92 protein-coding genes and 1 riboswitch (2 of these 93 cut by a window edge) are annotated in these 115,343 nt (G+C 61.9%); of the genes, 48 read left to right on the forward strand and 44 right to left on the reverse strand.

All coding sequences use genetic code 11. The features are described 5' to 3' along the window. The 7 genes from HYE77_RS18455 to hemE form a co-directional block, all read left to right on the forward strand. Positions 1–122, forward strand: the 3' portion of a protein-coding gene (locus HYE77_RS18455; protein ID WP_177069160.1) for a type IV pilus secretin PilQ. It extends 1,216 nt beyond the left edge of the window; the window shows 122 of its 1,338 coding nt (coding positions 1,217–1,338); its start codon lies beyond the left edge, outside the window; its stop codon occupies positions 120–122. 4 nt (positions 123–126) lie between these two features. Then, positions 127–645 carry a shikimate kinase AroK gene (gene aroK / locus HYE77_RS18460; RefSeq protein WP_003209345.1) on the forward strand — a complete coding sequence of 173 codons (519 nt, stop codon included), beginning with the start codon at positions 127–129 and terminating at the stop codon, positions 643–645. Between the two features lie 147 nt (positions 646–792). Then, entirely contained in the window at positions 793–1,893 is a 1,101-nt protein-coding gene (gene aroB, locus HYE77_RS18465; RefSeq protein WP_003209346.1) for a 3-dehydroquinate synthase, read from the forward strand. 10 nt (positions 1,894–1,903) lie between these two features. After that, positions 1,904–3,463: an SPOR domain-containing protein gene (locus tag HYE77_RS18470; protein ID WP_177054811.1), complete on the forward strand. Its 1,560-nt coding sequence runs from the start codon at positions 1,904–1,906 to the stop codon at positions 3,461–3,463. A 350-nt stretch (positions 3,464–3,813) separates the two neighbouring features. Then, complete coding sequence (gene gltB, locus HYE77_RS18475; protein ID WP_003209351.1) at positions 3,814–8,259, forward strand: glutamate synthase large subunit; 4,446 nt, start codon at positions 3,814–3,816, stop codon at positions 8,257–8,259. A gap of 32 nt (positions 8,260–8,291) precedes the next feature. Further along, positions 8,292–9,710: an FAD-dependent oxidoreductase gene (locus tag HYE77_RS18480; RefSeq protein WP_003209353.1), complete on the forward strand. Its 1,419-nt coding sequence runs from the start codon at positions 8,292–8,294 to the stop codon at positions 9,708–9,710. A 242-nt stretch (positions 9,711–9,952) separates the two neighbouring features. Then, positions 9,953–11,020 (forward strand): uroporphyrinogen decarboxylase, encoded by a 1,068-nt coding sequence (gene hemE / locus HYE77_RS18485; protein WP_003209355.1) that lies wholly within the window; start codon positions 9,953–9,955, stop codon positions 11,018–11,020. 53 nt (positions 11,021–11,073) lie between these two features. On the opposite strand, the gene HYE77_RS18490 is transcribed toward hemE, so the two are convergent. Then, positions 11,074–12,291: an MFS transporter gene (locus HYE77_RS18490; protein ID WP_371132458.1), complete on the reverse strand. Its 1,218-nt coding sequence runs from the start codon at positions 12,289–12,291 to the stop codon at positions 11,074–11,076. 181 nt (positions 12,292–12,472) lie between these two features. Between HYE77_RS18490 and HYE77_RS18495 the strand changes: the two genes are divergently transcribed. Beyond that, positions 12,473–13,366: a LysR family transcriptional regulator gene (locus HYE77_RS18495; protein ID WP_003209358.1), complete on the forward strand. Its 894-nt coding sequence runs from the start codon at positions 12,473–12,475 to the stop codon at positions 13,364–13,366. A gap of 156 nt (positions 13,367–13,522) precedes the next feature. On the opposite strand, the gene HYE77_RS18500 is transcribed toward HYE77_RS18495, so the two are convergent. The 19 genes from HYE77_RS18500 to HYE77_RS18590 all read right to left on the reverse strand — a co-directional run bounded on the left by HYE77_RS18500 (position 13,523) and on the right by HYE77_RS18590 (position 29,809). Then, positions 13,523–13,963: a hypothetical protein gene (locus HYE77_RS18500; RefSeq protein ID WP_003209360.1), complete on the reverse strand. Its 441-nt coding sequence runs from the start codon at positions 13,961–13,963 to the stop codon at positions 13,523–13,525. A gap of 26 nt (positions 13,964–13,989) precedes the next feature. Next, complete coding sequence (locus HYE77_RS18505; protein WP_008439241.1) at positions 13,990–15,216, reverse strand: beta-ketoacyl-ACP synthase; 1,227 nt, start codon at positions 15,214–15,216, stop codon at positions 13,990–13,992. After that, on the reverse strand, positions 15,216–15,944 hold the full coding sequence (fabG, locus tag HYE77_RS18510; protein WP_177069101.1) for a 3-oxoacyl-ACP reductase FabG: 729 nt from the start codon (positions 15,942–15,944) through the stop codon (positions 15,216–15,218). Before fabG ends, HYE77_RS18505 begins: the two co-directional genes overlap by 1 nt. Continuing rightward, complete coding sequence (locus HYE77_RS18515; RefSeq protein WP_102604305.1) at positions 15,941–16,402, reverse strand: hotdog family protein; 462 nt, start codon at positions 16,400–16,402, stop codon at positions 15,941–15,943. Before HYE77_RS18515 ends, fabG begins: the two co-directional genes overlap by 4 nt. Then, entirely contained in the window at positions 16,399–17,565 is a 1,167-nt protein-coding gene (locus HYE77_RS18520) for a beta-ketoacyl-[acyl-carrier-protein] synthase family protein (protein ID WP_177069102.1), read from the reverse strand. Before HYE77_RS18520 ends, HYE77_RS18515 begins: the two co-directional genes overlap by 4 nt. Beyond that, positions 17,562–18,044, reverse strand: a complete 483-nt coding sequence (locus HYE77_RS18525) for a hypothetical protein (RefSeq protein ID WP_177069103.1) — start codon at positions 18,042–18,044, stop codon at positions 17,562–17,564. The genes HYE77_RS18520 and HYE77_RS18525 overlap by 4 nt, the downstream gene beginning before the upstream one ends. Further along, positions 18,041–18,775 carry a class I SAM-dependent methyltransferase gene (locus tag HYE77_RS18530; RefSeq protein ID WP_177069104.1) on the reverse strand — a complete coding sequence of 245 codons (735 nt, stop codon included), beginning with the start codon at positions 18,773–18,775 and terminating at the stop codon, positions 18,041–18,043. The genes HYE77_RS18525 and HYE77_RS18530 overlap by 4 nt, the downstream gene beginning before the upstream one ends. Then, positions 18,772–21,090 (reverse strand): MMPL family transporter, encoded by a 2,319-nt coding sequence (locus tag HYE77_RS18535; protein ID WP_177069105.1) that lies wholly within the window; start codon positions 21,088–21,090, stop codon positions 18,772–18,774. Before HYE77_RS18535 ends, HYE77_RS18530 begins: the two co-directional genes overlap by 4 nt. Continuing rightward, positions 21,080–21,805, reverse strand: a complete 726-nt coding sequence (locus HYE77_RS18540) for an outer membrane lipoprotein carrier protein LolA (RefSeq protein ID WP_177069106.1) — start codon at positions 21,803–21,805, stop codon at positions 21,080–21,082. The genes HYE77_RS18535 and HYE77_RS18540 overlap by 11 nt, the downstream gene beginning before the upstream one ends. Next, positions 21,802–22,227, reverse strand: a complete 426-nt coding sequence (locus tag HYE77_RS18545; RefSeq protein ID WP_177039684.1) for a thioesterase family protein — start codon at positions 22,225–22,227, stop codon at positions 21,802–21,804. The genes HYE77_RS18540 and HYE77_RS18545 overlap by 4 nt, the downstream gene beginning before the upstream one ends. Continuing rightward, positions 22,220–23,761 (reverse strand): histidine ammonia-lyase, encoded by a 1,542-nt coding sequence (gene hutH, locus HYE77_RS18550; RefSeq protein WP_177069107.1) that lies wholly within the window; start codon positions 23,759–23,761, stop codon positions 22,220–22,222. The genes HYE77_RS18545 and hutH overlap by 8 nt, the downstream gene beginning before the upstream one ends. Continuing rightward, the gene (locus tag HYE77_RS18555; protein WP_008439230.1) at positions 23,745–24,680 is read right to left on the reverse strand and encodes a glycosyl transferase; all 936 of its coding nucleotides are present in this window, start codon (positions 24,678–24,680) and stop codon (positions 23,745–23,747) included. Before HYE77_RS18555 ends, hutH begins: the two co-directional genes overlap by 17 nt. Next, positions 24,677–25,411: a glycosyltransferase family 2 protein gene (locus tag HYE77_RS18560; protein WP_177066710.1), complete on the reverse strand. Its 735-nt coding sequence runs from the start codon at positions 25,409–25,411 to the stop codon at positions 24,677–24,679. The genes HYE77_RS18555 and HYE77_RS18560 overlap by 4 nt, the downstream gene beginning before the upstream one ends. Positions 25,412–25,578: 167 nt before the next feature. Next, the gene (locus HYE77_RS18565; protein ID WP_177069108.1) at positions 25,579–27,249 is read right to left on the reverse strand and encodes an acyl-CoA synthetase family protein; all 1,671 of its coding nucleotides are present in this window, start codon (positions 27,247–27,249) and stop codon (positions 25,579–25,581) included. After that, positions 27,246–27,791, reverse strand: a complete 546-nt coding sequence (locus HYE77_RS18570; protein WP_177069109.1) for a hypothetical protein — start codon at positions 27,789–27,791, stop codon at positions 27,246–27,248. The genes HYE77_RS18565 and HYE77_RS18570 overlap by 4 nt, the downstream gene beginning before the upstream one ends. Then, the gene (locus tag HYE77_RS18575; RefSeq protein ID WP_003209389.1) at positions 27,788–28,042 is read right to left on the reverse strand and encodes an acyl carrier protein; all 255 of its coding nucleotides are present in this window, start codon (positions 28,040–28,042) and stop codon (positions 27,788–27,790) included. The genes HYE77_RS18570 and HYE77_RS18575 overlap by 4 nt, the downstream gene beginning before the upstream one ends. 9 nt (positions 28,043–28,051) lie before the next feature. After that, on the reverse strand, positions 28,052–28,321 hold the full coding sequence (locus HYE77_RS18580; protein WP_008439197.1) for a phosphopantetheine-binding protein: 270 nt from the start codon (positions 28,319–28,321) through the stop codon (positions 28,052–28,054). Beyond that, positions 28,299–29,111, reverse strand: a complete 813-nt coding sequence (locus HYE77_RS18585; protein ID WP_102367952.1) for a 1-acyl-sn-glycerol-3-phosphate acyltransferase — start codon at positions 29,109–29,111, stop codon at positions 28,299–28,301. The genes HYE77_RS18580 and HYE77_RS18585 overlap by 23 nt, the downstream gene beginning before the upstream one ends. Continuing rightward, positions 29,087–29,809 carry a beta-ketoacyl synthase chain length factor gene (locus HYE77_RS18590; RefSeq protein WP_087692510.1) on the reverse strand — a complete coding sequence of 241 codons (723 nt, stop codon included), beginning with the start codon at positions 29,807–29,809 and terminating at the stop codon, positions 29,087–29,089. Before HYE77_RS18590 ends, HYE77_RS18585 begins: the two co-directional genes overlap by 25 nt. 348 nt (positions 29,810–30,157) lie before the next feature. Between HYE77_RS18590 and HYE77_RS18595 the strand changes: the two genes are divergently transcribed. After that, on the forward strand, positions 30,158–30,928 hold the full coding sequence (locus HYE77_RS18595) for a ParA family protein (protein ID WP_003209397.1): 771 nt from the start codon (positions 30,158–30,160) through the stop codon (positions 30,926–30,928). Between the two features lie 441 nt (positions 30,929–31,369). After that, on the forward strand, positions 31,370–31,618 hold the full coding sequence (locus HYE77_RS18600; protein ID WP_003209399.1) for a DUF6124 family protein: 249 nt from the start codon (positions 31,370–31,372) through the stop codon (positions 31,616–31,618). On the opposite strand, the gene trxC is transcribed toward HYE77_RS18600, so the two are convergent. The 6 genes from trxC to HYE77_RS18630 form a co-directional block, all read right to left on the reverse strand. After that, on the reverse strand, positions 31,606–32,040 hold the full coding sequence (gene trxC / locus HYE77_RS18605) for a thioredoxin TrxC (RefSeq protein WP_177069110.1): 435 nt from the start codon (positions 32,038–32,040) through the stop codon (positions 31,606–31,608). The genes HYE77_RS18600 and trxC overlap by 13 nt on opposite strands. A 76-nt stretch (positions 32,041–32,116) precedes the next feature. After that, the gene (locus tag HYE77_RS18610; RefSeq protein ID WP_177069111.1) at positions 32,117–33,298 is read right to left on the reverse strand and encodes an MFS transporter; all 1,182 of its coding nucleotides are present in this window, start codon (positions 33,296–33,298) and stop codon (positions 32,117–32,119) included. A 116-nt stretch (positions 33,299–33,414) separates the two neighbouring features. Next, a complete protein-coding gene (gene selO / locus HYE77_RS18615) occupies positions 33,415–34,878 on the reverse strand; it encodes a protein adenylyltransferase SelO (RefSeq protein WP_008439185.1) in 1,464 nt (487 codons plus the stop codon). Positions 34,879–34,928: 50 nt separating this feature from the next. Continuing rightward, positions 34,929–38,279, reverse strand: a complete 3,351-nt coding sequence (gene mscK / locus HYE77_RS18620; RefSeq protein ID WP_008439184.1) for a mechanosensitive channel MscK — start codon at positions 38,277–38,279, stop codon at positions 34,929–34,931. 70 nt (positions 38,280–38,349) lie between these two features. Next, entirely contained in the window at positions 38,350–40,092 is a 1,743-nt protein-coding gene (locus tag HYE77_RS18625; protein ID WP_003209410.1) for a potassium/proton antiporter, read from the reverse strand. Between the two features lie 234 nt (positions 40,093–40,326). Further along, positions 40,327–41,952 carry a methyl-accepting chemotaxis protein gene (locus tag HYE77_RS18630; protein WP_023659353.1) on the reverse strand — a complete coding sequence of 542 codons (1,626 nt, stop codon included), beginning with the start codon at positions 41,950–41,952 and terminating at the stop codon, positions 40,327–40,329. A gap of 277 nt (positions 41,953–42,229) precedes the next feature. On the opposite strand from HYE77_RS18630, the gene HYE77_RS18635 reads away from it, so the two are divergent. Both HYE77_RS18635 and HYE77_RS18640 read left to right on the forward strand, forming a co-directional pair. After that, on the forward strand, positions 42,230–42,460 hold the full coding sequence (locus tag HYE77_RS18635; RefSeq protein ID WP_003209413.1) for a hypothetical protein: 231 nt from the start codon (positions 42,230–42,232) through the stop codon (positions 42,458–42,460). Next, positions 42,457–42,750 carry a cell division protein ZapA gene (locus HYE77_RS18640; protein WP_003209415.1) on the forward strand — a complete coding sequence of 98 codons (294 nt, stop codon included), beginning with the start codon at positions 42,457–42,459 and terminating at the stop codon, positions 42,748–42,750. Before HYE77_RS18635 ends, HYE77_RS18640 begins: the two co-directional genes overlap by 4 nt. Here HYE77_RS18640 and HYE77_RS18645 read toward each other — a convergent pair. Further along, on the reverse strand, positions 42,747–44,549 hold the full coding sequence (locus HYE77_RS18645) for an acyl-CoA dehydrogenase (RefSeq protein WP_177069112.1): 1,803 nt from the start codon (positions 44,547–44,549) through the stop codon (positions 42,747–42,749). The genes HYE77_RS18640 and HYE77_RS18645 overlap by 4 nt on opposite strands. A gap of 229 nt (positions 44,550–44,778) precedes the next feature. Beyond that, a complete protein-coding gene (putA, locus tag HYE77_RS18650) occupies positions 44,779–48,732 on the reverse strand; it encodes a trifunctional transcriptional regulator/proline dehydrogenase/L-glutamate gamma-semialdehyde dehydrogenase (protein ID WP_177069113.1) in 3,954 nt (1,317 codons plus the stop codon). A gap of 29 nt (positions 48,733–48,761) precedes the next feature. On the opposite strand from putA, the gene HYE77_RS18655 reads away from it, so the two are divergent. Together HYE77_RS18655 and putP are read left to right on the forward strand one after the other, a co-directional pair. Beyond that, positions 48,762–49,052: a hypothetical protein gene (locus HYE77_RS18655; protein ID WP_177069114.1), complete on the forward strand. Its 291-nt coding sequence runs from the start codon at positions 48,762–48,764 to the stop codon at positions 49,050–49,052. 138 nt (positions 49,053–49,190) lie between these two features. After that, positions 49,191–50,675, forward strand: coding sequence for a sodium/proline symporter PutP (gene putP, locus HYE77_RS18660; RefSeq protein ID WP_003209422.1), 1,485 nt, complete (start codon positions 49,191–49,193; stop codon positions 50,673–50,675). 268 nt (positions 50,676–50,943) lie between these two features. On the opposite strand, the gene HYE77_RS18665 is transcribed toward putP, so the two are convergent. Continuing rightward, a complete protein-coding gene (locus HYE77_RS18665; RefSeq protein ID WP_008439179.1) occupies positions 50,944–51,438 on the reverse strand; it encodes a DUF2165 family protein in 495 nt (164 codons plus the stop codon). Between the two features lie 188 nt (positions 51,439–51,626). Here HYE77_RS18665 and HYE77_RS18670 point away from each other — a divergent pair, with 188 nt between their 5' ends. Together HYE77_RS18670 and HYE77_RS18675 are read left to right on the forward strand one after the other, a co-directional pair. Further along, entirely contained in the window at positions 51,627–53,660 is a 2,034-nt protein-coding gene (locus HYE77_RS18670) for a type VI secretion system tip protein VgrG (RefSeq protein WP_177069115.1), read from the forward strand. Next, positions 53,657–54,370, forward strand: coding sequence for a DUF4123 domain-containing protein (locus tag HYE77_RS18675; RefSeq protein WP_023659354.1), 714 nt, complete (start codon positions 53,657–53,659; stop codon positions 54,368–54,370). Before HYE77_RS18670 ends, HYE77_RS18675 begins: the two co-directional genes overlap by 4 nt. Here HYE77_RS18675 and HYE77_RS18680 read toward each other — a convergent pair. Continuing rightward, positions 54,356–55,633 carry an O-acetylhomoserine aminocarboxypropyltransferase/cysteine synthase family protein gene (locus tag HYE77_RS18680; RefSeq protein WP_177066702.1) on the reverse strand — a complete coding sequence of 426 codons (1,278 nt, stop codon included), beginning with the start codon at positions 55,631–55,633 and terminating at the stop codon, positions 54,356–54,358. The genes HYE77_RS18675 and HYE77_RS18680 overlap by 15 nt on opposite strands. Positions 55,634–55,807: 174 nt before the next feature. On the opposite strand from HYE77_RS18680, the gene HYE77_RS18685 reads away from it, so the two are divergent. Beyond that, positions 55,808–56,644 (forward strand): 23S rRNA (adenine(2030)-N(6))-methyltransferase RlmJ, encoded by an 837-nt coding sequence (locus tag HYE77_RS18685; protein WP_003209435.1) that lies wholly within the window; start codon positions 55,808–55,810, stop codon positions 56,642–56,644. 134 nt (positions 56,645–56,778) lie between these two features. Here HYE77_RS18685 and msrA read toward each other — a convergent pair whose 3' ends face one another. The 4 genes from msrA to aceE form a co-directional block, all read right to left on the reverse strand. After that, on the reverse strand, positions 56,779–57,426 hold the full coding sequence (gene msrA / locus HYE77_RS18690) for a peptide-methionine (S)-S-oxide reductase MsrA (protein WP_003209436.1): 648 nt from the start codon (positions 57,424–57,426) through the stop codon (positions 56,779–56,781). A 74-nt stretch (positions 57,427–57,500) separates the two neighbouring features. Further along, on the reverse strand, positions 57,501–60,191 hold the full coding sequence (locus tag HYE77_RS18695; RefSeq protein WP_003209437.1) for a bifunctional diguanylate cyclase/phosphodiesterase: 2,691 nt from the start codon (positions 60,189–60,191) through the stop codon (positions 57,501–57,503). Between the two features lie 315 nt (positions 60,192–60,506). Next, positions 60,507–62,159, reverse strand: a complete 1,653-nt coding sequence (gene aceF, locus HYE77_RS18700) for a dihydrolipoyllysine-residue acetyltransferase (protein WP_003209438.1) — start codon at positions 62,157–62,159, stop codon at positions 60,507–60,509. 11 nt (positions 62,160–62,170) lie between these two features. Further along, positions 62,171–64,816, reverse strand: a complete 2,646-nt coding sequence (aceE, locus tag HYE77_RS18705; RefSeq protein WP_003209439.1) for a pyruvate dehydrogenase (acetyl-transferring), homodimeric type — start codon at positions 64,814–64,816, stop codon at positions 62,171–62,173. A 383-nt stretch (positions 64,817–65,199) separates the two neighbouring features. Here aceE and glnE point away from each other — a divergent pair, with 383 nt between their 5' ends. The 8 genes from glnE to HYE77_RS18745 are packed head-to-tail and all read left to right on the forward strand — an operon-like array spanning position 65,200 to position 75,141. Continuing rightward, positions 65,200–68,139, forward strand: coding sequence for a bifunctional [glutamate--ammonia ligase]-adenylyl-L-tyrosine phosphorylase/[glutamate--ammonia-ligase] adenylyltransferase (gene glnE, locus HYE77_RS18710; RefSeq protein ID WP_032899861.1), 2,940 nt, complete (start codon positions 65,200–65,202; stop codon positions 68,137–68,139). A 55-nt stretch (positions 68,140–68,194) separates the two neighbouring features. Next, a complete protein-coding gene (waaF, locus tag HYE77_RS18715) occupies positions 68,195–69,229 on the forward strand; it encodes a lipopolysaccharide heptosyltransferase II (protein ID WP_102367965.1) in 1,035 nt (344 codons plus the stop codon). 1 nt (position 69,230) lies between these two features. Then, positions 69,231–70,289 (forward strand): lipopolysaccharide heptosyltransferase I, encoded by a 1,059-nt coding sequence (gene waaC, locus HYE77_RS18720; protein WP_003209442.1) that lies wholly within the window; start codon positions 69,231–69,233, stop codon positions 70,287–70,289. Next, a complete protein-coding gene (locus HYE77_RS18725; RefSeq protein WP_102367966.1) occupies positions 70,289–71,413 on the forward strand; it encodes a glycosyltransferase family 4 protein in 1,125 nt (374 codons plus the stop codon). Before waaC ends, HYE77_RS18725 begins: the two co-directional genes overlap by 1 nt. After that, the gene (rfaP, locus tag HYE77_RS18730) at positions 71,410–72,216 is read left to right on the forward strand and encodes a lipopolysaccharide core heptose(I) kinase RfaP (protein ID WP_003209450.1); all 807 of its coding nucleotides are present in this window, start codon (positions 71,410–71,412) and stop codon (positions 72,214–72,216) included. The genes HYE77_RS18725 and rfaP overlap by 4 nt, the downstream gene beginning before the upstream one ends. After that, entirely contained in the window at positions 72,216–72,950 is a 735-nt protein-coding gene (locus tag HYE77_RS18735; protein WP_003209451.1) for a lipopolysaccharide kinase InaA family protein, read from the forward strand. Before rfaP ends, HYE77_RS18735 begins: the two co-directional genes overlap by 1 nt. Further along, positions 72,947–73,699, forward strand: a complete 753-nt coding sequence (locus HYE77_RS18740) for a lipopolysaccharide kinase InaA family protein (protein ID WP_008439156.1) — start codon at positions 72,947–72,949, stop codon at positions 73,697–73,699. The genes HYE77_RS18735 and HYE77_RS18740 overlap by 4 nt, the downstream gene beginning before the upstream one ends. Further along, positions 73,699–75,141 (forward strand): lipopolysaccharide kinase InaA family protein, encoded by a 1,443-nt coding sequence (locus HYE77_RS18745; RefSeq protein ID WP_177008306.1) that lies wholly within the window; start codon positions 73,699–73,701, stop codon positions 75,139–75,141. The genes HYE77_RS18740 and HYE77_RS18745 overlap by 1 nt, the downstream gene beginning before the upstream one ends. Positions 75,142–75,207: 66 nt before the next feature. On the opposite strand, the gene HYE77_RS18750 is transcribed toward HYE77_RS18745, so the two are convergent. Further along, complete coding sequence (locus HYE77_RS18750) at positions 75,208–77,298, reverse strand: TonB-dependent receptor (protein WP_177069116.1); 2,091 nt, start codon at positions 77,296–77,298, stop codon at positions 75,208–75,210. A gap of 157 nt (positions 77,299–77,455) precedes the next feature. Between HYE77_RS18750 and HYE77_RS18755 the strand changes: the two genes are divergently transcribed. From HYE77_RS18755 to HYE77_RS18785, 7 genes are all read left to right on the forward strand, one after another. Then, positions 77,456–77,788, forward strand: a complete 333-nt coding sequence (locus tag HYE77_RS18755) for a YceK/YidQ family lipoprotein (RefSeq protein WP_177069117.1) — start codon at positions 77,456–77,458, stop codon at positions 77,786–77,788. Between the two features lie 53 nt (positions 77,789–77,841). Then, positions 77,842–78,195 carry a YceK/YidQ family lipoprotein gene (locus HYE77_RS18760; RefSeq protein WP_008439144.1) on the forward strand — a complete coding sequence of 118 codons (354 nt, stop codon included), beginning with the start codon at positions 77,842–77,844 and terminating at the stop codon, positions 78,193–78,195. A 154-nt stretch (positions 78,196–78,349) separates the two neighbouring features. Further along, the gene (locus HYE77_RS18765) at positions 78,350–80,107 is read left to right on the forward strand and encodes a carbamoyltransferase (protein ID WP_008439143.1); all 1,758 of its coding nucleotides are present in this window, start codon (positions 78,350–78,352) and stop codon (positions 80,105–80,107) included. Next, a complete protein-coding gene (locus HYE77_RS18770) occupies positions 80,108–81,004 on the forward strand; it encodes a GNAT family N-acetyltransferase (RefSeq protein ID WP_008439141.1) in 897 nt (298 codons plus the stop codon). Continuing rightward, positions 81,001–82,407 (forward strand): PIG-L deacetylase family protein, encoded by a 1,407-nt coding sequence (locus tag HYE77_RS18775; RefSeq protein ID WP_177069118.1) that lies wholly within the window; start codon positions 81,001–81,003, stop codon positions 82,405–82,407. Before HYE77_RS18770 ends, HYE77_RS18775 begins: the two co-directional genes overlap by 4 nt. 85 nt (positions 82,408–82,492) lie before the next feature. Next, positions 82,493–83,641, forward strand: a complete 1,149-nt coding sequence (locus tag HYE77_RS18780) for a glycosyltransferase family 4 protein (RefSeq protein WP_008439138.1) — start codon at positions 82,493–82,495, stop codon at positions 83,639–83,641. Next, positions 83,638–84,522: a glycosyltransferase gene (locus tag HYE77_RS18785; protein WP_177069119.1), complete on the forward strand. Its 885-nt coding sequence runs from the start codon at positions 83,638–83,640 to the stop codon at positions 84,520–84,522. The genes HYE77_RS18780 and HYE77_RS18785 overlap by 4 nt, the downstream gene beginning before the upstream one ends. Positions 84,523–84,588: 66 nt before the next feature. Here the strand turns inward: HYE77_RS18785 and HYE77_RS18790 are convergent, their stop codons facing one another. Further along, positions 84,589–86,466, reverse strand: a complete 1,878-nt coding sequence (locus HYE77_RS18790) for an O-antigen ligase family protein (protein WP_177069120.1) — start codon at positions 86,464–86,466, stop codon at positions 84,589–84,591. A 159-nt stretch (positions 86,467–86,625) separates the two neighbouring features. Between HYE77_RS18790 and msbA the strand changes: the two genes are divergently transcribed. Then, positions 86,626–88,431: a lipid A export permease/ATP-binding protein MsbA gene (gene msbA / locus HYE77_RS18795; RefSeq protein WP_003209481.1), complete on the forward strand. Its 1,806-nt coding sequence runs from the start codon at positions 86,626–86,628 to the stop codon at positions 88,429–88,431. A gap of 154 nt (positions 88,432–88,585) precedes the next feature. Continuing rightward, entirely contained in the window at positions 88,586–90,007 is a 1,422-nt protein-coding gene (gene hldE / locus HYE77_RS18800) for a bifunctional D-glycero-beta-D-manno-heptose-7-phosphate kinase/D-glycero-beta-D-manno-heptose 1-phosphate adenylyltransferase HldE (RefSeq protein ID WP_003209486.1), read from the forward strand. A 133-nt stretch (positions 90,008–90,140) separates the two neighbouring features. Here the strand turns inward: hldE and HYE77_RS18805 are convergent, their stop codons facing one another. From HYE77_RS18805 to HYE77_RS18820, 4 genes are all read right to left on the reverse strand, one after another. Beyond that, on the reverse strand, positions 90,141–91,109 hold the full coding sequence (locus tag HYE77_RS18805; protein WP_008439131.1) for a hypothetical protein: 969 nt from the start codon (positions 91,107–91,109) through the stop codon (positions 90,141–90,143). A 41-nt stretch (positions 91,110–91,150) separates the two neighbouring features. Continuing rightward, the gene (locus HYE77_RS18810; protein ID WP_003209490.1) at positions 91,151–91,963 is read right to left on the reverse strand and encodes an aldo/keto reductase; all 813 of its coding nucleotides are present in this window, start codon (positions 91,961–91,963) and stop codon (positions 91,151–91,153) included. Continuing rightward, on the reverse strand, positions 91,960–93,135 hold the full coding sequence (locus HYE77_RS18815) for an FAD-binding oxidoreductase (protein ID WP_008439128.1): 1,176 nt from the start codon (positions 93,133–93,135) through the stop codon (positions 91,960–91,962). The genes HYE77_RS18810 and HYE77_RS18815 overlap by 4 nt, the downstream gene beginning before the upstream one ends. Before the next feature lie 153 nt (positions 93,136–93,288). After that, entirely contained in the window at positions 93,289–93,624 is a 336-nt protein-coding gene (locus HYE77_RS18820) for a multidrug efflux SMR transporter (RefSeq protein WP_003209492.1), read from the reverse strand. Between the two features lie 103 nt (positions 93,625–93,727). Here HYE77_RS18820 and HYE77_RS18825 point away from each other — a divergent pair, with 103 nt between their 5' ends. Further along, positions 93,728–94,618 (forward strand): LysR family transcriptional regulator, encoded by an 891-nt coding sequence (locus tag HYE77_RS18825; RefSeq protein WP_008439125.1) that lies wholly within the window; start codon positions 93,728–93,730, stop codon positions 94,616–94,618. Positions 94,619–94,641: 23 nt separating this feature from the next. Beyond that, the gene (gene waaA, locus HYE77_RS18830) at positions 94,642–95,919 is read left to right on the forward strand and encodes a lipid IV(A) 3-deoxy-D-manno-octulosonic acid transferase (RefSeq protein ID WP_177069121.1); all 1,278 of its coding nucleotides are present in this window, start codon (positions 94,642–94,644) and stop codon (positions 95,917–95,919) included. Between the two features lie 122 nt (positions 95,920–96,041). Here the strand turns inward: waaA and HYE77_RS18835 are convergent, their stop codons facing one another. Continuing rightward, on the reverse strand, positions 96,042–97,481 hold the full coding sequence (locus tag HYE77_RS18835) for a TolC family outer membrane protein (protein ID WP_102604279.1): 1,440 nt from the start codon (positions 97,479–97,481) through the stop codon (positions 96,042–96,044). Positions 97,482–97,677: 196 nt separating this feature from the next. Beyond that, positions 97,678–97,783: riboswitch (TPP riboswitch) on the forward strand. A gap of 145 nt (positions 97,784–97,928) precedes the next feature. On the opposite strand from HYE77_RS18835, the gene thiC reads away from it, so the two are divergent. Together thiC and cytX are read left to right on the forward strand one after the other, a co-directional pair. Continuing rightward, on the forward strand, positions 97,929–99,833 hold the full coding sequence (gene thiC, locus HYE77_RS18840) for a phosphomethylpyrimidine synthase ThiC (protein WP_008439122.1): 1,905 nt from the start codon (positions 97,929–97,931) through the stop codon (positions 99,831–99,833). A gap of 136 nt (positions 99,834–99,969) precedes the next feature. Further along, on the forward strand, positions 99,970–101,259 hold the full coding sequence (cytX, locus tag HYE77_RS18845; protein WP_087692489.1) for a putative hydroxymethylpyrimidine transporter CytX: 1,290 nt from the start codon (positions 99,970–99,972) through the stop codon (positions 101,257–101,259). Here the strand turns inward: cytX and HYE77_RS18850 are convergent. Next, positions 101,228–101,974, reverse strand: a complete 747-nt coding sequence (locus HYE77_RS18850) for an RsiV family protein (RefSeq protein ID WP_003209503.1) — start codon at positions 101,972–101,974, stop codon at positions 101,228–101,230. The genes cytX and HYE77_RS18850 overlap by 32 nt on opposite strands. 211 nt (positions 101,975–102,185) lie before the next feature. On the opposite strand from HYE77_RS18850, the gene HYE77_RS18855 reads away from it, so the two are divergent. From HYE77_RS18855 to HYE77_RS18895, 9 genes are all read left to right on the forward strand, one after another. Continuing rightward, positions 102,186–102,803 carry an NUDIX domain-containing protein gene (locus tag HYE77_RS18855; protein ID WP_003209505.1) on the forward strand — a complete coding sequence of 206 codons (618 nt, stop codon included), beginning with the start codon at positions 102,186–102,188 and terminating at the stop codon, positions 102,801–102,803. Continuing rightward, entirely contained in the window at positions 102,794–103,243 is a 450-nt protein-coding gene (locus HYE77_RS18860) for a DUF1249 domain-containing protein (RefSeq protein WP_003209507.1), read from the forward strand. The genes HYE77_RS18855 and HYE77_RS18860 overlap by 10 nt, the downstream gene beginning before the upstream one ends. A 99-nt stretch (positions 103,244–103,342) precedes the next feature. Beyond that, entirely contained in the window at positions 103,343–104,158 is an 816-nt protein-coding gene (gene cpdA, locus HYE77_RS18865; protein WP_177069161.1) for a 3',5'-cyclic-AMP phosphodiesterase, read from the forward strand. A gap of 49 nt (positions 104,159–104,207) precedes the next feature. Then, positions 104,208–104,816, forward strand: coding sequence for a YqiA/YcfP family alpha/beta fold hydrolase (locus tag HYE77_RS18870; RefSeq protein WP_003209516.1), 609 nt, complete (start codon positions 104,208–104,210; stop codon positions 104,814–104,816). A 44-nt stretch (positions 104,817–104,860) separates the two neighbouring features. After that, on the forward strand, positions 104,861–106,765 hold the full coding sequence (gene parE, locus HYE77_RS18875; RefSeq protein ID WP_003209518.1) for a DNA topoisomerase IV subunit B: 1,905 nt from the start codon (positions 104,861–104,863) through the stop codon (positions 106,763–106,765). Next, positions 106,765–107,760 (forward strand): esterase-like activity of phytase family protein, encoded by a 996-nt coding sequence (locus HYE77_RS18880; protein ID WP_177069122.1) that lies wholly within the window; start codon positions 106,765–106,767, stop codon positions 107,758–107,760. The genes parE and HYE77_RS18880 overlap by 1 nt, the downstream gene beginning before the upstream one ends. Next, positions 107,757–108,278 (forward strand): TIGR02281 family clan AA aspartic protease, encoded by a 522-nt coding sequence (locus HYE77_RS18885; protein ID WP_008439113.1) that lies wholly within the window; start codon positions 107,757–107,759, stop codon positions 108,276–108,278. The genes HYE77_RS18880 and HYE77_RS18885 overlap by 4 nt, the downstream gene beginning before the upstream one ends. A gap of 10 nt (positions 108,279–108,288) precedes the next feature. After that, positions 108,289–110,553 carry a DNA topoisomerase IV subunit A gene (parC, locus tag HYE77_RS18890; RefSeq protein ID WP_003217539.1) on the forward strand — a complete coding sequence of 755 codons (2,265 nt, stop codon included), beginning with the start codon at positions 108,289–108,291 and terminating at the stop codon, positions 110,551–110,553. 177 nt (positions 110,554–110,730) lie between these two features. Next, positions 110,731–111,438 carry a membrane integrity-associated transporter subunit PqiC gene (locus tag HYE77_RS18895; protein ID WP_003217538.1) on the forward strand — a complete coding sequence of 236 codons (708 nt, stop codon included), beginning with the start codon at positions 110,731–110,733 and terminating at the stop codon, positions 111,436–111,438. A 187-nt stretch (positions 111,439–111,625) separates the two neighbouring features. Here HYE77_RS18895 and HYE77_RS18900 read toward each other — a convergent pair whose 3' ends face one another. Continuing rightward, positions 111,626–113,158, reverse strand: a complete 1,533-nt coding sequence (locus HYE77_RS18900) for an AhpA/YtjB family protein (protein ID WP_008439111.1) — start codon at positions 113,156–113,158, stop codon at positions 111,626–111,628. Between the two features lie 134 nt (positions 113,159–113,292). On the opposite strand from HYE77_RS18900, the gene serB reads away from it, so the two are divergent. After that, positions 113,293–114,507 carry a phosphoserine phosphatase SerB gene (gene serB, locus HYE77_RS18905; RefSeq protein WP_003217536.1) on the forward strand — a complete coding sequence of 405 codons (1,215 nt, stop codon included), beginning with the start codon at positions 113,293–113,295 and terminating at the stop codon, positions 114,505–114,507. Positions 114,508–114,627: 120 nt separating this feature from the next. On the opposite strand, the gene asd is transcribed toward serB, so the two are convergent. Further along, positions 114,628–115,343, reverse strand: the 3' portion of a protein-coding gene (asd, locus tag HYE77_RS18910; protein WP_003217535.1) for an archaetidylserine decarboxylase. 145 nt of this gene lie beyond the right edge of the window; only the last 716 of its 861 coding nucleotides appear in the window; its start codon lies beyond the right edge, outside the window; it ends in the stop codon at positions 114,628–114,630.

The following is a 115,343-nucleotide window of genomic DNA, read 5'->3' on the forward strand; positions in this document are numbered from 1 at the left end:
GCGATGTGCCGTATCTTGGCCGCCTTTTCCGGCGGGATGTGGTTTCGGAGAAAAAATCCGAGCTGCTGGTATTCCTGACTCCGCGTATTATGAATAACCAGGCGATTGCTGTGAGTCGTTGATTCTGTGCGAAATTTGATTCTTGTAGGACCGATGGGGGCTGGAAAAAGCACCATCGGCCGTTTGCTGGCCAAAGAGCTGCGCCTGCCATTCAAAGACTCCGATAAGGAAATTGAATTGCGCACGGGCGCCAATATCCCGTGGATCTTCGATAAGGAAGGCGAACTGGGCTTTCGCGACCGCGAGCAGGCGATGATTGCCGAACTGTGCGGCTGCGATGGCGTGGTATTGGCCACCGGCGGTGGCGCAGTGATGCGCGACGAGAACCGCCGGGCGCTGCACGCCGGCGGTCGCGTGGTTTATCTGCACGCGTCTGTCGAGCAGCAGGTGGGCCGCACCGCTCGCGACCGCAATCGCCCATTGCTGCGCACCGCCGACCCGGCAAAAACCCTGCGGGACCTGCTGACGCTGCGCGACCCGCTTTATCGGGAAATCGCCGATCTGGTGGTGGAAACCGATGAGCGGCCGCCACGAATGGTGGTTCTCGACATTCTCGAGCGCCTGGCACAGTTGCCACCCCGTTAAAGCCAGGGCCGAAATGCGCTATCCTCGGCGGCGCGTCATGACCGTCCGAGTTGTGGCGTAGAGCCATCAGGCAGCGTCAGATCCCGACGTTGCCGACAACGTTAATGTAGGGCAGGACGCCTGCTTTCATCTTCAACGCGGGGACACATGCAGACACTTAAGGTCGATCTTGGCGAGCGCAGCTACCCGATCCATATTGGCGAAGGTTTGTTGGACCAGCCCGAGTTGCTCGCACCGCATATTGCCGGGCGGCAAGTGGCGATCATCTCCAATGAAACGGTCGCGCCGCTGTATCTTGAGCGTCTGAGCCGCAGCCTGGCGGCGTACTCGGTGATCTCGGTGGTGCTGCCGGACGGCGAGGCCTTCAAGACCTGGGAAACCCTGCAACTGATCTTTGATGGCCTGCTGACGGCCCGTCATGACCGGCGCACCACGGTGGTGGCTCTGGGTGGCGGTGTGATCGGCGACATGGCCGGCTTTGCAGCCGCCTGCTATCAGCGCGGCGTGGACTTTATCCAGGTACCGACCACCTTGCTGTCCCAGGTCGATTCGTCGGTGGGCGGCAAGACCGGCATCAACCACCCGCTGGGCAAGAACATGGTCGGCGCGTTCTATCAGCCGAATGTGGTGCTGATCGACACTGCCACCCTCAATACCCTGCCACCCCGCGAGCTGTCGGCGGGCCTGGCGGAAGTCATCAAGTACGGGCTGATCTGCGACGAGCCGTTCCTGACCTGGCTGGAAGAACACGTCGACGCCCTGCGCGCCCTCGACCAGGTGGCACTCACCGAAGCGATTTCCCGCTCCTGCGCCGCCAAGGCGCTGGTGGTGAATGCCGACGAACGTGAGTCCGGCGTGCGCGCCACCTTGAACCTCGGCCACACCTTCGGCCATGCGATCGAGACCCACATGGGCTATGGTGTGTGGTTGCATGGAGAGGCCGTAGCGGCTGGCACAGTGATGGCATTGGAGATGTCGCAACGCCTGGGCTGGATCAGCGCCCAGGAGCGTGATCGCGGGATCCGCCTGTTCCAGCGCGCCGGGTTGCCGGTCATTCCTCCCGAGGAGATGACCGAGGCAGATTTTCTCGAACATATGGCAATAGACAAGAAAGTGATCGACGGTCGACTGCGACTGGTGCTGTTGCGCCGAATGGGCGAAGCGGTAGTGACCGACGATTATCCGAAAGAGATTTTACAGGCCACGCTGGGAGCGGATTACCGCGCCCTGGCCCAGCTTAAAGGTTAATAAGATCCCGATGACTAGTTTGCATGCCGACGAGGCGTTCCTCGGCCATTACCAGTTAAGCCACGACCCTTTTGCTCCTCGGGTGCCTGGTTTCAAGTTTTTCCCTGCGCAACGCAAGCCGGTGCTGGGGCAACTGCACCACCTGGCGCGCTACAGCCAGTTGCTGCTGGTGGTCACCGGCCCATTGGGCAGCGGCAAGACCTTGCTGCGCCAGGCGCTGGTGGCCAGCACCAACAAGCAATCGGTACAGAGCGTGGTGGTTTCCGCCCGTGGTGCCGGTGATGCGGCAGGCGTGTTGCGTCAAGTGGCCCAGGCCCTCGACGTGTCCACTGCCGAGCCGAATGCGATCCTCAAGCAAGTGGTGCAACTGGGCCTGACCGGCCAGGAAGTCTACCTGCTGGTGGATGACGCCGAGCAGCTCGACGAATCTGCCCTGGAAGCGTTGCTGGCCCTGGCGGCCGGTACGCCTGAAGGGCGCCCGCATGTGTTCCTGTTTGGCGAGTCTTCGCTGATCGCCGAGCTTGAACAGATCAGCGGCGAGCAGGAGCTGTTCCACGTCATCGAACTGCAGCCTTACGAAGAAGAAGAAACCCGCGAATACCTGGCCCAGCGGCTGGAAGGCGCAGGGCAGGGCATCGAACTTTTCTCCGCTTCGCAGATCTCTGATATTCACGAAAGCTCCGACGGCTGGCCTGGCACCATCAACCAGGTTGCCCGGGATGCCATGATCGAAGCCATGATTGCCAGCCGCTCAGCGGTAAAGCGTCCAAAGATGGGGTTTACTATGCCGAAGAAGCACGTATTGGCAATTTCTGCCGTTGTCGTGGTTGCCGTCGCCGCCGCCTGGTTGATTCCAGGTCGCAACAAGGCACCGACCACCGCTGGCGCGCCAACCGAACAGGCGCAGTTGCCACTGGGCAAGCCAACGCCGAACGTTGAGTTTGCCAACTCCGGCCAACCCACCAACCTGCCGATGGTCGGCCAACCGGTGATGCGCGGCCCGCTCGCCGAGGAAGCTGGCGGCATTTCTGAAGGCGACGACGGCGTGCCGGTAGAGGGCTCCAGCGCCACGCCGCCGACCGTGACCACCACCGCGCCACCTGCGGGCGTGCCAGCCGGTCAGCCAGCGGCCAAGCCGACGCCAGCGCCAGCCCAGGTCGCCACCGCCAAGCCTGCGCCTGTTGCCAAGCCGGTCGCCCCGGCGCCTGCGGCCAAGCCGGCTCCAGCCGCCAAGCCTGCCGAAAAACCGGCCGTCGTGGCCAAGGCCGCGACTGGCGCTGCCGGCAGCAGCTGGTATGCCAGCCAGCCTACCGGTAACTTCGTGGTGCAGATCCTCGGCACCAGCTCCGAAGCCAACGCCCAGGCGTTCGTGAAAGAGCAGGGCGGCGAGTACCGTTATTTCAAGAAAGTGCTCAACGGCAAGCCTCTCTATGTAATCACGTACGGCAACTTCTCCAGCCGTGCAGCAGCGGAATCCGCTATCAAGGCCTTGCCAGCGAAGGTTCAGGCTGGTAAACCTTGGCCTCGCACTGTCGCCAGCGTTCAACAAGAACTGGCAACAACTCGCTGAAGATCCGGCGGCCTTACCCAGGCCGCCCTCTCGGCACCTCAAAAAAAACAACACAGCGTGCAGCCCTGAAGGCCGCGCGCTTTGTGGTGTCTGCGTCACAGTGGCTTTTGAGTCGTAGCGGTCAAAATTAAAAAAGTTTTGACTAGCACAGCATATCGCTTTAAACCTTTCATAAATGCGACATAGATTTGCGACATTTCGTCGCTAAATTTGTGAGCGTCTGTGTCGGTGTGTACAATGACCTCCCTTTTGCCCCCGCTAAGCCGGCGTACGTTCGGCGTGGAAGGTAACCGGTTGAATTGAAAAGAAATTTGCCTCGGAATAAGAGGCAGCCTGGTGAGAAAGTGTCTATGAAAGCAGGTCTGTACCAACCCGATGAATTCAAGGATAACTGCGGTTTCGGCCTGATAGCCCACATGCAGGGCGAGCCCAGTCATACCCTTTTGCAAACGGCCATCGAGGCCCTGACCTGCATGACCCACCGCGGTGGGATCAACGCCGACGGCAAGACCGGTGACGGTTGCGGCTTGCTGATTCAAAAGCCCGACCAGTTCCTGCGCGCAGTCGCCAAGGAACATTTCGGCGCCGATTTGCCCAAGCAGTACGCTGTGGGCATGGTGTTCTTCAACCAGGACCCGGTAAAAGCCGAAGCTGCTCGCGAGAACATGAACCGCGAGATCCTGGCCGCTGGCCTGCAGCTCGTCGGCTGGCGCAAAGTGCCGATCGACACCAGCGTACTGGGCCGCCTGGCCCTGGAGCGCCTGCCGCAGATCGAACAAGTGTTCATCGCAGGCGACGGCCTGAGCGACCAGGACATGGCGATCAAGCTGTTCACCTCTCGTCGTCGCTCGTCCGTGGCCAATGCCGCCGACACCGACCACTACATCTGCAGCTTTTCCCACAAGACCATCATTTATAAAGGCCTGATGATGCCGGCGGACTTGACCGCCTTCTATCCAGACCTGAGCGATGAGCGCCTGCAAACCGCAATCTGCGTGTTCCACCAGCGCTTCTCCACCAACACCCTGCCGAAATGGCCGCTGGCCCAGCCATTCCGCTTCCTCGCCCACAACGGCGAGATCAACACCATCACCGGCAACCGCAACTGGGCCGTAGCCCGTCGCACCAAGTTCGCCAACGACCTGATGGACCTGGAAGAGCTCGGCCCGCTGGTCAACCGCGTGGGTTCCGACTCCTCCAGCATGGACAACATGCTCGAACTGATGGTCACCGGCGGCATCGACCTGTTCCGTGGCGTGCGCATGATCATTCCGCCGGCGTGGCAGAACGTCGAGACCATGGACCCCGACCTGCGGGCGTTCTATGAGTACAACTCGATGCACATGGAACCGTGGGACGGCCCGGCCGGCGTGGTAATGACCGACGGTCGCTACGCCGTGTGCCTGCTCGACCGTAACGGCCTGCGCCCGGCGCGCTGGGTGACCACCACCAACGGCTTCATCACCCTGGCGTCGGAAATCGGCGTGTGGAACTACAAGCCGGAAGACGTGATCGCCAAGGGCCGTGTTGGCCCGGGCCAGATCCTCGCCGTGGACACCGAGACCGGTCAGATCCTCGACACCGATGCCATCGACAACCGCTTGAAGTCCCGTCATCCGTACAAGCAATGGCTGCGCAAGAATGCCCTGCGCATCCAGGCAACCATGGAAGACAACGACCACGGTTCTGCCTTCTACGACGTCGACCAGCTCAAGCAGTACATGAAGATGTACCAGGTCACCTTCGAAGAACGTGACCAGGTGCTGCGCCCACTGGGCGAGCAGGGCTATGAGGCCGTTGGCTCCATGGGCGATGACACGCCAATGGCCGTGCTGTCCCAGCGCGTGCGCACGCCGTACGACTATTTCCGCCAGCAGTTCGCCCAGGTGACCAACCCGCCGATCGACCCGCTGCGCGAAGCCATCGTGATGTCCCTGGAAGTGTGCCTCGGTGCCGAGCGCAACATCTTCCAGGAATCGCCTGAGCACGCTTCCCGCGTGATCCTCAGCTCGCCGGTCATTTCCCCGGCCAAGTGGCGCTCGTTGATGACCCTGGATCGCCCGGGCTTCGACCGGCAGATCATCGACCTGAACTACGACGAGAGCCTCGGCCTGGAAGCCGCTGTGCGCAACGTCGCCGATCAGGCTGAAGAAGCCGTGCGCGCCGGCCGTACCCAAATCGTGCTGACCGACCGCCATATTGCTCCGGGCAAGTTGCCGATCCACGCTTCCCTGGCCACCGGCGCGGTACACCACCGCCTGACCGAAAAGGGCCTGCGTTGCGATTCCAACATCCTGGTTGAAACCGCCACCGCCCGCGACCCGCATCACTTTGCGGTGTTGATCGGCTTCGGCGCTTCGGCGGTGTATCCGTTCCTGGCTTACGAAGTACTCGGCGACCTGATCCGTACCGGTGAAGTGCTGGGCGACCTCTACGAGGTGTTCAAGAACTACCGTAAGGGCATCACCAAGGGCCTGCTGAAGATCCTGTCGAAGATGGGCATCTCCACCGTCACGTCCTACCGCGGCGCGCAATTGTTCGAAGCCATCGGCCTGTCGGAAGAAGTTTGCGAGATGAGCTTCCGTGGCGTGCCGAGCCGCATCAAGGGTGCGCGTTTCGTCGACATCGAAGCCGAGCAGAAAGCCCTGGCCGCCGAAGCCTGGAGCGCGCGCAAGCCGATCCAGCAAGGCGGCCTGCTGAAGTTCGTGCACGGTGGCGAATACCACGCCTACAACCCGGACGTGGTCAACACCCTGCAAGCCGCCGTGCAGCAAGGCGACTACGCCAAGTTCAAGGAATACACCGCGCTGGTGGATAACCGCCCGGTGTCGATGATCCGCGACCTGTTCAAGGTGAAAACCCTGGACACGCCGCTGGCCATCAGCGAGATCGAGCCACTGGAATCGATCCTCAAGCGTTTCGACTCCGCCGGTATTTCCCTGGGCGCCTTGTCGCCTGAGGCTCACGAAGCCCTGGCCGAAGCCATGAACCGCCTGGGTGCGCGTTCCAACTCCGGCGAAGGCGGTGAAGACCCGGCGCGCTACGGCACCATCAAGAGCTCGAAAATCAAGCAGGTCGCCACTGGCCGCTTTGGTGTGACCCCGGAATACCTGGTCAACGCCGAAGTGCTGCAGATCAAGGTTGCCCAGGGCGCCAAGCCGGGCGAAGGCGGGCAACTGCCAGGCGGCAAGGTCAATGGCCTGATCGCCAAGCTGCGTTATGCAGTGCCGGGCGTGACATTGATTTCGCCGCCGCCGCACCACGACATCTACTCGATCGAGGATTTGTCGCAGCTGATTTTCGACCTGAAACAAGTCAACCCGCAGGCCCTGGTCTCGGTGAAACTGGTCGCAGAAGCCGGCGTGGGCACCATCGCCGCCGGTGTGGCCAAGGCCTATGCCGACCTGATCACCATCTCCGGCTACGACGGCGGCACCGGCGCTTCGCCGCTGACCTCCATCAAGTACGCCGGTGCGCCGTGGGAACTGGGCCTGGCCGAGACTCACCAGACCCTGCGCGGCAACGACCTGCGCGGCAAAGTCCGGGTGCAGACCGACGGTGGCCTGAAAACCGGCCTCGACGTGATCAAGGCTGCAATCCTCGGCGCCGAAAGCTTCGGCTTCGGCACCGCGCCAATGATCGCCCTGGGCTGCAAATACCTGCGCATCTGCCACCTGAACAACTGCGCCACCGGCGTGGCCACTCAGAACGAGAAGCTGCGCAAGGACCACTACATCGGTACCGTCGACATGGTGGTGAATTTCTTCACCTACGTCGCCGAGGAAACCCGTGAGTGGCTGGCCAAGCTGGGCGTGCGTTCCCTGGAAGAGCTGATCGGCCGTACCGACCTGCTGGACATCCTCGAAGGCCAGACCGCCAAGCAACAGCACCTGGACCTGACGCCGCTGTTGGGCAGCGATCACATCCCGGCCGACAAGCCACAGTTCTGCCAGGTTGACCGCAACCCGCCGTTCGACAAGGGCCTGCTGGCCGAGAAGATGGTCGAGATGGCCACTTCGTCGATCAACGACGCAAGCGGCGGCGAATTCGCCCTGGATATCTGCAACTGCGACCGTTCCATCGGCGCACGCATCTCCGGCGAAATCGCGCGCAAGCACGGCAACCAGGGCATGGCCAAGGCGCCGATCACCTTCCGCTTCAAGGGTACCGCTGGCCAGAGCTTCGGTGTGTGGAACGCCGGTGGCTTGAACATGTACCTCGAAGGCGACGCCAACGACTACGTGGGCAAGGGCATGACCGGCGGCAAGCTGGTGATCGTCCCGCCAGTGGGCAGCGTCTACAAGACTCAAGACAGTGCCATCATCGGCAACACCTGCCTGTACGGCGCAACCGGCGGCAAGCTGTTTGCCGCGGGCACGGCCGGTGAGCGTTTCGCAGTGCGTAACTCCGGTGCCCACACCGTGGTTGAAGGCACGGGCGATCACTGCTGCGAGTACATGACCGGTGGTTTTGTCGCGGTGCTGGGCAAGACCGGCTACAACTTCGGTTCGGGCATGACCGGCGGTTTCGCCTACGTGCTCGACCAGGACAACACCTTCGTCGACAAGGTGAACCACGAGTTGGTGGAGATCCAGCGGATCAGCGGCGAAGCGATGGAATCCTATCGCAACCACTTGCAGCATGTGCTGGACGAATATGTCGAGGAAACCAACAGCGAATGGGGTCGCAACCTCGCTGAAAACCTCGATGACTACCTGCGTCGTTTCTGGCTGGTCAAGCCCAAGGCTGCCAACCTGAAATCGTTGCTTTCCAGCATCCGTGCCAACCCGCAGTGATATGCGCCTGAAGAGTTTGATGAGGTTTTAACATGGCTGAACGTCTGAATAACGACTTCCAGTTCATCGATGTCGGGCGCAAAGATCCGAAGAAGAAACTGTTGCGTCAACGCAAGAAAGAGTTCGTGGAAATCTACGAGCCCTTCAAACCCCAGCACTCGGCCGACCAGGCCCACCGCTGCCTGGGTTGCGGTAACCCGTATTGCGAATGGAAGTGCCCGGTGCACAACTTCATTCCGAACTGGCTGAAGCTGGTGGCCGAGGGCAACATCCTCGCCGCCGCCGAGTTGTCGCACCAGACCAACACCCTGCCGGAAGTGTGCGGCCGGGTGTGCCCGCAGGACCGTCTGTGCGAGGGTGCGTGCACCCTCAACGACGGCTTCGGCGCGGTGACCATCGGTTCGGTGGAGAAGTACATCACCGACACCGCGTTCGCCATGGGCTGGCGCCCGGACATGTCCAAGGTCAAGCCGACCGGCAAGCGCGTCGCGATCATCGGCGCGGGCCCGGCGGGCCTGGGCTGTGCCGACGTGCTGGTGCGTGGCGGCGTGACCCCGGTGGTGTTCGACAAGAACCCGGAAATCGGTGGCCTGCTGACCTTCGGCATCCCCGAGTTCAAGCTGGAAAAAACCGTACTGAGCCATCGTCGCGAAGTCTTCACCGGCATGGGTATCGAGTTCCGCCTCAATACCGAAATCGGCAAGGACGTGACCATGGAGCAACTGCTCGAAGAATACGATGCCGTGTTCATGGGCATGGGCACCTACACCTACATGAAGGGTGGCTTCGCCGGTGAAGACCTGCCGGGCGTGTACGACGCTCTGGACTTCCTGATCGCCAACGTCAACCGCAACCTGGGCTTTGAAAAGTCGCCGGAAGATTTCGTCGACATGAAAGGCAAGAAGGTCGTGGTGCTGGGCGGTGGTGATACCGCGATGGACTGCAACCGCACTTCGATTCGCCAGGGCGCCAAGTCGGTGACCTGTGCCTACCGTCGTGACGAAGCCAACATGCCGGGTTCGCGCAAAGAGGTGAAGAACGCCAAGGAAGAAGGCGTGAAATTCCTCTACAACCGCCAGCCGATCGCTATCGTCGGTGAAGACCGTGTCGAAGGCGTGAAAGTGGTCGAGACCCGTCTCGGCGAACCGGATGCCCGTGGCCGTCGCAGCCCCGAGCCGATCCCGGGTTCCGAAGAGATCATCCCGGCAGACGCCGTGGTCATCGCCTTCGGTTTCCGCCCAAGCCCGGCGCCGTGGTTCGAGCAGTTCGAAATCCAGACCGACAGCCAGGGCCGCGTTGTAGCCCCGGAACAAGGCCAGTACAAACACCAGACCAGCAACCCGAAAATCTTCGCCGGTGGCGACATGGTGCGCGGGTCTGACCTGGTAGTGACGGCCATCTTCGAAGGCCGCAACGCCGCCGAAGGTATCCTGGATTACCTGCAGGTCTGACCCCGATCCCGGATTGAAATGGGATCAAAATGTGGGAGCGGGCTTGCTCGCGAATGCGGTATATCAGTCACCAGATGTGTTGGCTGACCCACCGCTTTCGCGAGCAAGCCCGCTCCCACATTTGTTTTGTGGCGCTTTCATATCCGCGACAAATTGACCCGATAGACAAAAGGCACGGCTCTTGCCGTGCCTTTTGCGTCGCGCTCTGAGAAAATGCCCGCACTTTTTTTGCGGATGCCGACATGACTGCCCTCAAGAACGACCGTTTCCTTCGTGCCCTGCTCAAGCAACCCGTGGACGTCACCCCTGTGTGGATGATGCGCCAGGCCGGTCGCTACCTGCCGGAATACCGCGCCAGTCGCGCCCACGCCGGCGACTTCATGAGCCTGTGCATGAACCCGGAGTTCGCCTGCGAAGTCACCATGCAACCGCTGGACCGCTATCCACAGCTGGATGCGGCCATCCTGTTCTCCGATATCCTGACCATCCCTGATGCCATGGGCCAGGGCCTGTACTTCGAAACCGGCGAAGGCCCGCGTTTCAAGAAAGTCGTCAGCACCCTGGCCGACATCGAAGCCCTGCCGATCCCCGATCCCCACAAGGACCTGGGCTACGTCATGGATGCGGTCAGCACCATCCGCCGCGAGCTGAACGGCCGCGTGCCGCTGATCGGCTTCTCCGGCAGCCCGTGGACCCTGGCCACCTACATGGTCGAAGGCGGCTCGTCGAAAGACTTCCGCAAGACCAAGGCCATGCTGTACGACAACCCGCAAGCCATGCACCTGCTGCTGGACAAGCTGGCGCAGTCGGTCACCTCCTACCTCAACGGCCAGATCATGGCCGGCGCTCAGGCGGTGCAGATCTTCGACACCTGGGGTGGCAACCTGTCGGCGGCGGCGTACCAGGAGTTCTCCCTGGCCTACATGCGCAAGATCGTCAGCGGCCTGATCCGCGAACACGAAGGCCGCAAGGTGCCGGTGATCATGTTCACCAAGGGCGGCGGCCTGTGGCTGGAAAGCATCGCCGACGCCGGCGCCGACGCGCTGGGCCTGGACTGGACCTGCGACCTCGGCGAAGCCCGTCGCCGCGTGGGCAACAAGGTTGCGCTGCAAGGCAACATGGACCCGACCGTGCTGTACGCCAAGCCGGAAGCGATCCGCGCTGAAGTGGGCCGCATCCTTGCCAGCTACGGCAAAGGCAGTGGTCACGTGTTCAACCTTGGCCACGGCATTACTCCGGAAGTTGATCCGGAGCACGCAGGCGCGTTCCTGCGGGCGGTGCACGAGTTGTCGGCGCAGTATCACGAGTGATCGCGCGGCAATGAAAAAGCCCGGCAGATGCCGGGCTTTTTTGTGAGCGGTGATTAAGCCTTGGCTTCCTGCAACGGCGGTAACTTCGCCAGCTTCAACGCCACCAGCAACGCGACGATCAACAGCGCGACGATAAACCCGCCAATCCCGTTCCACCCGGCGTAGTGCCAGAAAAACCCGCCCGCCGTCCCCGCAATACTCGACCCCACGTAGTAACTGAACAGGTACAGCGACGACGCCTGGCCCTTGGCTTTCAGCGCGCGGCGGCCGATCCAGCTGCTGGCCACTGAGTGGGCGCCGAAGAAGCCGAAGGTGAAGATCAGCATGCCGGGCACTACCAGCCACAGCGGGGTAAACAGCGTCAGGGCGATGCCGCCGAGCATCAGCACGATGGTGCCCCACAGCACTCGGCGACGGCCCAGGCGGTCGGCCAGGGAGCCGATTTTCGCCGAGCTGTAGATACCCGAGAGGTAGACCAGCGACAGCAGGCCTACCACGGCCTGGCTCAAATCGTACGGGTCCGCCAGCAAGCGGTAGCCGATGTAGTTGAACATCGTCACAAAGGCGCCCATCAGCACGAAGGCTTCGAGGAACAGCCACGGCAGGCCGGCGTCCTTGAAGTGCATGGTGAAGCCGTCCACCAGGCTGCGCGGGTGCAGGGTGCTGGCGCGGAAGTTGCGCGACTCGGGGAGGATCTTCCAGAACACCGTGGCTGCGATCAGCGCCAGGGCGCCAATGATCAGCATCGCCGTGTGCCAACTGACGAAGTCGATCAGCACACCGATGATCAAGCGGCCGCTCATGCCGCCAATGGCGTTACCACCGATGTACAAACCCATGGCCAAGCCGATGTGTTGCGGGTGGATCTCTTCACTCAGGTAGGTCATGGCCACCGCTGCCAGGCCGCTGAGGGACAGGCCCACCAGTGCGCGCATCAGCAGGATGCCTTCCCAGCTTGGCATCAGGCCGCTGGCGATGGTGCACAGTGCGGCGCAGAACAGCGCGGCAACCATCACCGGCTTGCGCCCCAGGGTGTCGGAAATCGGCCCGGTGATCAGCAGGCCAATGGCGAGCATGCCGGTGGCCACCGAGAGAATCAGGCTGCTTTGCGCGGCATTGATGGAAAATTCGTGGGACAGCGCCGGCATCATCGGCTGTACGCAGTAGAGCAGGGCGAAAGTGGCGAAACCGCCGGAGAACAGCGCCAGCACCGTGCGCATGAACATCGGGGTGCCTTTTTCGATGTACTGCTCGTTGAGCTGTGCCACCACTTCATCGAGGGCGGTGGGCGGTACTTCTTGAGCAAGCGGAGCGACAGCAGATTTCACGCGGGACCTCGGGGAGGAAAGGCTGCCAGGGCTGGCAATGCAAAAAAGAATATAGCTCCCTATTGATTCTTTCCAATATATTGTTCGACCTGTTTAAGAGCTTTTACGACCTAATGAGGTTTTCATGGAACTGCGCCACCTGCGTTACTTCATCGCCGTGGCTGAAGAGCTGCATTTTGGCCGCGCCGCGCAGGTGCTGGGGATCTCCCAGCCGCCCCTGAGCCAGCAGATCCAGGCGCTGGAGCAGGAGATAGGTGCGCGGTTGTTTGAGCGTACCAATCGTCGGGTCGAGCTGAGCGAGGCCGGCAGGTTGTTCCTGCAAGAGGCGCGGTTGGTGCTGGCGCAGGTGGATAAAGCGGCGGACGTGGCGCGTCGGGCGCAGCTGGGGGAACTGGGGGAGTTGAAGATTGGCTTCACCTCTTCTGCGCCGTTCAACTCCAGCATCCCACAGGCGATCTTCGCGTTTCGCCAGGCATTCCCGGCGGTGCATTTGAATCTGCAGGAGATGAGCAGCACGGAGGTGGCCGAGTCGCTGGTGGATGAGTCGATTCAGGTGGGGTTGATGCGACCGTTGCCGTTGCCCGATTCCTTGAGCGTCGTGGAACTGATGCGCGAGCCCTTGGTGGCCGTGCTGAACGCCGGGCATCCGTTGGTGGAGGGCAGTGAGCGGGGTTTGCACCTGGCGCAATTGGCCGAAGAACCGTTTGTGTTTTTCCCGCGGACTTACGGCAGCGGGTTGTATGCCCAATTGATGAGCCTGGCGCGTGATGCCGGCTTCAGCCCGCACTTCGCGCAGGAGGCCGGGGAGGCGATGACCATCATCGGCCTGGTGGCGGCGGGGTTGGGTGTCTCGGTGTTGCCGGCGTCGTATCAGCGGATCCGCATTGATGGCGTGGTGTATCGCACGTTGCTGGATCAGGAGGCGGTGACGGCTGTGTGGCTGGTGCAGCGCAAGGGTCAGCAGACGCCGATGGCCAAGGCGTTTGTCGAGCTGCTGACCCGCAAGGCATTGGTATGACCGACGTATAACCTGTGGCGAGGGAGCTTGCTCCCGCTGGGCAGCAGCCCCGAAACCCGACGACTGAGTTTTACCAGGCAACCCTCAATCGCAGGTTTCAGGGGCGCTTCGCGCCCCAACGGGAGCAAGCTCCCTCGCCACAGGGAAGCGGGTGTTTCAGTTCTGCTTCGACGTCCCGGTCTGCTGGAGCAACTGCGCCGTGTCGCTCACACCATTGGTGCGCAACGCCGCCAGGATGTCACGGTCCAGCATGCTCACCCAGCGGTTGTAGTTGCGGTGAATCTTGCCGTCCTTGTAGCCCAGGTCGCGGCTGTCGCGGTAGGTGATGGCGTAGCTGGTGGCGGTGTAGCGGATGTCGATTTCAGCGTGGAACTGGTTGCGCACGTTGATCTCGGCCTGCACCAGTTGCGGGCTCAGGCGCTGCACCACCCATTGGCGTTTGTTCAAGGCCGCGATAATGGTCTGCTTCATTTTTTCTTCGTTGACCTGCGGGTTCGCCGGCAAGTCGTGCTGGGTGTTGAGCACCGGTTTGTTGGTGCAGCCAGCGGTGGTGAGCAGGGCCAAAGCGACCAGTGTTGCGCGTAGCAGGGAAGACATTCCATTTCTCCAGTCAGTAAAAAAACCTACACCCAGCGGCGGAAAATCAGCGAAGTGTTGACGCCGCCAAAGGCAAAATTGTTGTTCATCACGTAGTCGCTGTGCAGCTCGCGGAACTCACCTTGCAGGTAGTCCAGCTCGCCGCAGCGCGGGTCGACTTCGTCGAGGTTGAAGGTGTGCACGTATTGGTTGCGGTTCATCATCTCGATGCTGAACCACGACTCCAGCGCGCCGCATGCGCCCAGGGTATGCCCAAGGAAACTCTTCTGCGAACTGATGGGCATGCGGCTGCCGAACAGGCTGCTGGTGGCCAGGGTTTCGGCGATGTCGCCCTGGTCGGTGGCGGTGCCATGGCCGTTCACATAGCCGATCGCGTCGGGCGCAAGCCCCGCATCTTCCAATGCCAGTTCCATGGCGCGGCGCATGGTGGCCTGTTCCGGGCGGGTGGTGTGCTGGCCGTCGGCGTTGCTGCCGAAGCCGACGATTTCCGCGTGGATATGCGCGCCACGGGCCAGTGCATGTTCCAGCTCTTCGAGTACCAGGATGCCGCCGCCTTCGCCGATCACCAGGCCGTCGCGCCCACTGTCGTAGGGACGCGGGCTGGTTTGTGGTGCATCGTTTTTCAGGCTGGTGGCGTACAGCGCATCGAACACCATGGCTTCGGTAGGGCACAGCTCTTCGGCGCCACCTGCCAACATCAGCGGCAGGCGGCCGAACTTGATGGCCTCATAGGCGTAGCCGATGCCCTGGCTGCCGCTGGTGCACGCGCTGGAGGTGGGGATCAGCCGGCCGGTGAGGCCGAAGAAAATGCTGATATTCGCCGCCGTGGTGTGGGGCATCATCCGCACGTAGGAGTTGGCGTTCAGCCCCTCGGCTACCGAGTTCAGCAGCATATTGCCGAAGGCCTTGATCTCGTCGGTGCTGCCGGTGGACGAGCCACAGGCCACGCCCATGCGCCCGTCCTTGATCGACTCGTCGCCCAGCAAGCCGGCGTCTTTGAGCGCCTGCTCCGCCGCCCATACAGCCAGCCGGGAAACCCGGCCCATGCTGCGCAGTTGCTTGCGGGTCCAGTGGGCGGGCACCACGAAATCATCGATCGGCCCGGCCAGCCGGGTGTTCAGTTCGGTGAAACGGTCCCACTCGTCCATGCGCCGGATGCCGCTGCGGTTGGCGCGGAAGTTGGCGGCGATGGTTGCCCAATCGCTGCCCAGGGACGTAACGCCGGCCATGCCGGTGACCACCACACGTTTCATCAGCACAGGCCTCCATTCACGGCCAGCACTTGGCGGGTGATGTAGCCGGCTTCTGCCGACATCAGGAAATTCACCGCCCCGGCGACTTCTTCCGGAGTGCCCATGCGCTGGACGGGGATCATTTTCATCAGCTCTTCCACCGGTACGTTTTCATCGAGCATCGCGGTGTCGATCAGCCCGGGGGCCACGCAATTGACGGTGATCTTGCGCTTGCCCAGCTCGATGGCCAGGGCCTTGGCGGCGCCGATCAGGCCGGCCTTGGACGCGCTGTAGTTGACCTGGCCGCGGTTGCCGATCAGCCCGGATACCGAGGTGATGCACACGATCCGCCCGGCGGCGCGACGACGAATCATCGGCATCATCACCGGGTGCAGCACGTTGTAGAAACCGTCGAGGTTGGTGCGCATCACCACGTCCCAATCGTGTTCCGACAGCGCTGGAAACGCGCCGTCGCGCGTCAGGCCCGCATTGAGCACCACGCCGTAATACGCGCCATGGGCTTCCACGTCGGCTTCAAGGATCTCCTTGCAGCTGGCGCGGTCCGCCACATCGAATTGCAACACCCGGGCCTTGCGCCCCAGCGCTTCGATTTCGACCTGCACCGCATCCGCCTCGGCACGCCCGCTGCGGCAGTGCAGCACGATGTCGTGCCCGGCCTGGGCCAGGCGCACAGCGATAGCGCGGCCGATGCCACGGCTGGAGCCGGTCACCAATACGGATTCAGTCATGGCGTGGTGTCCTTCGATTCATCTAAATAGTTGGCCGCCTGGGGCGGTCGAAATACGTTCAAGCGCGCGCTGGCCTGGATGCCGTGACCGGTGAGGTGGCATTCGAACACACCCATGCCGTTGTCGTCTTCCAGGGAGCGCAGGCCGTGGATGGTCAGCTCGGTGCCGGCGGGAAAGTGCTCGACGTTGCACTCGAACTTGCGCGTGCCCAGCAGGAAGCCCAACTCCACGGCTTCACCTTTCTGGCGCGCGCGGCAACCGGCGTAGGCCGCGACGCTTTGCGCCATCAACTCAATGCCGACCCACGCGGGCAGGCTGCCGTCGGCGCGGTTGAAAAGACCGCCGGGCTTGACCGTCAGGCGGGTCTGGATCTGTTCTTCATCAAAGCTCAGGACCTGATCGATCAGGATCATGTCACCGGCGTGGGGCAGCAGTTCGGCGAGCGGCCAATCAGTCATGGGGCGTCTCCGATAATCAGGCTGACGTTGTTGCCACCGAAGGCAAACGAGTTGCTCATCAGGCAGCGTTTTTCCAGGGCGTCGCCGGGCGACGCCCACTTCAGTACGGGCAGGTCGGGGTCCGCCTGGCCATCCCAGACATGCGGCGGCACTATGCCTTCTGCCAGGCTCAGCCAGCAGAACGCCGCTTCCAGCGCGCCGGCGGCGCCCAGGGTGTGGCCGGTCATGGGTTTGGTCGAGGAGCAGGCTACGCCGTCCGGGAACAGGGCCGCGACCGCCAGGCTTTCCATGGCATCGTTATGTTGGGTAGCGGTGCCGTGCAGGTTCAGGTAACCGATTTGTCCGGGCGCCAGTTGTGCGCTGGCCAGGGCCTTGCGCATCGCTTGCAACGCACCCTTGCCGGCAGGCTCGGGGGCGGAAATATGGTGGGCGTCGCAACTGGCGCCACTGCCCAGCAGTGCGACCGGCGCCGGGGTTTTGCTCATCAGGAACAACACGGCGGCTTCGCCGATATTGATGCCGTTGCGGTTCAGCGAAAACGGATTGCAGCGCTCTGCCGAAACCGCTTCCAGGGACGAAAAACCATTGAGGGTCAGCTTGCACAGCGTGTCGACGCCACCGCAGATCACCGCATCGCACACACCCAGGTCCAACAGGCGTTGGGCACTCATCAGCGCTCGTGCGCTGGAGGTGCAGGCGGTGGAAATCACGTAAACCGGGCCGCTCAGTTGCAGCCAGTCGGCGAGGAAATCGGCCGGGGCGCCAAGCGCCTGTTGTTGATAGTCGTAGTCGGCGGGGAACTGGTTTTCCCGCAGATAGTGGGCGATGCCACGGCTGGCTTCATCGATGCCCGAGGTGCTGGTGCCGAGCACGATGCCAATGCGCGACGCGCCGAACGTCTGGATCGCTTGCCGGATCTCGTCGTCAATCTGCAACGCGGCTTCCAGCAGCAACTGGTTATTGCGGCTGCGATGGGATTCCAGCCCGGGCGGTATCGCCGCCAGTTCACCGTGCACAGCGGCCACCGGCAACACACGCTCCGGCACCCAGCCGCTTTCGGCGCGCATGCCGGAGCAGTCGCCGGCAAACAGGCTGCGGCTGACTTCGCGCTTGTCGCGGCCCAGGGCGCAGATCACGCCGAGGGCATTGAGGTAGGCGCTCATCGGGCAGCCCCTAGCGGCGAGATGTGGTAGGTCAGGTGTTGCCCGATCACGTCCACGCGAAACACCAGGGAGGAGTGATAGGTGATCTTCCAGTGGGACGGCAGGGTGCGGATCAGGTCCATTTCCTGGGTCCCGGGGTACAGCCTGGAAACTTCATCCGCCGAGGTCAGGGCGAACAACAGCGCGGCAAACAATTCACGCGCCTGGGGATTGGGCGGCAGCAGACCGTCGGCCTGCCAGGCGCCATTGATCAGCATCTGCCGAGCCTGGGGAATGCCCAGCGGGTCCATCATCGACCAGCGGATCCCGCCGCCTTCGCGCTGCATCACCAGCAACCAGTCCTGGCGCTGGCCACCCTGTTCGCGCTGTACGTGCAGTTGCAGTGGCAGGCTCAGTACCGGGTTTTTCGTCGGCAACGGCGGCTGGCTGGCGCACGCGCCCAGCAGCAATAGACAGCCGATCAACAGCATTCGGATCATGTTTCAGCGCTCGCCAGAGGTTTGCGGGCGACCACGTTGACCAGGGTTTCTTCGCGCTGGCCGGCCGGTTTTGGCTGGCGCAGGCCCCAGCGCTCAAGCAGGCCGAAGTCGGTGGCGCGGCTCCACCACAGGTACGGGTACGAGACGTTCTGCGGGCCGAACTCAAAGCCCTGCTCGTGAATCATCTCAAGGTACTCCTCGGCGCTTTTCTGCACATGCATCGGGTGACGAAACAGCCAGCGGATTACCCAGGTGTCGATATAGGCCTCGGTGGATTCGGCAAACAGCAGGTAGCCGCCTGGCTTGAGCACCCGATAGAACTCTTTCAGGGCGCGATGCTGTTCCACCAGATGATGGAAGGTCTGGTGACAGAACAGCACGTCGACACTGGCGTCGGCCACTTCGAGGGTCGCGCAGTCGCTGCCGATCAACTCGATGGCGATGCCCTGGCGCGCGGCTTCGGCGCGGCTCAGGTCGAGGCTGTGGGGGTCGGCGTCGAGGCCGATCAGGCGGTCGGGGGCGAACACCTGCTGCAGGTACTGGAACGACTTGCCCTGGCCGCAACCAGCGTCCAGCAGCACCGGGGCAACCGGCAGCGGGTCGCTGAACAAGCTGCGCAGGTCGTTGATGGCCACGCGCAGCACATGGTGCTGCCAGGTGTGGCTGCGCAGGAACCAGAAGCCGAATTTGGTTTCTTCGACGTAGTTTTTACTCAGGTATTGGCTGCTCATCTCATCTTCCTTGTCCCGGACGGGCTGGCCCACGGCGCCAGCATGAAGCTGAACGCCAGCCCCAGGCTCACCGACAGCCCAAAATTACTCACCGCCGGTGTGCTGGAAATAGCCAGCAGGCCGAACGATAGCCAAGTAGTCACGGCCGCCAACAGTGTGCCCAACAGGCTCACGGCGGCGCCGCCAATTTGTTCACGCATCAGGATCGCGTAGTCGACGCTGATGGCGGTCACCAGCAGCAGGCCGAACAGGCTGAACAACGTCAACGGCTGCCCCAGCCAACCGAGGCTGGCCAGGCTGCACAGCGCCGCCAGCAACGGCAGGGCGACGATGCGCAAGGCACCGCCGAAGCCGAACGGCAGGATCAGCAGCAGTACGATCAACACGCAGGACATCAATTTCAATTCCGCCGCGCTGATCTGTGTGGCGGCGAACACCTGGTTCAAGTCGCCGAGGCGATCCACCAACTGCACGCCGGGCAGATCCAGGGCCTGCACCCGCAGCAAGGCCGGGTTGTTCAACCCTTGCAGGCTCACCATCGCCGCCACGCCACCGTCGACATTCCCCAGCCACAGCGTGCGCCACGGCTCGGCCAGCGGGCCGACCAGTGCTGCGTCGATGTCTTCGGTGGGCAAGGCCTGCAACTGGGCCAGCTCGGCTTGCAGGGCGGCGGCCGGTACGCCGAGGTCCAGCAATGGCTGCCAGTACTGCGGCAGTTGGTTCAGGGCCTCGCGCAGTTGCTGTTGCTCCGCCGGCGCGCTGACCAACTGGTTGAGCGCCAGGTAACCCTGGAGCTTGTCCATGTTCACCAACTGATCCAGGCGCTGGCTCAGCGCGGCCTGGCGTTCCAGCAACTGCTGCTGGTTGTCCGCCCGCACCAGGAAGAACTGGCTGGTGGGCTGGAACCCGGTAATCCGCGCAACGGCCTGGGCTTCCTGCAGCAACTGCGGTGGCGCACCGATCCACTGGCGGATATCGTTTTTGCTGTTCAGGTGCCACAGCCCACCGGCGCAAAACACCAACACCAGTATCAACAACACCGGGCTTGGCAGGCGCTTGAGCAGCGACTCGCGCACGCTCAGCAGGAACTCGGCAATGCGCAGGGGCCATTGCGCCGGGCGCAGTTCGACGCCTTTGAGCAAGGCCGGCAACAGGCACACGGCCGACAGGTAAGCGCCCACCAGACCGGCAGCGGAGAACACCGCGATTTGCGTCAGCGCCGGGAACGGCGTCCACGCCAGGGCCAGGTAACCGATGCAACTGGTGGCCAGGCTCAGGCTCAGGCCCGGCAAGGTCACGCGCAACGCTGGCCAACTGCGCCAAGGGCTCATGCTCCAGCTCTTGGACAGGTAATGCAGCGGGTAATCCACCGCCACGCCGATCAGGCTCGAGCCCAGCACCAGCGTGATCACATGCATATGCCCGAACAGCGCCACGCAGGCCACCGCACCAAACAGCATGCCCACCAGCACCGGCACGAACGCCAGCAACACCCGCCAGCGGCGGAACGCAAGCAGCAGCAATAACAGGATGCCTACCGTCGCGCCGCCGCCGACCCAAGTGATTTCCCGGGTGGCCTGCTGCTGACCATTGGCTGCATACAGCAGGCCGCTGGCGGCGAGCAATTGCGCGCCTTGCTGGTCGGCCTGCTCGCGGCTGGCCTTGAGCAGGTCAGCCACTTGCAGCGGCAGTTTCATGTCGAAGGCATTGCCGGTGGTGCGGGCCCGCAGCAGTACCCAGCTTTTGCCGTCGGCATCGGCGATCAGCGCGCCGCTGCCGATATCCAGCTGCACCGAACCGTGTTGCGGCTGGCTGTTCTGGATGCGCCCGGTGAGGCCCAGCCAATCGTCCTGGCTGGGCACCAGGCTGAAGCCGGTGAACGGGTCGAACAGCGCCTGAACCCGCTGCTGAATAAACGCCTGGGGCTCGTCGATCAGTTGCTCGCGATCCTTGGTCGAGAGCATCGCCAGCCGGCCTTGCAGCAACTGCTGACGCAGGGCCGGCAGGTCGGCTTGGAGGTTCCACTGGACCTTTTCAAACAGGCCGCTGGCTTGCCAGGCTTCGCCCAATTGCGTCGCCATGGCCACGGCTTTTTGTCGATCGGCATGCCCCACCAGCACCAGCATTTCGCGGTTCAGCGGTTCCTGCATGCGCTGTTCGGCCCGCAGCTCCAGCGCATCCGGCGCGGTGCCGGGCACCAGTTCCATCAGGTTCGCCGACAGCGGTGCGCCATGGCGCCATTGCCAGCCCGCCAGGGCCAACACGGCCACCAGCAGGATCAGGAACAGGCGCGGCAACCAGCGTTCACTCGGCAAAGTCGTGTTGCTCCGCGTCGCTCAAGGGCTGGCTGCTGGTGCTGTCCTGCATGCGCAGTACGGTGCTGTCGCCCTGGGTTTCCAGCAGCTCGATCTTCTGCACCAGTTCGCCGCCGTCGATATTGATTTGGGTGAACACCTGCTTGAGCAGCAGCGAGCGCGGGATCAGCGTGAGTTTCCACTGCTGGGCTTCGCCTTGCAGTTGCAGCTCGAAGTCACGCTGCAAGCCGCTGCTGTCGCCCTGCAACACGGCGAGGAACAAACGGTTCTGCTCGGCACCGGCACTCTTGTTCGGCAGCAATTGCCAGCCGTTGGCGTCTCGCCGGGCGATGCCGGTGGCGCTGATGCGGTAGTCCTGTTGCAGCGGGGTTTTCAGCAGCCACAGCAGGCCGTGATCCTTGGCCAGGACAAACGTGCCCTTGCTGACCAGCGGTTGCGGCAGGGCGCGCAGGTGTTTTTCCTGGATGAAGTTGCCGTGGATCACCGTTGGCTTTGCAAGCTGATCACTGAGTTGTTGCAGGTCGAAAGCATGGGCCAGGCCTGGAATGCCCAACAACAGAATGAAGGCGATTCCTGTGGGAGCGGCGGTGCGACGATTCGACTTGCTCGCGAAGAACCTGAGGGCGCCACGGGGTGTCAGGCGGCCTGCGTTATCGTTGACGATTTTCGCGAGCAAGTCGAATCGTCGCACCGCCGCTCCCACAGGGAATCTCATTTCAAGGCTCTCTCTATGGCGTCAGTGAATATTTTTGGCGACGCCAACTGCATTTCACGGCTGGCAATCTCCACCGCCACTTGCACGGTGCTGGCGCGGGTCAGGCGCTCGCCCGTGGCCTTGTCGCTGATCAGGTAATTGACCTTCAAGCGGTTCTCCCACTCCACCAGGCTGGCGCGCACGTTGATGGTCTGGCCGAAGGTCGCACCGCGCACATAGCGCAGTTGCATATCGATCACCGGCCAGGCGTAACCCGCTTCCAGCATCGCCGTGTAGTTGTGGCCGATCTTGTCCAGCAAGGCGCAGCGGGCGACTTCCAGGTACTTTACGTAGTGCCCGTGCCACACCACGTTCATGGTGTCGATGTCGAAAAACGGTACGAGGATTTCAGTGTCGCAGTGCAACACGCCGGGGCTACGCATGCAGCCTCCAGTGTTGCTCGGCGATGCGTTTCAGGCACAGGCGCAATTCGCCTTCCAGGGCGCGGTCTTCGATGACCGGCGGGAAGTCTTTGGCCAGCTCGTCGTGCATGGCGGCCAGCGCCGGCGGCAGCGGGCGCGCATCTTCAGCCTGGGCCCGCAGCCATACGCCCTGGTTGGCGGCGAGCAAAGTGGCGGCGGCGACTTGTTCGGTCAGTTCCAGCACACGAATCGCATCGCGGGCGGCGATGGTGCCCATGCTCACCTTGTCCTGGTTGTGGCACTCGGTGGAGCGCGAGAACACGCTGGCCGGCATGGTGTTTTTCAGCGCTTCGGCGGTCCAGGCGCTGGTGCCGATCTGCACAGCCTTGAAGCCGTGGTTGATCATCGCCCGCTCGACTGGCGCACCCGACAAATTGCTCGGCAAGCCGTGGTTGTAACGCACGTCCACCAGCAGGGCGAGCTGGCGGTCCAGCAGGTCGGCGACGTTGGCCACCAGGGTCTTGAGGCTGTCCATGGCGAAGGCGATGTGGCCGCCGTAGAAGTGGCCGCCGTGCAGCACGCGTTCTTCTTCGGCGTCGATGATCGGGTTGTCGTTGGCGCTGTTGAGTTCGATCTCGATGAACGAACGCAACCAGTTCAGGCTGTCGGCCAGCACGCCCAGGACGTGGGGCGCGCAGCGCAGGGAGTAACGGTCTTGCAGGCGATGCAGCGGCGCGGTCGGCGCGTCGATGGCCAGATCCTTGCGCAGCCAGGCGGCGACTTGCATCTGCCCCGGGTGCGGCTTGGCGGCGAACAGGCGCTCGTCGAAATGCTCCGGGTTGCCTTGCAGCGCCACCACGTTCAGCGCGGTGATGCGCGTGGCCAGTTGCAGCAGGTAGTCGGCGCGGGCGAAGGCCAGGCAGGCGAGGCCGGTCATCACGGCGGTGCCGTTCATCAGTGCCAGGGCCTCTTTCGGGCGCAGTACCAGCGGGTCCCAGCCCAGCTCGCGGTGCACCTCCGACGCCTGGCGGCGTTCGCCACGGAACATCACTTCGCGCTCACCAGACAAGGTTGCGGCCACGTAGGACAGCGGCGTCAAGTCACCGCTGGCGCCTACCGAGCCTTCTTCCGGAATCAGCGGCAGCACGTCGAATTCCAGGAACGCGTGCAGGCGCTCCAGCAACTCCACGCGCACGCCCGACACGCCATGGCACAGTGACTGCAACCGCGCCGCCAGCACCGCGCGGGTGGCTTGCGCATCCAGCAACTTGCCCAGGCCGCAGCCGTGGAACGTGTAGAGGTGGCGGGGCAGTGCTTCGACGTGCTCCAGCGGCACCGCCACCACGCACGAGTCGCCGTAGCCGGTGGTCACGCCGTAGATCACGCCTTCCTTGTCCAGCAACGAATCCAGGAACTGCGCGCCCTTGGCGATGCGCTGGCGGTACTTGGCATCGGCTTGCAGTTGAGTCGGCGCCTGACGGTTGGCCAGGGCCAGCACGTCTTCGATGCGCAGGGGAATTTCGCCGAAGGTTACCGGCTCAAGATGCGTCGTCATCGGTCTTCCAGAAAGGGTAAAAGTTGAACCATTGTTGGGGCGCTTCCAGGCAGAACTGGCCCAGGCGCTCGGCGTAGCGGGCGGTCCATTGTGCGATCACCTGCTGGCGGTCGCTGCGTTTCCATTCGATCAACTGGGCAAACGGCTCGATGATCAGGCGATAACGGCCTTGATGCTTCAAGCACATCAGCAGGTTGACCGGGCATTTCAGCAAACCGGCCAACAGCCACGGGCCTTGGGGGAAGGCGGCGTCATGGCCGAGGAAATCCACGCGCACCGTACGCCCGCCATGCAGCGGTACGCGGTCGCCGGCAATCGCCAGCCACTCGCCGTCGTCGAGGCGCTGGCTGAGCAGCATCATCACCGCCGGGTCAAGTTCGCTGACCTGGATCAGGCGCAGATTGGTCGCCCCGGCTTCGCCCAGAATCCGGTTGAAACGTTCAGCGTGCTTGGTGTGCACCAGCACGTTCATGGTGACCTTTTCGCCAAGCTCGGCGAGGGCGCGGCACACCTCAAGATTGCCCAGGTGCGCGCCCACCAGCATCTGCCCGCGTTCGCTGCGCAGCTGGCCGCGCAGTTGGGCCGGGTCGATGATTTCGATCTGCTCCAGGCGCAGCTTGCCGTTCCATACGTCGAGCTTGTCCAGCAGGGCGTCGGCGAACGCCATGAACTGGCCGAAGACGCTTCTGTGGGTAGGGCGCAGGTCGTCGCGCCGGCTCCAGTCGGCCAGGCGCTGCTGGTATTGCCAGGCGCTTTGGCGGGCCGTGCGGCCGAACAGAAAGAAGTAGAAAACGATGCCGTAGAGCAGCGGGCTCAGCAGCCGGCGCCCGAGGACCTTGGCGGCGAAGGCGGTGAATTTCATCAGCCAGAAGCTGCCGCGCTCCTCGCGGTCGGCCCAGTGCTTGGTGTCCTGGCTCATGCCTGCCACCGGCGCCAGAGGATCATCGGCGCGCGCACCAACATGCCGAAGAACAGCCGGGTGTGCATCGAGGAAATCAGCGCGTTGTCATGGAACAGGCGAAAGTGCGACAGGCCGTCGGCGGGGTAGTGCACCTTGGTCGGCAGCCAGCGCATCGGCTGGTTGCGCCAGGCCAGTCGCACCAGGATGTCGGAGTCGAAATCCATGCGTTTGCCGATGTTGGCCGAGTCCATCAAGGCCAGGGTCGGTGGCAGTGGGTACACGCGAAAGCCGCACATGGAATCGCGGATCTGCAGCGACAAGGTGTTGATCCATACCCAAACGTGGGTCAGGTAGCGCGCGTAAAGGCGGCCCTTGGGCACGCTGTCGTCGTATTCCGGGTAGCCGCAGATCACCGCATTCGGGTGGGCGCGGGAGGCGTCGAGGAAGGTACCGACTTCCCGCAGGTCGTGCTGGCCGTCGGCGTCCACTTGCAGGGCGTGGGTGAAGCCCAGGCGTGCGGCTTCGCGAAAGCCGGCCATGACGGCGGCGCCTTTGCCCTGGTTGGCGGGCAGGGTCAGCAGGGACACGTTGTCGAGGGTTGCCAGTTGCGCCAGCACGGCGGCGCAGGCGGCGCTGCTGCCGTCGTCTACCAGCAGGCATGGCAGGCCGCTGGACAGCACGCTATGAACCACGGCGGGCACGGCGGCCTCGTGGTTGTAGACCGGGATCAAGGCGCAGGGGTTATGCATAACAGGTACCCCATTGGCAGAAGCGCTGTGCGTGGCGAGGGAGCTTGCTCCCGCTGGGCTGCGAAGCGGCCCCAACACAGGCGACACCGATTTGCCTGATAAACCACAGTGCCTGGGTTGGGAGCGCTGCGCACTCCAGCGGGAGCAAGCCCCCTCGCCACAAAAGCTTAATCACTGACCCTCCCCAGCACGATCCGCCCACTGGAGCAGGCGGCCGCCTCATTGCGGTAGGCGAAGTACAACTTGCCGCGCTCCTGGTCGAACCGCAGGTGCAGTTCGATCCGGTCATCCGGGCGCACCAGTTGCTGGAACTTCAGCACTTCCATCCCGGCGAACTGCCCCGGCAGGTTGAGCAGTTGCTGGCCCAGGCTCAGCGCCCAATCCACTTGCACCACGCCAGGCAGCACCGGGGTTTGCGGGAAGTGGCCGCTGAAGTAGGCGAGGTCCGGCGGGATCGCCAGTTGTAGGGTCCATTCACCGTTGGCTTCGACTTGTTCCAGTACTTCCGGGGCTTTCGGGCGCGGTGCCAGCAGCAGGGCTTCGACGTCGGCCTGGGGCAGCTTGCCTTGGGTGTTCAGCGGCAATTGGCGCAACAGGCGCCAGCGGCGGGGCAGGGCCAGGGCTTCGCAGTGTTGGCTCAAGTGCTGGCGCAGGGTTTGGGTGACGGTGCGTCGGCCCTGATTACGCAGGGCATGCAAGCCGTCTGCGCTGAGCACCACGAGGGCGCCGAGGGAGGCGCGGTTTTCCTGCACCACGCCCAGGCGCGTTTCGGCGACCCAGGCATGGTCCATCAGCGCTTGTTCGAGCATCGGCAGGGAGATGCGTTTTTCTTCCAGCTTGACGATGCGGTCCAGGCGGCCGAGCAATTCGAAGCGGCCGTCGGCGTGGATGGTGGCGGCGTCGGCGGTCTGTTCGACATGGCCGGCGGGCAGGTATGGCGAGGCGATGCGCAAGGCGCCGTCGGCGTCCTGGCTCAGTTGCACGTCGGCAAACGGCTGCCACGGTTGTTCGCCCTGGCGCCAGGCGATACCACCGGTTTCCGAGCTGCCGAGGATTTCCGTCGGCCATTGCTGCAGGCGCTGATGCAGGCTGCCGGCGGCCTCAAGGGGCAAGGCGCCGCCGGAGGAAAACACCCGTTTGACCGGTGTAAGCGCTGGCCAGTCGAGGTTGTCACCCATGCGCTTGAGGAGCGCCGGGCTGGCGACCCAGGCAAATTGCGCATGCTCGCGGCTGGCGCGCTGCAAGTCCTCGGGAAATGCCAACTGTTGGCGCACAAAGGTGCGCCCGGCACACAACGGCCACAGCACCCGAAACAGCAAGCCATAGATATGCTGGGTGGCGACGCTGCCGATGATGCACGCCTCGCCCAGGTCGGCGCCCCACAGGGTTTCCAGCGCCTGGACTTCATTGGCCATCTGCCGCAGGGTTTTGTCGATGCGCTTGGGTTCGCCGCTGGAGCCGGAGGTGCACAGGCTCAGGCAGCAGGCGTCCAGGTCCAGGGCCGCGGCGCTTAATGGCGCTTGATACAGCGCATCCAGGTCGCCAGCTTTGGTCAGCCAGGCATCGACGACATCATCCCAGCGTTGGCGCGTTTGTGGTTGCAGGTCAGCGGGCAACAACACGCTGACGCCTGCTCGCCACGCACCCAGCAGGGCGATCGCCAGCAAGCCGGCATCTTCCAGGTACACCGCCAGGCGCTGGATGCCCCGGGCTTGCAACCCGGCGGCCAGGCTCAGGGACTTCTCCCACAGGTGTGGGTGATCCAGGGCAGGTTCGGTGGTCACCAAACGCTGCTCCACAGGCTCAAGCAGCAAGTGCTCAAGATTCAACCAATTCATACGCGGCCTCGAACCCTTTGTCGTACCAGCCATTCCACGGCAAACAACAGCCCCATCAGCCCGTAGGCGATCATGCCGTTGTACAACGTCCACCAGCTCAGCGGCGCCCACAGGGTGAGGGCGGCGGCGAGCAGGCCGTTACACAGGAAAAATACACTCCACACCACGGTGACCTTGCGGGTATACACAATCGCTTCTTCGGGCAGTTGCGGCTCGCTCATGCGCGCCAGGCGCTCGACCATCGGCGGCCCGTATTTCAGGCTCAGGCCGAACAGTGCCAGCATGAAGGCGCTGACCAGGCTCGGGTACCAGCGCAGCATCTGCGGGTTGTCGAACCAGGCGAGCAGCAGACAAAAGACAATGATCGCCGCCGCCATCCAGCGGCTGCCCGGGCGCCTGGCGCCGGTCAGGGCGCGCAACAGCCACAGGCTGCCCAGCAGCAGGCCAAATTGCCACGGGGCAAAATGCTCAGTGCCGTAATACACCGCAAAAGGGTACAGCAGCCCCGCCAGCAACAGGCCAAGGCCGATCAGCCGGCTCATGCGGCCGGTTGAACCAGACGGTAGACCGCCTCGACCACGTCATTCACGGTACGCACGGCCTTGAACTCTTCGGCGGCGATTTTCTTGCCGGTCTGGCGCTTGATGTGGTCGATCAGGTCCACTGCATCAATGCTGTCGATTTCCAGGTCCTGGTACAGGTTGGCGTCGAGCGTGACGCGTTCCGGTTCCAGTTCAAACAGTTCCACCAGGGCGTCGCGCAAGGTGTTGAAAATATCGTCACGAGTTTGCATGGTACGGTCTCAAGCTGCCTGTCGGGCCGTGACGAACGCCGCGAGGCTGGCCACGTTGGTGAAGTGATTGCGGGTGTCCTTGGCGTCGGCATCGATCTTGATGCCGTACTTTTTCTGGATCGCCAGGCCCAATTCCAGGGCGTCGACTGAATCCAGGCCAAGGCCTTCGCCGAACAGGGTTTGCTCGTTGCCGATGTCGCTCTCGCTGATGTCTTCCAGGCCCAGGGCCTCGATGATCAGCGTTTTTATGTCGTGCTCAAGGCGGTGTTGGTCGCTCATCTTCGGCGAGCTCCTTAATAAAATACTGGTGCAGGTAATCGTTGAGCTTGCGTGATGCCTGGGGCGCGGGCCCTTGTGCGGCAAACGCCTGTGGTTCTATATCGGCACCCACGCGCAAACTGAAGTGAAAGCGGCGATTCGGGATGCGATACCAGGGTTCGGCCTTGGTCAGTGTGGTGGGGCTGACCTTGATCACTACCGGAGTGATGATGCTCGCACCGCGCAGGGCAATGGCGGCGGCGCCGCGATGAAAGGTCGGTGCCTGGCCCGGTGAGGTGCGGGTACCTTCCGGGAAAATGATCAGGGTCTGGCCGTCCCGCAGGGCATCGGCGGCGGCGTCGAGCATGTCGGCGCTGCCGTCGTTGCTGATGTAGCCGGCGTCGCGCACCGGGCCCCGGGTGAAGGGGTTCTGCCACAGGCTCTGCTTGACCACGCAGTTGGTCTGGCGCATCTGGGCGATCAGGAACACCACGTCCACCAGCGATGGGTGGTTGGCAATGATCATCTGGCCCGGGCGGCCGAGCTTTTCCGCGCCTTCGACGCTGTAGGTCAGGATGCCCAGGCGCGTCATCATGCGGATAAACAACCAGAACAGGCAGCTGATGGTGTGGCGGGCGCGTCGCTGATGCTGTTTGGCATCACCCGGCAGGCAACTGAGCAGCGGAAACACCAGGACACGCAGGCACAGGCCGCCGAGGCCAAACAGGGCGAAGGCGGTGGCAGTGGCGAACAGGCGCCAGTAGTAGGCCTTCCGGGGCTTTTCGGTCAGGACTTGCGTTGCCAGTTCCATACTCGGTTCTTCCAGGCATGTTGGCAGGCGCCCTGTTCGTTCAGCAGGGTGCGCAGCAGGTTCAGGGCGTGGGGCCACTGGGCTTTGGTGGTGGGTTGGACAGCGGCTGTATTCAGTTCCAGCTGCCACTCGTCGCCCGGTGTCAGCAGCAGGCCGAGGGCGTAGGGGAAGGGCACGTCCTCGATCCAGCGCGCATAGGCTTCGGGGGGCTGTTCCTCGGTAATGATCAGCAATACAGCCGGTGCGCCTTCATTGAGCAGGGCAGCGGCTTCGAGCATGCCGTGCTCCAGGCCATCGCCGGCGGCGGCGAGGGCGGTCATTTCACTGGTTTCATTGCGCAGGATCGACCACAGGCCAATCACCGCGTTATGCACCGACAGGCTGAACTGGGTCGGCGACAGGGGCTCGTCGTTGGCCAGGTCGCTGAGAATATCGAGGGTGCGTGGGGTTTCGCCGTGACGGGAAACAAACACCAATGGCAACTGTTGCAAGCCTTCGGCCAGGGGCCAGCCCACACTGAAGGCCATGCGCGCCAGGCGGCTCAGGCGCCGGCGCTGCATGGCCGGCAGGAAGGACACGTCGGGTGCCGCGTCGCTGCGGGCGAGCAACATCGGCTGCCGGCACCAGGTACGCCAGTCGTCCGCGCTTTCGAGCCCGGGAGCCCAGGCGCGCCATTGGGCGATGTTGAAATTGATCACTGAGAAGTTATCCCGCCCCTGCGGGCTTCCTTGTGCGGCCATTGGCCCCGAATACCGGGACAGGGTGCAATCGCCGAATGGCGCGCATTATCCCGGTGCTGCGGGGTTCTAGCAAACTTTGGTAAAGAATTGTTCACGGATGATTACAAATTCGCTGGAAAGAATTACCGATTGTCCATCATGCAGGTAGGGCAGCAGGTGTCAGGCAATTCCTGCTTTGTCGGACAGACGGGAAATTGTTATGCGAGATAGAGCCTCTGATGCTGTAGTACAGGAACAAACGAGGTAGCTAACGGGCGCTTTTGCCCTCTACACTCGGGTCATTCATTGATACACGGAGGTTTTTCCATGCGGCGCGTGGTGTTCAACCAAAAAGGCGGTGTTGGCAAGTCCAGCATTGCCTGCAACCTGGCGGCGGTCAGCGCCAGCGAAGGCTATCGAACCCTGTTGGTGGACCTCGATGCCCAGGCTAACTCTACCCAGTACCTCACCGGGCTGACCGGCGACGATATCCCCATGGGAATCGCCGACTTCTTCAAGCAAACCCTGTCTTCCGGGCCGTTTTCGAAGAAGAACCAGGTGGATATCTACGAAACCCCGTTCGACAACCTGCACGTCATCACCGCCACCGCGGAACTGGCAGACCTGCAGCCCAAGCTCGAGGCCAAGCACAAGATCAACAAGCTGCGAAAGCTGCTGGATGAATTGAGCGAGGACTACGACCGGATCTACCTGGATACGCCGCCGGCGTTGAACTTTTATGCCGTTTCAGCGCTGATTGCCGCTGATCGCGTGCTGATCCCCTTCGATTGCGACAGCTTCTCCCGCCAGGCGCTGTATGGCCTGTTGGCCGAGATCGAAGAATTGAAGGAAGACCACAACGAAGGGCTGGAAGTGGAAGGCATCGTGGTCAACCAGTTCCAGGCCCGGGCGAGCCTGCCGCAGCAGATGCTGGATGAATTGATTGCCGAAGGGTTGCCGGTACTGCCGGTGTACCTCACCAGTTCGGTGCGCATGCGTGAATCGCACCAGGCGAACATGCCGCTGATCCACCTGGACCCACGGCACAAGCTGACACAGCAGTTTGTGGAATTGCATAACTTGCTGGAAAACGCGTGATTTAGCAGGCAACACATCACCCATGTGGGAGCGGGCTTGCTCGCGAATGCGGTGGATCAGTCGAATTCTCTATTGACTGACTCACCGCATTCGCGAGCAAGCCCGCTCCCACATTTGGTCTTTGTTTCTACAGGGAAATCGTCGTCTTGCGCCGTTGCCTACAGTTACGCCAGAATCCGCCGGCTTGTGCGTCTGGATGGGCGTCTCTAAGGTTGCTCGGTCGCTGAATTCTCAGTGATCGGGTTTAGTAGCCCGAGTGTTTGTCGTTAAGTGCATAAGCTTCATCTTTCAGGCGCTGAGTCTGTGCTTGATGGTAGCTGTGCGTAGGGCGTCTTCGGGCGCGCCGGCTTCGACATTTCCCGGTCTACTAACCTGCGTACAGCTGCCACCCTAATTCGTTTAGTAGCGATCAGATGGCGGCTCCAATCAGGAATGTCGACCATGTTTAAAGCTACTCCAAATCCCCCGTCGTACCTTTTTACAGTCAGCCCCGGCCAAGCCACCGAAACCCTGATCCTCAATACCTACGAAACCTTCTCCTCAGTCACCACCCTCTTGCTCGACCTTTCCGACGACCTCACCGGCAAGCAGCGCGATGTCGCGTTGGCCATTCATCAGTTGAGCGAATTGGGCGTATTGCTGATGGGGCAGGTGATGGACCGGGGCGTCCCGCTACCTCAAACGCCCTGACTGCGCAGCCAGCTCATCAACTGCGGTAACGGAAACGCACCGCTCTGACGCGCCACTTCCCGGCCATTCTTGAACAGGACCAGGCTGGGAATCGAGCGAATCCCCAACTGAGCGGATAACTGCTGATTGGCCTCGCTATCGAGCTTGGCCAATCGGCACTTCCCGGCCAACTGCCCGGCGGCCTGCTCAAACACCGGCGCAAACGACTTGCACGGCCCGCACCATTCGGCCCACACGTCCACCAGCAACGGCAGGTCGCCCTTGATCTGGCTGGCGTAATCGCCCTGTTTCAGCTCAAAGGGTTTGCTCAGCAGCACCGGTTGCTTGCAGCGCCCGCACTTCGGCGCATCGCCCAGGCGTTCATTGGGGATGCGGTTAAGACCGTTGCAGTGGGGGCAGGGGATTACTAGAGAGTCGGACATGCTGGGCTCCGTGAAAGTGGCCAATGGGTTCTATTTGGAGCCGCCGTCGGGGTTTATCAAGGAACAACACAAGCCATCAGCGTGCAATCTTCTTTCGTGCCAGTTGGCAGGCAAACACGTTGCCCACAGCACAACCCCCAATCACCAGCATCAGAGTGAAAAGCAGTGGTGCATTCCATTGAGACCCTAGCCAGGTTAATAATCCTGCCCCGGCCACAGTGATGCATCCGAAAACCGCAGAAGCTTTGGCTTGGTGAGACGCGTCGATATCCAGTGCCCAGCTGGTCGCAAGGGGCAACAAAATGCAGAAGGCAATACTGGTTGCTGCTGCAGCTGCCAGGTAAAGGTAGATATTGACATGTAGCCATGCCGCTACCATCAACAGTGCGGCGAGGCACTGAGAGGCGGATCCTGCATTTAGGCGTTGGGCGTCACTGAATCGTGTGACGGCTTTCCCTGAAAAGAAAAAACCTGCCGCTACCAGCGCCGCCCAACCTGAAAGGATCATGCCTGTTGCTTGTGGTGAGAGATGAAAAACTCCCTGCAGGGCAAACGCCTTGCTGAGGTTCAGCTGTGTGAAGGCGCTCTGTATCAGGAGTGCAAGCAGTAAACCGCAGATGAATTTCGGGTGTTTCCCTAGTAAAGATTGGGTTTCAGTTGCAGCCTGTTGGCCTTGGTCGGTTGCCTTGCCGTGATGAGTGGCCAGAAGTCCCAGGCCGATTATAAAAAGCAGGCAACCGAGTACGCCAAAAACCCATCTCCACCCCCAAAACGAGGCTGCCGCCAGCAGAGTCGGCGGGCTTAGTACCGTAAGGACGCTAATAGCACTCAAGAGATAAGCTGTTGCGCTTTGGAAGGTTGCTTGCCTGAGTCGTTGACGCAGCCAAAGGCGTGAAGAGGTTGCTGCCACCGCGTTGGCGATGAACATGAAAGTAAAGATGATCGATAGCATGAGGGCGCTTGTTGATAACGCCACTGCGACACATAGCAGCGCGATCAGCACCGATGCACCGGCCAGGCTGACGCTGGTTCCCAGTCGGTTGACCAGCGGCGTTGAAAACAACTGGCTGAATGCGAAAGCCATCAGGCACAAGCCGAGCATGCCTTGAAAGAATGCCGGAGAAACACTCAAGTCCTGAGCGATTAACGGAGAAAGAGGAACAAGAGCGTCGAAAACAACCGCACTGACCAGCGTCCTGGCCACCACGACCCTAAGGCCTGGGGTCACGGTTTTATGTTTCAAATTTGATTTACACATCCGCTAAACCCTAAGCCGGATGTGTATTTGGGGATGTCAGGCGCGTCCGATACTTATTTCTGGATATATCCGTGTTGTGGTGAGGGAGCTTGCTCCCTCGCCACATTGGCTCGCTCCTACGACGAACAACTAATCTCCAAATGCTTCCCCCAATCCGGCGGCCGCTGGGCGTATTGTTCCATCCCCGGCTGCTCTTCAAACGGTTTGGTCAGCACTTCATGCAGCCGGCGCACTTCGCTGTAATCCCCAAGCTCCGCCGCCTGGATGGCGTTCTGCGCCAAATAGTTGCGCAGGATATAAAGCGGATTCACCCCATGCATCCGCTCACGTCGCTGTTCTTCTGTGCCGCTGGCGTCGCGCTCTACGCGCGCCTTGTACAGATCCGCCCACCCGTCAAACCCCTTGAGGTCGACAAAATCGTCGCGCAACCGCGCCACGGCCAATGCGGCGGATTCATCCCCCAGCCGGCGGAAGAACAGGGTGTAGTCGACGCCGCTGTTCTGCATCAGTTGCAGCAGGCGCTCCACCAGTTTCTGGTCGTCATCTTCGGCGGTGGTGAGGCCCAGTCGGCGGCGCATCAGGTCCAGGTAGTGGGCCTGGAACAACGGCAGATACAGCCCCAGCGTTTCCCGCAGCGCCTCGACGCTGATAAACGGCGTCAACGCCTGGGCCAGTGCGCTCAGGTTCCACTGCCCGATCGGCACCTGGTTGCTGAAGGAATAACGCCCTTCATGGTCGGAGTGGTTGCAGACGAACTGCGCGTCGAAATCGTCCAAAAATGCAAACGGCCCGAAGTCGAAGGTGATGCCGAGGATCGACATGTTGTCGGTGTTCATCACTCCATGGCAGAACCCATAGGCCTGCCACTTGGCGATCAACTCGGCATTACGCTCGACGATTTCGCGGAACATCGCCAGGTACGGCTCGGGCTGTTCCATGCATTCCGGGAAGTGCAGGGACAGCACGTGCTCCGCCAATTGCTTCTGCAATTCAGGCTTCTTGGTGTAGTAGAAATATTCGAAATGCCCAAAGCGCACGTGGCTGTGGGCCAGGCGCAGCACCATGGCGGCGCGCTCCTGTTTCTCGCGCCACACCGGCGTGGTGGAACCGATCACACACAGCGCACGACTGCTGGGAATGCCTAGCGCATGCAGTGCTTCCGACGCCAGAAACTCCCGGATCGACGAGCGCAACACCGCACGACCATCGCCCATGCGCGAGTACGGGGTTTGCCCGGCACCCTTGAGGTGCAGGTCCCAATGCTCGCCGGCCTGGTTGTACACCTCGCCCAGCAACAATCCGCGGCCATCCCCCAGTTGCGGGTTGTACGAGCCAAACTGATGCCCGGAATAGATCATCGCCCGCGGCTCGGCCTCGGCCCACAGCTTGTGCCCGCCGAACAGCTCGGCAAATACCGGTGTTTCGGCCACGGCGGGGTCGAGATCCAGCAGCGCCATGGCTGCCTCGCTCGCCACCACTAAACGCGGTTCGTCGATGGGCTCGGGCAGCACATGGGTTGAGAAGCCGTCGCCCAGGCGGGCGAAGCGGTTGTCGAAGGTCAGTTCGTCGAGGGCTTTCAACGGCCATCTCCTGAGCAGAATGTCCGACCATTCTGCTGGGGAGAGCGCGTTTAGTCGAGTTTGGCGGGCGGCGGCTCGGGCAGGTCCTGGTCCTGGGCGGGCGGCAGGATGGTCCGGTTTTCTTCTTCCACCGGCACCAGCTTGTATTCCTGGCCATGCAGGTTCTTCAGGTAAACCTCCATCTGCCGGAACGAGATGTTGATGTGGTGGTTCTTGAACTCGCGGTTGATGAAGCGGTTGACCTCATCGATCACCGGGTTGCGGTCGCCCAGGTCCCGTACATGCATGCGCAGTTCGTGATCGAGGGTGCTTTCACCGAAGTTTAGGAAGTACACGTGGGGCGCCGGGTCCTTCAACACGCGTGGGTTTTCGGCGGCGGCCTTGAGCAGCAATTCCTTCACCAGGTCCAGGTCCGAGCCGTAGTCCACGCCCAGTTTCAGGGTGACCCGGGTGATGGTGTCGGTCAGCGACCAGTTGATCAGTTGCCCGGTGATGAACGTTTTGTTCGGGACAATGATGTCCTTGCGGTCGAAGTCGGTGATGGTGGTGGCACGGATGCGGATCTTGCTCACCGTGCCCGACAAGTTGCCGATGGTGATGGTGTCGCCGATCCGTACCGGGCGCTCGAACAGGATCATGATGCCGGAGATGAAGTTGGCGAAGATTTCCTGCATCCCGAACCCCAACCCCACCGACAGCGCGGCCACCAGCCACTGCAACTTGTCCCAGCTCACGCCGAGGGTCGACAGGGTGGAGACAAACCCGACGCCGGCAATCACATAGGACAGCAAGGTGGTGGTGGCGTAGGCGCTGCCCTGGGCCAGGTCGAGCTTGGACAGCACCAGTACTTCCAGCAGGCCGGGCAGGTTGCGCGCCAGGGCAAAGGTGATGCCGATGATGATCAGGGCGCCGAGCAAGTCGCCGATGCTGATGGGCACCATGCTGATATTGGCGCCGGTGCCGCTGGTGTATTCGTAGAGGGTGACGTTGTCCAGGTAGGAAAACACCGAGATCAAGTCGGACCACACCCAGTACAACGCAGCGATAAAGCCGCCCAGCAGCGCCAGGCGAATCAGGCGCATCGACTGTTCGTTGACCTGTTCGATGTCCAGGGTCGGCTCTTCGATCACTGCTTCACCCTCACCGGCTTCCTTGGCGGCCTGGCGTTTGGCCAGGGCCCGCGCATAGGCCAGGCGCCGTGCCGCAACGCCCAGGCCACGTACGAAGGTGGCTTCGATCACCAGCCAGAACATCAGCAGGTACAAGGTGTTGATCAGCCGGTCGCTGAGCTTGAGGGCGGTGTAGTAGTAGCCAAAACATACGGCGATAAACAGCGCCACCGGCAGTGCCGTAAACACCAGGCCCACGGCCTTGCGAAACAGCGAGGCTTTTTCATGAGTCGGGCTGTTGAGCAGCAGGCGCCCGAGCAGCCACGCCATCAGTGCGTAGCAGGTCAGTACCACGCCGATGCCCAGCACATCGTCGGCCAGCGCTGCCGGCTGATGCTCGGCGATGGCCACCACGGCCACCAACGCCAGTACCACGAGCCCGAGCTTGCGTACCCAGCCCTGGAGGAATTCGACCTGGGGTTTTTCCCAGCGGAAGTGCAACTCGGCGACGCCGCCGGGCGCGAGGATCCGATACGCGGTGTAGAACACCAGCCACGCCTGGGCGATCTGCAGCAGGGCGGCGCCGAGGTTGGCGTTTTGCCCGCGGGCGTCGATCTGCAGCGCATAGCCGCAGAGTGCCAGGCCCAGGGCCACCGGCATCGCCAGCGCGATATTCACCAGGATCGCCACCGGCGTGTGCCACTGGCTGTCGCGTTTGAAGTGGCCGATGTCCATATGGATTTTTTTCAGCCGGGCATACAGGTAGCTGCGACGCCACAGCAGCGCGCCGATCAACAACAGCAGGGGCAGGAACAGCAGCGGGCGCTGGGTCAGGCCGTCATACAGCTCGCTGACGCTGGAGGCCCACGGCAGGGTATTGACCTGTTTGCTCAGGTGCGCCGGTACGGTTTCCAGCCATTCGGTATCCAGCGGCTTGTTGCTGGGAATCCAGAACATCTGTTCGTCGAGGGTCGCCCGCAAGGTGGTGGCGGTGCTCAGCAGTTGTTTCTGGTTCAGTTGCAGGGTGATGGATTCGTTGAGCAGTGCGCTCAGTTCCCGGCTCAAGCGCTCCAGCAGGTCGCTGCGGGTGATCGCCAGTTCCAGCAGGGTGCGCCGCAGTTGTGGCGTCACCTGGTCGGCCGGCTGGTTGGCCAGCAAGCTGTCGACGTAGGTGCTCGGGGTGCTGATCAGTTCGCGCTGCTGGTTGACCTCGAACTGGTACAGGCGAATGTTGGCGATGTCATCTGCCAGGTCGCGGTCCACGGTCAGGCGCGGGAGGGCCTGCTTCTGTTTGTAGAGGATCTTGGACAGCAGCAGGCTGCCCTTGAGCACGTTGATCTGCTCGTCCAGCGCCGAGTCGCTTTGGGTCACGCTGTCCAGTTGCTGCTTGGTTTGCAGGTTTTTCTGGGTCAGCTCGTTGAGCCGGTCAGTGCTTTTGAGCAGGTAGTCGGACAGTTTCAGGTTGGCCGCGCTTTCCGTGGCGAGCAGGCTGCTGCCACCGGCCTTCTGGGCTTCGATGGACTGCTGGGTCACGGTTTCCTGGGACTGGGCCAGGCGTTTCTGGTTGATCAGGGTTTGCAGGTCCTGGATTTCCTGCTCCAGGCGCGCGGTCTTTTCCAGCACCAGGTCGTGCTGGCTGTTGCCCAGGTCTTGCAGTTGGCTGTTGCCGGCCAGTTCCTGGCGGCGCAGGGGAATCAGGGCGTTGAGGGCGGCCAACTCGGCATTCAGCTGGTTGCGCTGGTCGCCGCTGAGGGTCTTGCCGTTGTCCTTGCCTGCCTTGAGAGTCGCGTTGATCTGCTGGATACGTGTCTGGCTGCTGCTGATTTCGGTCTGGGCGCGCTCGGGACGGGTCTGGGCCGCGATGGTCAGGCTGTTGGCGTCGGCCAGTTCCTTTTGCAGGTCGCCTTGCTGGGTGGTGCGCTGCACCAGCAGTTGTTCAAGTTGCGGCACCGGCAAGGTGGCGTAGCGCTGGGCGACCGGAATCACCTTGGTGGCCTTGAGGCGGGTCAGTTCGCGCTGGTTGTCGACGGTCTGGCGCGGCGCGTCTTCGAGCTGGCGCTTGAGGTCCACCAGGCGCTGCTGGTAGTCCTGCTGGTTGCCCAGGAAGGTGAGCGTTTGCTGCAGGATGCTTTGCAGCGCCTTCATGTCGGCGTCGGGCAGTTTGCGGTCCGGCAGCTTGTCCAGGGTTTGCTGGACGGAATCGATGCTGGGCGGGTCGGCCGCGTGTACGGTGCCGACGCAGAGAGTCAGGCCCAGCAGGGCAGTGGCGAGAAAAGTGCGCAGGGTTGTCATAGAGACCGGTCGAGCAAGGTGAAAAATAGGGGGCGTCCCGACATCGACTGGCGCGCCGTCGCCCCGCAGTTTAGAGGAAGAGTCCGGGGCCCGGGCGACTTCCTTCGGGGAATCTGACGCCGACTTTGCCGATCTTGTTCCCGTCCATGACCGCGACGGTCCAAATGGTGTTGTTCCATTCCACCTGGTCGCCGACCACGGGCGCACCGCCGACTTTCTGGGTGATGAAACGACTCAGTGGCATGTCCGGGTCGATGCCCTCGAGCTTGAGCCCGTACAGGGCCGAAACCGCGCCCAGCTGGGCGTCGCCTTCCAGGACGAAGTCACCGAAGAAGCGCAGGTCGAGGCCCCGTTGTGGTGCCTGGCTGAACAGTTTGCCGAGGGCCGGCAAGTTGTGTTCATGGCCGATTACGCACAGCAGATCGTCGACTTCGAGCACCGTACTACCCGACGGATGGAGCAGTTGCTGGCCACGAAACAGCGCGGCGATCCGCGTGCCTTCGGGCATTTTCAGCTCCCGCAGGGCGGCGCCGATGCACCATTTCTCGGCACCCAGGCGGTAGACGAACAGCTCCCACTCGCTGGTGACGTGCACTTCCAGGGCCGCCCGGGAAATCGGCGCCGGCTCTGGCGGTACCGTCACTTTCAACAGTTTGGCGACCCACGGCAGGCTCGTACCCTGCACCAGCAACGACACCAGCACGATAAAGAACGCCAGGTTGAAGTACAGCTGCGCGTGGGGCAGGCCGGCCATCAGCGGGAACACCGCCAGAATGATCGGTACCGCACCGCGCAGGCCGACCCAGGCGATAAAGGCTTTCTCTCGGCCATGGAAGGCCTTGAACGGCAGCAGGCCGACAATCACCGACAGCGGCCGTGCGAAGAGAATCATCCACAGCGCCAGGCCCAGGGCCGGCAACGCGATGGGCAGCAAATCATGGGGCGTGACCAGCAGGCCCAGCACCAGGAACATGCCGATCTGTGCCAGCCAGGCCATGCCGTCGAGCATATGCAAAATGCCGTGCCGGCTGCGCACCGGGCGGTTGCCGATCACCAGGCCGCACAGGTAAACGGCGAGGAAGCCGCTGCCGTGCAGGGCGTTGGTCAGGGCGAACACGAAAAGGCCGCCGGAAATCACCAGGATCGGGTACAGGCCGTTGGCCAGGTTGATCCGGTTGACCATCTGCAGCATCAACCAGCCGCCGCCCAGGCCGATGATGCCGCCGATGCCGAACTCGCGGATCAGGTGGCCCAGCAGGCTCCAGTGCAGGCCGGTCTGGCCGCTGGCGAGCATGTCGATCAGGGTGACGGTGAGGAACACCGCCATCGGGTCGTTGCTGCCGGATTCGATTTCCAGGCTGGCGGTGACCCGTTCGTTCAGGCCTTTGCCGCCCAGCAGCGAGAACACCGCTGCGGCGTCCGTGGAGCCGACGATGGCGCCGATCAGCAGGCCTTGAATGATGTTGAGGTTGAACAGCCAGGCGGCTGCCATGCCGGTGAGGCCGGTGGTGATCAGCACCCCGACCGTCGCCAGGGACAACGCAGGCCAGAGGGCTACACGGAAACTGGCTACCCGCGTTCGCAGTCCGCCGTCGAGCAGGATCACGGCCAGGGCGAGGTTGCCCACGAGGTAGGCAGTCGGGTAGTTGTCGAAGATGATGCCGCCGCCGTCGACGCCGGCGATCATGCCCACGGCCAGGATGATCACCAGGATCGGAATCCCCAGGCGGGACGAAAGAGAACTCACCAGAATGCTCGCACCTACCAGCAACGCGCCGATCAAGAACAGGCTGTTGATGGTCGTCGCATTCAAAGGCAGTACTCCATGAGCAGGAAAGACGAGGCGCAAACTGACCATGCAGTCTGCGTGCCAGCGATTCTAACCTGTTGAATTGCTGTGCTGTCAAAAAGGTTTTGAATGGCTGGCGCATATTCAATGTGGGAGCGGGCTTGCTCGCGAAAGCGGTGTGTCAGTCGCGTTATGCGTAGCTGATCCACCGCATTCGCGAGCAAGCCCGCTCCCACATTTTTAGCCCTGCGGTATCCGTTAAAGCCTGAACCGCCCCACCATCCCGTTCAAATCCACCGCCAACCGCGACAGCTCACTGCTCGCCGCACTGGTCTGGCTGGCGCCGGTCGCCGACTGCACCGACAAGTCACGAATATTCACCAGGTTACGATCCACTTCCCGCGCCACCTGCGCCTGCTCTTCAGCGGCACTGGCGATCACCAGGTTGCGCTCGTTGATTTCAACGATGGCAGTGTTGATGGTGTCCAGCGACATCCCCGCACCCTTGGCGATGTTCAACGTCGATTCCGCCCGCTCGGTGCTGTTGCGCATCGAATCCACTGCATGCTCGGTACCGGCCTGAATGCTGCCGATCATCCGCTCGATTTCGCTGGTGGACTGCTGGGTGCGATGGGCCAGGGCCCGCACCTCATCCGCCACCACCGCAAAACCACGCCCGGCTTCACCGGCACGCGCCGCTTCAATCGCGGCGTTCAGGGCCAGCAGGTTGGTCTGGTCAGCCAAACCACGAATCACGTCCAGCACCTTGCCGATGTCCCGGGACTCTTCCGCCAGGTTGCCGATCAAGGTGGCAGTGGCTTGCACGTCGCTGCTCATGCGTTCAATGGCGCTGACGGTTTCCTGCACCAAATCACGTCCATCGCCCGCAGACGACGTGGCGTTCTTCGAGGCTTCGGAAGTGCTGACCGCGTTGCGGGCCACTTCTTCAACCGCGCTGGTCATCTCGTTCACCGCCGTGGCGGCCTGTTCGATTTCGTTGTTTTGCTGGGTCAGGCCACGGGCGCTTTCGTCGGTCACGGCATTCAGCTCTTCCGCGGCGGAGGCCAATTGGGTGGCCGAGCCGGAAATGCGCTGCAAGGTGTCCTTCAATTTGTCCTGCATCTTGGCCATTGCCAACAGTAGTCGGCCGGCTTCGTCGTTGCCTTCCACCTTGATCGGGCGCGTCAGGTTGCCTTCGGCGATTTCCTCGGCGGCATCCAGGGCCTGGGCGATCGGCAGGGTGATGCTGCGGGTCAGCAACCAGGCGAACAGCATGGTCAGCGCCGTGGCGAGGATCAGCAGGATCACCACCAGCTCAAACGCCATGTCGTACTGGTCGGCAGCTTGCTGGTTGGTGGCCAGCGCCATCTTGTTGTTGATGTCCAGCAGGCGGTTCAGTACGGCGTTGACCTGATCCGAGTTGTTCAGCAGCTCGGTATTCAGCAGCGTGCGCAGTTCTTCCACCTGATTGGCCCGTGACAGGCTCTTCATGCGCTCTTCAATCTGATGGTACTGGGCCAGCAGACGCACGTATTCATCGTAGGCAGCACGTTCTTCGCTGCTGTCGATCAACTTCTCGTAGACCGCCTGGGCCGTACGAATCTGCTGATTGCGCACGTCAAAAGACTCAAGGGTCTTTTGCTGGACGTCAGGCTCGCGGTTGGTCAGCAGGCGATACGACAGCACCCGCAGGCGCAGGGTCAGTTGAGTGAACTCGTCCAGGGCGCGAATGCTCGGCACGCTGCTAAGGGTGATGTCTTCCGTCGCCGCACGGATCTTGCTCATCTGGTTCAGGGCGAACACACCGAGAAACAACATCAGCGCGCCAATCAACGCGAAGCCGAGAAAGGCCCGCGGCGCGATATTCATATTACGAAGAGACATGTTGTGATCCTGGGGAGAAGCGCGATCCATGCGGGGTTTGAGCGGGGTGTCCATGACCTATCGGTCATACGACTAAAGTCTTGAGGGGGTGCGCGCTTTTGTCGCAGATCGGGGCGGGCCGACGGGATTCAGGAACCAGATGCCATAAATGCAGTCACTAAGGCTCGAAAGCGTGGCCTGCCCTGTAAAATCAAGGCCCCGCGCCAGGGATAACCCTGGCATCCGAGGTGAATTTTCTTTATCGTCACCGCCCTTTGAAAAAGCCCGAGAAATCAAAATGTTAGAAGCATCCCTCAGCCAATTGGAACAACTGGTCAGCGACCTGGTACAGCAGAACCAGGATCTGCTGGGCACCAACGAATCCCTCAAGGCCGAACTGGCTCGCGCCAAGGATGAAAACGACAGCTTGCAGCTGAACCTGATGGAACAGGAAGAAAAGCAGGGCGCCACCGCTGCCCGTATCCAGGCGTTGGTTGAGCGTGTGAGCGCAGGTCCTGTCAGCGCATGAATGAAGGGATAAAGGTCGTTTCGATTCTCGGTGAGGATTACTCGATCAAGGCACCGGAAGGGGAAGACAACACCCTGATGAGCGCCGTGACGATGCTCAAGGCATCCCTGGCCACCACCAAGAAAAAGTACCCGACGTTGATCGGTGACAAGCTATTGGTGCTGGCGGCGCTGAACCTGTGCGCCGAGCAGATCGAAATGCAAAAGCACCACCAGCAGGAACTCGACCGTTACCAAGAGCAAGTCAGCGCCACGGTCGAGGTGATTTCCAAGGCAATCGGAACGCCTTAGAACCACTCATCCTGCATCCCCAGGCACGTGTCATCGCGTGCCTCGAGAATCGCCAGTTCATGATGGCAGCCCGGTATTTCCCACGTCAGGAAGTACCGGGCGGCCTGGAGCTTGCCCTTATAGAAGGCGACATCGGCAGCATTGCCCCTGGCCAGCCCTTCCTCGGCGCGAATTGCCTGTTCCAGCCAGCGCCAGCCAATCACCGTATGCCCGAACACCTTCAGATACAGCGCCGAATTCGCCAGGCTGCTGTTGACCTTGCCCTGGGCGAGATCCGTCAGCAGGCCGAGGGTGACCTCTTGCAGGCGCGCCACCAGTTGTTCCAGCGGTTCCCGCAAGGCATTCAGCGACGGATACTCCTGTGCCCGTGCGCCGGTCTCGGCGATCAGGCGGATCAGTTGCTTCAAGCCCGCACCGCCGTTCTGCGCCAGTTTGCGCCCGAGCAAGTCCAGCGACTGAATGCCGTGGGTGCCTTCATGGATCGGGTTCAGGCGGTTGTCGCGGTAGTACTGTTCCACCGGGTATTCGCGGGTGTAGCCGTGGCCGCCGAGGATCTGGATCGCCAGTTCGTTGGCCTTCAGGCAAAACTCCGATGGCCAGGATTTGACGATCGGCGTCAGCAGGTCCAGCAGTTCGTGGGCCTGTTTGCGCGCAGCTTCGGTTTCCAGGGTGGTGGTGTCGTCGAACAGGCGCGCGGCGTACAAGCCAAGGTCGAAGGCGCCTTCCACGTAGGCTTTTTGGGTCAACAGCATGCGTTTGATATCGGCGTGCTGGATGATCGACACCGGCGCGGTGTTGGGATCCTTGCTGTCGGGCAAGCGGCCTTGGGGACGTTCACGGGCATATTCCAGGGAGTACAGGTAGCCGGCGTAACCCAGCATCACCGCGCCCATGCCCACGCCGATCCGCGCTTCGTTCATCATCTGGAACATGCAACTCAGGCCCTGGTGCGGCTGGCCCACCAGGTAGCCGACGCACTCGCCGTTATCGCCGAAATTCAACGCGGTCGAGGTGGTGCCACGCCAGCCCATCTTGTGAAACAGCCCGGCCAGCAGCACATCGTTGCGCTTGCCCAGGCTGTCGTCGTCGTTGACCAGGAACTTGGGCACGATAAACAGCGAAATGCCCTTCACCCCGGCAGGTGCGTCCGGCAGCTTGGCCAGAACCATGTGCACGATGTTTTCCGACAGCGGGTGATCGCCGCCGGAGATGAAGATCTTGTTGCCCTTGAGGCGATAGCTGCCATCAGCCGCCGGCTCTGCGCGGGTACGAATATCCGACAGCGATGAGCCCGCATGGGGCTCGGTCAGCGCCATGGTGCCAAAGAAGCGGCCTTCGATCATCGGTTGCAGGAAGCGTTGCTTCTGCTCCTCGGTGCCGAAGCTCTCGATCAGGTTGGCGGCGCCCATGGTCAGGAACGGGTAGGACGTGGATGCGGCGTTGGCCGACTGGAAGTGGGCGAAACACGCCTGGGAGAGCAGGGTGGGCAGTTGCATGCCACCGGCTTCGAAACTGCGGGCGGCGTTGAGAAAACCGGCTTCGAGGAAGGCATCTACCGCCGGTTTCACCTCGGGAATCAGAATCGCCTGACCGTTTTCGTAGCGGGGCTCGTTCTCGTCGCCCTTGCGGTTATGCGGGGCGAAGAACTTCTCGGCAATGCTGCGGGCGGTGCCGATGGCGGCGTCGAAGGTTTCACGGTTGTGTTCGGCAAACCGCTCGCGCTGGGTCAGGCCCTCGGCATCGAGGACTTCGTACAGCTCGAAAGCCAGATTGCGGGAACTGAGCAGCGTCTCGGACATGGCGGCTTACCTGTGTGGGAATGGGCCTGAGTCTAAGTGCGCAAATAGAGGCTGGATAGCAAGATTGATCTGGGTGATGGAGGGGCAAAACAACAGCGGTGAGTTGCAAACACGGTCAGTGTGGGAGCGGGCTTGCTCGCGAATGCGGTGGATCAGTCAGTACATCTGGCGACTGACACTGCGCATTCGCGAGCAAGCCCGCTCCCACATTTTGACCGCGTTTCGTCAGTTAGCCGATGGTCATCAGGCTGGCGTTACCACCCGCAGCAGCAGTGTTGACGCTCAGCGCCCGCTCGATCACCAGGCGCTCCAGGGCAATCCCGGTTTCGCCCGAAGACAAACCGTGAACCCCGACAATCGCCCCGCCACGCTTGGCCACTTGCTGGCAAACCCCGCGCAGTTGGTCGGAATCGCCGTGATGCAGCACGGCATCAAACACGGTTTCATCCTTGGTCCAGTCAGCCACCCGCGTGATCTTCGCCTGAATATCCTTCGGCAAGCGTGCGAACACGGCCTTGGTCAATTCAGTTTCCGGCCATACCGCCGAGCCGCCGACTGCCAGCACGGCCGCCAGTTGCGTCAGCAGGTCGCCTTCCACTTCCGCCAGGCACAACACGTGCTCGCGGGGCAGGATGGCATAGCTGTTGCGCTCGCCGGTCGGGCCGGCCAGTTGGCGGGTGATACCGCTTTGGGATTGCGCGGCGAACTGCACGCACAGGGCGCTCAAGTCGCTGAGCTTGCTGCTGTCGGCCCAGGCTTTCAGGGCGGTCAGCGGCTTGCTCATGGCATCCCGCAGGCGAACATCCGGTGCGGCCAGTGCATCACCACGGACGAAGGATTGCTCGATGGCGTCCGTAGGACGGGTCGACAGCAGACGGTACAGATACAGCGGGCCGCCAGCTTTCGGGCCAGTGCCCGACAAGCCTTCGCCACCGAACGGCTGCACACCGACCACGGCACCCACGATGTTGCGGTTAACGTAGACGTTACCGGCATGGACGTTGTCGATCACCTTGGCGATGGTCTCGTCGATGCGGGTGTGCACGCCCAGGGTCAGGCCATAGCCGGAGGCATTGATCTGGCCGATAAGCTGGTCGATCTCTTTGCGCTTGTAGCGCACCACGTGCAGCACCGGGCCGAAGATCTCCCGTTGCAGTTCGTCGAAGCTTTCCAGTTCGATCAGGGTTGGCATCACGAACGTGCCGCGCTTGATCTCTTCGCTATCGGCAATCGCGACCTGGTAAACGTTGCGGCCTTTGTCGCGCATGGCCTGGATATGTTTCTCGATGCCAGCCTTGGCTTCGGCGTCGATCACCGGGCCGATATCCACCGACAGGCGCTCCGGGTTGCCGAGGCGGCATTCAGCCATGGCACCTTTAAGCATTTCGATGACGCGGTCAGCGGAATCTTCCTGCAAGCACAGTACGCGCAGGGCCGAGCAACGTTGGCCGGCACTGTCGAAGGCCGAGGACACTACGTCGATCACCACTTGTTCGGTGAGCGCCGAGGAGTCGACGATCATTGCGTTCTGGCCACCGGTTTCGGCGATCAGCGGAATCGGACGACCCTGTGCATCCAGACGGCCGGCGACACTGCGTTGCAGCAAGCGCGCAACCTCGGTGGAACCGGTGAACATCACGCCCTTGACGCGATCATCACCCACCAGGCGCGCACCGACGGTTTCGCCCTGGCCCGGCAGCAGTTGCAGCACGCCTTCCGGAATCCCGGCTTCCAGCAGCAGGCGCACGGCTTGTGCGGCCACCAGCGGCGTTTGTTCGGCAGGCTTGGCCAGTACCGGGTTGCCGGCGGCCAGTGCAGCGGCGACCTGGCCACTGAAGATCGCCAGCGGGAAGTTCCACGGGCTGATGCACACCACCGGGCCCAGCGGGCGGTGAGCGTCGTTGGTGAAATCGTTGCGAGCCTGCACCGCGTAGTAACGCAGGAAGTCCACGGCTTCACGCACTTCGGCGATGGCGTTGGCGAAGGTCTTGCCGGCTTCGCGGGCCAGCAGGCCCATCAGCGGCTGGATCTCGCCTTCCATCAGGTCGGCGGCACGTTCCAGGATCGCGGCGCGTTCGGCGGGCGGGGTGGCCTGCCAGATTGGCGCAGCGTTCAGGGCGCACTGGATGGCGTTGTCGACGTCTTCGACAGTTGCTTCCTGTACGTGGCCGACGACGTCACGCAGGTCAGAGGGGTTCAGCACCGGCACAGCGGCTTCATTGCTGGAAGCGCAACCGAGCATCGGCGCGGCTTTCCAGTTGTTATGCGCGGTAGCCAGCAAGGCGCAGGACAGCGACGCCAGGCGGTGTTCGTTGGCCAGGTCGATACCGGCGGAGTTGGCGCGCTCGGCACCATACAGGTCACGCGGCAGCGGGATACGCGGGTGCGGCAGGCCGAAGCCGCCTTCCAGCGTCGCCATCTGCTCGATGCTGGCCACTGGATCGGCCACCAGCTCCTGGATCGAGATGGATTGGTCGGCAATACGGTTGACAAACGAGGTGTTGGCGCCGTTTTCCAGCAGGCGACGCACCAGGTAAGCCAGCAGTGTTTCGTGGGTGCCGACGGGTGCGTACACGCGGCACGGACGGTTCAGCTTGCCTTCGGAGACCTTGCCTACAACCTGCTCGTACAGAGGCTCGCCCATGCCGTGCAGGCATTGGAACTCGTACTGGCCGGGGTAATAGTTCTGACCGGCAATATGGTAAATCGCCGACAAGGTGTGAGCGTTGTGGGTGGCGAACTGCGGGTAGATAACTTCCGGTACCGAAAGCAGTTTGCGTGCGCAGGCAATGTAGGAAACGTCGGTGTACACCTTGCGGGTGTACACCGGATAGCCTTCCAGGCCTTCGACCTGGGCGCGCTTGATTTCGCTGTCCCAGTACGCGCCTTTTACCAGGCGGATCATCAGGCGGTGGCGGCTGCGGCGTGCCAGGTCGATCACGTAGTCGATCACATACGGGCAACGCTTCTGGTAAGCCTGGATCACAAAACCGATACCGTTCCAGCCCGTCAGTTGCGGCTCGAAGCACAGTCGTTCCAGCAGGTCGAGGGACAGCTCCAGGCGATCGGCTTCTTCGGCGTCGATGTTCAAACCGATGTCGTATTGCTTGGCCAGCAGGGTCAGCGACAGCAGGCGCGGGTACAGCTCGTCCATCACGCGCTCGTACTGCGCACGGCTGTAACGCGGGTGCAGGGCCGAGAGCTTGATGGAAATGCCCGGGCCTTCATAAATCCCGCGACCGTGGGACGCCTTGCCGATCGAGTGGATGGCTTGTTCGTACGAGGCCAGGTATTTCTGGGCGTCATGTTCGGTAAGTGCGGCTTCACCGAGCATGTCGTAGGAATAGCGGAAGCCCTTGGCTTCGAACTTGCTCGCATTGGCCAGGGCTTCGGCGATGGTTTCGCCGGTGACGAACTGCTCGCCCATCAGGCGCATGGCCATGTCGACGCCCTTGCGGATCATCGGCTCGCCGCTCTTGCCGATGATGCGGCTCAGGGACGAGGTCAGGCCGGCTTCGTTGTGGGTCGCGACCAGTTTGCCGGTCAGCAACAGGCCCCAGGTGGCGGCGTTGACGAACAGCGACGGGCTGTTGCCCAGGTGCGGGTGCCAGTTGCCGGTGCTGATCTTGTCGCGGATCAGTGCGTCGCGGGTGCCCTTGTCCGGGATGCGCAGCAGCGCTTCGGCGAGGCACATCAGCGCTACGCCTTCCTGGGACGACAGGGAAAATTCTTGCAGCAGGCCCTGGACGATGCCTGCACGGCCGCCGGCGCTTTTCTGATTGCGCAGTTTCTCGGCGATCGAAGAGGCGAGCTTGTTGGTGGCCTCGGCCATTGCCGCGGGCAAGCGAGCCTGCTCGATCAGCATCGGCACCACTTCCGGCTCCGGGCGACGGTAGGCGGCGGTGATCGAGGCGCGCAGTACGGATTGCGGCAGGATGCTTTCGGCAAATTCCAGGAAGCACTGGTGGGCGTGGTCGGTCTGGACCTCGCCGGCTTCTTCCGCGTCCTTGCTGCCCAGGCCGTTGAGCTCGGCCAGGGTTGCACCACCCTCGAGTTTCTCCAGGTAATTGAAAATCGCCTGCTTGATCAGCCAGTGCGGCGTGCGATCAATGGAGGTCGCGGCCGCCTTCAGGCGCTCGCGGGTCGGGTCGTCAAGTTTGACCCCAAGGGTGGTCGTAGCCATCTTTTTATCCTCATGGGTGCCACTACTGCGTGGCATCAGCTGGCGGCAAGATTAGCTTTGCGCCGAGAGAGGTGCAACCGGGTGCAACCCTTTTTATCCATGAATTTTTTGATGCTGATCGGGAAAAATTATCGCCGCAGCCGAATCGGCTGCGCCTTGGTGCATTTGCTTCTGACTTCGGCTGCTCTTGCTCCGAAAAGGAGCAAAAACACGGTGTTTTCCACAAAAAACATCGAGGTGCAACTTATTCTCAAGAAACTGGTTGCACCTTATTTGCTTTGTTGAATAGCATTCGCGCCCAAGGTGCAACCTCTTACTGACGGTTCATCGGCTGATGGCTTTCCTGGGGAAACGTCAGTCATAAATGCGCGGCGCCAGGCTTCGTCTATCCACTAGCAAAGTGGATGGCCGTCCGGACAGACCGCCGCTACATAAAAACAAAGCCAGGGCGTAACTCAATGAGCGTAAGTAATCCTACCCTGATCACATTTGTGATCTATATCGCTGCCATGGTGCTGATCGGCTTTATGGCCTATCGCTCCACCAACAACCTTTCCGACTACATCCTCGGCGGTCGCAGCCTCGGCAGCGTGGTTACCGCGCTTTCGGCCGGTGCCTCGGACATGAGCGGCTGGTTGCTGATGGGCTTGCCCGGCGCGATCTACATGTCTGGCCTGTCGGAAAGCTGGATTGCCATCGGCCTGATCGTCGGTGCCTACCTGAACTGGCTGTTTGTAGCCGGCCGCCTGCGGGTGCAGACCGAGCACAACGGCGACGCCCTGACCCTGCCGGATTACTTCTCCAGCCGTTTCGAAGATAAAAGCGGCCTGCTGCGAATCATCTCTGCGGTGGTGATCCTGGTGTTCTTCACCATCTACTGCGCTTCCGGCATCGTGGCTGGCGCCCGTCTGTTTGAAAGCACCTTCGGCATGTCCTACGAGACCGCGCTGTGGGCCGGTGCTGCCGCGACCATTGCCTACACCTTCGTCGGTGGTTTCCTGGCCGTGAGCTGGACCGACACAGTGCAAGCCACGCTGATGATCTTCGCCTTGTTGTTGACCCCGATCATCGTGCTGCTGGCCACCGGTGGCGTCGACACCACCTTCCTGGCGATCGAAGCGCAGAACCCTGACAACTTCAACATGCTGAAAAACACCACCTTCATCGGCATCATTTCGCTGATGGGCTGGGGCCTGGGTTACTTCGGCCAGCCGCACATCCTCGCGCGTTTCATGGCGGCGGATTCGGTGAAATCTATTGCCAACGCACGTCGCATCTCCATGACCTGGATGATCCTGTGCCTGGGCGGCACCGTGGCGGTGGGCTTCTTCGGTATCGCCTACTTCTCGGCGCACCCGGAAGTCGCCGGTCCCGTGACCGAGAACCACGAGCGTGTGTTCATCGAGCTGGCCAAGCTGCTCTTCAACCCATGGATTGCCGGTGTGCTGCTGTCGGCCATCCTGGCGGCGGTAATGAGCACCCTGAGCTGCCAGTTGCTGGTGTGCTCCAGTGCCCTCACCGAAGACTTCTACAAAACCTTCCTGCGTAAAAACGCCTCCCAGGTCGAGCTGGTATGGGTCGGTCGCGCCATGGTGCTGTTGGTGGCGCTGATTGCCATCGCCATGGCCGCCAACCCGGAAAACCGCGTACTGGGCCTGGTGAGCTACGCCTGGGCCGGTTTCGGTGCTGCGTTCGGTCCTGTGGTACTGATCTCCGTACTGTGGAAAGGCATGACGCGTAATGGCGCATTGGCCGGCATCCTGGTGGGTGCGATCACCGTGATCGTGTGGAAGCACTTCAGCCTGTTTGGCCTGTACGAAATCATCCCGGGCTTCATCTTCGCCAGCCTGGCGATCTACTTCGTGAGCAAGCTGGGCGCTCCGACGGCTGGCATGCTTCAGCGGTTTGACGCAGCCGAGGCGGATTACAACCTCAACAAGTAATCGGCGGGGGCTTGAATGCCCGCTGAAGTGAAAACGGCCCGCATCTTTTGGATGACGGGCCGTTTTTTTGCCTTCCAGATCTCGCAGTGTTGTTTTCACAGATTCAGATGATCACTGAAGTAAACGGCCAATTTAAGGGCTCGCCTGGTGGCTGTGAGCGTTGAATGTGAGGCGGTTTTTATACTTTGGGAAAAGGGCTACAAACTACCGTCAGCTATCTGACAGTAGTTTGTGAAAGGGCATCCACCGATTTTGAATTCGTGGTTTTTCAGTCGTGGTCAGTGTCCGGCTGGTTGAGAAAAATCAGCACACCCAGGATCGCCATATAGAACTTGAACGCCGCTTCCTGGCCGTTCCACTGATGGGATTGCCACATCAGGAACCACTCGCCGCCGATCACCATAAAGCCGAAGAACCACACCACGAAACCCAGGGTCAGCCCGACGATTGCGCTTTTCTTGGCGCGATTGAAGTCGATACCTGTGGCACGACGAGCCCGCCACAAGGCCAGCGCTCCACGCGCCAGCAGCACGGCCGTCAGGGCTTCACCGGCGATGATCAGCCAATATGCACCGTGCCACAGCCATGGGGTGGTGATGGCGCGATACATCGCGGCGTTGCCGGGGAAGGTGGTGTCCATGCTCAGCACATGTTTGACGAAGGCAAAGTTGGAGCCGTAGTCGGTGATGTTGCTGAAGGCCACGAGTGTGGCGAAGGCTGCCAGGGCAAGGGTCAGGACGATTTTTGCGTAGCGGGTGGCCATGTTTTTTCCATTGTCATGGGGCGACGGGGGACGAATACGCTAGCACGCTGGTGGTAGGGCTTCGATGCCTGATACATGAAGATTAAAGCGCCTGCGATGTAGGGATTTACTGATTTGCCTGCAGCGCACTCAGCTCGGCAAACAGCTGGTGCAGAATCGGCCACCCACTACTCGCAGAGAAACACCAGATGTTCGCTCCTGCCAATCAAAGTGCCTTTAGCCTGACCCTCGACGGTGTGCCCAGTGATCTCAAGGTACGTGAGTTCACGGGCGATGAATTCGTCAGCCTGCCCTATCGTTTTGACCTTGAACTGGTCAGCGAGCAACCCGACCTTGACCTGGAAAGCTTGATGCATCGCCAGGCGTTCCTGGGGTTTGATGCGCATGGCCATGGTATTCATGGCCAGGTCTATCGGGTGGCGCAAGGCGACTCGGGCAAGCGCCTGACGCGTTATCAGATCACGCTGGTTCCGCAGTTGGCTTATCTTGAGCACAGCGCTCACCAGCGGATTTTCCAGAACCGGACGGTGCCGCAGATCATTGCACTGGTGCTGGAAGGGCAGGGTATCCAGGCGGATGCCTTCTCGTTTCAACTGAGCGGGGTGTACCCCGAGCGTGAGTACTGCGTTCAGTTTGGCGAAACCGATCTGGCGTTCATCCAGCGCTTGTGCGCCGAGTCGGGCATTCACTACCACTTCCAGCATCACCCCGAGCGCCACCTTTTGGTGTTCGGCGATGACCAGAGCGTGTTCGCCCAGCCTGAGCAAGCCACTCAATACGCGGCGGGTTCGGGGATGGTTGCCGACACGCCGGTGATCAAGCGTTTTACCCTGGGGTTGAAGACCCGTACCACCGATGTGAATCTGCGGGACTACGACTTCAGAAAGCCACGCCTGAGCTTGGAAAGCACGGCGTCCGGCGGCCAGCGTCCCATGCTGGAGGAACAGTGTTATCCCGGGAATTTTACGGATCGCGCTCATGGTAAATACCTGGCGCAACGTAGGTTGGAGCGCCATCGCGGTGACTTTCGCCAGGCCAGTGGCCATAGCGACCAGCCGTCCCTGGTCAGCGGGCAGTTCCTGAGGATGGGAGGGCATCCTCGCCAGGAATGGAATGATTTGTGGCTGGTCACCCAGGTGACGCATGCAGGGCGCCAGCCTCAGGTGCTGGAGGAGTCGACCATCGACGCCTCAGGTGATGAATCGGCTCAGGGCTACAGCAATCACTTTGTCGTAACGCCATGGGAGGTGCCGTTTCGAACACCGCTGCTGGTATCGCGACCGCCGGTGTCTGGCTATCAAAACGCCGTGGTTACAGGGCCGGCAGGCAGCGAGATCCATTGTGACGAGTATGGCCGGGTCAAGGTGCAGATGGCCTGGGATCGCGCCGGGGAGCACGACGAACATTCCAGTTGCTGGCTGCGGGTGGCCAGTGGCTGGGCCCATGAGCACTACGGCTCGGTGTTGATCCCGCGGGTAGGCATGGAGGTGCTGGTGGGTTTCGTCGACGGCGACGCCGACACGCCGCTGGTGGTCGGTTGCCTGGCCAATGCCGCCACGCCGGTGCCGCTGGACCTGCCAGCCGACAAGACCCGCAGCATCTTCCGTAGCCAGACCAGCCCCGGCGGCGGTGGCTACAACGAGCTGCGCATCGAGGACCGCAAGGGTGCCGAGGAAATCTACCTGCGCGCCCAGCGCAACTGGACCCAGCATGTACTGCACGACCAGCACGTGCAGGTCGACAACCAGCGCGACGTGATCGTCAAAGGCCTTGATCGTCACGAGCTTCAGGGCGAAGAACAGCGCACCACCCACGGCAACCGCCTGACCGAACTCAAGCAGGACGATCACCTGATGGTCGCGGGCTCCCAGCAGGTACGTGCCGGGTTGACCATTCACATCGGTGCCGGGAAAAACGTCGTTATTGATGCGGGTGCCAGCGTGACCCTCCAGGCCGGTGGGCAGTGGATCAACGTTTCGGCGGGCGGGATTTTCAGCAGCACGCAAATCCAGCTTGGCGGCGCCCCGGCACCGGCGGGAGCGCCGCTGACGCCGGGGCTGCAGGAAAAGTTGCTGGCGGTAATACCTGCACCGTTGAGTGCCGTCCAGGTGTTAAGCCTGAAGCGCAGCGCACCCTTTTGCGAAGAGTGCGAGCGCTGCAGGAATGGCGTGTGCAATACGCCCCTGCATCGCAATACATCACTGCCCGCGGGTGCGCCATGATTTCTCCCGGGCAGTGGCTTGAGGCTGCGCCGTTGCAGGCGGGCGAGCAGTTGTTTGTGGTGATGGGCAATGCCAGCGACTGCAAGCCGCTCGATGCGTGGCGGCGTACCGACGGACGTGCACTTAGCCCCATCTGGGCGGGTAGCGAGTATGCAGCGTGGGAGGAGGTCATGCCCTACGTCGCGGTGGTCGCCGTCGACAGCGCTTTTTTGAAATGGGCCGCTGAATGTGAAGGTATCGACTGGGGTTGGCTGGCGGTGTCGTCCTGTTCCTTGCACACCGTCGTCGAGCATCTGCGCAGCCTGACCAAGGTACTGTTGCCGGAAGGGCCGGCGGTGTTCTTTCGCTTCTGGGACGGTGCTTATGTCCTGCCTGTGTTGCAGGCGCTGGGGCCACAGGCAAAGGAGTTGCTCCCGGTGTTCAGTCGCTACTGGATCAATGGTCGCCAGCATGAGGTAGCGGTTACGGCAGCGGGAGCGGCAAAGCCCGGCCCATGGTGGCAAGTGCCGCCGCATGTTCTCCAGCACCTGGGTGAGCAATCGAGCGTTACGCAGGTGGACAACCTGTTGCAATGGCTGGAAGAACAGCGCCCGGACCTATACAGCGCCTTTGTGCCAGCGACCTTGAAGCACAAGGTCGCCTACTTCGTGCGCCGGCCGGATGTCAGCCATCAGGCGCTGGCCGCCTGGCTGGCCTCAGAGCTGGGTTGAGGTCAGCGACTGCTGCAGGTCCTCGATCAGGTCTTCAATGGCCTCGATGCCCACCGACAGGCGAATCATCTCCGGCTTCACCCCGGCCTTCGCCTGCTCCTGTTCATTCATCTGGCGATGGGTGGTGGACGCCGGGTGGCAGGCCAGGGACTTGGCATCGCCAATGTTCACCAGGCGCTTGAAGATCTGCAGCGAATCGTAGAAACGCACGCCTGCCTCATAACCACCCTTCAGGCCGAAGGACAGAATCGCCGACGGTTTGCCCTGCATGTATTTCTGCGCCAGGTGATGGTGGGGGTGATCCGGCAGGCCGGCGTAGCTGACCCACTCCACCAGTGCGTGGTCTTGCAGGAAGTGGGCAATCTTCAAGGCGTTTTCGGTGTGGCGCTCCATGCGCAGGGCCAGGGTTTCCAGGCCTTGCAGCAGCAGGAATGCATTCATCGGCGCCAGGGCCGCGCCGGTGTTGCGCAGCGGCACGGTACGGGCGCGGGCGATGAACGCCGCCGGGCCGAATTTTTCGGTGTAGACCACACCGTGATAGGCCGGCTCCGGCTGGTTGAGGCCGGGGAATTTCTCCGGGTACTGGGTCCAGGGAAAGGTGCCGCTGTCGACGATCACGCCACCCAGCGAGTTGCCGTGGCCGCCCACGTATTTGGTCACCGAATGCACGACGATGTCCGCGCCGAACTGGATCGGCTTGCACAGGATTGGCGTGGCCACGGTGTTGTCCACCATCAGCGGCACGCCACGGGCATGGGCGACGTTGGCCAGGGCTTCGATATCGATGATATTGCCTGCCGGGTTGCCGATGCTCTCGCAGTACACCAGTTTGGTGTTGTCATCGATCAGCTCGGCGATGGCTTCGGCGGAGTCGTCACGGGCGAAGCGCACGTCAACGCCGAAGCTCGGCAGCAAGTGGGCGAACAGGGTGTAGGTGCCACCGTACAGCTGCGGGGTGGTGACGATGTTGTCACCGGCACGGGTCAGGGTCTGGATCGCGTAGTGGATCGCCGCGCTGCCGGCCGACACCGCCAGGGCCGCGATGCCGCCTTCGAGTGCTGCGATGCGTTGCTCCAGCACGTCGTTGGTGGGGTTCATGATGCGCGTGTAGATATTGCCGGGCACGTCGAGGTTGAACAGGTCGGCGCCGTGCTGGGCGTTATCGAATTCGAAAGCGACGTTCTGGTAGATCGGCACGGCGACGGCCTTGGTAGTCGGGTCCGACTTGAAGCCATGGTGCAAAGCGATGGTGGCGTCTTTCATGAGTTGTTATGACCTCCATGGATAATTGCTCGCCACAATAAATCCGCTTTCGCACCGCCAATTAGACTATTTTCGGCAGCGCCCCTGTGTTTGCGGCATAAGCGCCACCTGACGCGCAGCCCTGCACCTTTGCCTGCGTAAAAGGTAAACTTCGCCCCCTGCGCAGGAGCAACCATGAATTATCGTCACGCCTATCACGCCGGCAACCACGCCGATGTCTTCAAACACCTGACCTTGACCCGCCTCATCGCCCTGATGTCGCGCAAGGAGCAGCCGTTTGCCTATCTCGACACCCACGCCGGCATTGGTCTGTACGACCTGCAGGGCGACCAGGCGAACCGTACCGGTGAATACCTGGAAGGCATCGCCCGCCTGTGGGGCCAGGCCGACCTGCCGCCGCTGACCGCCGATTACATGCGTGTGCTGCACGAGATGAACCCGGATGGCGAATTGCGCTACTACCCGGGTTCGCCGGAGCTGGCGCGACGCCTGACTCGTCCTCAGGACCGCGTGCTGCTCAACGAAAAGCACCCGGAAGACGGCCTGCTGCTCAAGGACAACATGAAGGGTGATCGTCGGGTGAAAGTCCACCTTGGCGAAGGCTGGCACGTGCCACGGGCATTGCTGCCGGTGCCGGAAAAGCGTGCGTTGATGTTGATAGACCCGCCGTTCGAGAAGCTCGACGAGATGCAGCGCTGCGCCGCGTCCCTCAAGGAAGCCGTGAGCCGGATGCGCCAGACAGTGGCTGCGATCTGGTACCCGGTGAAGGACCAGCGCATGCTGCGCCGCTTCTACCAGGACCTGGCCGGTACCGGTGCGCCGAAGTTGCTGCGGGTGGAATTGCTGGTGCATCCGCTGGACACGCCCAACACCCTGACCGGTTCGGGTCTGGCGATTGCCAATCCGCCGTGGGGGCTGGAGGAGGAGTTGCGTGAGCTGCTGCCGTGGTTGTCCAAGCAGCTTGGGCAAACCCAGGGTGGCTGGCAGATGGATTGGCTTATCGCCGAGTAAGCCAATCTCAAGGTATTGAAGACCCAATGTGGGAGCGGGCTTGCTCGCGAATGCGGTGTATCAGAAACACATTCAGTGACTGACACTCCGCTTTCGCGAGCAAGCCCGCTCCCACATTTTTATCGGTGTCGCTCTTAGATCGGGCAGGTCACGCCGGTGCCGCCGATTCCGCAGTAACCCTGCGGATTCTTCGCCAGGTACTGCTGGTGGTACGCCTCGGCGAAATACACCGTCGGCGCTTCTTCGATTTCGGTGGTGATGGTGCCCAGGCCGGCCTTGGTCAATTCCGCCTGATAAGCCTCTGCGCTGGCCTTCGCCGCCTCCAGGTGCTCCGGCTTGACCGCGTAGATCACCGAGCGGTACTGGCTGCCGATGTCATTGCCCTGGCGCATGCCCTGGGTCGGGTTGTGCAGTTCCCAGAACATTTTCAGCAGCTCTTCGTAGCTGATCTTGTCCTGGTCAAACACCACCAACACCACTTCGCTGTGGCCGGTCAGGCCCGAGCAGACTTCTTCATACGTCGGGTTCGGCGTGTAGCCGCCGGCATAGCCCACCACAGTGCTGACCACACCGTCGCGCTGCCAGAAACGACGCTCTGCACCCCAGAAGCAACCCAGGCCGAAGATCGCAAACTCTACGTTGTCGACAAAGGGGCCCAGCAGGGGGTTGCCGTTGACGAAGTGCGTCTCGGGCAGCGACATCGGGGTTTCACGGCCAGGCAAAGCTTGTTCTTGAGTGGGAAGCACGTTTTTATTCACCAGGATTTCCGAGCGCAAGACCATGATCAGTCCTCTCAGTCAGATTGAGTTACAAGTAAGAGTTCAGACTGCCAGTGTGCCCGAGTGTTACCGCGCTGTCAGGCGATTGGCCCGCGAGGGTAGCGTTTAAGCATCGTCATCAGCTCGGCCCCCGGGATTGGCCGGTCGAACAGGTAGCCCTGGCCGACGTCGCAACGGTGGCGGCGCAGGAACGCCAGCTGCTCGGCAGTCTCGATGCCTTCGGCCACCACCTTGAGCTTGAGGTTGTGGGCCATGGCGATCACCGCCGAGGTGATTTCCATGTCGTCCTGGTTGTCCGGGATTTCATGGATGAAGCTGCGATCAATCTTGATGATGTCGATCGGGAATTTTTTCAGGTAGCTCAGCGACGAGTAACCGGTACCGAAGTCATCCATCGCCAGGGTCAAGCCGAAACTCTTCAGTTGGTCCAGTTGCAGGCGCGTGTCTTCGGTGGCTTCCAGCAGCAGGCCTTCGGTCAACTCCAGTTCCAGCAGGTTGGCCGGCAACTGTTCTTCCTTGAGGATCGTGGCAATCGAGGCCACCAGGTCCGGGTCGGAAAACTGCTTGGGCGACAGGTTGATCGCCACTTGCAGGTTGCCCATGCCGGCGGCGGTCAGCTGTCGGCTCATGCGGCAGGCCTGGCGGGCGATCCATTTGCCGATGGGGATGATCAGCCCAGTCTCTTCCGCCACGCTGATGAATTGATCGGGGCGGATCATGCCCTTTTCCGGATGGTTCCAGCGTAACAACGCTTCCATCCCCAGCAGACGACCGCTGCGCAGGCACAGCTTGGGCTGGTAGAACACGTCCAGTTCGTTCTGGGTCAGGGCGCGGCGCAGGTTGTTTTCCACGAACAGTTTGTAGCTGGCTTCGGCATTCAGCGCTTCGGTAAATACCTGCACCTGGTGTTTGCCGTTGGCCTTGGCCTTGTGCAGCGCCAGGCCTGCGTTGCGCATCAGGGTCTGCGGGTCGCGGCCATGCAGCGGCGCGCAGGCGAGGCCCACGGAGCCGGTGACGCTGATCAGCTGGTTGTCGACGAACATCGGCTTGTCGAGGGTGGCCAGCAACTGGCTGGCGACCTGCTGGCCGGTTTCAAGGTCGGTATCGTCCAGCAGCACGGCAAATTCGTTACTGGCAAATCGCGCCAGGCTGCCACTGGCGGTCAGGCTGTTGCGCAGGCGCCGGGCCAGGCTGATCAGCAGCTTGTCGCCGGTCTGGTGGCCGAGGCTGTCGTTGATCCGCTTGAAGTTGTCGATGTCCACCAGCAGCAGGCTGATGGGGCTGTCGCTGTCCCGGGCAAAGCGTTCGTCCAGGTTGCGGATGAACGCCGGGCGGTTGCCCAGGTTGGTCAGGTTGTCGGTGTAGGCCAGCCGCTCGATGCGCTGCTGGGCCAGCTTGGTCTGGGTGATGTCTTCGTAGATGCCGATGTAATGGGTCAACTCACGGTTATCGCCATAAACCTTGGAGATCGACAACTGGCCCCAGTAGGGTTCGAGGTTTTTGCGCCTGCTCTTGAACTCGCCTTGCCAACTGTTGCTCTTGGCCAGGCTTGAAGGCGCGTCGAACAGCAGCTCGCTGAGGTTCTCCAGTGCCGGCAGTTCCGACAGCTGGTGGCCGTGGACTTCTTCGGTGCTGTACTGGGTGATCGCGGTAAAGCTGGGGTTGACGTATTCCACCACGCCGTCGCAATTGACCAGCAGGAACGCATTGGCGCTTTGCTCCACGGCTCGCTGGAACAAGTGCAGGGCACTGGTGGCGGTGCGGCGGTTGTGGTTGTTGATCACCTGGGCGAACTGGTCGGCCAGCTCGCCGGCAAAGGCGATCTCGTCGGACTGCCAGACGCGGGTGCTGCCACTTTGCTCCAGGCACAACACGCCGACCACGTTGCCATCGACGCGGATGCTGGCGTCGAGCATGGCGTGGATATCCCGCGGGCGCAGGCTCTCGGCCATCTCACGCGTGCGTGGGTCGCGCATGGCGTTGGTGGCGTCGATCGCACGGCTGGTTTGCAGGGCTTCCAGGTAATCCGGGAAGCCACTGGCATCGATAGACTCTGGCAGGTGGTGCTGCTGATCGGCGCGGTGATAAGCGGAAATCGGCACCAGATGCTGGTTTTCGAGGTTCCAGATGCTCGCGCAGTCGATCTGGTAGATATCGCAGGCACTGCGGGTGATCAGCTCGGCGGCTTCCTGCAGCGAGTTGTTGGTGCTGTAGCGCTGGCGGGCCAGCAGCAGGATCAACTCCTGCTGGGCGCGCACCCGCTCAAGGTGTTGCAGTTGTTCCTGCTGGGCGCGCTGGTTGAGTTCCAGGGCAATCTGCAAGCGGCTGTTCTGGCTCTCCAGGTCTGCCGCAGGGGCCGGTGGGAGATCACTGAACAGGCCGTCGACCACCATCAGGTAGCCGCGCAGCAGGTGACGATTGTGTTGTTTGTAGGCTTCACCCAGTTCCAGCAGGCTCAACGGGCCGTCGTTGGTGTGCAGGGTGTAGCGCACCAGGTAATGCGGGCTGATGGTCAGCTGTTCCTGGATCGCATCATGCAGTTGATAGCGCGCCTGGGGCTCCATCAGGCTGGCGTAGGGCGAGCCGATCAGGGCGCACAGTTCCATCGCGGGCAGGCCGAACTGGCGTTCGCAATTGGGGTCGAGGTACAGCAGGGCCCAGCTAGCCTCATTAAGCCGCTCGAAACGCAGCATACCGAGGCGCGAAGGCACCGGTAATTGCGTCACTACCTCGGCCGCCGTACGGGCGACATCGGGTTGGCTTTTCATGGGGAAACTCGCTTGGAAAAATGCGCATCGCGCCGGGCTCACGCCCTCTTTACTGTTGCCTGCGGCAAGGTTGCATCATGCAGCACAGGCTGACAAGAGAGGATGAAGGCTAAGTGCTATAAGTGGGTTATCGGCCAGCGAGCGGTTTTCTGCAACCGGGGTGATGGGCGGTGTACAACCTCGATTTCCGTGTCCAGGTTTTCCCTGGAAAGCAGGCAAAAAAAGCCCCGCCAATTGGCGGGGTTGAGGTACGAGCGTGGCGCTCGGAAATCGTTGAAGCCAGGTCTTCTGCATGGGCAGAAGACCTGTTGTGGCTTAAAGCAGGATGGTGCGGATGTCGTTCAGCAACTGGCTCAGGCGCTGGGTGAAGCGTGCGGCAGCCGCGCCGTTGATCACACGGTGATCGTAGGACAGCGACAGTGGCAGCATCAGCTTCGGCTGGAACGCTTTACCGTCCCACACAGGCTGGATAGTGGCCTTGGAAACACCCAGGATCGCCACTTCCGGCGCGTTGACGATTGGCGTGAAGCCAGTGCCGCCAATGTGCCCGAGGCTGGAGATGGTGAAGCACGCGCCCTGCATGTCGTCCGGGGTGAGCTTCTTGTCGCGGGCCTTGGCAGCCAGTGCAGCAGCCTCAGCGGCAAGCTGGAGCAGGCTCTTCTGGTCGACGTTCTTGATGACCGGTACCAGCAGGCCATCCGGAGTGTCGACGGCAAAGCCGATGTGCACGTACTTCTTGCGAATGATCGCCTTGCCGCTTGGCGCCAGCGAACTGTTGAAGTCCGGCAGTTCCTTGAGCAAATGTGCGCAAGCCTTGAGCAGCAGGGGCAGCACGGTCAGCTTCACGCCGGCCTTCTCGGCCACGGCTTTCTGCGCAACGCGGAATGCTTCCAGGTCGGTGATGTCGGCCTGGTCGAACTGGGTCACGTGCGGGATGTTCAGCCAGCTGGCGTGCAGGCCGGCCGCGCCGATTTGCATCAGGCGGGTCATCGGCACTTCTTCGATTTCGCCGAAGCGGCTGAAGTCGACGGTGCGGATCGGCGGAATGCCCGAGCCACCGGTAGCAGCGCCGGCAGCCGGAGCTTCCTTGGCCTTCTGCATCATGGATTTGACGTAAACCTGCACGTCTTCCTTGAGCACGCGACCGTGTGGACCGCTGGCGGTTACCGCGCTCAACTCGACGCCGAATTCACGGGCCAGTTGGCGCACGGCAGGGCCGGCATGAACCTTGGCACCGCTTGGCGCAGGTGCAGCCGCCGGAGCCGGTGCGGCCTCGGCTTTTGCAGCAGGCGCAGGTGCAGGCGCGGCGGCAGCCGGTGCGGCTTCAGCCTTGGCGGCCGGAGCAGCGGCGGCCGGAGCGGCAGCAGCAGGAGCCGAAGCGCCCGCTACTTTCAGCTTGAGGATGAAGTCACCAGTGCCGACTTCGTCTTCCAGCTTCACGGCAATGCTTTCCACCACGCCGGCTGCCGGCGAAGGGATTTCCATGGAGGCCTTGTCGGACTCCAGGGTGATCAGCGATTGATCAGCTTCGACGGTGTCGCCGACTTTAACCAGCAGCTCGATGATCTTGGCCTTGCCCGACGAACCGATGTCCGGAACATGAATGTCCTGGACTGTTTCGGCGGCAGGTGCAGCCGCCGGAGCCGCAGGGGCCTCGGCAGCAGCGGCAGGCTTCTCGGCGGCAGGAGCCGGGGCAGCAGCAGGAGCGGCCGCCGCAGGGGCCGCATCAGCGGCACCTTCGATTTCCAGCTCAAGCAGTTCGTCGCCTTCTTTCAGGCGGTCGCCCAGCTTCACTTTCAGGCTTTTGACCACGCCGGCCTTGGGAGCAGGGATTTCCATGCTCGCCTTGTCCGATTCCAGGGTCAGGATGCTCTGGTCGGCTTCGACGGTGTCGCCGACCTTCACAAACAGTTCAATTACTTCACCTTCACCGCTGCCGATGTCAGGTACGCGAATGAGTTCGCTCACAGAAAGTCTCCTCAGCAGTCCAGTGGGTTGCGTTTTTCCGGGTTGATCCCGAACTTGACGATAGCGTCTGCTACCACCTTGGGTTCGATTTCACCACGGTCAGCCAAGGCTTCCAGGGCTGCCAACACCACGAAGTGACGGTCGACTTCGAAGAAGTGACGCAGCTTCTTGCGGCTGTCACTACGGCCGAAACCGTCGGTGCCCAGGACTTTGAATTCCTTGGACGGTACCCACTGACGAATTTGTTCAGCAAACAGCTTCATGTAGTCGGTAGAGGCGATAACCGGACCCTTACGGCCAGCCAGGCACTCTTCGACGTAGGTGCGCGCAGGCTTCTGGCCCGGGTGCAGGCGGTTGCTGCGCTCTACGGCCAGGCCGTCGCGACGCAGTTCGTTGAAGCTGGTAACGCTCCATACGTCAGCACCGACGTTGAACTCTTCACGCAGGATTTTTGCAGCTTCACGCACTTCGCGCAGGATGGTGCCGGAGCCCATCAGTTGCACGTGGTGAGCGGCTTCCTTGGTGTCTTCTTCGAGCAGGTACATGCCCTTGATGATGCCTTCCTCGACACCGGCCGGCATGGCTGGCTGCTGGTAGGACTCGTTCATCACGGTGATGTAGTAGAAAACGTCCTGCTGCTCTTCGGTCATCTTCTTCATGCCGTCCTGGATGATCACCGCCAGCTCATAGCCGTAGGTTGGATCAAAGGTGCGGCAGTTCGGGATGGTGCCCGCCAGGATGTGGCTGTGACCGTCTTCGTGTTGCAGGCCTTCGCCGTTCAGCGTGGTCCGCCCGGCAGTACCGCCGATCAGGAAGCCACGGGTACGGCTGTCGCCTGCTGCCCAAGCCAGGTCGCCAATACGCTGGAAACCGAACATCGAGTAGAAGATGTAGAACGGCAGCATCGGCTGGTTGTGGCTGGAGTACGAAGTACCGGCAGCGATGAAGGAGCTCATGGCGCCCGCTTCGTTGATGCCTTCTTCGAGGATCTGGCCCTTCTTGTCTTCCTTGTAGAACATCACCTGGTCTTTATCGACTGGCTCGTAGAGCTGGCCGACGGAGGAGTAGATGCCCAACTGACGGAACATGCCTTCCATACCGAAGGTACGGGCTTCGTCCGGGATGATCGGCACGATACGCGAGCCGATTTCCTTGTCCTTGACCAACTGTGCGAGGATCCGCACGAAGGCCATGGTGGTGGAGATTTCACGGTCGCCCGAGCCGTCCAGGATCGCCTTGAGGGTATCCAGTGGCGGAGTCGGGATGTTGAAGCTCTTGGCGCGGCGCTGTGGCACGAAACCGCCCAGTGCAGTGCGACGCTCGCTGAGGTAGCGGGCTTCGGCGCTGTTTGGCTCCGGCTTGAAGAACGGCAGGTTCTCCAGCTCTTCGTCCTTGACCGGGATGTCGAAGCGGTCGCGGAACAACTTCAGGCTGTCGACATCGACTTTCTTGGTGTTGTGCGCAGTGTTCTTCGCTTCGCCGGCACCGGTGCCATAACCCTTGATGGTCTTGGCCAGGATGACGGTCGGTTGTTCTTTGTGGTTGACCGCTTCGTGGTACGCCGCGTAGACCTTGTACGGGTCGTGGCCGCCACGGTTGAGTTTCCAGATCTCGTCGTCGGACAGGTCTGCAACCATTGCCTTGAGTTCAGGCGTGTTGAAGAAGTGTTCACGTACGAACGCGCCGTCTTTGGCTTTGTAGTTCTGGTACTCGCCGTCGATGACTTCGTCCATGCGACGTTGCAGGATACCGTCGACGTCCTTGGCCAGCAGTGGGTCCCAGAAACGGCCCCAGATGACTTTGGTCACGTTCCACTGAGCACCACGGAACACACCTTCGAGTTCCTGGATGATCTTGCCGTTGCCGCGAACCGGGCCGTCGAGGCGCTGCAGGTTGCAGTTGATGACGAAGATCAGGTTGTCCAGCTTCTCGCGGCCGGCCAGGGAGATGGCGCCCAGGGATTCCGGCTCGTCACACTCGCCGTCGCCCAGGAAGCACCAGACTTTTTGCTTGCCTTCAGGGATGAAGCCACGGGCTTCCAGGTACTTCATGAAGCGTGCCTGGTAGATCGCCTGGATCGGGCCCAGGCCCATGGATACCGTCGGGAACTGCCAGAAATCAGGCATCAGCCAAGGGTGCGGATAGGACGAGAGGCCCTGGCCGTCGACCTCCTGGCGGAAGTTGTTCATTTGTTCTTCGGTGATGCGGCCTTCCATGAACGCACGGGCGTAGACGCCTGGCGAGGTGTGGCCCTGGAAGTAGATCAGGTCGCCGCCATGTTCTTCGGTCGGGGCCTGGAAGAAGTAGTTGAAGCCGATGTCATACAGGGTTGCGCTGGAAGCGAAGCTGGAGATGTGACCGCCCAGGTCAGAATCTTTCAAGTTCGTGCGCATTACCATCGCCATGGCGTTCCAGCGTACCAGCGAGCGAATGCGGCGTTCCATGAACAGGTCGCCAGGCATGCGTGCTTCGTGGGTTACCGGGATGGTGTTGCGGTACGGCGTGGTGATGGCGTAGGGCAGTTGCGAGCCGCTGCGGGTCGCGAGTTCGCCCATACGGGTCATCAGGTAGTGAGCACGGTCTTCGCCTTCTTTGTCGAGAACCGATTCCAGGGCGTCCAGCCATTCCTGGGTTTCGACGGGATCGAGGTCTTGCATGGCTTGCTCCAGGGCGGAAAGGCTACCAGAATCGGTTGCCTGAAGTTTGCGACTGGCCTTGTGGGCAGACGACATAAATTCTTGGATGGCCGAAGGTTGCTTCGGCGTCCTGTAGTTTTACTACAAATCGTCGGCCATTTCAGCCTTTCGAATGTATATACGAGTAGTAAAACTACACAAGACTGAGCGGATTGCTCGGTCTAGCTGGCGAGCATAATCGTTATTGTTGATCTTTTGCGAACAAGAAAGGGTAGAGATTTGATGTTGACTGCCAAAAAAGAAAAATTTTCAGCTATTTCTAACCTTTGTTCGACAGTCCTTCACCGAGCGTGGTTCTTGCGTTCACAGCTACAAGCCCTTTACGCGCCGATCAAGGATAGACCATGAGCCTTCCAATGCAGGCCGAACTCCCGGCCATCCTGCTTCCATTTGCCAAGCGGGCCGAGCAGTCATTTCGTGACGCCGTGGCCGGATTGGACGGCGATAATGGCCTTTCTGAGTGGACGCCGCAACGTTGGGCTGACTTCGCCCGTGTGTGCGCCGCCAGTGATTTCGTCATTGAACAGAGTGTTCGTGACCCTTTGATGTTGCTCGAGCTGGTGGCCTGGGGCGAACTGGACCGCAGCTTTGCCCCCGGCGAGCTGTGCGGGCAGATTGCGACGGCCGTGCAACAAGCCGAGACAGAAGACGAACTGGGCCGGGTTCTGCGCCGCCAGCGCACCCGCCAGCAGGTGCGGATCATCTGGCGCGACCTGACCCGACAGGCGGACCTGGTGCAAACCTGCCGCGACCTGTCGGACATGGCCGACGCCAGCATCGACCAGGCCTATCAGTGGTTGTACCAGCGCCACTGCGTATTGTTCGGCACACCCACGGGCCGTCGCAGCGGCGAACCGCAGCACATGGTCATCCTCGGCATGGGCAAGCTCGGCGCAGTGGAGCTGAACCTGTCGTCCGACATCGACCTGATCTTCGCCTACCCCGAAGGCGGCGACACGGTTGGCGTGAAGCGCTCGCTGGACAACCAGGAGTTCTTCATCCGCCTTGGTCAAAAACTGATCAAGGCCCTGGACCCGATGACCGTCGACGGCTTTGTGTTCCGGGTCGACATGCGCCTGCGACCTTACGGCTCAGCCGGGGCGCTGGTGCTCAGTTTCAACGCGCTGGAGCAGTACTACCAGGACCAGGGCCGCGACTGGGAACGCTACGCCATGATCAAGGCGCGGGTGGTGGCCGGTGACCAGGTGGCCGGTGCGCAACTGCTCGACATGCTGCGACCGTTTGTCTACCGGCGTTACCTGGACTTTTCCGCCATCGAAGCGCTGCGCACCATGAAGCAGTTGATCCAGCAGGAAGTGCGGCGCAAGGGCATGGCCGAGAACATCAAGCTGGGCTCGGGCGGCATCCGTGAAGTCGAATTTATCGCCCAGGCGTTCCAGCTGATCCACGGTGGCCGTGACCTGAGCCTGCAGCAGCGCCCACTGTTAAAAGTGCTGGGTACCCTGGAAGGCCAGGGTTACCTGCCGCCGGCGGTGGTCGCCGAGCTGCGCGATGGCTATGAATTCCTGCGCTACACCGAGCACGCGATCCAGGCGATCGCCGATCGCCAGACGCAGATGCTCCCGGATGGCACCGAAGACCAGGCGCGGATTGCCTTCATGCTGGGCTTTCCGGACTGGACCGCGTTTCATGAGCGCCTGATGTACTGGCGTGGCCGGGTGGACTGGCATTTCCGCCAGGTGATTGCCGATCCGGATGAAGAAGAGGGCGAAGAGAGCGAGTTGATGGTGGGCGGTGAGTGGTTGCCGTTGTGGGAAGAGTCCCAGGACGAGGAAGCCGCCTGCCGTCAGTTGCAGGAAGGCGGTTTTACCGACGCGCCCAAAGCCTTGAAAACCCTGGCCGGCCTGCGCAGCAGTCCGCAATTGCGTGCCATGCAGCGCCTGGGTCGCGAGCGTCTGGATGCATTTATCCCGCGCTTGCTGGCCCAGGCCGTTGAACATGCCAACCCGGACCTGGTACTGGAGCGCGTCCTGCCCTTGGTCGAAGCCGTCGCCCGGCGTTCCGCTTATCTGGTGTTGCTGACGGAAAACCCCGACGCCCTGCGTCGCCTTCTGACCCTGTGCGCCGCCAGCCCGTGGATTGCCGAGCAGATCACTCGCTTCCCGCTGCTGCTGGACGAACTGCTCAACGAAGGCCGCCTGTTCAAGCCGCCGCTGGCGCCGGAACTGGCCGCCGAATTGCGCGAGCGCCTGACGCGCATCCCCGAAGATGACCTTGAGCAGCAGATGGAGGCCCTACGGCACTTCAAGCTGGCCCACCGCCTGCGGGTGGCCGCCTCGGAAATCGCCGGCAGCCTGCCGCTGATGAAAGTCAGCGACTACCTGACCTGGCTCGCCGAAGCCATCCTCGAACAAGTGCTGGCCCTGGCCTGGCGCCAGACGGTTGCCCGCTACGGCTCGCCGCAACGGGTGGACGGCACCTTGTGCGATCCTGGCTTCATCATTGTCGGTTATGGGAAAGTCGGCGGCATCGAATTGGGGCATGGTTCGGACCTGGACCTGGTGTTTATCCATGACGGTGACCCCCAGGCCGAAACCGACGGTGCCAAGCCGATCGACGGCGCGCAGTTCTTTACCCGGCTGGGGCAGCGAATCATTCATCTGCTGACCACCCAGACCAACTCGGGCCAGTTGTATGAAGTGGACATGCGCCTGCGGCCTTCGGGCGCATCCGGTTTGCTGGTGAGTTCCCTGGGCGCATTTGCGCGTTATCAGGAAAACGAAGCCTGGACCTGGGAGCACCAGGCGCTGGTGCGTGCGCGAGTGCTGGTAGGCAGTCAGGATGTGGGCCGTGCTTTCGAGCAGGTACGGGCGCAAGTGCTGGGCCGCGCGCAGGACCTGGACAAGCTGCGCCAGGAGGTCAGCGAGATGCGCGCCAAGATGCGCGACAACCTCGGCACCAAGTCCACGGCGGCGGGAACGGCGGCGAATGCCTTCGAACCCACGGCGTCGTTCGACCTCAAGCAGGACGCCGGAGGTATCGTCGATATTGAATTTATGGTGCAATACGCGGCTCTGGCGTGGTCTGCGCAACATCCATCGTTGCTGCGCTACACCGACAATATCCGCATTCTGGAAGGCCTGGAGCAGGTCGGGCTGATGCCCGCCGCCGATGCCCATTTGCTGCGCGAGGTGTATAAAGCCTACCGTTCCGCCGCTCACCGCCAGGCCCTGCAGAACGAGGCCGGTACGGTGGCAGGGGACCAGTTCGCTGACGAACGGCGCCAGGTGCAGCGAATCTGGCATGAACTGGGGTTAAGCTGAAACACTATATAAGGCGGGGAGGCATGAGCCTCCCCGTATCGTTTGTGGAAACTACATGAATATTCTGATCGTTGGGCCCAGTTGGGTCGGTGACATGGTGATGGCGCAGACACTGTTCCAGTGCCTCAAGCAACGTCATCCCGACTGCCAAATCGACGTGCTCGCCCCCGAGTGGAGCCGGCCGATCCTTGAGCGCATGCCCGAGGTGCGTCAGGCCTTGAGCTTCCCGCTCGGCCACGGCGCGCTGGAGCTGGCGACCCGTCGACGCATCGGCAAGTCCCTGGCTGGCCAGTACGATCAGGCGATCCTGTTGCCCAACTCGATGAAGTCGGCACTGGTGCCGTTCTTCGCCGGTATTCCCAAACGCACCGGCTGGCGTGGCGAGTTTCGCTATGGCCTGCTCAACGATGTGCGCAAGCTCGACAAGGCCCGTTACCCGCTGATGATCGAGCGCTTCATGGCCCTGGCCTACGCGCCGGGTGCCGAGTTGCCTGCACCGTATCCACGTCCGAGCCTGCAAATCGACCCGGTCACCCGGGATGCGGCCCTGGCGAAGTTTGGCCTGGAGCTGGACCGTCCGGTGCTGGCGCTGTGCCCTGGCGCCGAGTTTGGCGAGTCCAAGCGCTGGCCTTCGGAGCATTACGCCAAGGTTGCGGAGATGAAGATTCGCGAGGGCTGGCAAGTCTGGTTGTTCGGCTCGAAAAACGATCATTCGGTGGGCGAGGATATTCGCCAGCGCTTGATCCCGGGGCTGCGCGAAGAGGCGGTCAACCTGAGCGGCGACACATCCCTGGCCGAGGCCATCGACCTGCTGTCCTGTGCCGACGCGGTGGTGTCCAACGACTCCGGCCTGATGCACGTGGCCGCGGCGCTGAACCGCCCGCTGGTGGCAGTGTATGGCTCGACGTCTCCCGGGTTTACCCCGCCGCTGGCCGACAAGGTCGAAGTGGTGCGCCTGGGCCTGGATTGCAGCCCGTGTTTTGATCGCACCTGCCGCTTCGGCCACTACAACTGCCTGCGCCAGTTGCTGCCGCAACCTGTCAGCGACGCGTTGCAGCGGTTGCAGGGCACTGTGGTCGAGGTTCGTTAAGTTGCGGGTTCTGGTAATCAAGACCTCATCCCTGGGCGATGTGATTCATGCCTTGCCGGCGTTGACCGACGCGGCGCGGGCGATCCCGGGCATCCGGTTTGACTGGGTGGTGGAAGAAGGCTTCGCCGAGATTCCCACCTGGCACCCGGCGGTGGACAAGGTGATCCCGGTGGCGATCCGCCGCTGGCGCAAGAACCTCTGGCAGACCTTCAAGAGTGGCGAATGGCGGCGCTTCAAGAAGAGCGTGCAGTCGACCAAATATGACCTGGTGATCGACGCCCAGGGCCTGCTGAAAAGTGCCTGGCTGACCCGCTACGTACGTGCCCCGGTGGCCGGTTTCGACAAACAGTCGGCTCGCGAGCCATTGGCGGCGCACTTCTATTCCCGACGCCTGGCCGTGGCCCGTGGGCAGCACGCGGTGGAGCGCTTGCGCCAGCTGTTTGCCGTCGCCCTCGGTTATGACCTGCCAAAAGGCCTGGGCGACTACGGCCTCAGTGTCGACAAGCTGCTGGGCCTGCCGCCGAAAAAACCGTTTGTACTGCTGCTGCACGGCACCACCTGGGACACCAAGCACTGGCCGGAAGCCTACTGGCGCGACCTGGCCGAGCGCATGGACCGCTTTGGCGTGGACGTGAAGTTGCCGTGGGGCAATGCCGCCGAAAAAGCCCGGGCTGAGCGCCTGGCCCAGGGCCTGAAAAACGCCGAAGTGCTGCCCAGGCTGAACCTCGCGGGCGTGGCCCGGGTGCTGGCGGGTGCGAAGGCGTGTGTCGCGGTCGACACCGGCCTTGGCCACTTGGCCGCAGCGCTGGATGTGCCAACGATTTCCCTGTTCGGCCCTACCAATCCTGGCCTGACCGGAGCTTATGGCAAGGCGCAGATTCACCTGGCCAGCGACTTCCCGTGTGCGCCATGCCTGCAAAAGAAATGCACTTATCAACCGACTGCCGAAGACCAGCGTCGGTTCGATCTCAAGCGCGAGTGGCCCCTGTGCTTCACTCGCCTGAACCCTGAGCGTGTCGCAACTCGTTTAAGCACGTTGTTACTGGCTGAGGAACACTGATGCAACTGGCTTTTGTCCTCTACAAATACTTCCCCTTTGGTGGCCTGCAGCGCGACTTCATGCGTATTGCCCTGGAGTGCCAGCAGCGCGGGCATCAGATTCGCGTCTATACGCTGATCTGGGAGGGTGACGTGCCGCCGGGCTTTGAAGTGCTGGTGGCGCCGGTCAAGGCGCTGGTCAACCATCGGCGCAATGAAAAGCTCTACGCCTGGATCCAGGCCGACCTGGCCAAGCGCCCGGTCGACCGCGTGGTGGGCTTCAACAAGATGCCGGGGCTGGACCTGTACTTCGCCGCCGACGGCGTGTTCGAAGACAAGGCGCAGAACCTGCGCAACCCGATGTATCGCTGGTTCGGCCGGTACAAGCACTTTGCCGAATACGAGCGTGCAGTGTTCGACAAAGACGCCAAGACGCAGATCATGGTGCTGTCCGAACACCAGCAGCAGCTGTTCACCCAGTATTACAAGACCCAGGCCGAGCGTTTTCATTTGTTGCCGCCGGGCATCGCCCGCGACCGCCGCGCGCCGCCCAATGCTGCCGAGATCCGCGCCGAGTTTCGTCGCGAATTCGGCCTGGCCGACGATGATTTGCTGCTGGTGCAGATTGGCTCGGGCTTCAAGACCAAGGGCGTCGATCGCAGCCTCAAGGCCGTGGCCGCGCTGCCGTCGAGCCTGAAGAAACGCACCCGGCTATTTGTAATCGGCCAGGACGACCCCAAAGTATTCCAATTGCAGAGTGCTGCGCTGGGCCTGGGCGACCAGGTGCAGTTCTTCAAGGGCCGCAGCGACATCCCGCGCTTTCTGCTGGGCGCCGACCTGTTGATCCACCCCGCGTACAACGAGGCGGCCGGCATGGTGCTGATCGAAGCGGTGGTCGCCGGCCTCCCGGTGCTGGTGAGCAAGGTCTGCGGCTACGCGTTTTACATCGACAAGGCCCAGAGTGGGCGGGTGTTGGACGAACCGTTCGAGCAGGCCCAGCTCAACCATTACCTGGTGGATATGCTCGACGATCCACAAGCGCGCGCGGCCTGGAGCCGCAATGGTCTGGCCTTCGCTGAGACGGCCGACCTCTATAGCATGCCGCAGTACGCTGCGGACCTGATTCTGGCGGAGCCAAACCGATGAAGTTGATTCTTGCCGAACCGTTCAAGACCCTGTGGGCCGGACGCGATGCGTTCGCCGAAGTCGAGAAGCTGGACGGCCAGGTGTTTCGTGAGCTGGCCGCGCGCCGTACCCTGCGTACGGAAGTGGAAGGCCGCCATTATTTTGTAAAGATCCACCGGGGAATTGGCTGGGGTGAAATCCTCAAAAACCTGATCACGGCCAAGTTGCCTGTCTTGGGCGCGGGCCAGGAGTGGGACGCGATCCAGCGTCTGCGGGAACTCGGCGTGCCCACCATGACCGGCGTGGCCTTTGGTGAAAAGGGCAGCAACCCGGCCGACCAGCACTCGTTCATCGTCACTGAAGAGCTGGCGCCTATCGTCAGCCTTGAAGACCTGACCATGGACTGGGTCAAACAGCCGCCCGTGCCGGCGATTCGGCATGCCTTGACCGTTGAGCTTGCGCGCACCCTGGGCACGATGCACCGGGGGGGCGTGAACCATCGTGATTGCTACCTGTGCCACTTCCTGTTGCACACCGACCAGCCGGTTACCGTGCACAACATCAAGCTCTCGGTGATCGACCTGCACCGTGCCCAGGTGCGTTCGAAGATTCCCCGGCGCTGGCGTGACAAGGACCTGGCGGGGCTTTACTACTCCGCCCTGGAGATCGGTTTGACCCGGCGCGACAAACTGCGGTTTCTCAAGGCCTACTTCCAGCAACCTTTGCGCCAGATCCTGGGCGAGCAAAGCGCGCTGCTGTCGGCGTTGGAACGCATGGCCGCCAAGCTTTACGCACGCAAGCAACGATACGGGGATGCGCTCTGATGGCGGGTTGGAACCTGGAACCCGCTTACGCCGCCCTGGCGGATGACTTTGGTAGCCTGGAAGCCGTGTTCGCCCTGCAAGGCGAGCGGCTGACCCGCGATCCGTTGTCCGAAGTGATTCGCGTGGAGCGCGGCGGGGTCAACTATTACGTCAAGCGCTACGTCGGTGCAGGCAAGGGGTTGCGCCGCTATCTGGGCAAGCCACGAGTCAAGTCCGAATGGCAGAACCTCAAGCGCTTCGCCAAGTGGGGCATACCCACCGCCGATGTGATCGCCTGGGGTCTGGAGCGTAAAGGCCTGGCGTATCACCGCGGGGCGATGATCACGCGCGAGCTGCCGAAGACTGAAGACTTGTCGGCATTGGCCGAGCGCAATGACCCGCAACTGTCAGACCCGGTGTGGGTCAACAAGATCAGTCGCCAGCTCGCTGAATACACGCGGACCATGCACGACCACCGGTTTACCCACAACGATTTGAAGTGGCGCAACTTGTTGGTGGACGACCAGCAAACCCTGTACCTGATTGATTGCCCCAACGGCGATTTCTGGCGCGGGTTCTGGCTCAAATACCGCATTACCAAGGACCTGGCCTGCCTGGACAAGGTCGCCAAGTATCACTTGTCGGCTACCCAGCGCCTGCGCTTCTACATGCAATACCGTCAGCGCAAACACTTGAGTGCGGCGGACAAACAGCGAATTCGCCACGTGGTGAAGTTTTTCGAGGGGCGAGAATGAGTGATTTCCTGGCGGCCGAAGATCGAGCATTGCTTGAGCGCAACGGCCTCGGCACTTTCGACGCGCTGTGGGCCAAGCAACTGGATGCGGTGGACGAGCCCAATACCAGCCGCGGCGGCTGGAGCAGCGTGTTTCGCCTCGAACTCGAAGGCCAGGGCTACTACCTCAAGCGCCAGAGCAACTACCTGACGCGCACCTTGCACCGCCCGTTTGGCGAGCCGAGTTTTGCCCGCGAGTTTCGTAACATCAGCCGCTATCGGCAGTTGGGTATTCCGGCATTGCAGGCGGCGTTTTTCGGTGAGCGCAAAGTGGCTGGAGAGCATCGGGCGATGTTGCTGACCCGGGCGCTGGATGGTTGGAATGACCTGGATTCATTGCTGGAGCAATGGTCTGAGTTGAGCGACGTGCAGCAGCGGGCAATCCTGCTGGCCTGCGGTCAGCTTGCTCGTCAGTTGCACAGCGTGGGCCAGGTGCATGGCTGTTTTTATCCCAAGCATATTTTCCTGCAAGCCACCGGCGACGGGTATGCGGCACAGTTGATCGACCTGGAGAAAACCCGCCCGCTGCTGTTCGGCTGGCGTGACCGGGTCAAGGACCTGGAGCCGCTGCTGCGCCGTGCGCCGCAATGGTCTGACGATCAGGTTCGCCAGCTGTTGGCGGCCTACCTGGACCAGCCGCAGGACAGCGCATTGGTTGCCACCTGGCACCAGCGCCTGGCGGCCCGGCGCAGTCACAAGGAGAACCGCTGATGCGTTTGTCCGAACTGAAAAATGCCGGCCGCACGCCAAGCCTGCCCCTGAGCATCGAACTGGCAGACGCTGCCGGGCCTGGGCAGTTGCAACTGCTGAGCCTGCTGCGGGTATTGCCGGGCCAGCGTTATGTCGGCGCAGCTGTGTGGCGCGGGCGCCCGGTGCTGGCCAAATTGTTGGTGGGCAGCAAGGCGGCGCGGCATTTTCAGCGTGAACTCAAGGGCGTGCGGTTGTTGGCCGAACAAGGCCTGACCACACCGCTGTTGCTGGCCGATGGTCTGCAAGAGGGTGAGGGCGGTTGGCTGCTGTTCGAGTTTCTTGAAGGCGCCGACAGCCTGGCTGATGCGTGGCAGGCTGTTGAACACCTGCCGCCGCTGGCTGACCAGCAGCAAGCGGTGCTCGCCGAAGCGCTGGGTGCGATTGCGCAGATGCACGCCAAGGGCCTGTGGCAGGAAGACCTGCACCTGGACAACCTGCTGCGTCAGGACGGCAAACTGTATTTGATCGACGGCGCCGGGATCTGTGTCGAAGAGGCGGGCAAACCGCTGTCGCGCAACCGGGTGCTGGAAAACCTTGGGGTGTTTTTCGCGCAGTTGCCGAAAAACCTCGAGCCGTTTACCGAAGAGTTGCTGGTGTATTACCTGCTGAGCAATGGCGAACACGCGTTGCCGCTCGAAGCGTTGCAGAAGCAGGTACGCAAGGTCAGCGTCTGGCGCTTGAAGGATTTCCTGAGCAAGGTTGGCCGGGAGTGCACGCTGTTCAGCGTCGTGCGCGGGCCGTTCGCTCTGCGCGCGACTCGTCGTGAGGAAGAAGCGGCGATGCTGCCGGTGCTGGCGCAGGCCGATGCGCTGCTCGACCAGGGCCACCTGTATAAAACCGGTGGGGCGGCCAGTGTCGCCAAGGTCGAGGTAGCCGGTCGACCACTCGTGATCAAGCGCTACAACATCAAGGGGTTTGCCCATTGGCTCAAGCGCTTCTGGCGCCCGAGCCGGGCCTGGCATTCGTGGCGCGAAGGCAATCGCCTGGCGTTCCTCGGCATCGCCACGCCCAAGCCGCTGGCGTTGCTGGAAAAGCGCTTCCTGTGGCTGCGCAGCCGCGCGTATCTGGTGACCGAGTACCTGCCGGGGCCGGACATCATCGAGCGGTTCGCGCCGTATGTTGAGAGTGGCGAGGCACCCGAGGCCGAATTGCAGGCCCTGGATAATTTGTTCGCAGAGTTGATCCGCGAGCGCATCAGCCATGGGGATTTCAAGGGGCATAACCTGTTCTGGCACACGGATCGCTGGGCGCTGATCGACCTGGATTCGATGTGTCAGCACACGTCCTTGAGCAGCTTCGCTCCGGCATATGCCAGGGATCGGGCAAGGTTTATGCGTAACTGGCCTGAGAGCAGTGCGTTGTATCGGGTGATTGATCAGCGGTTGCCAAAGGCAGTGGGCTAGGGGTTTAGGGCCGCTGCGCGGCCCAACGGGAGCAAGCTCCCTCGTCACAAGTTCGATGGTCAGTTTCTAAAATGTGTACTCGGCGCCTGCGCCGGCATACCACGAGCGTCCCGGCGCTGCTTCGTAATAGCGGCCGTTGCCGTCTCCGACAATCACCGACCCCACATATTGGCGATCCAGCAAGTTATCCAGGCGCAGGGTCTGGTGGAACGTCCAGTGCTCCACCTTCTGCTCAAAGCGTGCACGCCAGTTGAACACGCTGTAGCCCGGTGCCGCGTGTTGCTGGTTGGTGTCTTCGACGTAGACCTTGCTGCGGTACATGCCTTCCACGGCGGTGCTGACCCAGTCCCGGGGTTTCCAGTTGAGCTCTGCGAATAGTGTGGTTTGTGGCACACCGGGGAGGTAGTTGCCTTTGTCCACCGGTTTGCCGCCGCCAATGAAGTCGCTGTCGTAGGTGGCTTGCAGGCGGGTGTAGGCGATGTTGGTACTCCACTGCTCGCTGAGCTGGCTTTCGATGCCCAGTTCGAAGCCGCGGCGCAGGGTGCGGCCGGCGTTCTGGTAGCTGGTGCGGCCGCCGATCGATTGGTCCACCACCAGCTCGTCCTCGGTGGTGATCTGGAATACAGCGGCGTTGACCCGGGTGTCGTTCAACTGTGCCTTCACGCCCACTTCATACTGCGTGCTTTCCGACGGCTTCAGGCCGAAGTTGAACCCTTCGATGTTGCCCGGCGCGTACGCCAGTTCCGCCTGGGTTGGCGTCTCGAACCCCTTGCCGGCACTGACGTAGCCGTGCAGGTCGGGCGTGAAGGCATACATCACGCTCACGGACGGTGTGTTCTTCTGATAGGTCTTGTTGCCGCTGGAGTCGCCGTTGCTCAGGAACTGGTCGTCGACATCCAGTTCCATGGTGCTGTGGCGTACCCCGGCTTGCAGGGTCCAGCGATTGATGGCCCAGTTGGCCTGGATGTAGGGGTCGAGGCTGCGGGCGGTGTCGATTTCATCCCGGCGCAACTGGCCTTTTACGCCAAGGGTGCTGCCGCTGTAGTTCTGGTAGCCGTGGCGGCTGTCTTCGCTCTGGTCGAAATCCAGGCCGGTGATGATCATCAGCTCGCCCGGCACGCTGTCGACCGGTTGCATCCAGCGCACGGAGCCGCCGTAGAACTTGCGGTCGAACTGCACCACGCCGCCGCCGCGTTCGTTGGCGGGCGTTCCCTTGGGAATCGACAGGTACTGAATCACGCTCCGCCGCCCGGTATAGGCATTCACCTGCAGTGTGGCATCACCGAAATACCGCTCGTAATTCATCCCCAGTTGCTGGTGGTCGATGCTTTTGCGGGTGTTGTACAGCTCGGCGGCACTGCTGACCGAGCGCGGGTCGGCCTTGTACGCATCCCACGCCTGCCCCAGCGGATCCTGCGTGCCGATCTGTTCCAGGCTGCTGTAGATCAGCGCCAGTTTGCTGTCTTCATCGGGCTCGAAATTGAGCTTGGCAAAGGTCTGGTCGCGGCGGGCGCTGCTGTGGTCGCGATAACCGTCGGTGTCCATGCGCGAGGCGTCCAGCACGAAGCCTGCGCCGTCTGCCGCGCCTTCGGCGGTGAGGTGGTTCTTGCTCAGGCCGTCACTGCCCACCAGCGTCTCGGCACCGATGCGCGGCGGGCCTTCGCCGTTGCGGGAGAACATCTGGATCACGCCGCCGGCATTGCTGCCATACAGTGTGGCGGCCGGGCCGCGCAGGACTTCGATGCGCTCGGCGGTGTCGAGGTTGAACGTCGCCGCCTGGCCCTGACCGTCCGGGGTGCTGGCGGGTATGCCGTCGGCGATCAGCTTGATACCGCGCACACCAAATGCCGAGCGGGCACCGAAGCCACGGGAGGAAATCTGCAAGTCCTGGGCGTAGTTCTGGCGATTTTGAACCACCAGGCCGGGCACGCGGGACAGTGCCTCTGAAGCATTGATGCCCAGTTGGCCATCGCTGATTTGCTCGCGGCTGATGCTGTCCACCGAATACGGCAGGTCAAACGATGGGCTGGCACTGCGCGAACCGGTGACCACGCTGGGGTCCAGGACCAGTGGCGCTTCATCGGCCTGGACGCTGCTGTACAGGCCAAGCAGTCCGGGAAGCAGCATCGCAAATCGAGTGGGTACAACAACTTTCATGAGTAAACCAGCATCCATGGCGCACAAAAGTGCGCGAGTTTAACGATTCAGCCAGCTTTTGCCATTTCGGAATCTTCTTACATGGCGCGGCGGTGCGTGGGGTCTGGGTCGCCAACAGGGCCGATGTTAGCGTTGCTGGCCATTCAGAGGGCTTGCCATGACGCTAAAAATGACTGCTGCGCTAAGCATTGGAATCCTTGTGTTGAGCGGCTGCGGAACGGCCAATACGCTGTTGCGCGAAGACGCGGCGGCGGCACGTGAACTCAGGAAGCAAAAAACCTACTGCCAGTCGATTCCCCGTGTCTACAGCGGGGTTGCCTTTGATTTCTGCCTGCTGCACGCCGCGCCGGACCTCACTGGCGTGCTGATGCCATTCGTTCTATTGGATATAACGGTCTCGGGCATTGTTGATACAGTGGTCCTGCCCTACACGGTTTATCGCCAAGGTACCGATGGCAACATCAGTATCTATTGGCGCCCGGGTTCATAAACGGATCCGGCAAGGTTGTATGGGGCAGGGATGAATGCCCACACTTATGCCAAATGGAGTTGTCCGTGAGTCTTGCAACCAGAGTCCTTCTCGCCGCTGTACTGGTATCCACCACCGGTTGCGGCACCATCAACACGGTGTTTCGCCCGGACGCCGTTGCCAGCCAGAACCTCAAGGAATCGCGCAGTTATTGTGAAAACGTGCCGCGTATCTACAGTGGGGTGATCTACGGTTTCTGCACCTTGAACGGCGCCCCCGACACCACCAAAGAGCACACGCGCGATGCCTCCGGCTCCCTGCCGATCTTCGCCGCCGAGCTCGTGGCCTCCGGCTTGCTCGACACCCTCGTGCTGCCCTACACGGTCTACCGCCAGAACAGGGACGGCAGCATCGAGATTTTCCGCTAGGCCTGCAGTGACAACCGGTCGCCACAATCCCTAGATCATCCCGCGCCGTGTTTACGCTATAATCCCGCCCTTTAGCTGTTTCTCGCCCAGGCGGGGAGCACACTTTTTTCAGGCGTGACGCGCCTGCATGCAGACTAAAAGAGGCTAGACCCCTGTGGCATTGACGATTCTTGGCCTGTCCGGCGCCCTTAGCCATGATCCTTCCGCAGCCTTGTATATCGACGGCAAGCTGATCGCTGCCGCCGAAGAAGAGCGCTTCGTACGCGACAAACATGCAAAGAACCGCATGCCCTACGAGTCGGCGAAGTTCTGCCTGGAACAAGCCGGTATCAAGCCTTCCGACGTTGATGTGGTGGCGATTCCGTTCGCCCCCATCAGCCTGTTCGGCGAGGCCCGCTGGCACTACGCCAAGCGTTACTGGTACGCCCCGGACCGCGCCCTCGACGCGATCCTGATGGGCAACCGTCGCTACAAGCGCTATCGCAACAAGATCGTCTGGTGCCTGGAGCAACTGGGCTTCGATCCGAAGAAAATCAAGATCGAACCGGTTGAGCACCACCTGGCTCACGCCTCCAGTGCCTACCACTGCTCGGGCTTCCAGGAGAAGACCGCGATCCTCGGGATCGACGGCAAGGGCGAGTACGCCACCACCTTCTTCGGTTACGGCGAAAACGGCAAGATCCACAAGATCAAGGAATTCTACGATCCGGACTCCCTCGGCGGCCTGTATGGCGCGATCACCGAGTTCCTCGGTTTCGAGATGCTCGACGGTGAGTTCAAGGTCATGGGCATGGCGCCGTATGGCGATGCCAGCAAGTACGATTTCTCGCGCCTGGCCTCCTTTGAAAACGGCGAGCTGGTGATCAACACCGACTACGCCAACGTCATCGGCCTGCGCCGCTACAAAGAGAAGGGCAAGGGTTTCTACTTCTCGCCAAAACTGATCGAGTGGCTGGGTCCGAAGCGCGAAGGCGATATCGCCGACGAGCCGTACATCCACTACGCGGCCAGCATGCAGGCGCTGTTCGAGAAGCTGGCGTTGCAGATGATCGACCATTACCTGGGCGACATCCTCAAAGACACCGGCAAGCTGGCGTTTGCCGGCGGCTGTGCGCTGAACGTCAAGCTGAACCAGAAGATCATTGCCCGCGACGACGTCAAGGAGCTGTTCGTGCAGCCGGCGTCCGGCGATGCCGGTACTGCGGTGGGTGCAGCCGCCTACGTGTCTCACGCCCGTGGCGTACCGGTTGAGAAGATGGAACACGTCTATCTCGGCCCGTCCTACAGCAACGAAGACGTGATCGCGGCGTGCGCCAAGCACGAGAGCAAGCCGGTTTGGCGCAAGATTGAAAACATGCCCAAGCGCATCGCCAGGATCATGGTCGACGGCAACCCGGTGGCCTGGTTCCAGGGCCGCATGGAGTTTGGCCCGCGTGCCCTGGGCGGTCGTTCGATCATCGGTTGCCCAAGCGCCACCGGCGTGGCTGACCGGATCAACCACCAGATCAAGTTCCGCGAGCGCTGGAGGCCTTTCTGCCCGTCGATGCTCGACACCGTTGCGCCACAGATGATCAAGGTCGATCACCCGGCGCCGTTCATGACCTTCACTTTTGAAGTGTCGGAAGAGTGGAAAACCCGCGTGCCGGAAGTGGTCCATGAAGATGGTACCTCCCGTGCCCAGGTGCTCAAGCGCGAATACAACCCGCGCTACTACGACATGATGAAAGAACTGGAAGTACTGACCGGCAATGGTGTGTCGCTGAACACCTCGCTCAACCGTCGTGGCGAAGCGATGATCTGCTCGCCGACCGACGCGCTGAACATGTTCTTCGGTTCCGACCTGCAGTACCTGATCATGGAAGACATCCTCGTGGTCAAGGACGGCGTGGACCCTTATGACGCCGTGGTCTAAATGCTGAACCGCTTCCAGGGCTGGCGTGAACGTGGCTGGACGCCTGTCGAGGCCGAGGTTTACGCCCAGGCCTGGCAGCGTTTTGGCGGCAGCGTGGCGACTCATCCGCAGATCGTCGAGCGGCTGGCGCACCTGGCGCAGATTCCGGTGCGCTACCTGGGCTGGGAGCAGGACGGTGAGCTGAAGGGCGCAATTGCTACCTGGGGGCGCGACCTGGCCCTGTCCAAGGACGTGCTCAAGCGCAAAGGCAAAAAAGGCCTGTTTGATCTGGGTAATGCCGAGATCATCCTGCCGATTGCCGCCGATGCGCAGGTGCCATTGCGCCATCGCGCGCGTTATCTCTCTGCACTGAATGAGGGGCGCGTAAGCACCCTCAAGCCCCAGGCCGAGCAGTTGGCCATGGCGCGCACACCGGAAGAGTTGTCGAAGAAGTTTCGCTACAACCAGCGCCGCGAACTGCGTTTGCTGGAAGAGGCGGGCGGCGTGGTAAGGGCGGTCGGCGAGTTTTCCAGCAGCGAACTGGCGGCGATTTACTGCGACCTGTTCCAGCGGCGTTGGGGTTTCCCTGCGGCGGGGGCCGAGCGTTTGGCCGAGGTGCTGGAGTTGCTCAAGGAATTCCTGTTCGGCTCGGTGCTGTTTCTCAATGATGCTGCGATTGCCGTGCAACTGGTGTATCAGGTGCAGGCGCCGCAGTGGGTCAGCGCCGAATACGTCAACGGCGGTGTCGACCCTGAAACCAAGGCGTTCAGCCCCGGCAGCGTGCTGAGTTTCCTCAATACCCAAAGTGCCTGGGAGCAAGCGCGAGCGAGCGACAAGCCGCTGCGTTTCTCCTTCGGGCGTTCCGACCGTGAATACAAGGAGCGCTGGTGCAACCCGGTGCCGGTGTTCAGCGTATGAGTCGCAAACAGCAATTGCTCAAGCAGCACCGGCGCAACAAGCGTATTGCGCTGGTGGTGGGCCTGTTGCTGTTGGTGGCTGTCGGTGTGCTGGTGGCCTGGTGGTTGCCGCTGGTGCTGGCCGTGGTGCTGTGGGCCGCGCATGAGGCCTGGTTTGCCGATCATCTGTTCTACTCGCCTAAAGACGACTATGAGTACGCGTTTCCTGAAGGGAGCGAGTGCACGGGCCTGCGTCTTGAAGCCGGGCGCCTGCTGTTGGACACGCCTCTGGTGGGCGATGAAACCCTGATCGTCGGGATCGAACTCAAAAGCTCTTGGCTCGGGCGTTTTCTCGACCCGGCGGTGGACGTGTCGGGCCTGGATGCACCCGACCGGCAAGTCTTCGAGCGTGGTCTTTCAGGCCGGCGTTACCTCAACCTGACGGGCATGGGCGAAGCACTCGCCGGCGGTAAGCTGCGCTTGCGCGGGCGCTTCTGCCGGATCAAGGGGCAGCCGAAGCTCTGGTTGTTCCGCCAGCCGGACTACCGTCGCCAACGGGTGATGGTCATCGCGCCCCATGCCGACGATGCCGAATTGGCCGCTTTCAGCCTGTACAGCCAAGCCGACGAGAGCTGGATCGTCACCCTGACGGCGGGCGAAATCGAAGCCGATCACTATCAGCAGATGGGCATGCCCAAGGTCGATGCCGCACGACTCAAAGGCCGCCTGCGTGCCTGGGACAGCGTCACCGTGCCGCGTTGGGCGGGCGTTCCCGAAGCGCAGTGCGTGCAGTTGGGGTACTTCTGCATGCAGCTTGCAGCGATGCAGGCCGCACCGGATCAGCCCCAGGCTTCCCGGGAAGCTCAGTTGGACGATACGCGGCTGTTTCGCCAGTTCAATGCCCTGGCCTTGCCCGGGGATGTGGACGGCGCCCCGACCTGGAATAACCTGATTGCCGACCTGCGGGCATTGCTGCTCAAGGCGCGCCCGCAGGTGATCGTGTTGCCAACGCCGTTGCTGGATCCGCACCCGGATCACATCTGCGCCCACGCCGCGATTCTCGAAGCCTTGCAAGGCCTGGAGTGGCAACCGGGCACGTTGCTCGGCTACGCCAACCACCTGCATGATAACGATCGTTGGCCCATGGGGGATTCGGGCGCTGGCGTGGCCTTGCCGCCGCGTTTTGATGCCTCCCGTGAACTTGTGCCTTGCAGCTTGCCGCTGACGCTCAGCCAGCAGCAGGACAAGGCCATGGCCCTGGGCATGATGCACGACTTGCAGCCGCGGGCGCCGTTCAAGCGCCGCGTGCGCAGGTGGTTGCAGCAATTATTGGCGGGCCGTAGTCCATCGCCTTACGGAGAGAATGAGTTCTTCCGCAAGGCGGTGCGCCGTCATGAGTTGCTCTGGGTGTTGAAGCAGGATTGAGACCTTATTGAAGGCAGGCTTGCAGCGCCTGCCGCCCCTTTTCGCCGGGCTGCGCGCCCGCAGCCAGATTGCAGCATGGAGAGTTATGAAACCTCGTTTCAAGGTTTTGCAGTTACAGCCGGACTACAACGTCAAGACCCACGACTTCGCCGACCTCGGCGAGCAGATCGTCAAGGCCTTGCCGGCTGAACGTTTCGAGGTCACATCCGGGTTCCTCAGCGGCCGCCCGCTGCCCGGCCAGCCCCTGAGCGTGGCTGAGCACTCCCATTATTTCGAGTTGCCGGAAAAGTCCCTCAAGGGCATTCGTTTCGGCGCGATGTGGCAGATCTACAAATATTGCCGCGAGCAGAAATTCGACGTGGTCATCTGTAACCGCTTCAAGTCGGTGAACATGATGCTGTCGCTCAACCGCTGGTTGAAGATCCCCCTGTGCATCGGCATCTCCCACGGTTTTGGCGAGTACGCCCGGGGCTACCGCCGGCGCCAGACGCAGAAGTGGGTCAGCCCGGCGTGGCGATTCGTCGGGGTGTCGGCAGCGGTCAGGGATTACCTGGTGGACCTCAACTGCGGGTTCACCCGCGAAAACACCACCTTTGTCACCAATGCCATCGACATCCCCCAGGCCGAAGCCTTGCAGTTGCCACGGGATGAAGCGCGCAAGGCCCTGGGCCTGCCGCTGGATGCACGGATGATTGGCGCCCTGGGCCGCCTGGTGCCGATCAAGGGCCACACCCATTTGTTGCAAGCGTTCGCCACCCTCAAGGACAAATACCCTGAGGCCCAGGTGGGGATCATCGGCTCCGGCCGCGCCGAAGCAGACCTGCGCGCCGATATCGAGCGCCTGGGCCTGACCGGCCGTGCGCACCTGCTGGGCTTTCGCGAAGATGGCATGAAGTATGTGCGCGGTTTCGACATCTGGACCATGCCGTCGTTGTTCGAAGGCCTGGGCCTGGCGCTGCTGGAAGGCATGAGCGGCCATCTGCCGGTCATCGCCTCCAATGGCCCGGCGATGCTGCCGTTGGTGCAAGGTGCCGGCGGCCTCTCCCATGATCCGGGCAATGTCGAGCAGTTGGCGGCAGCACTGGACACTTACCTGGCGCTGAGCGACGAAGAGCTGCGTGCCAAGGGTGAGCAAGTGTTCCGCTACCTGGAAGAAAACCACACCCTGGACGAGTTCCGGCACAAGTATTTGAACCTGATCGAAACCGGTCTGCGTGAAGTAGGTAAAGCATGAGTCTGCAGCAACCCCTGGTCACTGTGATCATCGCCTCCTACAACCACGGGCCGTACATCGAGCAGAGCATTCTCAGTGTGCTCGGCCAGACCTACCCCAACATCGAGTTGCTGGTGGTAGACGATGGCTCCAGGGATGACAGCGTGGAGCGCATCCAGCGCTTGCAGGCCGAACACGGGTTTGATTTCCAGGTGCAGCAGAACCAGGGCCTGACCAATACCCTGAACGGTGCCATCGCTCGCGCCAAAGGCAGCCTGATCGCGCCATTCGGCTCCGATGACATCATGCTGCCCGAGCGCATCGCCACCCAGGTTGCCTACATGGAAGGCAAGCCGAAGGTGGGTATTTGCGCCGGCAATATCGAGTTGATTGATGGGGACGGCAAGCCATACCCGGAGAAGAAGCAGCGCCGCGACTTGCCGTTTCGCAGCCTGGATTTCGATGACCTGTTCCTCGATCGCAAGCCCTTTCCGCCGGCACCGACGCTGATGATCCGTCGGCAGGCGCTGGAAGAGGTCGGAGGGTTCGACCCGCTGATTCCGCTGGAAGACTTGCTGATCGAATTGAAGATCACCCACGCCGGGTACACCATCGACGTGTTGAACGTGGTGATGGCGCGCTATCGCCAGCACGCGACCAACACCTACAAGAATCACCGCTACATGATCCAGAACATCCTCAAGACCTACGGGTTGTTCGGCGATCATCCAGCCTACGATCAGGTTCGCTACAACTTCCTGAACTCGATGTTCCTCAAGACCGCCGACCGTGACCGCCCACTGGCGCGGGAGATCCTCAAGCAGATTCCGTTGAAGTTCTGGGGTCGCAAGACCTTGCGTGGGTTGGTGCGGCTGTACCTGGCGCCGCAGCGCAGCTCATAGGGCTTCGGCCGGGCCATTGCGTTCACCGCAATGGCCCGGGGCCTGCAACCCCGGCGCTTCAAACCATCACTTGGTCGGGTTCGCTACCTGCGCAACCGGACGATTGAGCCTGGACACCTGGTCACGGATCTTCGCCGTGGCGCTTGGCGATGCTGCCGAAGCGTAGCCAGCGGCGAGTTGTTCAAAGTGGGTTTCGAACAACCAGTTGCGGTCCTGGGGATAACGCTGCATGTGCCGCAGGTTGCGCTGGCGCAGGGCGTTACGCAGCGGCGATGGGTAGATGCGCATGTCTGCCACGTCAATCAGGCCGAACTCGCCATCATCCATCAAAAGTACGTTGCCCAGGTGCAGGGAGCGGAAGTACACGCCGCGCTCGTGGAGCTGGGCCATGAACCGGCCGAAACGTTCGATCAGCGATTCCCGCAGGCTGCTGTCCAGGCTTTGCAGGGCCTGGCGCAGGGTCAGGCCGGGGAGCGGCTGATAACGTACGGCGCTGCTCGCATCCTTTAATTGATAGAGATTGAGGATGACCGGTGATGGAATCCCCAATGCACGCAGTTGCTCGCTGTTGCTGGCAAAGCGCTCTGAATAGGGATTGAAGCTGCCTGAGGTGTACCAGCGACGAGGGCGGAACAGCTTGAGGAAGCTGCCATCCTCCAGGCGCAGGACCTTGGGCCCGAGGCCATCGGCTTCGATCACGTGGGCGTTGGCGCACAGCTGTTCGAAGTCTTGCGATTTCAGGCGTTGAACCGGCATGCGCAGCAGGCTGCGGCGACGCTGGGCGATGCTCAGGCCGGCGATCAGTGCCAGCGGGATCCACAGCAGGAACCAGTGCTCTTTTGGTCGCGAGAGAATGCCGCCGCCTTCGGTCAGGCCGGCACCGATGCCATAGGCCAGCAGGGAGGAGGCCAGGATGAACAATGGCTGCGCACGTTCCTTGAGGCTTTTGTACAGGCCCCAGCCGAGCATGAATATCCACGGGATGAAGCCGATGATGCCGACGTAATAGAGCACGCCGAGGGCAAAGCTGTGGGGTTCGCGCAGTTGATTGCCGTCGGCGAGTGTCAGGTACAACTCTGAGTCGTAGCTGTGGCCGATCCAGGGGTGTTCGGCAATACGCTCAAGCGACATGCTCCAGAGTTCGAAGCGGGACGAGCTGCCACGATTGGTGATCAGTTCGGGATAGAGCAGCAGCAGCGCCGCGGCCCCCAGCGCCATACAGGCGATCAGCAGGGCCGAGCGCCGATTGCGAGTGATGAAACTTAGCCAGAGCACGGCAAGGAGCAGGGCAACCAGCGGCGTTCTCGAGCCGGTGGCCATCACTGCAGCGCCCATGATTGCCAGTGCCGGAACGCTGAACCAGAGTACGTGCGCACGCTTGGTGGTCATGCATACGTACAGCCAATAAATGCAGAAGAAACCGAATACGTGAGAGCTCAACAGCGGATTATCAAGAGCGCCACGCCCGCCGATCATTCGCGAGCCATCCGAGAGGTGGGGAGCAAAAGCCACCAGGCTGCAGGCGCTCGATATCAGCGCAATCAGCGCGGCACAGAAGAAGATCGGCTTGAACAGTTCGCTGCGGTAATGCAGCAACAGTCCTAAGCCGACAAACAACGTGAAGGTATTCGGTGGCCGCTTGAACAGGTCGGAGTCTGTCGTGGCCTCAGGGCTCCAGAGCAGGCTGGTGAGCGCCCAGCCCGAGAAAACCAGGAAGGCAATCGCCAGGGGCTCGCGCAATACCTGCTTGAATTCCGTCGGGCGCAGGCACAGCAGCAACAGTGTCGGCGCTGCGAACAGCAGGTAGTAGAACCTGTGCAGCACGTTTCGATTGGTGACGAAGAACAGCGAACTCAGGAGCAACAACAAGCCGATGGGCAGAATCCACAAACAGAGGAAGTCGAAAACGCGATTTGAGCCATAGGTAAGGCGCTTGGAGTGCATACAGAAAAGCCGTTCCAGAATAAAGAAAGCCGACCATACTAAAGTAGTGGCTATATAATGTCGTCCGTTGGATCCAACGGGGCTGCGGTTGTGCCGCGTGCAAGTACAACAGAGAAGCTGTGCTAAAGTCAGCCTCCTTTTTCAAAACCGCCGCGTGATATGACCGACTCCAGTCCGAGCGCAAGCCCTTCGAGCTTGAAAATATACTTCCGCCTGCTCAGCTACGTTAAGCCCTATGCCGGCTTGTTCGCGCTGAGTATCGTCGGCTTTCTGATTTTCGCTTCGACCCAGCCGATGCTGGGCTACATCCTCAAGTACTTTGTCGATGGCCTGTCCAACCCTGAAGCGGTGTTGTTCCCCACGGTGCCTTTCCTGCGTGACCTGCAACTGCTGCAGGCCGTGCCGTTGCTGATCATCCTGATCGCCGCGTGGCAGGGCCTCGGTTCGTTCCTGGGCAACTACCTGCTGGCCAAGGTTTCCCTGGGCCTGGTCCACGACCTGCGGGTGCAGTTGTTCAACAACCTGCTGACCCTGCCGAACCGCTATTTCGACAATCACAACTCCGGGCACCTGATCTCCCGCATCACCTTCAACGTGACCATGGTCACCGGTGCTGCGACCGATGCCATCAAGGTGGTGATTCGCGAAGGCATGACGGTGATCTTCCTGTTCGCCTCGCTGCTGTTCATGAACTGGCGGCTGACCCTGGTGATGATCGCCATCCTGCCGTTGATTGCCGTGATGGTCAGCACCGCAAGCAAGAAATTCCGCAAGCAGAGCAAGAAGATCCAGGTTGCGATGGGGGACGTCACCCACGTTGCCTCGGAAACCATCCAGGGCTACCGCGTGGTGCGCAGCTTCGGCGGTGAGGTGTATGAGCAGAAGCGCTTCCTCAAGGCCAGCCTGAGCAACACCAACAAGCAACTGCGCATGACCCGCACCGGCGCGATCTATACGCCGGCGCTGCAACTGGTGATCTACAGCGCCATGGCAGTGTTGATGTTCCTGGTCCTGTACCTTCGCGGTGATGCGTCGGCGGGTGACATGGTCGCCTACATCACGTTGGCCGGCCTGTTGCCCAAGCCAATCCGCCAGCTGTCCGAAGTCAGCTCGACCATCCAGAAAGGCGTGGCCGGTGCCGAAAGTATTTTCGAGCAGTTGGACGAAGACGTGGAAATCGATCGCGGCACCATCGAGCGCGACAAGGTCAGCGGCCGCCTGGAAGTGCGCAACCTGAACTTCACCTACCCGGGCACCGAGCGCCATGTGCTCAAGGACATCACTTTTACCGCAGAGCCCGGGCAGATGGTTGCCCTGGTGGGGCGTTCGGGTAGCGGCAAGTCGACACTGGCCAGCCTGATCCCGCGCTTCTACCACCATGAGAGCGGTGAGATCCTGCTCGACGGCGTGGAAATCGAAGACTATCGCCTGCTCAACCTGCGTCGGCACATCGCCCAGGTGACCCAGCACGTGACCCTGTTCAGCGACACCGTGACCAACAACATCGCCTACGGTGACCTGGCCGGCGCACCGCGGGCCGATGTCGAGGCGGCAGCGGCCGATGCCTATGCCAAGGACTTCATCGACCAGTTGCCCAAGGGCTTCGACACCCAGGTCGGCGAAAACGGCGTGCTGCTGTCCGGCGGCCAGCGCCAGCGCCTGGCAATCGCCCGGGCCTTGCTCAAGAATGCGCCATTGCTGATCCTCGACGAGGCCACCTCGGCGCTGGACACCGAATCGGAGCGCCATATCCAGGCCGCCCTGGACAAGGTCATGCAAGGCCGCACGACCCTGGTGATCGCTCACCGCCTGTCGACCATCGAGAAAGCCGACCTGATCCTGGTGATGGACGATGGCCGGATAGTCGAGCGCGGTACCCACGGCGAATTGCTGGCGCAAAACGGTTACTACGCCCGGCTGCATGCCATGGGCCTGGACGCGCCGATCCCGGCCGACATCACCTGATCTGCAGGAGCCGGCTTGTCGGCGATGGCCACCGCGGTTGCACTGAAAAACCGCGGTGGCCGCATCGCCGGCAAGCCGGCTCCTACATTGCACAAGCCTTTGACAACCCTGTGGTAATATCGCGCCCCTGTTCATTTTGTATGTGGGTTGCTCCATGAAGTTGTCCATGCCGCGATTCGATCAAGCCCCTGTCTTGGTGGTCGGCGATGTCATGCTCGACCGTTACTGGCATGGCGGTACCTCACGGATTTCCCCTGAGGCACCGGTACCGGTAGTCAAGGTCGAGCAAATCGAAGACCGTCCAGGTGGCGCTGCCAACGTTGCCCTCAATATTGCCGCCCTCGGCGCCCCGGCGTCCCTCGTGGGTGTGACCGGCGACGACGAGGCTGCCGACAGCCTGGCCAACAGCCTGAAGGGTGCGGGTGTGCGTGCGCTGTTCCAGCGCATTCCCCACCAGCCGACCATCGTCAAGCTGCGGGTCATGAGTCGGCACCAGCAATTGCTGCGTATCGATTTTGAAGAACCCTTCGCCACCGACGCCCTGGTGCTCAGCGCCCAGGTCGACGAGATGCTCGAAGGCATCAAGGTGCTGGTGCTGTCCGACTACGGGAAAGGCGCCTTGAAAAACCATCAGGTACTGATCCAGGCCGCCAAGGCCCGGGGCATTCCGGTGCTGGCAGATCCCAAGGGCAAGGACTTCTCGATTTATCGGGGCGCCAGCCTGATCACGCCGAACCTCAGCGAATTTGAAACCATCGTCGGCGGTTGTGTCGATGAGCACGAGCTGGTGACCAAGGGCGCCCAACTCATGGCCGACCTCGACCTGGGTGCCTTGCTGGTGACCCGTGGCGAACACGGCATGACCTTGCTGCGTCCTGATCACCCGGCCATGCACCTGCCGGCGCGGGCCCGTGAAGTGTTCGACGTGACCGGTGCCGGTGACACCGTGATTTCCACCCTGGCCGCGGCAATTGCGGCGGGCGAGGAACTTCCCCATGCGGTGGCCCTGGCCAACCTGGCAGCAGGTATCGTGGTCGGCAAGCTCGGTACGGCGGCCATCAGTGCACCTGAGCTGCGCCGCGCCATCCAGCGATCCGAAGGCTCGGAGCGCGGTGTGTTGAGCCTTGAGCAACTGTTGCTGGCGATTGACGATGCCCGTGCCCATAACGAGAGCATTGTCTTCACCAACGGTTGCTTCGACATCCTCCACGCCGGTCACGTGACCTACCTGGAGCAGGCGCGGGCCCAGGGCGATCGCTTGATCGTGGCAGTCAACGATGATGCGTCGGTCAGCCGCCTCAAGGGGCCAGGCCGGCCGATCAACAGTGTCGACCGTCGCATGGCGGTGCTGGCAGGTTTGGGTGCGGTGGACTGGGTGATCAGCTTTGCCGAGGCGACCCCGGAAAACCTGCTGGCCCAGGTCAAGCCGGACGTGCTGGTCAAGGGCGGTGATTATTCCGTCGACCAGGTGGTGGGTGCCGATATCGTCAGTGCCTACGGTGGCAAGGTCAAAGTGCTGGGGTTGGTGGAAAACAGCTCGACCACGGCGATTGTCGAGAAGATCCGCAATAACTGATGGTGGGAGCGGGCTCGTGTGGGAGCGGGCTTGCTCGCGAAAGCGGTGGGTCAGCTGGCAGATGCAGTGACTGATACACCGCCTTCGCGAGCAAGCCCGCTCCCACATTTGACTGCCGCGACCTGACGTCCGGTTACCGGTTGGCTTTTTTCTTCGGCACGATCTTGCGCAAGATCTGCCGCGCCTTACCCGTCAAGCGCTTCAATTTCGATTCTTTCTCCGGCGCACTCAGCCCTTGCTGGCGCAGCCAGTCCTTCCAGCGGATCCGCTCATCCCGCACGATCCAGCCTTCCTGCTGGGCAAAGCTTTCAGCCAGATACAACCCTCGCGTACTCGCCGGATACAGCTGATCCTTCTTCAAGGTATACAGCTCCGCACACGGCTGCCCGTCCTTCAGCGGCATCAGGTACAGGTCCGGGCGCTGGCGGTCCAGGCGGGCCACCAATTGGTCGCCCTCCAGGCGCTCGTCCACATGAAACAGGCTCAGGGACTTCGCCTCCTTGGGCACTTCCAGGCGCAAGTCATAAATCAACTGCAACGAAGCCGTGGGCAGGTGCACGTAGGCGCGTGGTCGTTCAATCAATTGCATGGTGGCGCAGCGCACCGGGCGCGCGGCCCCGGACAGCGGTGAGAGGCGGAACGGCAACGCTTCGCGGTAGTGCAGGGCCGACGAGTAGGGCGCCGGCAGCCAGGTGTCATTGAAACGACCGCCCAGCCAGCCTTCCGGGGTTTCCAGCAGGCATTCCTCGGCGATTTCCTGGATGGCGGTGTGCAGTGGCAGGTTCAGTTCGTGGGCCGGCACATAGCCGGAGATCAGCTTGAGCACGACGTCGCCACGGTCTTGTCGGCGCTGGCGCACCAGCACCCAGTAATCGCGGTTCTGCCAGTGCAGCGTCAGGCGCACCGAGACCCCAAGGTTGGCCAGCTCCAGCACGAAACGCTCGGTGTCTTTCACCTCCACCGGCTTGCGCCGTTGCAGGGTCTGGGCGAAGTTGAGCGGCATGCCGACGCTCTGGTAGCTCAAGCCTTCGGGGGTTGCTTCGACGTGCAGCGGCAGTGTCTTGAAGTTGCTGGGGTTCTTTCTTATGAGCGTTCGCGGCATGTCGGCTCCTTCTTGCGTCGGGGTCGGCCGCGTCGGCGGCATCAGAGTTGGCGAATGACCTTGGCAGCGGTCGCCACGTTGTGGGCGAGGTGCAGCGGATTAATGGTCCCGACAATAGCACTGGCAACGCCAGTTTGCGCAAACAACAGCATGAAACTGGCGTGAATTGGATCCACTCCGGATTCCAGGCAGACATGGCCACTGGCTAGTGCCTTTTTCACCAGGATGCCCTTGCCGTGTGCGGCGGCATAATCAATGACGGCTTTCTCGGCCTGTTCGTTCAAATTGTAGGTGACCATGGCGCAATCACCTTGTTCCAGAGCCTTTACACCGCCCTCGACGGTTTTGCCGGAGAAGCCGAAACCACGGATCTTGCCCTCGCGCTTGAGGTCTTCCAGGGTCTGGTAAACCTCGCAATCATTGAGGATATGCAGGTCGTTGCCGTCGGAGTGCACCAGCACCAGGTCGATAAAATCCGTTTCCAGTCGTTTCAGGCTGCGCTCCACCGATAGCCGGGTGTGGGCTGCGCTGAAGTCGTGATGGGATACGCCTTCGGCAAATTCTTCGCCCACCTTGCTGACAATTACCCATTCCTGGCGCTGGCCGCGCAATAGCGGGCCCAGGCGTTCTTCGCTGCGGCCATAGGCGGGCGCAGTGTCGATCAGGTTGATGCCCAATTGCCGGGCCTGGCGTAACAGCATCCGCGCCGCATCGTCATCGGGAATCTGGAAGCCACTGGGGTATTTCACCCCTTGGTCGCGGCCCAGCTTGACGGTGCCCAGGCCCAGCGGCGAGACCAGCAGGCCGGTGCTGCCCAGCGGGCGGTGGAGGTCGTGCAGAGTCGGCAGGGTCATGGCAGCAGTTGCTCCCAGGCGGGTTGGGCGATGGCGGGTTTCGGCAGCTCGGGCAGTTTTTCGGTAGTTCCTGGCTTGATGCCGTCACGTTCCAGTGCGTTGATCACTCGATCGGCGAAATCCGGTGCCAATGCCAGCTTGGTCGGCCAGCCCACCAACAGGCGATCCTGTTCGGCGAGGAACGCGTTGTCCGGGCGGGTCAGGCCTGACTGCAATGGTTCGGCGCGGTCGACGCGCAAGGTGGCCCATTGGGTCTGGCTCATGTCGATCCAGGGCAGCAACTGCCCCAGCTCTTTTTGGGCGGTGGCGATCTGTTGCTCCGGGGTGCGGGCCACACCTTCGGCTTCGGCGATATCGCCGCCCAGGTACCACACCCAATTGCCGTCGGCGGCGGGATGCGTGGTCACGGTGATGCGCGGCTTGGTGCCGCCCCCCAGGCAGTGGGCGTACAGCGGCTTCAGGCCGGGGCCCTTGGCGATGATCATGTGCAGAGGTCGGCGTTGCATGGCGGGCTGGCTCAGGCCCAGGGCGCCGAGCAGGTCAGCGGTGCCGCCGCCGGCGCTGACGACGATACGCTGGGCGCGGATCTCACGGCCATCGACCTTCAGGCCGACCAGTGTGCCTTGTTCCAGCAAGGGTTCGATCTGTTTGCCCGCGAGCAAACCGTCGCCGGCCAATTGCGCCAGGCGTTCGATAAGGCTTGGGACGTCGATCACCAGTTCGGCCAGGCGATAGACCTTGCCCTTGAAGCGGCGATCTTGCAGGGCCGGTGGCAGGTCATCGCCCTTCACTTGATCCACGCGGCCACGCACGGCCTTGCTCGCGAAGAAACTGGTGAGGTTGCCGGCGATGGTGCCCGGCGACCACAAATAGTGGGCTTCGGACAGCAGGCGCACACCGGAGAGATCCAGTTCACCGTTGCCCGCCAGGGCTTCGCGCCAGCGGCGGGGCATGTCGGCGATGGCTTCGGAGGCACCGGTCAGGGCGCCGTGCAGTGCATATTTGGCGCCGCCGTGGATGATCCCCTGGGACTTCACGCTTTGCCCGCCACCGAGGGTGGCGCTTTCCACCAATACCGTGGAAAAGCCCTGGCGGCGCAGGCGCGCATTGAGCCAGAGGCCGGCAACCCCGGCGCCGACAATCAGAACGTCGGTGGAAATAACGGATGGCATGCAGCGACCTCAGTGTTCAAGACAGGCTGCGCAGTATACAGGCTCATGAAGTGAATCTTCGCCCCAACGCTCCCGGATGACAGACGCACCGCAGGAGCTGTCGAGTGGAACGAGGCTGCGAGTTTCGGCCTCAATTGAATCTCACGTGAACGCTCAGTGCCCGGCCGTTTTCGAGAACAACTGAATCACCACCACGCCCAGCACAATCAGGCCCATGCCCAGCATCGCCGGGATATCCAGTTTCTGCCCGTAGATAAACAGCGCGGCGATGCTGACCATCACGATGCCCATCCCGGCCCACACTGCATACGCGACACCCACCGGCACGGTGCGCACCACCAGCGTGAGCATCCAGAAGGCCACGCCGTAGCCGACGATCACCAGCAACAACGGGATTGGCGTGCTGAAACCCTTGATCGCTTTCATGGAAACGGTGGCGATCACTTCCGAGCAGATGGCAATGGCCAGGTAATAGTAGGCGGCGTTCATGGGGTAAATCCTCGGTACAGGGTCGCTTGATAAGGTTGGCATTTTAGAGACTTGTCAGATGCGGTAAAGTCATTACCTATCCGAATTTAAGATGGGTTGAGCCATGAGCGTGCAGTGGAGTCTTGAGCAAATGCGCCTGTTTGTCAGCGTCGCCGAGCAGCGTTCATTTTCGGCGGTGGCGCGGGACCAGCGTCGGGCGCAATCGGCGGTCAGCAATGGGATTGCCCTGTTGGAGGCGGACCTGGGCGTATCCCTGTTTGATCGCAGCAGCGGCCGCCAGCCCCGTTTGACCGAGGCGGGCACGGCACTGCTCGAGGAGGCGCGGGAAGTCTTGCGCCAGTGCGAGCGCCTGAATGGCCGTGCCTTGTCATTGATGCGCGGTGAAGAGGCGCGCCTGCGCCTGGCCCAGGATGAAGCCATGCTCTATCAGCCGGTGCTCGATAGCCTCGAAGCGCTGGCGGGAAAATTTCCCAGCCTGGAAGTGCAGTTGTCCAGCGCCGCCCAAGGCGATGTCGCGCGCAAGCTGGTGGAGCGCAAGGCGGATCTGGGCCTGCTGTTCTATCACGATCAGATTCCCGAAGCGTTGGAGCGCCGCGTGCTGGGCAGTGTGGAGATGGTGACCGTGTGCGGTATCGGGCATCCCATGGCCAAGGAACAGTTCGTGGATTGCCAGCGCCTGGCGCAGTTTCGCCAATTGCTGATGGCGACCCAGACCAGCGTGTATCCCGGCAGCGAGGCCGCCAGCCCGCAAGTGTGGCGGGCTGACAGTTTCTACGTGCTGGCCGAATGGCTGGCGCGCGGCCTGGGTTGGGCCTGGTTGCCGCGGCATGTGGTGCAGTATCCGGCCTATCAGAACCAGATGGTCGAACTGAACAGCGAATGGACCCCGCCGGCGCTGGTGGTGGAGCTGGTCTGGCGCCGCGACGAGCCCCTCGGCCCGGCCGCGCGTTTCCTCGCCGAACGTTTTGCCGAGTGCTTGCAGGCGATCGACTGAAAAAGCCGATAAACTCCGCCGCCATGAATAGAACTCTCTACAGCTGTCTGTTTTACCTGGCGCTGCCGTTGGTAGCTTTACGTCTGTGGCTGCGGGCCCGCAAAGCGCCTGCTTACGCGAAGCGCGTGGGAGAACGCTTCTCCTGGGGCTTGCCGGTGATGCAACCCGGCGGGATCTGGGTGCATGCGGTGTCGGTGGGCGAAAGCATCGCCGCTGCGCCGATGATTCGCGGGCTGCTGGAACGTTATCCACAGCTGCCGATCACCGTCACCTGCATGACGCCCACCGGTTCCGAGCGCATCCAGGCGTTGTTCGCCAACGAGCCGCGCATCCAGCACTGCTACCTGCCGTACGATTTGCCCTGTGCGGCCAAGCGGTTTCTCGATCGTGTGCAGCCGAAACTGGCGGTGATCATGGAGACTGAACTGTGGCCCAACCATATTCACCAGTGCGCCAAACGCGGGATTCCCGTGGCATTGGCCAACGCGCGGCTGTCGGCTCGCTCGGCCAAGGGCTACGGGCGTTTCGCCAGGCTGACCGCGCCGATGCTGGCGGAAATGAGCCTGTTCGCCGTCCAGACCGAAACCGAGGCCGAGCGTTTTCGCAGCCTGGGTGCACGGCCCGAGACTGTCGAAGTCACCGGCTCGATCAAGTTCGACCTGACCATCGACCCGCAACTGCTGGCGCGCGCCGCCGCGTTGCGTGAACAGTGGCACGCCAGTGAACGCCCGGTGTGGATCGCCGCCAGCACCCACGAAGGCGAAGACGAAGTGGTGCTCGCTGCCCATCGCCAGTTGCTTGCCAGTTATCCCAATGCGTTGCTGATTCTGGTGCCGCGCCATCAGGAGCGCTTCAACCCGATGTTCGAGCTGTGCCAGCAACAGGGTTTCGCCACGGTGCGTCGCTCCAGCGGCGAGGCGGTGACGGCGCAAACCGCGGTGTTGCTGGGCGACACCATGGGCGAGTTGCTGTTTCTGTATGCCCTGGCCGACAGCGCTTTTGTCGGCGGTAGCCTGGTTGCCACGGGCGGGCATAACCCGTTGGAGCCGGCGGCCTTGGCCAAGCCGGTGATCTGCGGGCCCCACGTGTTCAACTTCCTGGAAATCAGCGCAATGATGCGCGACGCCGGCGCGTTGCAGGAAGTGGACGATGCCGAGGGTTTGGCGGTGGCGGTGCAGCGTTTGTTCGAGCTGCCGCAGGACGCGCAGAAGATGGGGCAGGCGGGGCTGGCGGTGATGCGCGCCAATCAGGGGGCATTGAAGCGTTTGCTGGACGGATTGGGCAGACTGCTTAACGTCTAACAACACAAATCAAATGTGGGAGCGGGCTTGCTCGCGAATGCGCAGTGTCAGTCAGCGAATAAGTCGACTGATACACCGCTTTCGCGAGCAAGCCCGCTCCCACATTGGGTTAACGGGCAGTCTTAGTAACCCGGGTTAGCCTTCAGCTGCGCCGCGGCGGCCTTGGCCAGGTCCGGCGGCAGGAAGTCCTTGTCCGGGTTGTAGTCGGCCTTCAGGTAACGCGCCAGATCCTGCAAGTCCCCCGGGTTCAACGTGCCCGCCGCCTGCTTCAAGCGCAGGTTGTCGAGGATGTAGTCGTAGCGGCTGTTGTTGTAGTTGCGCACCGAGGTGTACAGCTGGCGCTGGGCGTCCAGCACATCGACGATATTGCGCGTGCCCACCTGGTAACCGATTTCCGTGGCTTCCACCGCGCTTTGGTTGGAGATGATCGACTGGCGGCGCGCCTGTACCTGCTCCACATCGGTGTTCACCGCGCGGTGCAGGTTGCGGGTGTTTTCCACCACCTGGCGACGCAGGCCCTCGCGTTGCTGCTCGGTCTGGCCCAGGCGGGAATAGGATTCGCGCACTTGCGAGCTGGTCAGGCCGCCGCTGTATAGCGGGATGCTCAACTGCAAGCCTACGGTGCGTTGCGACACGTCACCGTGATACGGCTGGCCAAAGGCGCTCGGGTTGCTGAAGCCCAGGGCGTCGTTGTCACCTTTTTCATATTGCGCCACGGCATCCAGCGTCGGCGCGTGGCCGGCCTTGCGTTGCTTGAGGGTTTCTTCGGCGGCGGTGACGGCATAGTTGCTGGCCAGCAGGTTCAGGTTCTGGCGGCCGGCGGTTTCGACCCAGGCCTTGGCGTCGTTCGGCGCCGGCGGCAGCACCGGCAGCGTGTGGACGATGCCCTGGATCGAGTTGTACTGGCGGTTGGTCAGGGTGATCAGCGCTTCGAAGGCGTCGTCCACCTGGCGCTGGGCCAGGATACGATTGGCCCGTGCGGTGTCGTAGCTGGCCTGGGATTGCAGCACGTCGGTCTTGTCCGACAGGCCGACGTCAAAGCGTTCGTTGGACTGGTCCAGTTGGCGCTTGAACGCGGCTTCTTCGGCCTTGGTGGACGCCAGGTTGTCCTGGGCCCGCAGCACGGCGAAGTAGTTTTCGGCGCTTTGCAGGATCAGGTTCTGTTCGGTGGCCGAGAGTTGCAGCGCGGCCTGCTCGTTGACGGCTTCAGCGGCTTGCAGCTGGAACCAGCGATCAGCGCGGAACAGCGGCTGGCTCAAGGTCGCGCGCCAGGAATGGGCGTCGCGGTTGACCGTGGCGGCGGGCTGGTCCAGCTGGGTGCGCACATTGTTGATGTCGGCACCGGCCGACAGGTTCGGCAGCAACCCGGCGCGGGCCTGGGGCACCACTTCTTTCTGCGCGCCGTATTGGGCGCGGGCGGCGGCCAGGTCGGCGTTGTTGTCCACCGCTTCCTGGTAGACGCTGACCAAGTCGGTTTTGGTCGTCAGGGGCGCTTCAGCTGCCCAGACCAGTCCGTTGGTCGCACAAGACACGGCGAGAGCCAGTGAAAGTTTGCGCAGCATGAGGCGATCCCTAGATTAAATATTACGGCGATAATTTGGTGCCCAAGGCTAAGGCGGCCCATTCCTGGCGTCAAGACCTCAGGCAGTCACCGAGTGTAGTGGCGCTATCACGGCACAACAATCCTGTAATTACGCCATTCATCACGATGAATGCACCGCCATTGGCAATTTGCCTGCTCCATGGTCTAGACTGGCCGCGTTCTTGTCGGGGTGCCTTGTTGGAAGGCTGAGATCGGTAAATACCGGATCCCGTTGAACCTGATCAGGTTAGCGCCTGCGTAGGGAACAAGATTTCTCGTCACCCGGCGAGTCCTCTTGTGCTTCGTCCGGGATGTTGTTCGACAATCGAACAGCCCGTGCGCCAAGCACAGCACTGTCACAGTGCGTCCATCCGTCACAGGTTCACTCCGACAAAAATCCACCGCCTGGATAGTTGGAGAGCCCGTGATGAGCATCGAATTAAAAAGCCAAAAATCAAAAAACACCGTGCACTTGAGTGAATCGGCCAAGGTCGACTCCGGTTCCGTGCAGCCGTTTACCCGCTCGCAAAAAATCTACGTCCAGGGCACCCGTCCGGATATCCGCGTGCCGATGCGTGAAGTCAGTCTCGACGTGACCCCCACCGACTTCGGCGGCGAAATCAATGCGCCCGTAGTGGTCTACGACACCTCAGGCCCCTACACCGACCCGAACGTGATCATCGACGTGCGCAAAGGCCTGGGCGATGTGCGCTCGCCGTGGATCGAATCCCGCGGCGACACTGAGCGCCTGTCGGGCTTGAGCTCGCACTTCGGCCAACAGCGCCTGAGCGATGCCGAGCTGACCGCGCTGCGTTTTGCCCACGTGAAAAACCCGCGCCGTGCCAAGGCCGGGGCCAACGTCACCCAGATGCACTACGCCCGCAAAGGCATCATCACCGCCGAGATGGAATACGTCGCCATCCGCGAAAACATGAAGCTGGAAGAGGCCCGCGCCGCCGGCCTGCTGGACCAGCAACACGCCGGCCACAGCTTCGGCGCCAGCGTGCCGAAAATCATCACCCCGGAATTTGTCCGCGAAGAAATCGCCCGTGGCCGCGCGATCATCCCGGCCAACATCAACCACACCGAACTGGAACCGATGATCATCGGCCGTAACTTCCTGGTGAAGATCAACGGCAACATCGGCAACAGCGCCCTGGGTTCGTCCATCGAAGAAGAAGTGGCGAAACTGACGTGGGGCATTCGCTGGGGGTCGGACACGGTGATGGACCTGTCCACCGGCAAGCACATCCATGAAACCCGCGAGTGGATCATCCGCAACTCGCCGGTGCCGATCGGTACCGTGCCAATCTACCAGGCCCTGGAAAAAGTCGGCGGCGCCGCTGAAGACCTGACCTGGGAGCTGTTCCGCGACACCCTGATCGAACAGGCCGAGCAGGGCGTCGACTACTTCACCATCCACGCCGGCGTATTGCTGCGCTATGTACCGCTGACCGCCAAGCGCGTCACCGGAATCGTGTCCCGTGGTGGTTCGATCATGGCCAAGTGGTGCCTGGCGCACCACAAAGAGAACTTCACCTACACCCATTTCGACGAAATCTGCGAAATCATGAAGGCCTACGACGTCAGCTTCTCCCTGGGAGACGGCCTGCGCCCGGGCTCGATTGCCGACGCCAACGACGCCGCACAATTCGGCGAGCTGGAAACCCTCGGCGAGTTGACCAAGATTGCCTGGAAGCACGACGTGCAAACCATGATCGAAGGCCCGGGCCACGTGCCGATGCAGTTGATCAAGGAGAACATGGACAAGCAGCTGGAGTGCTGCGACGAAGCGCCGTTCTACACCCTCGGTCCGCTGACCACCGACATCGCCCCGGGTTATGACCACATCACCTCGGGCATCGGGGCGGCGATGATCGGCTGGTTCGGTTGCGCGATGCTCTGCTACGTCACGCCGAAGGAGCATTTGGGCCTGCCGAACAAGGACGATGTGAAGACCGGGATCATCACCTACAAGATCGCGGCCCATGCGGCGGACTTGGCCAAGGGGCATCCGGGGGCGCAGATTCGTGACAACGCGTTGAGCAAGGCGCGCTTTGAATTCCGTTGGGAGGACCAGTTCAACCTGGGCCTGGACCCGGACACGGCGCGTTCTTACCACGATGAAACCTTGCCGAAGGACTCGGCCAAGGTCGCGCATTTCTGCTCGATGTGCGGGCCGAAATTCTGCTCGATGAAGATCACCCAGGAAGTGCGTGAGTACGCGGCCAACCAGCGCATTGAAGCGGTGGATGTGGACGTGGCCAAGGGACTGGCGGAGCAGGCGGAGCGGTTCAAGCAGGAAGGTAGCCAGCTGTACAAAAAGGTCTGAACCCGATGATCGTTCCCACGCTCCGCGTGGGAATGCATCCCGTGACGCTCCGCGTCACAAAAGCGGACGCAGAGCGTCCAAAGCGGCATTCCCACGCAGAGCGTGGGAACGATCATGTCCCTCTGAGATAGCACCCTTGAGCATTCAACCCAGCACCTATTCCCCAGACATCGCAGTCCCCTTGGACAAACGCGTCTTCGGCGCCCGCGATCTCTTTTCCCTGTGGTTCTCCCTGGGCATCGGCCTGATGGTCCTGCAAACCGGTGCACTGTTGGCGCCGGGCCTGGGCCTCTCCGGTTCCTTACTGGCAATTTTCCTCGGCACTTTGGTCGGCGTGCTGTTGCTGGCCGCCGTCGGCGTGATCGGCAGCGATACCGGCCTGTCATCCATGGCCGCCCTGAAACTCAGCCTCGGCACCAAGGGCGCAAGCCTGCCGGCGCTGCTGAACCTGCTGCAGCTGATCGGCTGGGGCTCATTCGAAATCATCGTGATGCGCGACGCCGCCAGCCTGTTGGGCGCCCGCGCGTTCAGCGAAGGCAGCCTGCTGACCAGCCCATTGTTCTGGACCCTGGTATTCGGCGCCCTCGCGACCTTGCTTGCCGTCAGCGGTCCGCTGACCTTCGTGCGGCAGATCCTGCGCAAGTGGGGCATCTGGCTGCTGCTGGCCGCCTGCCTGTGGCTGACCTGGAACCTGTTCGCCAAAGCCGACCTGGCCGCTCTCTGGGCCCAGGCTGGTGACGGTTCGATGCCGTTTGCCGTTGGCTTCGATATCGCGATTGCCATGCCGCTGTCCTGGCTGCCACTGATTGCCGACTACTCACGTTTCGGCAAACGCGCGAAAAACGTGTTCGGCGGCACGGCACTGGGTTTCTTCATCGGCAACTTCTGGCTGATGAGCCTTGGCGTGGCCTACACCCTGGCGTTTGCGCCGAGCGGTGAAGTGAATGCGTTGCTGCTGGCATTGGCCGGAGCCGGCCTGGGGATTCCGCTGCTGCTGATCCTGTTGGATGAATCAGAAAACGCGTTCGCCGATATTCACTCGGCGGCGGTGTCCAGCGGGATTCTGTTGCGCTTGAAAGTCGAGCACCTGGCATTGGCCATTGGCGTTATCTGCACGCTGATCGCCTGCTTTGCACCGTTGGCGCAGTACCAGAACTTCCTGCTGCTGATCGGCTCGGTGTTCGCGCCGCTGTTCGGCGTGGTGCTGGTGGATCACTTCATCCTGCGCCGTCGTGGCCATGGTGTTGCCGCCAACCTGCGCTGGCCGGCACTGCTGGCGTGGCTTGGAGGGATCAGCACCTATCACCTGTTGGCGAATCTGTACCCGGATGTCGGCGCGACCCTGCCGGCGCTGGTGCTGGCAGGGCTGTTGCACTTTATCCTGGGCCGGGCCTTCAGTGGCGTGCGGGCACCAGCTCAGGCTTGATCACGCCGGTGAGGCGCGCATAGGGGATGGTCATTTCGATCAGCCCCAATGCGTACGGCGCGATGGTGGTCACGTTGTACTTGAGCACCACGCCATTGCTGGTCAGCGCCACATTCGGGGTTTTCTGGAACGGCCAGTTCTTCACGAACTCCGGGTCACGGTCCATCTGCGAGTTGATCAGCCAGTTGTTGTGGGCGACTTTCGCGGTCTTCCAGAATGCATCTTCCTGGCCCGGCAACAGCATGTCGGTCAGGCTCAGCTCTTTGTGCAGCAGGCGTGAATAGTTGATGAAGCCGCGGCCCGGCTCGCCGTGGGCGGTGCCGGTGTCCAGGTAGCTGGACACTTCGATGATCACCAGTCCGTCATGCTGCTCACGTACCTTGGCCTGCAAGTACATGCTGTTGCGGTCCGGGGACTCACGCAAGAACTTGTCGCGGTAGGCGTTCAGGGTGGCGGGCATGGCCTGGCCAGGTGAAGTGCGGGCCATCTGCAGCAGGCGCTGTTCGATGATCTGGTCCAACTGCGGCTCGGACGGGAAGTGCACGGTGTCGATGTTTACCAGCGGGCAATCCGGACTGCTGCAGCCGGGTTTGATCTGCTCGGAGGCGTCGGCGGTGGTGTCCAGCGGCTTCAGGTAGCTCGGCTGGAACAGGCTCTGGCAAGCACCCAGGGTCAAGGCGATACAGGCCACGGAGGCGATTTTTAAAAGCGACATGTGTGTCCTTCATAAATCGAGGAAAGGTGAAAATGTGGAGCTTCGACTCCCGACAAGGCAGTCAGTTCGCCACTAAGCTGATTAGAGTGAGTTTGACGCCCGCCGTCTATCCCGGCAACCGGAAAGGGGCTGCATCAAGGGGCACGAGCGCGTTAGGATGGCGCGATGTCGAGGCCGCCTCGACACCGCAAGGCAATAAACGAGGGTTGATATGACGGACACAGCGAAATCGACGCCGAGCAAGGTGGAGATTGTTCAGCGCGACAATGCCTACAAGGGCTTCTACAAACTGGATCGGCTGAAACTGCGGCACGAGAAGTTTGATGGCGGCATGAGCCGTGAACTCAATCGCGAAGTCTTTGTGCGTCATGACGCCGTGTGTGTACTGCCCTACGACCCGCAGCGCGATGAAGTGGTGCTGATCGAGCAGTTTCGCGTCGGCGCCATGGGGCGTACCGACAACCCGTGGCTGATCGAAATGGTCGCTGGCCTGATCGACAAGGATGAGCAACCGGAGGAGGTTGCACACCGCGAAGCCGAGGAGGAAGCTGGCCTTACATTCTCCGCACTCTGGCCGATCACCAAGTACTTTCCGTCGCCGGGTGGCAGCACCGAATTTGTCCACTTGTTCCTGGGCCGTTGCGAGAGCGCCGGGGCCGGTGGCGTCCATGGACTGGAAGAGGAAGCCGAAGATATCCGCGTCACTGTCTGGGCCTTTGAAGACGCCCTGCAGGCGGTACGTGACGGTAAAATTTCCAACGCAGCGAGCATTATTGCCCTGCAATGGCTTGCGCTTAATCGCGCGGAAGTGAGGGGGTTATGGCAGTAAAGGCACGGGAGCGATATCGGGTTGACCTGATCGGGCTGCAAGCAGCCTGCGAGGCCAACTATGCACGGCTGATGCGGCTGCTGCCGGACATGCGCCACACCCCCGAGGCGCGGCGCATTGCCGTGACCCACGGCGACCAGATGCTCGGCGTGCTGACCCTGGAAGTGATCGTGAACTGCCCGTACACCACCACTTTGCGGGTGCGTCAGGAGCACAGCCTGCCGTGGCTGCCGGTGCCGCAGCTGGAAGTGCAGGTGTACCACGACGCACGCATGGCCGAAGTGATCAGCGCCGAACATGCACGACGCTTTCGCAGCATCTATCCTTACCCCAACGTGTTCATGCACCAACCCGATGAGAAAGCACAGCTCAATGTGTTCCTCGGTGAATGGTTGAGTCACTGCCTGGCCCTGGGCCACGAGTTCGAAGTCGTTCGATAGATGTGAACTGCGTCCGCTTCACGGGTTTCCTCTTTGTGTCCTGCCCCAGCATAATCGCCTCAAATGTCCATTCCTGTGATCACGCCCTGGGAGAACGCCTTGCCGAGCGTATCCGCCATGAACCCTGACGCTTCGGCGTTGCTGGTGCAGTTGTCCGACAGTCACCTGTTTGCCGAGGCGGACGGCGGCCTGCTGGGCATGAATACCCGCGAGAGCCTGCAACGGGTGATCGACACGGTGTTGGTGCAGCAGCCGCAGATTGATCTGGTGCTGGCCACCGGGGATTTGTCCCAGGACGGTACGCTGGAGTCGTATCAGGCGTTTCGTGACATGACGCGGCAGATTCAGGCGCCGGCGCGCTGGATCCCGGGGAATCACGATGAGCCGCAGGTGATGCTGCAAGCGGCGATCAACAGTGCGTTGCTGGAACCGGTGGTGGATGTGGGCAACTGGCGCATTACCCTGCTGGACTCGGCGGTGCCGGGTTCGGTGCCGGGGTATTTGCAGGATCAGCAGCTGCAATTGCTGGCGCAGTCGTTGAGTGAGGCGCCGGCTCGGCATCATTTGGTGTGTTTTCACCATCATCCGGTGTCGATTGGGTGCGCTTGGATGGAGCCCATCGGTTTGCGCAATCCTGAGGCGTTGTTTGCGGTGCTGGATCGGTTTCCGCAGGTGCGGGCGGTGCTTTGGGGGCATGTGCATCAGGAAATTGACCGGGAGCGCAATGGGGTGCGTTTGTTGGCTTCGCCTTCTACCTGCATTCAGTTCGCTCCCGGGAGTGAGGATTTCAGCGTGAGTGAGCAGGCACCCGGGTATCGCTGGCTGCGGTTGCATGCCGACGGGCGGTTGGAAACCGGTGTGGAGCGGGTGCAGGGCTTCGCGTTTCAGGTGGATTACGGTAGCAACGGCTACTGAGATTTCCCTGTAAACTGCGCCTCTTTGGCAGACCCACAGAGGACCCGGAATGTCCGCATCGATCTTGTATATCCACGGTTTCAACAGCGCACCAGCCTCCAACAAGGCGAGCCAGTTGATCACCGTGATGGACAGCCTCGGTCTGGCCGACCAACTGCGCGTGCCGGCCCTGCATCACCACCCCCGCCAGGCGATCCCCCAGTTGGAGGCGGCTATCCGTGACCTCGGAAGGCCACTGCTGGTAGGCAGCTCACTCGGCGGCTACTATGCAACCCATCTTGCCGAACGCCATGGCCTCAACGCCTTGCTGGTCAACCCGGCAGTCAGCCCTCATCGGATGTTCGACGGTTACCTGGGCACCCAGAAGAACCTCTACACCGATGAGACCTGGGAGCTGACCCACGACCACGTCGCGGCCCTGGCCGAGCTGGAAGTGCCGGCGCCCCAGGACGCCCAGCGTTATCAGGTGTGGTTGCAGACCGGCGATGAAACACTGGATTATCGCCTCGCCCAGCAGTATTACCGGGCCTGTGCCTTGCGCATCCAGGCCGGTGGCGATCACGGTTACCAGGGCTTTGCCCAACAGTTACCGGCGCTGTTGAGTTTTGCCGGCATAGGCTCCGATCAGTACCAATCCTTCGATTTCACCGCATTGTGAAACCGCAGGTTACTTTTTAATCGAACGACTCACGACGAGACCCCATGGCCACTCCCAGCGCTAGCTCTTATAACGCCGACGCCATCGAAGTCCTCTCGGGCCTCGACCCGGTGCGCAAACGCCCCGGCATGTACACCGACACCAGTCGGCCGAACCACCTTGCCCAGGAAGTCATCGACAACAGCGTCGACGAAGCCTTGGCCGGGCACGCCAAGTCGGTACAAGTCATCCTTCACGCCGACCATTCCCTGGAAGTGTCCGACGACGGTCGTGGCATGCCGGTGGACATTCACCCGGAAGAGGGTGTGTCGGGCGTCGAGCTGATCCTCACCAAGCTGCACGCCGGCGGCAAGTTCTCCAACAAGAACTACCAGTTCTCCGGTGGCTTGCACGGTGTGGGTATTTCCGTGGTCAACGCCCTGTCGAACCACGTACGGGTCAAGGTCAAGCGCGACGGCAACGAGTATCAGATGACTTTCGCCGATGGCTACAAGGCCACCGACCTGGAAGTGATCGGCACCGTCGGCAAGCGCAACACCGGCACCAGCGTGTACTTCGCGCCGGACCCGAAATACTTCGATTCACCGAAATTCTCCATCAGCCGCCTCAAGCATGTGCTCAAGGCCAAGGCTGTTCTGTGCCCGGGCCTGCTGGTCAGCTTTGAAGACAAAGGCACCGGCGAAAAGGTCGAGTGGCATTACGAAGACGGCCTGCGGTCCTACCTGGAAGACTCCGTCAGCGAATTCGAGCGCCTGCCGAACGAGCCGTTCTGCGGCAGCCTGGCGGGTAATAAAGAAGCCGTGGACTGGGCCTTGTTGTGGCTGCCGGAAGGTGGCGACAGCGTCCAGGAAAGCTACGTCAACCTGATCCCGACGGCCCAGGGCGGTACCCACGTCAACGGTTTGCGCCAGGGCCTGCTGGATGCCATGCGCGAATTCTGCGAATACCGCAGCCTGCTGCCGCGCGGCGTGAAGCTGGCGCCGGAAGACGTCTGGGAGCGGATCGCGTTCGTCCTGTCGATGAAAATGCAGGAGCCGCAATTCTCCGGCCAGACCAAGGAGCGCCTGTCGTCCCGTGAGGCAGCGGCGTTTGTCTCCGGGGTGGTCAAGGATGCCTTCAGCCTGTGGCTCAACGAACACCCTGAATTGGGCCTGGCCCTGGCGGAGCTGGCGATCAACAACGCCGGCCGTCGCCTGAAGGCCAGCAAGAAAGTCGAACGCAAGCGCATTACCCAGGGGCCGGCACTGCCTGGCAAGCTGGCGGACTGCGCCGGGCAAGACCCGATGCGCTCCGAGCTGTTCCTGGTGGAAGGTGATTCTGCCGGCGGTTCCGCCAAGCAAGCGCGGGACAAGGAATTCCAGGCGATCCTGCCCCTGCGGGGCAAGATTCTCAACACCTGGGAAGTCGATGGCAGTGAAGTGCTGGCCAGCCAGGAAGTGCACAACATTGCCGTGGCCATCGGTGTCGACCCGGGCGCGGCGGACATGAGTCAGCTGCGCTACGGCAAGATCTGCATCCTCGCCGACGCCGACTCCGACGGTTTGCACATTGCGACCTTGCTCTGTGCACTGTTCGTCCAGCATTTCCGCCCGTTGGTGGATGCCGGTCACGTCTATGTCGCCATGCCGCCTTTGTACCGCATCGACTTGGGCAAGGAGATTTTCTACGCCCTGGACGAAGCCGAGCGCGATGGCATCCTCGATCGCCTGGTGGCCGAGAAGAAACGCGGCAAGCCGCAGGTCACCCGATTCAAGGGCCTGGGTGAGATGAACCCGCCGCAGCTGCGGGAAACCACCATGGACCCGAACACTCGGCGCCTGGTGCAGTTGACCCTGGAAGATTTCGCCGCCACCTCGGAAATGATGGACATGTTGCTGGCGAAGAAACGCGCGCCGGATCGCAAGAACTGGCTGGAGTCCAAGGGCAACCTGGCCGAGGTTCTGGGCTGATGCGCAGCGGTTTCGCCCTGGCGATACTGTTGTTGAGCGGGTTGGCGGCCACCTCGGTGGTCGCAGCGCCTGCGGCTGAGCTGAAGCTGTTGTCGGAACACCCGGTGGAAGGCATGCGCGGCGGTAACCTGTCGGGCCTGGCCATGTGCGGCAAGGAGTTGTGGACGGTGTCCGACCGCGACGACGATCAGATCTACCGTCTCGATATCAGTGCCGATACCTGGCAGGCCGAAACGGTGAAGATCGACGTACCGCCGGTGCCGGAGTCCGGCTTGCCCTTTGGCTTGCGCTCGCGCACCAAGGCGGCGTCGTTGATTCGCGGTGGTGACCTGGATTTTGAAGGCATCAGCTGCGATGCGGCGGGCAACCGTTACATCGTCAGCGAAGCCCATGCGGCGGTGCTGCAAGTGCCGGTGAGCGGTGCGCCGGAGTGGTTGAAGATCGCCCCGGGCATGGTGCGTGAGGCTCGGGCCAGTGGCATGCTGCTGCACTTCAATGCGTTGTTTGAAGGCATCGTGGTGAACCCGGAAGGCAATCAAATCTGGCTTGCGGCCGAACGCGAGCGGCGCGGGCTGATTTCCATCAAGCGCCCGCAAACTCTCTGGGATTGTGACGGCCCTTGTGTATTGCTGAGCGAGGCCGGCCAGGAGATGCAGCCGGCGCAGTTTCCGGGCGCCAAGGCGGTGTCCAAGGACTTTGCCGACCTGGCGCTGTTCAATGGCAAGCTGTTTACCCTGGAGCGCAATGCGTTTCAGGTGTGTCGCCGGGATGCGGTCACGGCCCAGGTGGAGTTGTGCTGGTCGTTTGCCGATGAAGCGCTGACGCCGAATCGGCGTTATGCCCAGGCCTATGGATTGGCCGAAGCCTTGGTGGTGGACGCTGACGGTGCCTGGATCGGCATCGACAACAACTTCGGTGCCCGCGCCGATGGCGAAAAGCGGCCGGTGGTCTATCGTTTCGCCGCCCCTGCGGGTGGCTGGAGCGCCAAGCCATGAGTGCGCAACCACCCGGCAAGCGCGCCGGGCGTGTGTTGATGTTCGTCGCGTGGGGCGCCGGCCTGTTTTTGGCGACACGATTTTTTGGGCAGTGGGAAGCGCGACAGGAAAACCCCAATGCCGTGGTGACCTCGGAGCAGCACGAGGGTTATATCGAAGTAAAACTGCTGGGCAACGGCCAAGGGCATTTTGTCGCCACTGGCCAGATCAACGGCAAGCCGGTGCAGTTCATGCTCGACACCGGGGCCACCGACGTGGCGGTTCCGGCTGAATTGGCCGACCGTCTCGGGCTTGAACGCGGCATGCCGGTTGGCGTGAGTACGGCCAACGGGCGAACCCAGGGCTTTCGGACCGAGTTGGGCCGTCTGCAACTGGGCGATATCGTCCTTCGGGACGTGCGCGCCATCGTGGTACCGGGTTTGGGCGATGAACAGGTATTGCTGGGCATGAGTGCATTGAAACAACTTGAATTTACCCAGCGCAGCGGCACTTTGCTGCTGCGCCAGACCAAACAATGATGAGGCCCGCATGAGTGACATCCTTGCAGACAGCTTAGATGGCGTTGAACGCCGGTCGCTGGCTGACTTCACCGAAAATGCCTACCTCAACTACTCCATGTACGTGATCATGGACCGTGCCTTGCCGCATATCGGCGACGGCCTGAAGCCCGTACAGCGGCGCATTATCTATGCGATGAGTGAGTTGGGCCTGGACGCTGACTCCAAGCACAAGAAGTCGGCGCGTACCGTCGGTGACGTGCTCGGTAAATTCCACCCTCACGGCGACTCGGCGTGCTACGAAGCCATGGTGCTGATGGCCCAGCCGTTCAGCTACCGCTACACGCTGGTGGACGGCCAGGGTAACTGGGGTGCGCCGGATGATCCGAAGTCCTTCGCCGCCATGCGTTACACCGAAGCGCGTCTGTCGCGGTATTCGGAAGTGCTGCTCAGCGAACTGGGCCAGGGCACGGCCAACTGGGGCCCGAACTTTGACGGCACCCTCGACGAGCCGCTGGTGTTGCCGGCACGTTTGCCGAATATCCTGCTCAATGGCACCACGGGTATCGCCGTGGGCATGGCCACTGACGTACCGCCCCACAACCTGCGGGAAGTGGCCAGCGCCTGCGTGCGCCTGCTGGATGAGCCGAAGGCTACGGTCGAACAGCTCTGCGAGCATATCCAGGGCCCGGATTATCCGACCGAAGCAGAAATCATCACGCCTCGCGCCGACCTGCTGAAAATCTACCAGACCGGTAAAGGCTCGGTGCGCATGCGCGCTGTGTACCACATCGAAGACGGCGACATCATCGTCACCGCGCTGCCGCATCAGGTATCCGGGGCCAAGGTGCTGGAGCAGATTGCCGCGCTGATGCAGGCCAAGCCGTCGAAGCTGCCGCAAGTCGCCGACCTGCGTGACGAGTCCGACCACGAAAACCCGTGCCGCATCGTGATCATCCCGACCAACAGCCGGGTCGACCATGAAGTGCTGATGCAGCATCTGTTCGCCAGCACCGAGCTGGAGTCCAGCTATCGGGTCAACATCAACATCATTGGCCTGGACGGCAAGCCGCAGTTGAAGAACCTGCGGGCTTTGCTGGTGGAATGGCTGGAATTCCGGGTGCAGACCGTGCGTCGCCGCCTGCAATTCCGCCTGGACAAGGTCGAACGCCGCCTGCACCTGTTGGACGGCTTGCTGATCGCTTATCTCAACCTGGATGAAGTGATCCATATCATCCGTACCGCCGAGCACCCGAAGGCCGAGCTGATCGCGCGCTTCGAACTCAGCGAAATCCAGGCCGACTACATCCTCGACACCCGTCTGCGTCAGTTGGCGCGACTGGAAGAGATGAAGCTGCGGGACGAACAGGACGCGCTGCTCAAGGAACAAGCCAAGCTCCAGGCCCTGCTGGGCAGCGAGGCCAAGCTGAAGAAGCTGGTGCGCACCGAGCTGATCAAGGACGCCGAAACCTATGGCGACGACCGCCGCTCGCCGATTGTCGAGCGCGCCGAAGCCAAGGCCCTGACCGAAACCGAGCTGCTGCCCAACGAGAAAATTACCGTCGTTCTGTCGGAAAAGGGTTGGGTTCGCTCAGCCAAAGGGCATGATATTGACGCCACCGGCCTGTCTTACAAGGCTGGCGACGGTTTCAAAACCGCGGCGGCGGGGCGTTCCAACCAGTTTGCGGTGTTTATCGACTCCACCGGTCGCAGTTACTCGGTGCCGGCGCACACCTTGCCATCGGCGCGGGGGCAGGGCGAGCCATTGACCGGACGCCTGACACCGCCGCCGGGTGCGAATTTTGAGTGCGTGCTGCTGCCGGACGATGACTCGTTGTACGTCATCGCTTCCGATGCGGGCTATGGGTTCGTGGTCAAGGGTGAAGACCTGCAGGCCAAGAACAAGGCGGGCAAGGCGTTGTTGAGCCTGCCGAACAACGCCAAGGTGATCCTGCCGCGTCCGGTGGAAGACCGTGAAGGCAACTGGCTGGCGTCGGTGACGACCGAAGGGCGCCTGCTGGTGTTCAAGATCAGCGATTTGCCGCAGTTGGGCAAAGGCAAGGGCAACAAGATCATTGGTATTCCCGGGGAGCGGGTGGCCAGTCGCGAAGAGTACGTGACCGACATCGCCGTGATCCCGGAAGGCTCGACCCTGGTGTTGCAGGCCGGCAAGCGCACGTTGTCACTGCGCCCTGACGACCTCGAGCACTACAAGGGTGAGCGGGGTCGTCGTGGCAATAAACTGCCGCGCGGCTTCCAGCGAGTGGACGCTTTACTGGTGGAAACGCCCGTTTAAGGCGATATAGAGCGCCCGATCTACGATTTAACCCGTAGATCGACGCTTTCGCGCTGGAGTCATGGCGCATATTCACGGATGATATGGCCTTTCCAGCGCCGGCGTGGCTGAGCGCGTACAGGTTATTTTTGAGTATTACATTGTGGTTCGCCTTGTGGCAGCCACCTGGATGGGATGATGACTGCTCCGCGCCTTCCTTTATTTTTGTTGCTCGCTGGCCTTTTGGGCCTGGCGGGTTGCAGCACACACCAACCGGTGTCGCTGTATCAGCTGGACAGTGGAAGTCCGGCTCAGCCTGCACAAAGTGCCGGCATGGCTGTATTGCTTGGCCCTGTTGTAGTGGCCGACTATCTGCAACGTGAAACCCTGCTGCAACGTCAGAACGACGGCAGCCTGCAAGGTTCCACCGATGGCCGCTGGGCCGGTAGCCTTTCGTCCGACATCAATCAGTTGATGTTGCGCCAGGTGGCTGGCCACCTGGACAGCCAGCGTGTGGTATTGGCGCCGGCGCCGTTGGGTTTTGCCCCGGACGTACAGGTGCTGCTGACCATTACGCGACTGGACTCGGGCGTTTCACAGCCCGCTATCCTCGACGCGCAATGGCGCTTGATCGACCGTCGTGGCCAGGTGCGGGATAACCGCATCGTGCACTTGCAGGAAGAGCACAGCGGCAGCACCGCGTCCCAGGTCCAGGCCCAGGGTGTGTTGCTGCAACGTTTGGCTGACCAGCTGTCGGTGGCCCTCAAGCCATTGGCCAATCAGCCAGCGGTGGCAGAAGCGCCACGCAAACAAGCCCCGGCGCAGCCCAAGGCTGCGGCACCGGAGAAGCCGAAGATGCCGATGGCCGTGCCGATTCGCACCGATATGGAAGTGTTCAGGTTCTGACCTGAATACAGACCAACAAAAAGGCCCGCTGATGAGCGGGCCTTTTGTTTGTGCGGGATTTGAGCGGTACGCAGATCTAATGTGGGAGCGGGCTTGCTCGCGAAGGCGGCGGATCAGTCGATACATAGGCTGACTGACAGGCCGCTTTCGCGAGCAAGCCCGCTCCCACATTGATTTGCGTTGTTCTTTAGTTCTTCGCCCGCGTCTCATGCATCCGCGCCAGCTGGCGCTCAAGCATCGACGGGTAAGGCTCCATCAACCGCTCCACACAGCACGCACCTTCAGGGCTGGCAATCGGGCGGATCCGCGCACGCTGGCGAATCAGCACGTCGTCACTGATCTTGCGTTCCACCAGCAGCAGGTTGCGGCTGTGTTGCGACAAGGCCAGCGCATCCTGGGCAATCTCGGTCAGGAGCAGATCGATCTGGCTCATGCCATACAGATCGTCGCCCACCGTCAGGCCCAATTGCAGTTGCAGGGTGATGCCGCTGTCGGCCACTTCGATTTGCAGCGCATGGCCCAGGGCCCGCAGCAGTTCACCGCAGCAGATGGCGTTGGTCAGGTAGTCTTCGCCGCTGTCTTCGCTGTGGAACAGCATCAAGGTGCTGCCGTCGTTCAGGGTGTGCAGTTCGCTCTGATACAGCGAGGCCGCCTGGTCGAGGCAGTCACGATAACGTTCCAGCAACTCGGTCAGGCGTGCCCGCGGCAAGCGACGCAGTTGATCCTGTGCGCCCAGTTGCACGGCCAATACGGCGCTGTGCTGGGGCTGGGTGCTGCGCACCGGAGCAGGCTGCACAGCAGGAGCGGTTGGCACTGAAGTATCGCGAAGATCGGCGAACGGGTCTTCTTCGTCCAGTTCGTCTTCTTCTGCCTTGATCACATGACGGGTCGCCGGCTTTTGGGCCGCTACCGGCGCAGACTCGTCGAAGCTCGGGTCCCGCAGGTTGCGCACTTCAAACTCGGGCTCGTCGTCTTCGTAGTCGGTGTCGTCGAACTCGGGCTCGGGTTCAACCTCGGGCACTACGGGCTCCGGCGCGAAGCTGGTGTGCAGTTGGCGGGCGAGGTCGCCGATTTCGTCCTGGCGGTCGGTGGCCGGGGTGTGTTCATCGATATCCCGCAGCCAGATGCGCAGTTGCATCAGTGGCGTGGAGATATGCCGGCCCAGGCGCAGGCTCAAGGCCAGGGACAGTGCCAGCAGGATCGCACTCAAGATACCCATGCTTTGCAGGCTGATGGTCATCGGCTGCTGGAACTGTTGCATGTCCAGGCTGATGCGCAGTTGGCCGGCCTTCACGTCCTGAAACGTGATATTGCTCTGGTACAGGCCTTCGGCTTCACCCAGCAGGCCGTTTTTCGGGCGTTGCCCGGCTTCGGCCATGATCCGGTTGTCCACGCTATAGATAGCGGCGTGGGCCACTAGCGGGTTCTTGGTCAGGTTGTTGAGCAGCACGTTGAGGCTGAGGATGTCGTTGGACACCAACAACTCAGTCGCCGAGGTGGCGGTCTGGGTGGTCAGGCTCTCGCCCAAAGCGTCGGCTTGCTCGTGCATGGCCTGCTTGAACTGCAAACCCATCACGCAGGCGTAGATGACCAGGGCCAGGGCGACCAGGATCACGTTATGGCTGGCGATGCGTAATGCGATCGGTACACGGCGGTGGCGCAGTGCCCGGAAGATCAGCAGGAAGAAGTTATCGGTTTTTACTGGCGTGGGCCGGTTCACTTAAGCTCGGCTCTTTAGTCCGTGAAGTTGACGCGCAGTATAGCGACAGGCCCAAGACCGGCAAAGCGCTGGCTGTGCCCGATGGTCACTGAAAGTGGGTAGAATGCGGTTTTTTTCCAGCTCGGGGGTGCGCTTTGCGCGAAATTGTCCTGATTAACATCACAGGTGAGGACCGTCCGGGTCTCACTGCAGCCATTACCGGTGTTCTGGCCCAGGGTGGTGTGAACATTCTCGACATCGGCCAGGCGGTGATTCACGACACGCTGTCGTTCGGCATCCTGGTGGAAATTCCCAGCACCGAGCAGGCCTCGTCCGTGCTCAAGGACATACTGTTTACGGCGTATAAGCTCGATCAGCAGGTGCGTTTCACCCCGGTGTCCGAAGAGGATTACCAGAGCTGGGTAGCCGGCCAGGGCAAAAAACGCCACATCGTGACGCTGTTGACTCGCAAGGTGACGGCCGAGCAATTGCAGCGTGTCAGTTCGATCACGGCTCAATACGGTTTGAATATCGACCACATTGACCGTCTGTCGGGTCGTATGCCGTTGGACACGCCAGCAGACAAGGGCAAGGGCTGCATCGAGTTCTCCGTACGCGGTGAGCCGGCAGATCCTCAGGCCCTGCGTGCCGAATTCCTGAGCGTTGCCCAGGAGCTGAATGTCGATATCGCCTTCCAGGAAGACTCGCTGTTCCGCCGCAATCGCCGCCTGGCGGTGTTCGACATGGACTCGACGCTGATCGAAGCCGAAGTCATCGACGAATTGGCCAAGGCTGCCGGTGTAGGCGAGCAGGTTTCGGAAATTACCGAGCGTGCGATGGCTGGTGAGCTGGATTTCCGAGCCAGCTTCAAGGAGCGCCTGGCGCTGCTCAAAGGCCTCGACGTCAGCGTGCTGGACTCCATCGGCGCCTCGCTGCGCCTGACCGAAGGCGCCGAAACCCTGTTCGCCGAACTCAAGCGCCTGGGCTACAAGACCGCGATCCTGTCGGGCGGTTTCACCTACTTCGCCAAGCAATTGCAGGCCAAGCTGGGTATCGACTATGTGTTCGCCAACGAGCTGGAAGTGGTGGACGGCAAGGTGACGGGTGTGGCCGTGGAGCCGATTGTCGACGCACAGCGTAAGGCTGACCTGTTGCGGGAATTGGCACACAAGGAAGGGTTGCGTCTGGAGCAGACCATTGCGGTCGGCGACGGGGCAAATGACTTGCCGATGCTGGCGATTGCCGGGTTGGGTGTGGCGTTCCGGGCCAAGCCGCTGGTCAAGCAATCGGCCAAGCAGGCGATTTCGACTTTAGGGCTGGATGGCGTGTTGTACCTGTTGGGCTTTCGCGATCGCGACGGTCAGCTCTGAAGATCGTTCCCACGCTCTGCGTGGGAACGCCGCCCTGGACGCTCCGCGTCCGATTTTGAGGTTGGGACGCGGAGCGTCCCGGGATGCATTCCCACGCGGAGCGTGGGAATGCTCGCTAGGTCAGGCTTTCGGCAAACCCATGCCCTGGCCCATCTGCACCGGCGTCCCCGCCTGCAGTGCTTCCGACCATTGAACCTGGTCCGGCCCAAACAGCACGATTGCCGTCGAACCCAGCTTGAAGCGCCCCAGTTCCGCACCTTTTTCCAGGTGGATCGGCCCACGGGCAGCTTCGTCATAACGGAAGGTTTTCAGCTCGCGTTTTGGCGGCGTTACCAAGCCTGCCCAAACCGTTTCAATCGATGCCACGATCATCGCGCCAACCAGAACCACGGCCATCGGGCCGCGTTCGGTGTCGAAGATGCAGGCAACACGCTCGTTACGCGCAAACAGTTCCGGCACATTTTCGGCGGTGGTCTGGTTTACCGAGAAGATTCGGCCAGGGATATAAACCATTTCCCGCAGGGTGCCGGCCAATGGCATATGCACCCGGTGGTAGTCCTTCGGCGACAGGTAAACAGTGGCGAAATCGCCGCCCATGAACGGCGCAGCCACCGCCGCATCGCCGCCCAGCAATTCCAGCACGCTGAAGCTGTGGCCCTTGGCCTGGAACACCCGGCCATGTTCAATCGGGCCCAACTGGCTGACAGCGCCATCGGCCGGGCTCAACACCGCGCCTGGGGTCTGATCCAGCGGCCGTGCACCGTCTTTCAGTGCGCGGGTGAAGAAGGCGTTGAAGTGCTCGTAAGCGGTCACGTCTTCAACCAGGGCCTGGGACA

Source organism: Pseudomonas sp. IPO3774, from assembly GCF_013386835.1.
GTDB lineage: Bacteria > Pseudomonadota > Gammaproteobacteria > Pseudomonadales > Pseudomonadaceae > Aquipseudomonas.

What these genes read in the sequence shown, in the direction of transcription:
- HYE77_RS18565 (WP_177069108.1), bottom strand. Translation starts at nt 27,249, where the DNA reads ATGAATTGGTTGAATCTTGAGCACTTGCTGCTTGAGCCTGTGGAGCAG.
- HYE77_RS18585 (WP_102367952.1), bottom strand. Translation starts at nt 29,111, where the DNA reads ATGGAACTGGCAACGCAAGTCCTGACCGAAAAGCCCCGGAAGGCCTAC.
- HYE77_RS18695 (WP_003209437.1), bottom strand. Translation starts at nt 60,191, where the DNA reads ATGAAAAGCCAACCCGATGTCGCCCGTACGGCGGCCGAGGTAGTGACG.
- HYE77_RS18770 (WP_008439141.1), top strand. Translation starts at nt 80,108, where the DNA reads ATGCTGAACCGCTTCCAGGGCTGGCGTGAACGTGGCTGGACGCCTGTC.
- HYE77_RS18870 (WP_003209516.1), top strand. Translation starts at nt 104,208, where the DNA reads ATGTCCGCATCGATCTTGTATATCCACGGTTTCAACAGCGCACCAGCC.
- hutH (WP_177069107.1), bottom strand. Translation starts at nt 23,761, where the DNA reads ATGACGACGCATCTTGAGCCGGTAACCTTCGGCGAAATTCCCCTGCGC.
- HYE77_RS18895 (WP_003217538.1), top strand. Translation starts at nt 110,731, where the DNA reads ATGACTGCTCCGCGCCTTCCTTTATTTTTGTTGCTCGCTGGCCTTTTG.
- thiC (WP_008439122.1), top strand. Translation starts at nt 97,929, where the DNA reads ATGAGCATCGAATTAAAAAGCCAAAAATCAAAAAACACCGTGCACTTG.
- HYE77_RS18815 (WP_008439128.1), bottom strand. Translation starts at nt 93,135, where the DNA reads ATGCCATCCGTTATTTCCACCGACGTTCTGATTGTCGGCGCCGGGGTT.
- HYE77_RS18645 (WP_177069112.1), bottom strand. Translation starts at nt 44,549, where the DNA reads ATGTCCGAGACGCTGCTCAGTTCCCGCAATCTGGCTTTCGAGCTGTAC.
- HYE77_RS18595 (WP_003209397.1), top strand. Translation starts at nt 30,158, where the DNA reads ATGCGGCGCGTGGTGTTCAACCAAAAAGGCGGTGTTGGCAAGTCCAGC.
- HYE77_RS18570 (WP_177069109.1), bottom strand. Translation starts at nt 27,791, where the DNA reads ATGAGCCGGCTGATCGGCCTTGGCCTGTTGCTGGCGGGGCTGCTGTAC.
- HYE77_RS18555 (WP_008439230.1), bottom strand. Translation starts at nt 24,680, where the DNA reads ATGAGCCAGGACACCAAGCACTGGGCCGACCGCGAGGAGCGCGGCAGC.
- HYE77_RS18790 (WP_177069120.1), bottom strand. Translation starts at nt 86,466, where the DNA reads ATGCACTCCAAGCGCCTTACCTATGGCTCAAATCGCGTTTTCGACTTC.
- mscK (WP_008439184.1), bottom strand. Translation starts at nt 38,279, where the DNA reads ATGACAACCCTGCGCACTTTTCTCGCCACTGCCCTGCTGGGCCTGACT.
- HYE77_RS18680 (WP_177066702.1), bottom strand. Translation starts at nt 55,633, where the DNA reads ATGAAAGACGCCACCATCGCTTTGCACCATGGCTTCAAGTCGGACCCG.
- HYE77_RS18745 (WP_177008306.1), top strand. Translation starts at nt 73,699, where the DNA reads ATGCGTTTGTCCGAACTGAAAAATGCCGGCCGCACGCCAAGCCTGCCC.
- HYE77_RS18635 (WP_003209413.1), top strand. Translation starts at nt 42,230, where the DNA reads ATGTTAGAAGCATCCCTCAGCCAATTGGAACAACTGGTCAGCGACCTG.
- HYE77_RS18480 (WP_003209353.1), top strand. Translation starts at nt 8,292, where the DNA reads ATGGCTGAACGTCTGAATAACGACTTCCAGTTCATCGATGTCGGGCGC.
- HYE77_RS18855 (WP_003209505.1), top strand. Translation starts at nt 102,186, where the DNA reads ATGACGGACACAGCGAAATCGACGCCGAGCAAGGTGGAGATTGTTCAG.
- msbA (WP_003209481.1), top strand. Translation starts at nt 86,626, where the DNA reads ATGACCGACTCCAGTCCGAGCGCAAGCCCTTCGAGCTTGAAAATATAC.
- HYE77_RS18575 (WP_003209389.1), bottom strand. Translation starts at nt 28,042, where the DNA reads ATGCAAACTCGTGACGATATTTTCAACACCTTGCGCGACGCCCTGGTG.
- waaF (WP_102367965.1), top strand. Translation starts at nt 68,195, where the DNA reads ATGAATATTCTGATCGTTGGGCCCAGTTGGGTCGGTGACATGGTGATG.
- HYE77_RS18670 (WP_177069115.1), top strand. Translation starts at nt 51,627, where the DNA reads ATGTTCGCTCCTGCCAATCAAAGTGCCTTTAGCCTGACCCTCGACGGT.
- HYE77_RS18805 (WP_008439131.1), bottom strand. Translation starts at nt 91,109, where the DNA reads ATGCCGCGAACGCTCATAAGAAAGAACCCCAGCAACTTCAAGACACTG.
- HYE77_RS18540 (WP_177069106.1), bottom strand. Translation starts at nt 21,805, where the DNA reads ATGAGATTCCCTGTGGGAGCGGCGGTGCGACGATTCGACTTGCTCGCG.
- HYE77_RS18545 (WP_177039684.1), bottom strand. Translation starts at nt 22,227, where the DNA reads ATGCGTAGCCCCGGCGTGTTGCACTGCGACACTGAAATCCTCGTACCG.
- hemE (WP_003209355.1), top strand. Translation starts at nt 9,953, where the DNA reads ATGACTGCCCTCAAGAACGACCGTTTCCTTCGTGCCCTGCTCAAGCAA.
- aceE (WP_003209439.1), bottom strand. Translation starts at nt 64,816, where the DNA reads ATGCAAGACCTCGATCCCGTCGAAACCCAGGAATGGCTGGACGCCCTG.
- HYE77_RS18740 (WP_008439156.1), top strand. Translation starts at nt 72,947, where the DNA reads ATGAGTGATTTCCTGGCGGCCGAAGATCGAGCATTGCTTGAGCGCAAC.
- HYE77_RS18775 (WP_177069118.1), top strand. Translation starts at nt 81,001, where the DNA reads ATGAGTCGCAAACAGCAATTGCTCAAGCAGCACCGGCGCAACAAGCGT.
- HYE77_RS18885 (WP_008439113.1), top strand. Translation starts at nt 107,757, where the DNA reads ATGAGTGCGCAACCACCCGGCAAGCGCGCCGGGCGTGTGTTGATGTTC.
- waaA (WP_177069121.1), top strand. Translation starts at nt 94,642, where the DNA reads ATGAATAGAACTCTCTACAGCTGTCTGTTTTACCTGGCGCTGCCGTTG.
- HYE77_RS18665 (WP_008439179.1), bottom strand. Translation starts at nt 51,438, where the DNA reads ATGGCCACCCGCTACGCAAAAATCGTCCTGACCCTTGCCCTGGCAGCC.
- msrA (WP_003209436.1), bottom strand. Translation starts at nt 57,426, where the DNA reads ATGGTCTTGCGCTCGGAAATCCTGGTGAATAAAAACGTGCTTCCCACT.
- HYE77_RS18495 (WP_003209358.1), top strand. Translation starts at nt 12,473, where the DNA reads ATGGAACTGCGCCACCTGCGTTACTTCATCGCCGTGGCTGAAGAGCTG.
- HYE77_RS18500 (WP_003209360.1), bottom strand. Translation starts at nt 13,963, where the DNA reads ATGTCTTCCCTGCTACGCGCAACACTGGTCGCTTTGGCCCTGCTCACC.
- HYE77_RS18560 (WP_177066710.1), bottom strand. Translation starts at nt 25,411, where the DNA reads ATGCATAACCCCTGCGCCTTGATCCCGGTCTACAACCACGAGGCCGCC.
- parC (WP_003217539.1), top strand. Translation starts at nt 108,289, where the DNA reads ATGAGTGACATCCTTGCAGACAGCTTAGATGGCGTTGAACGCCGGTCG.
- HYE77_RS18750 (WP_177069116.1), bottom strand. Translation starts at nt 77,298, where the DNA reads ATGAAAGTTGTTGTACCCACTCGATTTGCGATGCTGCTTCCCGGACTG.
- HYE77_RS18835 (WP_102604279.1), bottom strand. Translation starts at nt 97,481, where the DNA reads ATGCTGCGCAAACTTTCACTGGCTCTCGCCGTGTCTTGTGCGACCAAC.
- HYE77_RS18505 (WP_008439241.1), bottom strand. Translation starts at nt 15,216, where the DNA reads ATGAAACGTGTGGTGGTCACCGGCATGGCCGGCGTTACGTCCCTGGGC.
- HYE77_RS18470 (WP_177054811.1), top strand. Translation starts at nt 1,904, where the DNA reads ATGACTAGTTTGCATGCCGACGAGGCGTTCCTCGGCCATTACCAGTTA.
- HYE77_RS18520 (WP_177069102.1), bottom strand. Translation starts at nt 17,565, where the DNA reads ATGAGCGCCTACCTCAATGCCCTCGGCGTGATCTGCGCCCTGGGCCGC.
- HYE77_RS18580 (WP_008439197.1), bottom strand. Translation starts at nt 28,321, where the DNA reads ATGAGCGACCAACACCGCCTTGAGCACGACATAAAAACGCTGATCATC.
- glnE (WP_032899861.1), top strand. Translation starts at nt 65,200, where the DNA reads ATGAGCCTTCCAATGCAGGCCGAACTCCCGGCCATCCTGCTTCCATTT.
- HYE77_RS18735 (WP_003209451.1), top strand. Translation starts at nt 72,216, where the DNA reads ATGGCGGGTTGGAACCTGGAACCCGCTTACGCCGCCCTGGCGGATGAC.
- trxC (WP_177069110.1), bottom strand. Translation starts at nt 32,040, where the DNA reads ATGTCCGACTCTCTAGTAATCCCCTGCCCCCACTGCAACGGTCTTAAC.
- aroB (WP_003209346.1), top strand. Translation starts at nt 793, where the DNA reads ATGCAGACACTTAAGGTCGATCTTGGCGAGCGCAGCTACCCGATCCAT.
- HYE77_RS18685 (WP_003209435.1), top strand. Translation starts at nt 55,808, where the DNA reads ATGAATTATCGTCACGCCTATCACGCCGGCAACCACGCCGATGTCTTC.
- HYE77_RS18725 (WP_102367966.1), top strand. Translation starts at nt 70,289, where the DNA reads ATGCAACTGGCTTTTGTCCTCTACAAATACTTCCCCTTTGGTGGCCTG.
- rfaP (WP_003209450.1), top strand. Translation starts at nt 71,410, where the DNA reads ATGAAGTTGATTCTTGCCGAACCGTTCAAGACCCTGTGGGCCGGACGC.
- HYE77_RS18630 (WP_023659353.1), bottom strand. Translation starts at nt 41,952, where the DNA reads ATGTCTCTTCGTAATATGAATATCGCGCCGCGGGCCTTTCTCGGCTTC.
- fabG (WP_177069101.1), bottom strand. Translation starts at nt 15,944, where the DNA reads ATGACTGAATCCGTATTGGTGACCGGCTCCAGCCGTGGCATCGGCCGC.
- HYE77_RS18850 (WP_003209503.1), bottom strand. Translation starts at nt 101,974, where the DNA reads ATGTCGCTTTTAAAAATCGCCTCCGTGGCCTGTATCGCCTTGACCCTG.
- HYE77_RS18600 (WP_003209399.1), top strand. Translation starts at nt 31,370, where the DNA reads ATGTTTAAAGCTACTCCAAATCCCCCGTCGTACCTTTTTACAGTCAGC.
- putP (WP_003209422.1), top strand. Translation starts at nt 49,191, where the DNA reads ATGAGCGTAAGTAATCCTACCCTGATCACATTTGTGATCTATATCGCT.
- HYE77_RS18755 (WP_177069117.1), top strand. Translation starts at nt 77,456, where the DNA reads ATGACGCTAAAAATGACTGCTGCGCTAAGCATTGGAATCCTTGTGTTG.
- HYE77_RS18675 (WP_023659354.1), top strand. Translation starts at nt 53,657, where the DNA reads ATGATTTCTCCCGGGCAGTGGCTTGAGGCTGCGCCGTTGCAGGCGGGC.
- HYE77_RS18760 (WP_008439144.1), top strand. Translation starts at nt 77,842, where the DNA reads ATGGAGTTGTCCGTGAGTCTTGCAACCAGAGTCCTTCTCGCCGCTGTA.
- HYE77_RS18825 (WP_008439125.1), top strand. Translation starts at nt 93,728, where the DNA reads ATGAGCGTGCAGTGGAGTCTTGAGCAAATGCGCCTGTTTGTCAGCGTC.
- HYE77_RS18860 (WP_003209507.1), top strand. Translation starts at nt 102,794, where the DNA reads ATGGCAGTAAAGGCACGGGAGCGATATCGGGTTGACCTGATCGGGCTG.
- putA (WP_177069113.1), bottom strand. Translation starts at nt 48,732, where the DNA reads ATGGCTACGACCACCCTTGGGGTCAAACTTGACGACCCGACCCGCGAG.
- parE (WP_003209518.1), top strand. Translation starts at nt 104,861, where the DNA reads ATGGCCACTCCCAGCGCTAGCTCTTATAACGCCGACGCCATCGAAGTC.
- HYE77_RS18525 (WP_177069103.1), bottom strand. Translation starts at nt 18,044, where the DNA reads ATGATCCGAATGCTGTTGATCGGCTGTCTATTGCTGCTGGGCGCGTGC.
- HYE77_RS18640 (WP_003209415.1), top strand. Translation starts at nt 42,457, where the DNA reads ATGAATGAAGGGATAAAGGTCGTTTCGATTCTCGGTGAGGATTACTCG.
- HYE77_RS18810 (WP_003209490.1), bottom strand. Translation starts at nt 91,963, where the DNA reads ATGACCCTGCCGACTCTGCACGACCTCCACCGCCCGCTGGGCAGCACC.
- HYE77_RS18530 (WP_177069104.1), bottom strand. Translation starts at nt 18,775, where the DNA reads ATGAGCAGCCAATACCTGAGTAAAAACTACGTCGAAGAAACCAAATTC.
- HYE77_RS18780 (WP_008439138.1), top strand. Translation starts at nt 82,493, where the DNA reads ATGAAACCTCGTTTCAAGGTTTTGCAGTTACAGCCGGACTACAACGTC.
- HYE77_RS18785 (WP_177069119.1), top strand. Translation starts at nt 83,638, where the DNA reads ATGAGTCTGCAGCAACCCCTGGTCACTGTGATCATCGCCTCCTACAAC.
- HYE77_RS18880 (WP_177069122.1), top strand. Translation starts at nt 106,765, where the DNA reads ATGCGCAGCGGTTTCGCCCTGGCGATACTGTTGTTGAGCGGGTTGGCG.
- HYE77_RS18820 (WP_003209492.1), bottom strand. Translation starts at nt 93,624, where the DNA reads ATGAACGCCGCCTACTATTACCTGGCCATTGCCATCTGCTCGGAAGTG.
- gltB (WP_003209351.1), top strand. Translation starts at nt 3,814, where the DNA reads ATGAAAGCAGGTCTGTACCAACCCGATGAATTCAAGGATAACTGCGGT.
- hldE (WP_003209486.1), top strand. Translation starts at nt 88,586, where the DNA reads ATGAAGTTGTCCATGCCGCGATTCGATCAAGCCCCTGTCTTGGTGGTC.
- HYE77_RS18515 (WP_102604305.1), bottom strand. Translation starts at nt 16,402, where the DNA reads ATGACTGATTGGCCGCTCGCCGAACTGCTGCCCCACGCCGGTGACATG.
- HYE77_RS18610 (WP_177069111.1), bottom strand. Translation starts at nt 33,298, where the DNA reads ATGTGTAAATCAAATTTGAAACATAAAACCGTGACCCCAGGCCTTAGG.